Annotated in this window: 102 protein-coding genes and 2 pseudogenes (1 of these 104 running past the window's edge); 48 read left to right on the plus strand and 56 right to left on the minus strand. The window is 62.4% G+C overall.

Annotated elements, in window-relative coordinates; genetic code table 11:
• Positions 1 to 404: 404 nt before the first annotated feature.
• Entirely contained in the window at positions 405 to 551 is a 147-nt protein-coding gene (locus LPA34_RS06350) for a hypothetical protein (protein ID WP_228976127.1), read from the minus strand.
• A 17-nt stretch (positions 552 to 568) separates the two neighbouring features.
• Here LPA34_RS06350 and LPA34_RS06355 point away from each other — a divergent pair, with 17 nt between their 5' ends.
• Positions 569 to 793, plus strand: a complete 225-nt coding sequence (locus tag LPA34_RS06355) for a LysR substrate-binding domain-containing protein (RefSeq protein WP_228976128.1) — start codon at positions 569 to 571, stop codon at positions 791 to 793.
• A gap of 192 nt (positions 794 to 985) precedes the next feature.
• On the opposite strand, the gene LPA34_RS06360 is transcribed toward LPA34_RS06355, so the two are convergent.
• The 3 genes from LPA34_RS06360 to LPA34_RS06370 form a co-directional block, all read right to left on the minus strand.
• Positions 986 to 1,303: a chaperone modulator CbpM gene (locus LPA34_RS06360; RefSeq protein ID WP_228976130.1), complete on the minus strand. Its 318-nt coding sequence runs from the start codon at positions 1,301 to 1,303 to the stop codon at positions 986 to 988.
• Entirely contained in the window at positions 1,300 to 2,325 is a 1,026-nt protein-coding gene (locus tag LPA34_RS06365; RefSeq protein WP_228976131.1) for a DnaJ C-terminal domain-containing protein, read from the minus strand. Before LPA34_RS06365 ends, LPA34_RS06360 begins: the two co-directional genes overlap by 4 nt.
• 71 nt (positions 2,326 to 2,396) lie before the next feature.
• Complete coding sequence (locus LPA34_RS06370) at positions 2,397 to 2,612, minus strand: hypervirulence associated TUDOR domain-containing protein (RefSeq protein WP_228976132.1); 216 nt, start codon at positions 2,610 to 2,612, stop codon at positions 2,397 to 2,399.
• Positions 2,613 to 2,866: 254 nt separating this feature from the next.
• Here LPA34_RS06370 and LPA34_RS06375 point away from each other — a divergent pair, with 254 nt between their 5' ends.
• The 3 genes from LPA34_RS06375 (at position 2,867) to LPA34_RS06385 (ending at position 5,578) form a co-directional block, all read left to right on the plus strand.
• Positions 2,867 to 3,082, plus strand: coding sequence for a copper chaperone (locus LPA34_RS06375; protein WP_407672517.1), 216 nt, complete (start codon positions 2,867 to 2,869; stop codon positions 3,080 to 3,082).
• Positions 3,083 to 3,280: 198 nt separating this feature from the next.
• On the plus strand, positions 3,281 to 5,356 hold the full coding sequence (gene tkt / locus LPA34_RS06380; protein ID WP_228976133.1) for a transketolase: 2,076 nt from the start codon (positions 3,281 to 3,283) through the stop codon (positions 5,354 to 5,356).
• A 72-nt stretch (positions 5,357 to 5,428) separates the two neighbouring features.
• Entirely contained in the window at positions 5,429 to 5,578 is a 150-nt protein-coding gene (locus LPA34_RS06385) for a hypothetical protein (protein WP_228976134.1), read from the plus strand.
• Here the strand turns inward: LPA34_RS06385 and LPA34_RS06390 are convergent.
• Entirely contained in the window at positions 5,559 to 6,287 is a 729-nt protein-coding gene (locus tag LPA34_RS06390; RefSeq protein WP_228976137.1) for a FadR/GntR family transcriptional regulator, read from the minus strand. The genes LPA34_RS06385 and LPA34_RS06390 overlap by 20 nt on opposite strands.
• Before the next feature lie 259 nt (positions 6,288 to 6,546).
• On the opposite strand from LPA34_RS06390, the gene uxuA reads away from it, so the two are divergent.
• Entirely contained in the window at positions 6,547 to 7,587 is a 1,041-nt protein-coding gene (uxuA, locus tag LPA34_RS06395; RefSeq protein ID WP_228976138.1) for a mannonate dehydratase, read from the plus strand.
• Between the two features lie 85 nt (positions 7,588 to 7,672).
• Positions 7,673 to 8,977: an MFS transporter gene (locus tag LPA34_RS06400; RefSeq protein ID WP_228976140.1), complete on the plus strand. Its 1,305-nt coding sequence runs from the start codon at positions 7,673 to 7,675 to the stop codon at positions 8,975 to 8,977.
• 164 nt (positions 8,978 to 9,141) lie between these two features.
• Here LPA34_RS06400 and LPA34_RS06405 read toward each other — a convergent pair whose 3' ends face one another.
• Complete coding sequence (locus tag LPA34_RS06405; protein WP_228976143.1) at positions 9,142 to 10,035, minus strand: LysR family transcriptional regulator; 894 nt, start codon at positions 10,033 to 10,035, stop codon at positions 9,142 to 9,144.
• Between the two features lie 173 nt (positions 10,036 to 10,208).
• On the opposite strand from LPA34_RS06405, the gene LPA34_RS06410 reads away from it, so the two are divergent.
• The 5 genes from LPA34_RS06410 to LPA34_RS06430 all read left to right on the plus strand — a co-directional run bounded on the left by LPA34_RS06410 (position 10,209) and on the right by LPA34_RS06430 (position 16,775).
• A complete protein-coding gene (locus LPA34_RS06410; protein ID WP_228976145.1) occupies positions 10,209 to 12,065 on the plus strand; it encodes an assimilatory sulfite reductase (NADPH) flavoprotein subunit in 1,857 nt (618 codons plus the stop codon).
• Positions 12,066 to 12,075: 10 nt separating this feature from the next.
• On the plus strand, positions 12,076 to 13,809 hold the full coding sequence (locus tag LPA34_RS06415; protein ID WP_228976148.1) for an NADPH-dependent assimilatory sulfite reductase hemoprotein subunit: 1,734 nt from the start codon (positions 12,076 to 12,078) through the stop codon (positions 13,807 to 13,809).
• Positions 13,810 to 13,847: 38 nt separating this feature from the next.
• Positions 13,848 to 15,365 (plus strand): nitronate monooxygenase, encoded by a 1,518-nt coding sequence (locus LPA34_RS06420; protein ID WP_228976150.1) that lies wholly within the window; start codon positions 13,848 to 13,850, stop codon positions 15,363 to 15,365.
• A 34-nt stretch (positions 15,366 to 15,399) separates the two neighbouring features.
• On the plus strand, positions 15,400 to 15,969 hold the full coding sequence (locus LPA34_RS06425; RefSeq protein ID WP_267478172.1) for a class I SAM-dependent methyltransferase: 570 nt from the start codon (positions 15,400 to 15,402) through the stop codon (positions 15,967 to 15,969).
• A gap of 164 nt (positions 15,970 to 16,133) precedes the next feature.
• On the plus strand, positions 16,134 to 16,775 hold the full coding sequence (locus LPA34_RS06430) for a peroxiredoxin (RefSeq protein WP_228976152.1): 642 nt from the start codon (positions 16,134 to 16,136) through the stop codon (positions 16,773 to 16,775).
• Positions 16,776 to 16,975: 200 nt separating this feature from the next.
• Here LPA34_RS06430 and hmpA read toward each other — a convergent pair whose 3' ends face one another.
• On the minus strand, positions 16,976 to 18,181 hold the full coding sequence (gene hmpA / locus LPA34_RS06435) for an NO-inducible flavohemoprotein (protein WP_228976473.1): 1,206 nt from the start codon (positions 18,179 to 18,181) through the stop codon (positions 16,976 to 16,978).
• Positions 18,182 to 18,303: 122 nt separating this feature from the next.
• Between hmpA and LPA34_RS06440 the strand changes: the two are divergent.
• The 6 genes and pseudogenes from LPA34_RS06440 to LPA34_RS06465 form a co-directional block, all read left to right on the plus strand.
• Positions 18,304 to 18,631 (plus strand): annotated as a pseudogene (locus tag LPA34_RS06440) (cbb3-type cytochrome c oxidase subunit I); the annotation flags it as partial.
• 58 nt (positions 18,632 to 18,689) lie between these two features.
• A complete protein-coding gene (locus LPA34_RS06445) occupies positions 18,690 to 18,878 on the plus strand; it encodes a copper chaperone (protein ID WP_228976154.1) in 189 nt (62 codons plus the stop codon).
• A gap of 327 nt (positions 18,879 to 19,205) precedes the next feature.
• Entirely contained in the window at positions 19,206 to 19,829 is a 624-nt protein-coding gene (locus LPA34_RS06450) for a uracil-DNA glycosylase family protein (RefSeq protein ID WP_228976156.1), read from the plus strand.
• 35 nt (positions 19,830 to 19,864) lie between these two features.
• A complete protein-coding gene (locus LPA34_RS06455; RefSeq protein ID WP_228976158.1) occupies positions 19,865 to 20,251 on the plus strand; it encodes a DUF488 domain-containing protein in 387 nt (128 codons plus the stop codon).
• A gap of 416 nt (positions 20,252 to 20,667) precedes the next feature.
• Positions 20,668 to 20,853: a hypothetical protein gene (locus LPA34_RS06460; RefSeq protein ID WP_228976160.1), complete on the plus strand. Its 186-nt coding sequence runs from the start codon at positions 20,668 to 20,670 to the stop codon at positions 20,851 to 20,853.
• A 71-nt stretch (positions 20,854 to 20,924) separates the two neighbouring features.
• Positions 20,925 to 21,380, plus strand: a complete 456-nt coding sequence (locus LPA34_RS06465; RefSeq protein WP_228976162.1) for a universal stress protein — start codon at positions 20,925 to 20,927, stop codon at positions 21,378 to 21,380.
• Here LPA34_RS06465 and LPA34_RS06470 read toward each other — a convergent pair.
• A complete protein-coding gene (locus tag LPA34_RS06470; RefSeq protein ID WP_228976164.1) occupies positions 21,349 to 21,681 on the minus strand; it encodes a DUF1840 domain-containing protein in 333 nt (110 codons plus the stop codon). The two genes, LPA34_RS06465 and LPA34_RS06470, sit on opposite strands and share 32 nt — an antisense overlap.
• Before the next feature lie 550 nt (positions 21,682 to 22,231).
• Here LPA34_RS06470 and LPA34_RS06475 point away from each other — a divergent pair.
• From LPA34_RS06475 to cysM, 4 genes and pseudogenes are all read left to right on the plus strand, one after another.
• On the plus strand, positions 22,232 to 22,645 hold the full coding sequence (locus LPA34_RS06475; RefSeq protein ID WP_228976167.1) for a MarR family winged helix-turn-helix transcriptional regulator: 414 nt from the start codon (positions 22,232 to 22,234) through the stop codon (positions 22,643 to 22,645).
• An 18-nt stretch (positions 22,646 to 22,663) separates the two neighbouring features.
• Positions 22,664 to 22,995, plus strand: a pseudogene (locus LPA34_RS06480) (chloride channel protein); the annotation flags it as partial.
• 963 nt (positions 22,996 to 23,958) lie between these two features.
• The gene (locus LPA34_RS06485; protein WP_228976171.1) at positions 23,959 to 24,441 is read left to right on the plus strand and encodes a universal stress protein; all 483 of its coding nucleotides are present in this window, start codon (positions 23,959 to 23,961) and stop codon (positions 24,439 to 24,441) included.
• Between the two features lie 70 nt (positions 24,442 to 24,511).
• Positions 24,512 to 25,414 carry a cysteine synthase CysM gene (gene cysM, locus LPA34_RS06490; RefSeq protein WP_228976173.1) on the plus strand — a complete coding sequence of 301 codons (903 nt, stop codon included), beginning with the start codon at positions 24,512 to 24,514 and terminating at the stop codon, positions 25,412 to 25,414.
• Between the two features lie 508 nt (positions 25,415 to 25,922).
• Here cysM and LPA34_RS06495 read toward each other — a convergent pair.
• The 3 genes from LPA34_RS06495 to LPA34_RS06505 form a co-directional block, all read right to left on the minus strand.
• Positions 25,923 to 27,224, minus strand: coding sequence for an MFS transporter (locus tag LPA34_RS06495; RefSeq protein ID WP_228976175.1), 1,302 nt, complete (start codon positions 27,222 to 27,224; stop codon positions 25,923 to 25,925).
• Positions 27,221 to 27,562: a hypothetical protein gene (locus LPA34_RS06500; RefSeq protein WP_228976177.1), complete on the minus strand. Its 342-nt coding sequence runs from the start codon at positions 27,560 to 27,562 to the stop codon at positions 27,221 to 27,223. Before LPA34_RS06500 ends, LPA34_RS06495 begins: the two co-directional genes overlap by 4 nt.
• Positions 27,563 to 27,644: 82 nt before the next feature.
• Positions 27,645 to 28,109 carry a MarR family winged helix-turn-helix transcriptional regulator gene (locus LPA34_RS06505; protein WP_228976179.1) on the minus strand — a complete coding sequence of 155 codons (465 nt, stop codon included), beginning with the start codon at positions 28,107 to 28,109 and terminating at the stop codon, positions 27,645 to 27,647.
• Between the two features lie 382 nt (positions 28,110 to 28,491).
• On the opposite strand from LPA34_RS06505, the gene LPA34_RS06510 reads away from it, so the two are divergent.
• Complete coding sequence (locus LPA34_RS06510) at positions 28,492 to 28,743, plus strand: DUF1488 family protein (RefSeq protein ID WP_228976181.1); 252 nt, start codon at positions 28,492 to 28,494, stop codon at positions 28,741 to 28,743.
• 93 nt (positions 28,744 to 28,836) lie between these two features.
• Here LPA34_RS06510 and LPA34_RS06515 read toward each other — a convergent pair whose 3' ends face one another.
• The 3 genes from LPA34_RS06515 to LPA34_RS26885 form a co-directional block, all read right to left on the minus strand.
• Positions 28,837 to 29,280 (minus strand): hypothetical protein, encoded by a 444-nt coding sequence (locus LPA34_RS06515; RefSeq protein ID WP_228976185.1) that lies wholly within the window; start codon positions 29,278 to 29,280, stop codon positions 28,837 to 28,839.
• A 122-nt stretch (positions 29,281 to 29,402) separates the two neighbouring features.
• Positions 29,403 to 38,009 carry a GH36-type glycosyl hydrolase domain-containing protein gene (locus LPA34_RS06520; protein ID WP_228976188.1) on the minus strand — a complete coding sequence of 2,869 codons (8,607 nt, stop codon included), beginning with the start codon at positions 38,007 to 38,009 and terminating at the stop codon, positions 29,403 to 29,405.
• Positions 38,006 to 38,134 (minus strand): hypothetical protein, encoded by a 129-nt coding sequence (locus tag LPA34_RS26885; RefSeq protein ID WP_267478864.1) that lies wholly within the window; start codon positions 38,132 to 38,134, stop codon positions 38,006 to 38,008. The genes LPA34_RS06520 and LPA34_RS26885 overlap by 4 nt, the downstream gene beginning before the upstream one ends.
• 925 nt (positions 38,135 to 39,059) lie before the next feature.
• Between LPA34_RS26885 and LPA34_RS06525 the strand changes: the two genes are divergently transcribed.
• On the plus strand, positions 39,060 to 39,422 hold the full coding sequence (locus LPA34_RS06525) for an H-NS family nucleoid-associated regulatory protein (protein WP_228976189.1): 363 nt from the start codon (positions 39,060 to 39,062) through the stop codon (positions 39,420 to 39,422).
• 210 nt (positions 39,423 to 39,632) lie between these two features.
• Here LPA34_RS06525 and LPA34_RS06530 read toward each other — a convergent pair whose 3' ends face one another.
• Positions 39,633 to 40,514, minus strand: coding sequence for a LysR family transcriptional regulator (locus tag LPA34_RS06530; protein ID WP_228976191.1), 882 nt, complete (start codon positions 40,512 to 40,514; stop codon positions 39,633 to 39,635).
• Positions 40,515 to 40,740: 226 nt separating this feature from the next.
• Between LPA34_RS06530 and LPA34_RS06535 the strand changes: the two genes are divergently transcribed.
• The 4 genes from LPA34_RS06535 (at position 40,741) to LPA34_RS06550 (ending at position 44,702) form a co-directional block, all read left to right on the plus strand.
• Positions 40,741 to 41,604, plus strand: coding sequence for an alpha/beta fold hydrolase (locus tag LPA34_RS06535; RefSeq protein WP_228976198.1), 864 nt, complete (start codon positions 40,741 to 40,743; stop codon positions 41,602 to 41,604).
• A gap of 33 nt (positions 41,605 to 41,637) precedes the next feature.
• A complete protein-coding gene (locus LPA34_RS06540) occupies positions 41,638 to 42,384 on the plus strand; it encodes an SDR family NAD(P)-dependent oxidoreductase (RefSeq protein WP_228976200.1) in 747 nt (248 codons plus the stop codon).
• Between the two features lie 171 nt (positions 42,385 to 42,555).
• Positions 42,556 to 43,668 carry an alkene reductase gene (locus LPA34_RS06545; protein ID WP_228976202.1) on the plus strand — a complete coding sequence of 371 codons (1,113 nt, stop codon included), beginning with the start codon at positions 42,556 to 42,558 and terminating at the stop codon, positions 43,666 to 43,668.
• 44 nt (positions 43,669 to 43,712) lie between these two features.
• Positions 43,713 to 44,702, plus strand: a complete 990-nt coding sequence (locus LPA34_RS06550; RefSeq protein ID WP_228976204.1) for a zinc-dependent alcohol dehydrogenase family protein — start codon at positions 43,713 to 43,715, stop codon at positions 44,700 to 44,702.
• A gap of 75 nt (positions 44,703 to 44,777) precedes the next feature.
• Here LPA34_RS06550 and LPA34_RS06555 read toward each other — a convergent pair whose 3' ends face one another.
• A complete protein-coding gene (locus LPA34_RS06555) occupies positions 44,778 to 45,203 on the minus strand; it encodes a hypothetical protein (protein ID WP_228976206.1) in 426 nt (141 codons plus the stop codon).
• A gap of 510 nt (positions 45,204 to 45,713) precedes the next feature.
• On the opposite strand from LPA34_RS06555, the gene LPA34_RS06560 reads away from it, so the two are divergent.
• A complete protein-coding gene (locus LPA34_RS06560) occupies positions 45,714 to 47,309 on the plus strand; it encodes a carboxylesterase/lipase family protein (RefSeq protein ID WP_228976208.1) in 1,596 nt (531 codons plus the stop codon).
• 154 nt (positions 47,310 to 47,463) lie between these two features.
• On the plus strand, positions 47,464 to 48,618 hold the full coding sequence (locus tag LPA34_RS26945; RefSeq protein ID WP_324251709.1) for a methyl-accepting chemotaxis protein: 1,155 nt from the start codon (positions 47,464 to 47,466) through the stop codon (positions 48,616 to 48,618).
• A gap of 80 nt (positions 48,619 to 48,698) precedes the next feature.
• Here the strand turns inward: LPA34_RS26945 and LPA34_RS06570 are convergent, their stop codons facing one another.
• The 4 genes from LPA34_RS06570 to LPA34_RS06585 form a co-directional block, all read right to left on the minus strand.
• Positions 48,699 to 48,926, minus strand: a complete 228-nt coding sequence (locus LPA34_RS06570) for a hypothetical protein (protein WP_228976210.1) — start codon at positions 48,924 to 48,926, stop codon at positions 48,699 to 48,701.
• A 232-nt stretch (positions 48,927 to 49,158) separates the two neighbouring features.
• Positions 49,159 to 49,362: a cold-shock protein gene (locus LPA34_RS06575; RefSeq protein WP_090537609.1), complete on the minus strand. Its 204-nt coding sequence runs from the start codon at positions 49,360 to 49,362 to the stop codon at positions 49,159 to 49,161.
• A gap of 304 nt (positions 49,363 to 49,666) precedes the next feature.
• Entirely contained in the window at positions 49,667 to 50,152 is a 486-nt protein-coding gene (locus LPA34_RS06580) for an SRPBCC family protein (RefSeq protein WP_228976212.1), read from the minus strand.
• A 143-nt stretch (positions 50,153 to 50,295) separates the two neighbouring features.
• Positions 50,296 to 51,162 (minus strand): NAD(P)H-binding protein, encoded by an 867-nt coding sequence (locus LPA34_RS06585; protein WP_228976214.1) that lies wholly within the window; start codon positions 51,160 to 51,162, stop codon positions 50,296 to 50,298.
• Positions 51,163 to 51,601: 439 nt separating this feature from the next.
• Between LPA34_RS06585 and LPA34_RS06590 the strand changes: the two genes are divergently transcribed.
• Positions 51,602 to 52,549: a glycosyltransferase family 2 protein gene (locus LPA34_RS06590; RefSeq protein WP_228976216.1), complete on the plus strand. Its 948-nt coding sequence runs from the start codon at positions 51,602 to 51,604 to the stop codon at positions 52,547 to 52,549.
• Positions 52,550 to 52,603: 54 nt separating this feature from the next.
• Here LPA34_RS06590 and LPA34_RS06595 read toward each other — a convergent pair whose 3' ends face one another.
• From LPA34_RS06595 to LPA34_RS06665, 15 genes are all read right to left on the minus strand, one after another.
• A complete protein-coding gene (locus tag LPA34_RS06595; RefSeq protein WP_228976218.1) occupies positions 52,604 to 53,491 on the minus strand; it encodes an ABC transporter permease in 888 nt (295 codons plus the stop codon).
• A complete protein-coding gene (locus tag LPA34_RS06600) occupies positions 53,488 to 54,330 on the minus strand; it encodes an ABC transporter ATP-binding protein (protein ID WP_228976221.1) in 843 nt (280 codons plus the stop codon). The genes LPA34_RS06595 and LPA34_RS06600 overlap by 4 nt, the downstream gene beginning before the upstream one ends.
• Before the next feature lie 189 nt (positions 54,331 to 54,519).
• A complete protein-coding gene (locus LPA34_RS06605) occupies positions 54,520 to 55,581 on the minus strand; it encodes an ABC transporter substrate-binding protein (RefSeq protein WP_228976225.1) in 1,062 nt (353 codons plus the stop codon).
• Positions 55,582 to 55,632: 51 nt separating this feature from the next.
• A complete protein-coding gene (locus LPA34_RS06610; RefSeq protein WP_407672519.1) occupies positions 55,633 to 56,523 on the minus strand; it encodes a TauD/TfdA dioxygenase family protein in 891 nt (296 codons plus the stop codon).
• A 311-nt stretch (positions 56,524 to 56,834) separates the two neighbouring features.
• The gene (locus LPA34_RS06615; RefSeq protein ID WP_228976226.1) at positions 56,835 to 58,130 is read right to left on the minus strand and encodes an MFS family transporter; all 1,296 of its coding nucleotides are present in this window, start codon (positions 58,128 to 58,130) and stop codon (positions 56,835 to 56,837) included.
• Positions 58,131 to 58,979: 849 nt separating this feature from the next.
• Positions 58,980 to 60,659: a SpoVR family protein gene (locus LPA34_RS06620; protein WP_228976228.1), complete on the minus strand. Its 1,680-nt coding sequence runs from the start codon at positions 60,657 to 60,659 to the stop codon at positions 58,980 to 58,982.
• Entirely contained in the window at positions 60,656 to 61,927 is a 1,272-nt protein-coding gene (locus LPA34_RS06625) for a YeaH/YhbH family protein (RefSeq protein WP_228976229.1), read from the minus strand. The genes LPA34_RS06620 and LPA34_RS06625 overlap by 4 nt, the downstream gene beginning before the upstream one ends.
• Positions 61,928 to 62,053: 126 nt before the next feature.
• Entirely contained in the window at positions 62,054 to 63,976 is a 1,923-nt protein-coding gene (locus tag LPA34_RS06630) for a PrkA family serine protein kinase (protein ID WP_228976232.1), read from the minus strand.
• Positions 63,977 to 64,620: 644 nt separating this feature from the next.
• Positions 64,621 to 65,382: a 2-keto-4-pentenoate hydratase gene (locus LPA34_RS06635; protein WP_228976234.1), complete on the minus strand. Its 762-nt coding sequence runs from the start codon at positions 65,380 to 65,382 to the stop codon at positions 64,621 to 64,623.
• A 272-nt stretch (positions 65,383 to 65,654) separates the two neighbouring features.
• Complete coding sequence (locus tag LPA34_RS06640) at positions 65,655 to 67,400, minus strand: methyl-accepting chemotaxis protein (RefSeq protein WP_228976475.1); 1,746 nt, start codon at positions 67,398 to 67,400, stop codon at positions 65,655 to 65,657.
• 213 nt (positions 67,401 to 67,613) lie between these two features.
• Positions 67,614 to 68,540: a ribokinase gene (rbsK, locus tag LPA34_RS06645; protein WP_228976236.1), complete on the minus strand. Its 927-nt coding sequence runs from the start codon at positions 68,538 to 68,540 to the stop codon at positions 67,614 to 67,616.
• A 53-nt stretch (positions 68,541 to 68,593) separates the two neighbouring features.
• Positions 68,594 to 69,643 (minus strand): LacI family DNA-binding transcriptional regulator, encoded by a 1,050-nt coding sequence (locus LPA34_RS06650; protein WP_228976237.1) that lies wholly within the window; start codon positions 69,641 to 69,643, stop codon positions 68,594 to 68,596.
• 173 nt (positions 69,644 to 69,816) lie between these two features.
• Entirely contained in the window at positions 69,817 to 70,836 is a 1,020-nt protein-coding gene (locus LPA34_RS06655) for an ABC transporter permease (protein WP_228976239.1), read from the minus strand.
• Complete coding sequence (locus tag LPA34_RS06660; protein ID WP_228976241.1) at positions 70,836 to 72,428, minus strand: sugar ABC transporter ATP-binding protein; 1,593 nt, start codon at positions 72,426 to 72,428, stop codon at positions 70,836 to 70,838. The genes LPA34_RS06655 and LPA34_RS06660 overlap by 1 nt, the downstream gene beginning before the upstream one ends.
• Positions 72,429 to 72,784: 356 nt before the next feature.
• The gene (locus LPA34_RS06665) at positions 72,785 to 73,741 is read right to left on the minus strand and encodes a sugar ABC transporter substrate-binding protein (protein WP_228976243.1); all 957 of its coding nucleotides are present in this window, start codon (positions 73,739 to 73,741) and stop codon (positions 72,785 to 72,787) included.
• Positions 73,742 to 74,140: 399 nt separating this feature from the next.
• On the opposite strand from LPA34_RS06665, the gene LPA34_RS06670 reads away from it, so the two are divergent.
• Positions 74,141 to 74,785: a LysE family translocator gene (locus LPA34_RS06670; protein ID WP_228976244.1), complete on the plus strand. Its 645-nt coding sequence runs from the start codon at positions 74,141 to 74,143 to the stop codon at positions 74,783 to 74,785.
• 57 nt (positions 74,786 to 74,842) lie between these two features.
• Here the strand turns inward: LPA34_RS06670 and corA are convergent, their stop codons facing one another.
• Both corA and LPA34_RS06680 read right to left on the minus strand, forming a co-directional pair.
• Positions 74,843 to 75,820, minus strand: coding sequence for a magnesium/cobalt transporter CorA (corA, locus tag LPA34_RS06675; RefSeq protein WP_228976246.1), 978 nt, complete (start codon positions 75,818 to 75,820; stop codon positions 74,843 to 74,845).
• Positions 75,821 to 75,973: 153 nt separating this feature from the next.
• Positions 75,974 to 76,417: a hypothetical protein gene (locus tag LPA34_RS06680; RefSeq protein ID WP_228976248.1), complete on the minus strand. Its 444-nt coding sequence runs from the start codon at positions 76,415 to 76,417 to the stop codon at positions 75,974 to 75,976.
• A 256-nt stretch (positions 76,418 to 76,673) separates the two neighbouring features.
• On the opposite strand from LPA34_RS06680, the gene cydX reads away from it, so the two are divergent.
• Together cydX and LPA34_RS06690 are read left to right on the plus strand one after the other, a co-directional pair.
• Positions 76,674 to 76,820, plus strand: coding sequence for a cytochrome bd-I oxidase subunit CydX (gene cydX / locus LPA34_RS06685; protein ID WP_228976476.1), 147 nt, complete (start codon positions 76,674 to 76,676; stop codon positions 76,818 to 76,820).
• Complete coding sequence (locus LPA34_RS06690) at positions 76,817 to 77,443, plus strand: AAA family ATPase (protein ID WP_228976250.1); 627 nt, start codon at positions 76,817 to 76,819, stop codon at positions 77,441 to 77,443. The genes cydX and LPA34_RS06690 overlap by 4 nt, the downstream gene beginning before the upstream one ends.
• 43 nt (positions 77,444 to 77,486) lie before the next feature.
• Here the strand turns inward: LPA34_RS06690 and LPA34_RS06695 are convergent, their stop codons facing one another.
• From LPA34_RS06695 to LPA34_RS06715, 5 genes are all read right to left on the minus strand, one after another.
• Complete coding sequence (locus tag LPA34_RS06695; protein ID WP_228976252.1) at positions 77,487 to 78,587, minus strand: saccharopine dehydrogenase family protein; 1,101 nt, start codon at positions 78,585 to 78,587, stop codon at positions 77,487 to 77,489.
• 202 nt (positions 78,588 to 78,789) lie between these two features.
• Positions 78,790 to 79,254, minus strand: a complete 465-nt coding sequence (locus LPA34_RS06700) for an Lrp/AsnC family transcriptional regulator (protein ID WP_228976255.1) — start codon at positions 79,252 to 79,254, stop codon at positions 78,790 to 78,792.
• Positions 79,255 to 79,423: 169 nt separating this feature from the next.
• Positions 79,424 to 80,233: an autotransporter outer membrane beta-barrel domain-containing protein gene (locus LPA34_RS06705; RefSeq protein ID WP_324251710.1), complete on the minus strand. Its 810-nt coding sequence runs from the start codon at positions 80,231 to 80,233 to the stop codon at positions 79,424 to 79,426.
• A complete protein-coding gene (locus tag LPA34_RS06710) occupies positions 80,134 to 81,381 on the minus strand; it encodes a hypothetical protein (protein WP_228976257.1) in 1,248 nt (415 codons plus the stop codon). Before LPA34_RS06710 ends, LPA34_RS06705 begins: the two co-directional genes overlap by 100 nt.
• Entirely contained in the window at positions 81,378 to 81,938 is a 561-nt protein-coding gene (locus LPA34_RS06715; RefSeq protein WP_228976258.1) for a hypothetical protein, read from the minus strand. The genes LPA34_RS06710 and LPA34_RS06715 overlap by 4 nt, the downstream gene beginning before the upstream one ends.
• Positions 81,939 to 82,556: 618 nt before the next feature.
• Between LPA34_RS06715 and LPA34_RS06720 the strand changes: the two genes are divergently transcribed.
• Positions 82,557 to 83,078, plus strand: a complete 522-nt coding sequence (locus tag LPA34_RS06720) for a Spy/CpxP family protein refolding chaperone (protein WP_228976260.1) — start codon at positions 82,557 to 82,559, stop codon at positions 83,076 to 83,078.
• A 207-nt stretch (positions 83,079 to 83,285) separates the two neighbouring features.
• A complete protein-coding gene (locus LPA34_RS06725; RefSeq protein WP_228976262.1) occupies positions 83,286 to 83,723 on the plus strand; it encodes a PGDYG domain-containing protein in 438 nt (145 codons plus the stop codon).
• A gap of 51 nt (positions 83,724 to 83,774) precedes the next feature.
• Here LPA34_RS06725 and LPA34_RS06730 read toward each other — a convergent pair whose 3' ends face one another.
• The 8 genes from LPA34_RS06730 to LPA34_RS06765 form a co-directional block, all read right to left on the minus strand.
• Complete coding sequence (locus LPA34_RS06730; RefSeq protein WP_228976266.1) at positions 83,775 to 84,140, minus strand: DUF3022 domain-containing protein; 366 nt, start codon at positions 84,138 to 84,140, stop codon at positions 83,775 to 83,777.
• A gap of 2 nt (positions 84,141 to 84,142) precedes the next feature.
• Positions 84,143 to 84,973 (minus strand): YhfC family intramembrane metalloprotease, encoded by an 831-nt coding sequence (locus LPA34_RS06735; RefSeq protein ID WP_228976267.1) that lies wholly within the window; start codon positions 84,971 to 84,973, stop codon positions 84,143 to 84,145.
• A 60-nt stretch (positions 84,974 to 85,033) separates the two neighbouring features.
• Positions 85,034 to 86,080 (minus strand): LacI family DNA-binding transcriptional regulator, encoded by a 1,047-nt coding sequence (locus LPA34_RS06740; protein WP_228976269.1) that lies wholly within the window; start codon positions 86,078 to 86,080, stop codon positions 85,034 to 85,036.
• A complete protein-coding gene (locus LPA34_RS06745) occupies positions 86,077 to 87,045 on the minus strand; it encodes a 2-hydroxyacid dehydrogenase (RefSeq protein ID WP_228976271.1) in 969 nt (322 codons plus the stop codon). The genes LPA34_RS06740 and LPA34_RS06745 overlap by 4 nt, the downstream gene beginning before the upstream one ends.
• Before the next feature lie 4 nt (positions 87,046 to 87,049).
• A complete protein-coding gene (locus LPA34_RS06750; RefSeq protein WP_228976274.1) occupies positions 87,050 to 88,336 on the minus strand; it encodes an MFS transporter in 1,287 nt (428 codons plus the stop codon).
• Positions 88,337 to 88,393: 57 nt separating this feature from the next.
• Complete coding sequence (locus tag LPA34_RS06755) at positions 88,394 to 89,395, minus strand: sugar kinase (RefSeq protein WP_228976276.1); 1,002 nt, start codon at positions 89,393 to 89,395, stop codon at positions 88,394 to 88,396.
• A 92-nt stretch (positions 89,396 to 89,487) separates the two neighbouring features.
• Positions 89,488 to 90,252: a sugar phosphate isomerase/epimerase gene (locus LPA34_RS06760; RefSeq protein WP_228976278.1), complete on the minus strand. Its 765-nt coding sequence runs from the start codon at positions 90,250 to 90,252 to the stop codon at positions 89,488 to 89,490.
• A 171-nt stretch (positions 90,253 to 90,423) separates the two neighbouring features.
• Positions 90,424 to 91,329: a LysR family transcriptional regulator gene (locus LPA34_RS06765; RefSeq protein WP_228976280.1), complete on the minus strand. Its 906-nt coding sequence runs from the start codon at positions 91,327 to 91,329 to the stop codon at positions 90,424 to 90,426.
• Positions 91,330 to 91,446: 117 nt separating this feature from the next.
• On the opposite strand from LPA34_RS06765, the gene LPA34_RS06770 reads away from it, so the two are divergent.
• The 6 genes from LPA34_RS06770 (at position 91,447) to LPA34_RS06795 (ending at position 97,742) form a co-directional block, all read left to right on the plus strand.
• Positions 91,447 to 92,541 carry a YeiH family protein gene (locus LPA34_RS06770; protein WP_228976281.1) on the plus strand — a complete coding sequence of 365 codons (1,095 nt, stop codon included), beginning with the start codon at positions 91,447 to 91,449 and terminating at the stop codon, positions 92,539 to 92,541.
• A gap of 231 nt (positions 92,542 to 92,772) precedes the next feature.
• Positions 92,773 to 93,504 carry a glutathione S-transferase gene (locus LPA34_RS06775; RefSeq protein ID WP_228976283.1) on the plus strand — a complete coding sequence of 244 codons (732 nt, stop codon included), beginning with the start codon at positions 92,773 to 92,775 and terminating at the stop codon, positions 93,502 to 93,504.
• 76 nt (positions 93,505 to 93,580) lie between these two features.
• On the plus strand, positions 93,581 to 95,314 hold the full coding sequence (locus LPA34_RS06780) for a ClcB-like voltage-gated chloride channel protein (RefSeq protein ID WP_228976285.1): 1,734 nt from the start codon (positions 93,581 to 93,583) through the stop codon (positions 95,312 to 95,314).
• A 149-nt stretch (positions 95,315 to 95,463) separates the two neighbouring features.
• Entirely contained in the window at positions 95,464 to 96,801 is a 1,338-nt protein-coding gene (locus tag LPA34_RS06785) for a C45 family autoproteolytic acyltransferase/hydolase (RefSeq protein ID WP_228976288.1), read from the plus strand.
• A gap of 311 nt (positions 96,802 to 97,112) precedes the next feature.
• Positions 97,113 to 97,394 carry a hypothetical protein gene (locus LPA34_RS06790; RefSeq protein WP_228976289.1) on the plus strand — a complete coding sequence of 94 codons (282 nt, stop codon included), beginning with the start codon at positions 97,113 to 97,115 and terminating at the stop codon, positions 97,392 to 97,394.
• Positions 97,395 to 97,511: 117 nt separating this feature from the next.
• On the plus strand, positions 97,512 to 97,742 hold the full coding sequence (locus LPA34_RS06795) for a DUF2795 domain-containing protein (RefSeq protein ID WP_228976291.1): 231 nt from the start codon (positions 97,512 to 97,514) through the stop codon (positions 97,740 to 97,742).
• A gap of 72 nt (positions 97,743 to 97,814) precedes the next feature.
• Here LPA34_RS06795 and LPA34_RS06800 read toward each other — a convergent pair whose 3' ends face one another.
• The gene (locus tag LPA34_RS06800; protein WP_228976293.1) at positions 97,815 to 98,444 is read right to left on the minus strand and encodes a TetR/AcrR family transcriptional regulator; all 630 of its coding nucleotides are present in this window, start codon (positions 98,442 to 98,444) and stop codon (positions 97,815 to 97,817) included.
• Between the two features lie 261 nt (positions 98,445 to 98,705).
• Here LPA34_RS06800 and LPA34_RS06805 point away from each other — a divergent pair, with 261 nt between their 5' ends.
• From LPA34_RS06805 to LPA34_RS06815, 3 genes are read left to right on the plus strand one after another with little or no spacing between them, the layout of a single operon-like run.
• Entirely contained in the window at positions 98,706 to 99,812 is a 1,107-nt protein-coding gene (locus LPA34_RS06805; RefSeq protein WP_228976478.1) for an efflux RND transporter periplasmic adaptor subunit, read from the plus strand.
• The gene (locus LPA34_RS06810) at positions 99,809 to 102,979 is read left to right on the plus strand and encodes an efflux RND transporter permease subunit (RefSeq protein ID WP_228976294.1); all 3,171 of its coding nucleotides are present in this window, start codon (positions 99,809 to 99,811) and stop codon (positions 102,977 to 102,979) included. The genes LPA34_RS06805 and LPA34_RS06810 overlap by 4 nt, the downstream gene beginning before the upstream one ends.
• Positions 102,980 to 102,981: 2 nt before the next feature.
• Complete coding sequence (locus LPA34_RS06815) at positions 102,982 to 104,469, plus strand: efflux transporter outer membrane subunit (RefSeq protein ID WP_228976297.1); 1,488 nt, start codon at positions 102,982 to 102,984, stop codon at positions 104,467 to 104,469.
• 120 nt (positions 104,470 to 104,589) lie between these two features.
• Here the strand turns inward: LPA34_RS06815 and LPA34_RS06820 are convergent, their stop codons facing one another.
• Together LPA34_RS06820 and LPA34_RS06825 are read right to left on the minus strand one after the other, a co-directional pair.
• Positions 104,590 to 105,468, minus strand: a complete 879-nt coding sequence (locus LPA34_RS06820) for a lipid A biosynthesis lauroyl acyltransferase (protein ID WP_228976299.1) — start codon at positions 105,466 to 105,468, stop codon at positions 104,590 to 104,592.
• Positions 105,469 to 105,737: 269 nt separating this feature from the next.
• A complete protein-coding gene (locus tag LPA34_RS06825) occupies positions 105,738 to 108,224 on the minus strand; it encodes a penicillin-binding protein 1A (RefSeq protein WP_228976301.1) in 2,487 nt (828 codons plus the stop codon).
• Between the two features lie 613 nt (positions 108,225 to 108,837).
• Between LPA34_RS06825 and LPA34_RS06830 the strand changes: the two genes are divergently transcribed.
• Both LPA34_RS06830 and LPA34_RS06835 read left to right on the plus strand, forming a co-directional pair.
• Positions 108,838 to 109,443: a plasmid mobilization protein gene (locus tag LPA34_RS06830; RefSeq protein ID WP_228976303.1), complete on the plus strand. Its 606-nt coding sequence runs from the start codon at positions 108,838 to 108,840 to the stop codon at positions 109,441 to 109,443.
• A 401-nt stretch (positions 109,444 to 109,844) separates the two neighbouring features.
• Entirely contained in the window at positions 109,845 to 110,528 is a 684-nt protein-coding gene (locus LPA34_RS06835; protein ID WP_228976306.1) for a PspA/IM30 family protein, read from the plus strand.
• Here LPA34_RS06835 and LPA34_RS06840 read toward each other — a convergent pair.
• A complete protein-coding gene (locus LPA34_RS06840) occupies positions 110,519 to 110,686 on the minus strand; it encodes a hypothetical protein (RefSeq protein WP_228976309.1) in 168 nt (55 codons plus the stop codon). The two genes, LPA34_RS06835 and LPA34_RS06840, sit on opposite strands and share 10 nt — an antisense overlap.
• Here LPA34_RS06840 and LPA34_RS06845 point away from each other — a divergent pair.
• Positions 110,685 to 111,875 carry a tetratricopeptide repeat protein gene (locus LPA34_RS06845; RefSeq protein WP_228976311.1) on the plus strand — a complete coding sequence of 397 codons (1,191 nt, stop codon included), beginning with the start codon at positions 110,685 to 110,687 and terminating at the stop codon, positions 111,873 to 111,875. The two genes, LPA34_RS06840 and LPA34_RS06845, sit on opposite strands and share 2 nt — an antisense overlap.
• A gap of 131 nt (positions 111,876 to 112,006) precedes the next feature.
• On the opposite strand, the gene LPA34_RS06850 is transcribed toward LPA34_RS06845, so the two are convergent.
• Positions 112,007 to 112,777 carry a class I SAM-dependent methyltransferase gene (locus tag LPA34_RS06850; RefSeq protein WP_228976312.1) on the minus strand — a complete coding sequence of 257 codons (771 nt, stop codon included), beginning with the start codon at positions 112,775 to 112,777 and terminating at the stop codon, positions 112,007 to 112,009.
• A gap of 402 nt (positions 112,778 to 113,179) precedes the next feature.
• Here LPA34_RS06850 and LPA34_RS06855 point away from each other — a divergent pair, with 402 nt between their 5' ends.
• The gene (locus LPA34_RS06855) at positions 113,180 to 114,583 is read left to right on the plus strand and encodes a methyl-accepting chemotaxis protein (RefSeq protein WP_228976314.1); all 1,404 of its coding nucleotides are present in this window, start codon (positions 113,180 to 113,182) and stop codon (positions 114,581 to 114,583) included.
• Between the two features lie 67 nt (positions 114,584 to 114,650).
• Here the strand turns inward: LPA34_RS06855 and LPA34_RS06860 are convergent, their stop codons facing one another.
• Positions 114,651 to 115,343 carry the 3' portion of an ABC transporter permease subunit gene (locus LPA34_RS06860; RefSeq protein WP_228976318.1) on the minus strand. It continues 126 nt past the right edge of the window, so only the last 693 of its 819 coding nucleotides appear in the window; its start codon lies beyond the right edge, outside the window — the gene reads right to left on this strand; its stop codon occupies positions 114,651 to 114,653.

The following is a 115,343-nucleotide window of genomic DNA, read 5'->3' on the forward strand; positions in this document are numbered from 1 at the left end:
AGCATGCGCCACAGCCGCCGGCCCGGAGCCAGGAACCGGACATTTCTAATGAGCCAGAACCAGACATTACTAAAAAGCTCTGACACACCAATGCTTGATAATTTATATTATGTCAAATACAGGGCGCTTTCCTATACGCAATGCGAAGCCCTGACGCCTGGCGTTCAACGTGACACCAATGACCTTTGCATTGACCAGGCGACAGAGTTGGATTGCAAAGGCCCCGAGACCTCCAACGCCAGTCTGTGCATGGCTTGCAGACAAATCTGGCCTTATCGAAAAACCCGCAACCCGTTACGGGTTTCCCGTTCGACGTTGATTACCTTTTGCGCTGCGGATTCCCCTGCTTCTAACCGACCCTCACTATCGCCAGTTCACGACTGGGTTATCCATTCCCGTCCCGCTCAAAAATAGTGAATAACGCCAAGCATCGCACCGGTCTGATTGTGGCCGGCGACGATGTCGGTGTCGTAGCCGTTAAGACCAAGGTTCGAGCCGTGGCTGTTCTTCACGTAGCCGACCTGGGTATACCACGACGTCCGCTTCGACAACCGGTCATGGTGTACTGATGCGTTCGGAGTGGGACGTACAGGCGCATTTGCGTTCGGGCGCATTGCGCATCGCGTTGCCCGACTGGTCGTTGCCGAGTGCGGATATCTATGCGGTGTACGGCGAGCGGATGAATGTGTCAGCCAAGGTCGTCGCGTTTGTGGATTTTCTGGCTGACTGGTTCGCGCGTATTCTCGAGCACGCCGACGACGCTGCACTGACCCAGACAGCGAGAAGCTATTGAGGCGTCCAGGGCCGTGACAGGCCAGGTTGCTCGCAAAGGACCTGGATTGCCGCGCCCAATAGCAGCGCACAACATCGCAGGCAGGCCTACCGTTCCGCCACGCCTGCCGGTGGTGCCAGCCAGCAATTCAGACGAACCCGGTCGTTCGCGCCGCGCCCGCCATTGAACCGGTAAGGAACGTAAAAACCACGCTCAACGACCCGACGAACGCCTCGCCCGCGCTCGCAGCGTGTTGATTTCATCGAGCAGGTCGAGGGCGAGCGCAATGCCGGGTGCGTTGATCTCGAGATCCTGTGCAAGTCGTCGAGCGGTTCGCACGCGGCGCAGTGCGGCACCGCTGAAGCGCCATTCGCGCGGCGTGGCACCTTGCGGCTCGACTGCGCCTTCCTCGATCCATAACGTCAACTGTTCTTCCGACGCGCCGCTCGCCCTGCACAATTCAACGAGCGTGAACTCGACGTCTTCCTCGACAATCTGACCTTGTACAAAGACCGCCACCGATTCTTTCATGGTCGAGTACCCGTGAAATTCGCGCGCGGCTCGAAATGGAACGCCTGCCGCATCGCGTCGTAGGCCGCTCGCGCGCTGTCGCTGTCGGCCGGTGGCAGCACGATGGCCAATATCACATACAGGTCGCCCGGCGTCTTCCCCGGAATCCCCTTGCCCTTGAGTCGCAACCGCCGGCCAGCGGCCGACCCCGCTGGCACGGTCAGCTCGACGGAGCCATCAGGCGTGGGAACGGTTACGTGCGCGCCGAGCGCGGCCTCCCAGGGCGCCACCGGTACGTCGAGCGAAACATCGCGCCCGTCGACGCGAAAATGCGGATGTTCCCGGAAAGTGATCTCCATATACAGGTCACCGGGAGGTCCCTGCCCCACCCTGGCAGCGCCCTGACCGGCGAGACGCAGGTGCTGTCCGGCACGCACGCCCCTGGGAATGGTGACGTTCAGCGTAAGCGGCTGCAGGACGACATGACCGTGTGCATCGAGGACCGGCATTTGCAGCGAAATCGAACGTTGCGCGCCGTGATAAGCATCCTCCAGATCGATCACGACTCTCGTGTGAAGATCCTGTCCGGGCATCGAACGTTGCGCACCGCGCCAGGCGCCCTCCAGATCGTCGGCCGCGCCGGCGGCGTGTTCCGATCCCCTGCCACGCCTTCCTGCTTGCCGTGCGTGCCCACCTGTACGCGCGTCGCTGAACATCGCCTCAAAGAAATCACTGAAACTGGCATCCGCGCCGCGCCCGTTACCTGCGCCGCTGAATTCGAAGCCTTCGTCCCAGTCAGGCGGCGGCTGAAAATCCTGACCGTTCTGCCACTGGTGGCCCAAACGGTCGTAGGCCGCGCGTTTCTCCGTATCCTTGAGAACCTGATACGCCTCGCCCAGTTCCTTGAAACGCTCTTCCCCGTCGGTCTGCTGGCTGACGTCCGGATGATATTTGCGCGCGAGCTTCCGGTACGCGCGCCGGACCTCGTCCTGCGTCGCGGTGCGTTGCAGGCCGAGAATCTCGTAGTAGTCCCTGTATTTCATTCCCGCGTCCGCCTGATCAAAGCGTTTCACATCCGTTAGCGGCTCGTCTGTACTGTAACAGTCGACATGGCTCAGGCATGCGTCTTTTTCAGTGCGCCGCCTTTGTGCATCGCGACATGGCCGGTCTTGTCGCTCCTGATCTCGTACTGTGGATCGTCAATGCTGGCGTGATGGGTGTACCCCCTGTAGCCGGCGTCTTTCGTGTGCACCTCGATGATCTTGCCACTCACATGGCCGGCCTCCGAATTCCACGTCACGTGATCGCCAACCTTCAATCTCGTCGTCATGATGGACGCCCTCCGTTCAGTGCGGCGTACAGTGCAGTGATGTCGATGCCGGCGCACGCGGACGCTGCCGGACATTCAACAGCACATTTTCATGATGATTCAGTGCATTTCACTATAGATCACGTTGTGATATAGCTTGAATTTAATTGAATCGCCGAAGTTTTCGACGCACAGGAATGAAGGTACAACTGCATCGGGCAGGCGCATCATGGGCCGTTCGAAGCACCCAATAACCCGAATTGAAGGAGCTGCACGTGGAATTCGAACATATGGAATTCGAAGTGGAGAAGATGACCGGCGATGTCGATGCGCAGACGCTTGTCCGGGCCATCGGTGCGGTCGACCCGGACGCGAAAGTCGACGTCGACGTCAAAGCAGGAGTTGTGAAGGTCGACTCGTGGCTGATGGCCGAGGAGTTCCTCGTCGCGTTCGAGGACACGGGCTACACGGCGAAAATCAGCAAAGGCTGATCCGGCGTGCGGACTCTGTAGCTGGCACCCGCCCCGCATGCCGCGTTCAAGGCGTTCAGCGACAGCGTTTTCGCCGATGGCGCGCTGCGGTACCACCAGCCCTGAACTCGAAGCACAACGTGGAGCGTGACGGCACTCCGGTCCATTCGCTCATGGCGGCACCGCCCCGCCGGTCTGTAGCAATCAAGGAGAGTACACATGAACCCAGCGGCTTCCCTCTCGTCCAGCGCCGCGACGCTGGACGATCTGTGCGTCAACACGCTGCGTTTTCTGTCGGTCGATGCGGTGCAGAAAGCCGACAGTGGCCATCCCGGTCTGCCGCTCGGCGCCGCATCGATGGCTTACGTGCTGTGGACCCGCTTTCTCAAACACAACCCGGCGAATCCGGCATGGCTCGATCGCGATCGCTTCGTGTTGTCGGCCGGACATGGCTCGATGCTGCTTTATAGCCTGCTTCATATGACGGGCTACGATCTGCCGCTCGAACAGATCAAGCAGTTTCGCCAATGGGGCAGTCTCACGCCGGGCCATCCGGAACGCGGTTTGACACCCGGCGTCGAGACGACGACGGGGCCGCTCGGCCAGGGCCTCGCCAACGGAGTCGGCATGGCGATGGCCGAAGCGCACCTTGCCGCGCGCTACAACCGGCCGGGCTTCGACATCGTCGATCACTTCACCTACGGCATCGTCAGCGACGGTGATCTGATGGAAGGCGTCGCATCGGAAGCCGTGTCGCTCGCCGGTCATTTGCAGCTAGGCAAGCTGATCTATCTCTATGACGACAACGAGGTCACGCTTTCCGCAGGCACGGACATCACGTTCAGCGAAGACCGTGCGCGGCGTTTCGAAGCCTATGGCTGGCACGTCCAGTCCATCGGCGACGGCAACGACAGGGGCGCCATCGAGCAGGCGCTCGGCAATGCGCGTGCCGAAATCCGGCGCCCGTCGCTGATTCTGGTGCGCACGCATCTCGGCTACGGTTCGCCGAACAGGCAGGACACCTACAAGGCGCACGGCTCGCCGCTCGGCGAAGAAGAAGTGCGTCTGACCAAACAGAACCTCGGCTGGCCAACCGGGCCGGCGTTTTATATTCCCGAGCCGGCAAGCACGCATTTTCGTCGTGCGCTTGACGAGGGTCGGCAAAAAGAAACCGAATGGAACACGCGCTTTTCCGCCTATAAGCAGGCGTTTCCAGAGCTTGCTGAGGAACTGCTGAACGCGACGCGCGGTGAATTGCCGGCCGGCTGGGATCAGGATATCCCGCTCTTTCCCGCCGATGCCAAAGGTATCGCCACGCGGGTCGCATCGGGCAAGGTGATGAAGGCGATCGCGCCGCGCCTGCCGTCGCTGACTGGTGGCTCCGCGGATCTCGATCCGTCCACCTTTACTGCACTGTCCGGGCTCGGCGACTTCGAAGCGCCCGGCGCCAGTGCCCGCGACCGGCAAGGCTCCGAAGGAGGCGGCTGGAGCCGCGCCGGCCGCAATCTGCACTTCGGCGTGCGCGAGCATGGCATGGGCGCGATCCTGAACGGCCTCGCCGCCCACGGCGGGACCATCCCGTTCGGCGCGACGTTCCTGATTTTTTCGGACTACATGCGTCCACCGATCCGGCTTGCCGCGCTCATGCATCTACGCGTGATCTATGTCTTCACCCACGACAGTCTGGCGCTCGGCGAAGACGGCTCGACGCATCAGCCCATCGAACAGCTCGCCAGCCTGCGGGCCGTGCCGAACCTCAACGTGATTCGCCCCGCCGATGCCAACGAAACCGCCGTGGCGTGGCGCGTAGCGCTCGAAACGCGTGACCGGCCGACCGCACTCATCCTGACGCGCCAGAACGTGCCGACCATCGACCGTGCCCAGTTCGGCGCCGCCGACGGTCTGCGGCGCGGCGGCTACATCCTCGCGGACGCGCCGGGCGGCAAGCCGGCACTGATCCTGATCGCGACCGGCTCGGAAGTCGGGCTCGCGATGGCCGCACGCGAGCGCCTGCAGGCGCAAAACGTTGCGGTGCGCGTGGTCTCGCTGCCCTGCTGGTCGCTGTTCGACGCGCAGCCGCAAGCGTACCGGGACGTGGTGCTGCCGCCCCCGGTCGGCGCGCGGCTGGCTATCGAGGCCGGCGTGCCGCAAGGCTGGCATCGCTATGTCGGCGAAAGCGGAGAGGTGCTCGGCATCGAACGCTTCGGCGCATCGGCACCCGCTGATATTCTGATGCGCGAGTATGGTTTCACCGTCGACAACGTCTGCGCATGCGCGCTGGCGCTGTCAGTCTAGCGATTGAAGGCGTGTGCCCGGAGTATGTGCGGGGCCGCGCCTCACGCTCGTGCTTTACCGCAGCGGGCCATCATGCACGACCGTCTGCGCCTCAAGCATGCTGTCGACCAGCGCGATCACGTCTATGTCCCCACCACGGCCATCGTCTCGCTGCTGTATGTGTATGGAATACAAGCCACGCTTTTCGTTGAAGCGTCGCTAATCATTTCCACGCCTGCGTGAATTCTCCAACCACGCGGGACAGGTGCGCGTGCATCGCGCTCTTCGCCGCATCTGGATTACGGTCCGCGATCGCGGCAAAAATATGCTGATGGTCTTCCTGCGACGCCGCACGCAACCCGGACGTATGAAAGTGCTCCTCGATTTTTTCCCACAACGGATCGCTGCGCGCGCAGTCCCACATCGCCGCGACCATATGCAACAGCACCGTGTTTCCCGTCGCTTCGGCAATGTACATATGAAACTGCCGGTCGGCCGCGTGATTGGCCTCTTTGTCGTGCATCTGCTCACGCATCGTGGTGAGCGCGGCAAAGATGCGATCCAGGTCACGATCCTTGCGCTCTGTTGCCGCGAGCGCCGCCACTTCCGATTCGATCAATGCTCGCGCGCGTAAGGTTTCGATCGGCCCGGGGCCACGCGGCAGCTCGAAGGTCACCGGCCGCGCGCCGATCCTGGCCGACACATAGATGCCCGAGCCCACTCGCACTTCCACCACACCCTGCACTTCCAGCGCGATGATCGCCTCGCGCACCTGCGTGCGGCTCACGGCGAACTTGTCGGCGAGCGCGCGCTCCGACGGCAATCTCGATCCCACCTCGAAATCGCCAGCCGCGATCAACGCATGAATCTGCCTGGCGAGCCCGATATAGGACCGGTCGGTAGCGTCGGCGTCCTGTCGTTGGGCAAAGGATTGAGTGGAGAGATCGGTCATAAGGCGCTCGCGAACAGGTAACGCGGCGGCTCACTCGCCTCCGCGCCGAAAATGGTACACCAATTTTCCGGTACATCGGATTCTGTGCCCCACTGGCGGCCCCTAAAGGGCCCACCTCTCCTCCGCACCGCCCCTTGAGCCATGTGGAGAGACTGGTAAACCACTATCGCCATAAATTGGTCAACCAATCATAATCCGCCCGTCCTGGATGTGGCATGGCCGCGTCCTGCCTGCCCAATCAGTCTCAAGGAGTGAAGTCGTGAAGATGTCTTTCCGGTGGTACGGCGAGTCCGATCCCGTCACGCTGCAATACATTCGCCAGATTCCCGGCATGACGGATATCGTGTCCGCCATTTACGACGAACCGGTGGGCGAAGTGTGGCCCATTCACAAGATCGCTGCGCTCAAGTCGGCAATCGAACAGGCCGGGTTGCGCTTCGAAGTGGTCGAGTCCGTGCCTGTGCATGAAAGCATCAAGCTCGGCAAGCCTGAGCGTGACCGGCTCATCGACAACTATCGGCAAACCATTCGCAACCTGGCGGCTGCGGGCATCAAGGTGATCTGCTACAACTTCATGCCGGTGTTCGACTGGACCCGCACCGAGCTGTCGAAAACGCTCGAAGACGGTTCGACATGTCTCGCGTTCAGCACGAAAGAAATCGAAGCGATCGACCCGGACGACGGCATTGCGCTGCCGGGGTGGGATTCGAGCTACAAGCCCGATCAATTGAAAGCGCTGCTCGCTGAATACCGCGAAGTCGACGAAAACAGGCTCTGGCAACATCTGGAATATTTCCTGAAGGCCATCATTCCGGTCGCCGAAGAATGCGGTGTGAAAATGGCGATTCATCCGGACGACCCCCCGCGCCCGATTTTTGGCTTGCCGCGTATCGTGAAGAATCGCGACGACCTCGCACGCATCCTCCAGATCGTCGACTCGCCGGCGAACGGACTGACGCTGTGCTCCGGTTCGCTCGGTGCCGGACCGCAGAACAACGTGGAAGCACTCGTGCGCGAATTTGGCGGCATGGGACGCATCCACTTCGCGCACATCCGCAATGTGAAGATCACGCCCGCAGGCGATTTCGAAGAATCCGCTCACCTGTCCAGTTGCGGCTCGCTTGATATCGCCGCAATCGTCAAGGCCTATCACGACACCGGATTCACCGGCTATTTCCGTCCGGACCACGGCCGCATGATCTGGGGCGAAACCGGCAAGCCCGGCTACGGTCTGTACGACCGCGCGCTAGGCGCCGTGTACATCAACGGATTGTGGGAAGCGATGGACAAGGTGTCCTGAGCCCACGCGATAACACCCTTCACCAGGACGCTGACGGACAGTTCGGTCGGCGTACATCACACCGCTATTACAGACGGAGACTTCCATGCCACGAATCCGCTGGGCCATGATCTTCATGTGCTTCCTTGCCAACGTCATCAATTTCATCGACCGGGCCAACCTGGCGATCGCGGCGCCGAGCATCCGTGCGGAGCTCGGTCTGGACGCGGTGGGCATGGGACTCGTGCTGAGCGCGTTCTTCTGGACCTACGCATTCTTGCAACTGCCGGCCGGCTGGTTTATCGACAAGGTCGGCGTGCGCGTGAGTCTGGCGCTCGCGGTGGGCTGGTGGTCGGCGTTCACGATCGCCACCGGCATGGCGCGCGGTCTCGCGCAGCTGGTCGGCGTGCGGCTGATGCTCGGGGTGGGTGAAGCGGCGGCGATTCCGTCGTTTGCGAAGGTGGCCTTCAACTGGTTTCCGCGCAGCGAACGGGGGCTCGCGAGCAGTATCTTCGACAGCGGTTCGCGCGTCGGATCGGCGCTCTCGCTGCCGCTCGTCGCGTGGTTGATCGCGCTCGTGGGCTGGCGCGGATCGTTCGCGATTACCGGCGGCCTCGGGCTTGTGTGGGCGCTCGCGTGGTGGTTCATCTATCGCGACCCGGAGCGTTATCGCGCGATCGCGCCCGGCGCGGTCGACGCGTTGCTGGCACAGCGCGGCGCACCCGCAACCGTTGACGCTGCCGGCACGGTGTCATGGCTCGACCTGTTTCGCTACCGCACGGTGTGGGGCATGATGATCGGCCTGTTCTGCCTGAACTTCGCCATCTACTTTTTTATCACGTGGTTTCCGACCTATCTGCTGCAGTCACGCGGATTTTCGCTGACGTCGCTCGGCACGCTCGGCATGCTGCCGGCACTCCTGGCGATCCCCGGCGGCTGGCTCGGCGGCATCGTGTCGGATAGTCTTTTCAAACGCGGATGGAGTGCGACCGCAGCCCGCAAGACCTGTCTCGTCGTGGGCATGTTGCTGTCTTCGTCGATCGCGCTGTCCGTGTTCGTGGAAAGCACATGGGCCTGTCTTGCGCTCTTCGCGCTGGCCTATGCGAGTCTGTCGTTCGCCGGCGCCAATGTGTGGACGCTGGTCGGTGAAGTGGCACCCACACCGGCCCATGTTGCGTCGCTCGGCGGCATTCAGAATTTTGCGGGTAATCTGGCCGGCATCTTCATTACGACCTTTACGGGCGTCATGCTGTCCGTCACCAAAGGCTCGTTTGTGATTCCGCTGCTGACCGCGGGATCGCTCTGCATCGTCGGCGCGCTGTCCTATCTGTTCGTGGTCGGCAAGGTCGAGCCGTTGCCGCTGCTGCCGCGTCATCGAATGGGAAAAGTGACCGGCGAGCGTGTCGTCTGAGCGATGACGACACGCTGTTTCGCTGGAGCAAGCATGCGTCTCACTTTGAGGCGCATGAACAGTCGTTCGCCCGCGTTATGACGCCTGTACGTTTCGCGGTCGTTTTCCCCTGGGCTCGAGTCCAGTCTTCTGACCAGCGCACTCGCCTTCGGCGACCGAGGCCTCTACGCCGACGAAGACGGCCGGGAGCCGATGCTTTGCCCGATCCCAGGCCTGTCATGGGCCATGGCTACCATGCGCAGACCGTGACGCACGCGGTCGATCGCATGTGCCTCCTGTCGTGTCGCATAGACCGTGAAAGCTGACCAGGAAAATTCCGGCGCATTGGCCACGCGGCGCAGGCGGCCGTCCGTCAGAAAGGGCTGCGCCGTACCAATACGGAAATAGCCCGAGCCGCCGACGGTCAGCAGGTAGGTCAGCGCAAGCGGGCCGAGGGAAATGGAAACAGGCGGATTCGCAAGCTCGGGAAAGGCAGCTTGATGGTTGACGGCGAAGCTCGGCCCCCAGTCGACATAAACATACCTGTCCGGATCCATTGCACCATCTGGCGCGCTCGTGACCATGATCAGCTTCTCTTCGACGAGCAGTTCGGAAACCAGATCGGCGCGTTGCGGCGGATTGTAGAGAACAGCAATATCGAGCGAGCCTTCCTGCACGCGATCGAGCAGGCGAGCCGGACTGTCGACTTCAGCCCGCAAGGCGATCTCCGGGCACTCGCGATGCATCCAGATAAGCCAGTCGGCGAGTAGCGGATGCCACAGGCTCAATTCGCCACCCAGACTCACCCCCTCCTCCCGCCCAGGCGGAAGCGCCACGTGCTGGCGCGCCTGCTCCCACACCTGGACGAGCGTCGTGGCATGCCGCACGAAACGCTCACCGGCCGCGGTCAGGCGGGCTCCTGCCTTGTTGCGCACAAAAAGCCGGCGCCCCAGTTGTTCTTCCAGCGTTTTGATCCGCGCGCTCACCGCCGTTTGCGTCAGATGCAGACGCTCCGCGGCCGATATGAAACTTCCACTTACCGAGACTTCCAGAAAGGTACGTGCCAGCGTGATGTCCATGATTTCATATCAATTTTATTGCGGTTATTTCCAATAATAATGCATTTGTGTGTTGACAATCCAGGGCGGAAAATAGGGACGATCACATCAATGCTGTACCGACCGGACGTGCAAGCAAGCGGGTACCTGCCGCCTCGACCGGGCGGAGCGCACATCTGGAGCCGGTAGCGGAAATGACTGTTTCGGAGTTTCGAGGCCCGGGGTTGACCGGGGCGCAGTGGGAACACATCAGCGGTCTTGCTTCATCGCTCGACTCAAAGCAACTTTTGTGGGTAAGCGGCTTTCTTGCCGGGGTCGAGCAAGCCGCGACGCGCGACGTATCGCCGTTGGGTACGGCGGTCGATGCATCACCCGCTCCGGGTGATGCAGGTCATCCCGGTCAGCGTCCGTTGACGGTGCTTTACGGTAGCGAGACCGGCAACAGCGCCGCGCTGGCAACCACGCTCGCCGGACACGCGGCGAAGCGCGGCCTTACCCTCTCGCTCCACGACATGGCCACGTACAAGACGCGGCAACTCAAGGACGAGCACGACATGCTGATCATCGTCAGCACGTATGGCGAAGGCGATCCACCCCAGCCGGCGGCGGGATTTTTCGAATTCGTGGAAGGCCGCAAGGCGCCGAAACTGCCTGCCGTACGCTTTGCCGTGCTTGCACTCGGCGATTCGACCTATGAACATTATTGCGAGGCCGGCAAGCGCCTCGATCGCCGTCTGGAAGAACTGGGCGCGCAGCGTCTAAAACCCAGAGTCGATTGCGACATCGACTACGACGAAGCCGCCAGCGCATGGATCGACGATATCGCGGCCACGCTGGGAAATACGTCGCTTACCGGTGGCAAGTCCGCGGACGGGATGTCTTCAGCGGCACTGCCAGCTTCGACGAAGACACAGACGCCGGCCTTCGACAAACGCAATCCGTTTTCCGCACGGATCATCGAAAACATCGCGCTGACAGGACGCGGATCGTCAAAGGAAACGCGGCACATCGAACTGTCGCTCGAAGAGTCGGGTCTTGCCTTCGAGCCAGGCGACGCATTGGGTGTCATGCCGGCCAACGCCCCTGCTCTGGTCGAGACGATCCTGATCGAACTCGGCCTTGCCCCGCAGACCGTGATCGACGTGAAGGGTGAGCCCGTCACACTGGGCGACGCGCTGGCGAACCGCTTTGAAATCACGACACTCACGCCCCGCTTTCTGGATCACTGGGCTCATCTTTCCGGCGCGGATGCGCTCAGGCGCCTGACGTTGGCCGATCGCGCCGTAGAGCGTACCGACTTCGCGCACGGCCACCATGTCATCGATGTGATCCGGCAATTCCCGGTCAAGGGGATCGATGCACAGCATCTCATTGCAGGGTTGCGGCCGCTGGCGCCACGGCTCTATTCGATTGCGTCGAGCCTCGCGGTCGCACCCGATGAAGTCCATCTGACTGTCTCCACGGTGCGCTACACCCTGCATGGCGAGCGCCGCTCCGGGATCGCGTCCGGCCATTTCGCGGAGCGCGGCGAGCTGGACGCGCGGTTGCCCGTCTATGTGCAGAAGAACCCGAATTTCCGGCTGCCCGCGGATGACGTGCCGCTCATCATGATCGGTGCGGGAACCGGTGTCGCACCCTACCGCGCTTTCATGCAGGAACGTGAGGCACGCGGCGCCGGCGGCCGGTCCTGGCTCGTCTTCGGCGAACGCAACTTCCGCACGGATTTTCTCTACCAGACCGAGTGGCAGACCCTGCTCAAGGACGGCGTGCTCACACGCATGGACGTCGCCTTTTCGCGTGACCGGCACATCGAGGATCGCGCGAAAGTTTATGTGCAACATCGGTTAAAGGAGCAGGCCCGCGATATTTTCGCGTGGCTCGAAGAAGGCGCGCACGTCTATGTCTGCGGCGACGCGAACCGGCTCGCCCCCGACGTCCATCAGGCGCTGGCTGCTGTCATCTCGACCGAAGGCGGGCTCGGCCCGGCCGCGGCGGAAGACTACCTCCATCGACTTCAGCAGGATCGCCGCTATCAGCGCGATGTTTATTGAAAAGGCACATATGTCGCAGACGCTTGCGCCGACAGATCGCAGCCGCGATCTGTCCCAGCCCGTTGAAAACCTTGGCCCCGACGAACGCATGAAGGCCTCGAGCGACCAGCTGCGCGGCACGATCCGGCACAGCCTGATCGATCAGATCACGGGCGCCGTGTCCGATGTCGACACCAAACTGCTGAAATTCCACGGCATCTATCAGCAGGACGATCGCGATGTACGCGACGAACGCAGACGTCAGAAGCTCGAACCCGCGTATCAGTTCATGATCCGGGTGCGACTGCCCGGTGGCGTCTGCACGCCCGCGCAGTGGCTGAAGCTCGACGAGCTCGCGCGCAGCTACGGCAGCGAGATGCTGCGCCTGACGACGCGGCAGACTTTTCAGTTTCATTGGGTGCTCAAGGACGATCTGCGCCCGACGCTGGCAGGGCTGCACGAAGTGCTGCTCGATACCATCGCAGCCTGCGGGGACGACTCGCGTGGCGTGATGTGCTCGGTCAACCCGCATCTGTCGGCACTGCACGCCGAAGTCCATGATCTCGCCCAGCGTGCGAGCGATCGCGCCATCCCGCGGATGCGGGCCTATCACGAGATCTGGTACGGCGAAGAGCGGCTGGCCTCTTCCGGGCCGGAGGAACCGTTCTATGGCGCCACGTATATGCCGCGCAAGTTCAAGATCGGCTTTGCCATTCCGCCGGTCAACGACATCGACGTCTATACGCAGGATCTGGGTTTCATCGCGATCGCCGGCAACGAGGGTCTCGAAGGTTTCAACGTCGCCATTGGCGGCGGCATGGGTCGCACTGACCAGGTGCCGTCGACTTACCCGCGTCTCGCCGATGTCATCGGCTTCGTCACGCTGGACAACGTTCCCGCGACCTGCGATGCGGTGATGGAACTGCAACGCGATCTTGGCGATCGGAAGGACCGCGCGCATGCGCGGTTCAAATACACGATCGACGACCGCGGTCTCGACTGGATCAAGGCAGACATCGAGCGTCGACTCGGTTTCAGGCTGGATGCGCCACGCCCTTACGTATTCGATTCGAACGGCGATACCCTCGGCTGGCAAACCGGCGACGACGGACGCCACCACGTGACACTCTTTATCGAAAACGGACGCCTTGCCAACCGGCCTGACCGGGCGTTGATGGATGGCCTGCGCGCCATCGCGCGCATCCACGACGGTACGTTCCGTCTGACGCCCAATCAGAACCTGACGATCGCGCAGATCTCCGATGCGAAGCGGCCGGACATCGAACGGCTGCTCGACGAATACCGGCTTCTCGCGTCCGCTGAAGGCAGCGCGTTGCGACTCGGGTCGATGGCGTGCGTCGCATTGCCGACCTGCGGTCTTGCCATGGCGGAAAGCGAACGCTACCTGCCGTCCCTCGTCAGCCGGATCGAGACGATCCTTGAGCGTCACCGTCTTTCGGACGTGCCCATCACGCTGCGCATCAGCGGCTGCCCGAATGGCTGTTCGCGGCCCTACGTCGCCGAGATCGGCCTGACGGGGCGTGCGCCGGGCAAGTACAACCTGTATCTCGGCGGGGGCTTCCACGGTAATCGACTCAACCGGATGTATCTCGGGAATGCCGGCGAAGCAGCCATTCTCGATGCGCTTGACGCCACGCTCGGCCACTTCGCACGTGAGCGCGGCGAGCACGAACATTTCGGGGACTTTGTCATTCGGACGGGCTACGTGAAGGCCGTCGCGGCCGGCCGCGATTTCAACAGCTAACGCAAAACGTCCGCAATTTGCATCAAGGAGAACGTGCCATGTCGATCCAGATCAACCTCACGTCGGAGGCCAACGACATTGTGAGCACCCTGCATCGCCCCGTCTGCGATCTGCTCGGCTGCACGTGGCCGGTCGTGCTGGCAGGCATGGGCGGCGTCGCGCGTTCGGAACTCGTCAGCGCGGTGACGGGCGCCGGCGGTTTCGGCTTTCTGGGCATGGTGCGCGAACCGGTGGCGCTGATCCGCGAGGAAGTCCAGCGCGTGCGCGCACATACCGACCGAAAGTTCGGCGTCAACCTGATCCCGGCCGCGACAGACCCGGAACTGCTGGACGCGCAGATCGATACCTGTATCGAACTCGGCGTGCCGGTCATCGGGCTGTTCTGGGATGTGGTTCCCGCAGTCGTCAAACGGTTGCGCGATGCCGGCATCCTGGTCGTCTATCAGGTCGGATCGACGAGAGACGCGCGTCTTGCCGAAGAGGCCGGCGCCCAGGTACTGATTGCCCAGGGACGGGAGGCCGGCGGCCACGTCTGGGGCGACCGGCCGCTCGCGATGCTGCTGCCGGAAATCGTCGCGGCGGCGCGGATTCCCGTTCTCGCCGCAGGCGGTCTCGTCGATGGAACCGATATCGCAACAGCGCTTTCTTTCGGCGCGCAAGGCGTCGTGCTCGGTACGGCATTGATTCCCACTCACGAATCCTTCGCCCATCCCTATCACAAGCAACGCATCGCCGATGCTGCTGAAGACGCGACCCTTCTGACCGACGCCTTCCACATCAACTGGCCGCGCGGCGCGCGCGTACGGGTGCTTGCGAACAGCGTCACCAGCGGCCAGCGGGGCGACCCGTTCGGCACGGACAGGACCGTGATCGGAGATGAGGAAGGTCGACCCATCTACCTGTTCAGCACCGACTCGCCGCTGCGTTCGATGACCGGCGATTTCGAAGCCATGGCGCTTTATGCGGGCACGGGCGCGGGAAGGATCGGCACGATCGTCGGTGCGGCGGAACGTCTGCATCGCATCGTCACCGACGCGGCTGCCCTCCTCGACTCTGGTGCCGCACCGATGCAGCCCGCCGACGCCGGCGGGATGCATGACACACTGCCGGCGGAGACGAACCGGGGTGAGTTGCTGGCCGCGCTGAACGAATTGCTGGAGGCCGAGCGCGCGGGTGCGCGCGTGACGTCGCAGACAGCGGCTGAAATCACCGCGCCGGAACTCAGACAACTGATAGCCGGCATCCGTCAGGACGAAGCACGCTGGTGCGGTGTACTGACGAAAGCGATTTTGTCGCTGGGCGCGACGCCGACCCGTCGCACCGGCGCCTTCTATGAAAAGGCGATGGCTATCGCCGATCTGCCTCAACGCATGGCTTTTCTGAACCGCGGCCAGGGATGGGTTGTCCGCAGGTTGCAGGCGTTGCTGCCGGAAATTCATGACGGGCGCATCCGCAACGACCTGGTCGCGATGCTCGCCTCTCACGAAAAAAACATCAGGCGCGTCGAAATTCAGCTTTCCCCTACTGACGACCGCGCGCCGTCAGTCAACGTATGACGGACACACCTTCCTTTAAAGAACTGCCTGACCCCTGTCTAACACCAGAAAAACGGAGAAGTCGGACTATCGGGACGTCAAGGGTCAGTTCGACCGGATCACGAGCGTCGGCATGTTCGAACACGTCGGCCGCGAGAATCTGCCGGACTACTTCACGCGCGTGCAGAAGCGCCTCGCCGACGATGGCGTCATCATGAATCACGGCATTACATCGACCGATCCGGGCAGCGGCGAAGCAGCGTACGGCGGCGGTGAATTCATCGACAGGTACGTGTTTCCCGACGGCGAGCTTCCCCACCTCAGCCTTGCGCTGAATGCGATGCAGGAGGGCGGGCTCGAAGCCTTCGACGTCGAAAACCTGCGTCGCCGCTATGCAAGGACCCTGCGGCTCTGGAGCGATAACTACGAAGCTCATGCATCGACGCTGCGCAAGATGGTCGACGAGGAGAAGTACCGCATCTGGCGTATCTATCTGGCGGGCTGCGCCTACGCGTTCGAGAACGACGATGTCGCCATTTACCAGATCGTTGGGCGCAAGGCGGGCCGTCGGGCCGACACACTGCCCTGGTCTCGCCGCTATATCTATCAGGGAGATTCCCACTGACGCAAAAAACCTGCGCGACCGGCAAGGTCGGGACCGGCGACGGCCCGGTGCGTTGAAACCGCGCACATCCCGTGCAAAACCGGCCTCCGGTCACGCGATAAAAAGCCTGCCGTACCGAAAACTTCAGCCCCTGGTCAGGGCGTTCCACATGAGAGGTCAATGTCATGAGCACTATCCGTCTGGGCGATACCGTGCCCGACTTCGAGCAGGACACGTCGATGGGCCATATCAGGTTTCATGAATGGGCCGGTGACACCTGGGTCGTTCTCTTTTCCCATCCCGCGGATTTCACCCCGGTCTGCACCACTGAGTTGGGGCTGACCGGAAAGCTGCAGCCCGAATTCGAAAAACGCAACGTCAAGGCCATCGCCCTTTCGGTGGACGACGTCGAGTCGCACAAGGCGTGGAGGAAGGATATCGAAGCAACACAGAAGACGGTCGTCGGCTTTCCCATCATTGCCGACAAGGACCGGAAAGTCGCCACGCTCTACGACATGATTCACCCGAATCAGTCGGGAACGGCGACGGTACGCGCCGTCTTTATCATCGATCCGCAGAAGAAGCTGCGCCTGACGCTCACCTACCCCTTGAGCATCGGCCGCAACTTCGACGAGATCCTGCGCGCTATCGACGCGCTGCAGTTGAGTGATGCCTGCAATATCGCAACGCCTGGCAACTGGAAAAATGGCGACGACGTGATCATCCCGCTCACGTTTCAGGACGAGGACGTCATCAAACAGAAGTTTCCGAAGGGATATCGCGCCGAGCGGCCTTACCTGCGCTTCACGCCGCAACCGGACAAGTAAGCGGCTGGCTGGCGCCCGGTCGATGACGCCCGGAGTAGCGTGCCGGCGCTCCTGACAATGCCGCCTGTTGATCCGGCAACAAGATGTCCGGAGGGTACCGCGTCAGTGCCCTCCGGTTTCACCCTGCGCCTTTCCTCATCGCGAGGATCAAGCTACGGCTCCGAGGGCCGTAGACCGCCTCGAACGAGATCGCTCCCCTGCTAGCCGAGCATGCCTGAACCGAAAATCTCGGTATGGACGCGCGCTGCCTCGACTCCGAGACGACCAAGAGTTTCCTTCTGCTCGATCATGAACGGCAATGGGCCGCACACATAGAAGTCAGCGCCAGCGATCAGCTCTTCGTCAACCAGCGACGACAGGTCGATCCGGCCGGTCGCATCGTAGTCGGTGCCGGGAATATCGTCTTCACCGACCGCCTCATAATAGACGTGCTTCGAGAGCATCCTGCGACGAGTCGCACATTCATTCACCCAGTCCTTGAATGCGTGGACGCGACCGTTGCGGCACGCATGCGCGAACACGATCCGTCGATCGTTCCGATCCTGAACCAGAAACGAAAGCATTGAGATCATTGGTGTGATGCCAACACCGCCGCTCACTAGCACCACCGGCGTATGTTTTGTCGTATCGAGTGCAAAGACCCCTGCGGGCGCGCTGACCTCGAGCAACGCACCTACGTTGACGCCATCATGCAGTACGTTCGAGATGACACCGGGTGTCGTCTCAATGTTGCCCGGTTCACGTTTTACCGAAATGCGCAGGTAATTGCTGTTGGGTGCATCCGATAAACTATATTGACGTGGTTGTTCATAGCCGAGCACGTCGATGTAACGCTTTACGCTTACATACTGACCTGGCTTGAAGCGACCCGGCGATCTGCCGTCGACCGGTTCCAGATAGAACGAGGAGATCTCATCGCTTTCGTGAACCTTGCGAACCACGGTAAAAGGGCGAAACCCTTCCCAGTCGGCAAGATCGTACAGCTTTCTTTCGACCCCGATCATCAGGCCCGCAAGCTGCGCATAGGCGGCCGACCATGCGTCGACAGTCTCGGCGTCGACTGCGTCGCCCAGTACCTCCACGATCGACGCGAGCAGATGCTCGCCGACGATGTCGTATTGCGCGGGCGCGATGTTCAGGCTGACGTGCTTGTTCGCAATGTGCGCGACGGCTGGACCAAGCGCGTCGATATTGTCGATGTGTGCAGCGTAGGCCCATACCGCGTGCGCGAGTGTCTCCGCCTGGTTCCCGTTTTTCTGGTTCGTTTGATTGAAAACGTTCCTGAGCTCCGGATGATGCGTGAACAGCCGTCGATAGAAATGTTTTGTGATCGTCACGCCATGTTCGGCAAGAACGGGAGCCGTGGATTTGACCTTCTTCATCTGTGTGGGAGTGAGTTGCGTCATGATGTCCTTCCGCCTAAAGATGCACAAATGATGCATTATTTGTGCACGATCCGCGGTGGGCGTTTTGTCGCACGATAAGGCGATATCCAAGCCGCCTCCCGGCGGTCATGGCGAGGCCGGACTGGTCCACAAAGTGGACCGGGTACATAACGAACCGGGAGGCAAGATCCACTTCTGGGGCACGATGATCACGTTCAACCTCACGTTCTTCCCCGTACACTTTCCGGGCCTGGCCGGTATGCCGCGTCGATGTTCAGACTATCCAGAACAGTTCAAGGATTTCAATCATGTGGCAACAATTAGCGCGTTTGGCTTTGGACTGCTGCAGGTGTATTTTCTATTTTTCGTCGCATTGCCCACTTATCGCGGAGTCGGCCACGAGAAGGCGGCCGGAAAGCCATGGGAAGGCGCGAAGGGCGCGAATGGACGGTCTCAGGCCCTGCGGATTTCACCCATCCTCGGGTAAGCAACCAGAGTGCTCCCCATCACTGGTGTAAAGGAACAACGGATGAAATTCGAAGTAAAGAACATGACGGGTGGCGATGACTCGCGCGTCATTGCTAAAGCGATCGGCAGCGTCCATCCGGATGCGAAGGTCGACGTCGACGAAAGCACGCGCTGCGTCACAGTGGGCTCATGGCTGCTGGCGGAAGAATTCCTGATCGCATTCGAGGAAGCTGGTACAACGTGCGGATAACGGAAGGCTAGCGCCGCTCGCTGCCAGTCCGTTTTGGGGAGGTGATTCATGAACCAGCCCAGGTACCCTGCATCAAGTGCGGCGATCGCGGTGGCCGACGCGCACGTCACGCAATTCCCCTGCTGCATACGCGGCCCTGTCAGGACGGACGCTGGAAGCGGGGCAACTGAACAGGAAATCATGGAGGCCATCCGGGTTGCTGCTGAAATGCGCGCTGACGTGCCATATGCGCATTCAGTGCTGACGCTCGAAACGATGGACGTTCAACCCATACTCACATCCCGCGCACGATACACGACGACGAGCCCCACATAGAGCAATCAGACAGTGAACAAGCATAAGCGTCCACCTTCTTCCCTCGCAAGCCTTCTGACCGATGTGCGTGCCTGTCGGGTATGTTCGCAATATCTGCCACTCGGCCCTCGCCCGATCGTACGCGCTGGAGCGGATGCACGCATTCTCATTGTCGGTCAGGCACCGGGTGCCCGCGTGCATGAATCGGGCATTCCATGGAACGACGCCAGCGGCGATCGCTTACGCAAATGGCTCGGCGTCGACGTCGCCACATTCATGGACGAGTCGCAGTTCGCCATTATTCCAATGGGATTCTGTTATCCGGGGCGAGGCAATGGCGGCGACAAACCGCCGCGCCGTGAGTGCGCGCAATTATGGCTCGACAGCCTGCTTGAGAAGCTGCCGGAGATCCAGCTAACCTTGCTGATCGGGCAATATTCGCAACGTCATTTTCTGGGGAGCGACCGCAAGCCGTCGCTAACTGAAACGGTCAGGGCCTGGCGAGAATACGCACCCGCCTTCATTCCGTTGCCGCACCCGTCACCGCGTAACCAGGCGTGGTTTCAGCGACACGTCTGGTTCGAAAGCGAGGTACTCCCGATGCTGCGTGAAAGGATCGACCAGCTCGTGACGCATGGCGTGAGTCAGAACGGATAACACGCATCGAAACGTTTTCCAGAACGGAGCAAGACATGCCACGCACGAACCGGAAAAAATCGAAAATCCTCGTCAAACGGGCCTATGAAGATGCCAGGCCGGAAGATGGTTACCGTGTGCTCGTCGACCGCATCTGGCCTCGCGGGCTAAGCAAGGCGACGCTTGAACTCGATCAGTGGGAGCGCGACCTCGCGCCAGGCACGGAACTGCGCAAATGGTTTGGCCACGATCCGAAGCGATGGGACGCCTTTCAGCAACGCTACCGAAGCGAACTTGAAAGTGAAGAGATGCAGGAACGTATGCGACACCTGCTAGCCGAAGCGGACGGCCAGACCATCACGCTCGTTTATGGCGCAAAGGACGAGGAGCACAATCAGGCAATCGTTCTCCAGAGCGTATTGTCGAGTCTGAATGGAGGATGACGCTCGCAGCGTGCTCATGTTTTCGACGAGGTTCGATACCGCGCGAACGGACGGGCAGATCGGCAGCGGACACGTTGCCCTGCGTAGCGTGCGCCCGGCGGACAGAGAACATCACTGATCAGGGATCGCACGGCTCGCCTCTGGCACTCGCGGAATGCCCGCGAACTGAACGGAATGCAGGCACTCCGGCCAGATACCCGATTCGCCTGGTAGTCACGCAATAATCTCTGCGAATGCCGCCCGGTTTCCGTGTCCCATCCTTGCGATTTTCCATCCTGCCATCGCCATATGTGTTGCGTTGGCAACACCCGGTCCGCCCGGTCATATATATCACTTCATGATATATAATTGAATGCAAGCCCTCGCGGTCTCGCGCGCGTGAGGCACCCAGTTCGTTACGACACGAGGGAGGTATCGTGATCATTAACAACGACTTCGAAATCGGCTATCTGCTGGTTGCATTCGCATTGCTGGGCATCATTCTCATCGGCAGTCTGTTCAGCATGCTGCATCTCGAGCGGTGGCATCCGAGACTCATAGGCGCGGCACTCGGCGCACTACTCGGCTTCGTGCTGATCGAAGCGGTGCCGATGTTCACCTGAACCGGTTCACGGCAAAACCCATTCGGGCGCGCAATCCAGAAGGCGCAGCGAAACCTGGCAAAGGACTGACGATGACCCCGTTCAACCGGATCCTGCTCTGCTACGACGGCACGCCGGAAGGGCAGCTTGCGTTGCGCTGCGGCGCAGCACTCGCGCAGCAACTCCAGGCTGAAACCCATCTGCTGTCGATTCTCGATTGCTCGTACTGGTCGAGTGGATTCGACGTTCTGTCCGCGATGAAATTCGAAGTCGATGAGCAGGCGGCGCGGGAAACACTGCGCGAGGGCATTGACCGTCTGCAGGCATGGGGTGTGGCCGCGACGGGCCACTATTCGACAGGAAACGCGGTCGACCAGATTTCCCGTCTGGCCAATTCATTGAAGGTCGACCTGATCGTCATCGGACATCACCCACATGGCTTTTTTGCGCGCTGGTGGACCGGAGAAAACCACGCATTGCTGCTCAACCGCGTGTCGTGCGGCGTCCTGTTCGAGGTCACTGAAGCGCGCGCGGAATCTTCCAGATGATGTCGGCATTGTGTTCGCGGGCTTCACGCATCATGTCGAGAAACGACCAGGCTGGCTGCGAAAGTCCACTGCCAGATTCCTGACCGTGTTCGCGGGGGAATTGCAGCGATTCGAGGGCAAGCTCCGCTTTTTCGTCATCGGAGATAGCCGCTTCAACACGCCTGATCGCGCCGGGTAGTTCGTCGTGCAGGATGACACCACGCGCATCGAGCCGTTTGCCGACGAGCCCCAGCAGATACTGGGCAAGCTCCCTGAGCATCACGACATCAGGCGTTGCGGGCGATTGAAACGTGATCAGCATGATGGCTCCTTGATTTGATCTTATTGCACGATCGCACCGGAAAGCCGTTGAGCAAAACGAATGAGGCGCGTCTCGACGATGCAGACGGAAAGGCCTCGGATCTACCCACGGCGATGCTCTCGTGGAAGTGAGGCAACGCATCTTTCACACTGTGACGACAGCGAGGGCCTTCAGGATGGCTGGCATTGCGCATCGGAGCGAAGCACGGCGTCCCCATCGGTACGCGCAATCCGGGCAAATCATCGTTGTAGTTTCATCCGGACTGCTCCTGCTCAAGGTCCAGCCACCAGAAGGCCTGCCATCATTTTATATCACGACATGATTTATTAGGGCTGGAAATAGCATCTATTGACGTTCCTTGCGACAGCCGTCGAACTGTTTTGACTCTATGGTCAACCCGCTTCTGCTGCACTGCCGCAGTCCGAACCACTTTTTATACCACGACGAAATATACCTGGCATAGCCACCGTTCCGTTGCCAGATTGAATTCAGATATAAATATCATAATTTGATATAATTTACGTTTCCCCTGTTTCTCGACGGAGCGCCGATGAAAGCCCTCGCTCGCAGCTTGACCAAGACAGACTTCGAGCAACTATCCGAGTTTCGCTATCAGATGCGGCGCTTCGAGCGTTTTTCTGAACAGGCCGCCCAGCACGAGGACATCACGCCATTGCAGTATTTGCTGCTCCTGCACATCAAGGGCTACCCGAAGCGCGACTGGGCGACCGTCGGCGAACTCGCGGAACGGTTCCAGGCGCAGCATCACGGCGTAGTCGCGCTCGTGTCCCGCTGTGAGGCGCTCGATCTCGTCCGCAGAAAAGTCAGTGAGACAGACCGGCGGCAGGTCGAGGTCCATTTGCTGAAAGCGGGCGAGCAAGTGCTTGCCCGTCTCGCCGAGATGCATCGTACCGAACTGAAGTCGCTCGACGGCGCCTTTAACGTCCCCCAGATTGATTTTTGAGTCACAGCGCGTTTCGATATCCGTAAGCGCGACTTTTCCATCAATACGCGGCTTGCCGGCATTTCCGCGCTCGCCGCGGCGATCGGCACGCTCAGCACGTTCGCGGTGTTCGTGCTGCCGGGCCTGATTCACCTGTTCACCAGCCTGTTTTCTTCCAGGAATTTTCGTTTGCGAACCGCTCGCGGGCCCTTAATGCACTGGGGATCCCGGTGGTAATCATTCCGGTAACCGGCGGCCTCATCGCCGGCTTCATGGCGCGCTACGGCCCGGAGAAGATTCGTGGGCACGGCATTCCGGAAACAATTGAAGCCATCCTGTTCGGCAATTGCTTCAAAGACGCGCGCCTCGCAGACCGTAACCAGGAAGGCGGGAACGCGGGAACGCGGCTCGCTCACGTGACATCGAACACCCTATCCACGATCCGACCGGTTGCGGATCGCGTGCGCACCGGATGCCCGGATACTTTGTGCAGACGGAAATCGTCGTGTCAAAATATGTACCGGCGGTTTTGTCCTTTCCTGCACGAATCATCATCGCGCGAAATCGATGCCGCAGTGTGCGACGTATCCAGATTCGACGGCACCCGCTGCAATCGGATGATCGCGAACGTACTATCACGGGTAGCTGGCGATGATGGCCACGACACTTGCACACCAACGATATAAATCCCCTCCTCTCCCCGGAGCCTCTCACTGTGTCCTGGCGATACTGGGCATTCTCTGCGTGGTCGCAAGCCCGGGTGCGCAAGCGCGGGCAATCAGGATCGTATCGGGTAGCGACGGCATGAACTGCGGAGCGCCACGAGGCAACGCGACTCATGACCTCGCCCGTCAGTGCGACGGTCTCCAGACTTGCCGGTACGTACTGCACAAGGGAATCACGGGTGCTCCATCCATGAGCTGCCACAAGGACTTTCGAGCCGAATGGCGGTGTACCGACACCGAATTCCACACCGCCGCGCTTAGCCCTGAAGCAGGGTCGAGCAGTACCCTTGTACTGAGTTGCGTCGAAGAGACCGGCCCAGGCAGATAGACGCCGCAGTGCAAACGGCTCACGAAAAATACCTGGTTTGCCTGGGTACCTGACGGCATCTCGAACGGCATGAGCCATTCGGGGTCGTGCGGGCTCCAGCCAGAACCCTTCGCGCGATTGGGGCAGAACATATATATCACAAAGTGATATATAATGATTTTGACACAGTGCGCTCCCCGAGGCTGGGCAGCAGCACGCGTGAGCAGTGGCCATTCATGCGGCGGCGTAGCCGCTGCCCGGCTGCTGGATAGTGGGTATCTCGAATCGGAGCGAATGACGATATGCCTGCGTTCGGGCGCATCCTGTTGTGCTATGACGCAACCCGTGAGGGGCGGCGAGCATTGCGTCATGGCGCCTCACTGGCCGGGCAGGTCAAGGCGGAAACGCACCTGCTTGCTGTCCTGAATAGCTCGACGTGGCAGCAAGGGACCGAGATTGCGTCGACCGTACCGCTCGATGTCCTGGAACAGTCTGCGAGAGAGATCCTTCGCGATGGAATCGAAAAGCTCGCCGCGCGTGGAATCATCGCAACGGCCCATTTCGCGATTGGCGATCCTCTGGAGCAGATTCCGCTTTTTGCCAATGAACTGAAAGTCGACCTGATCGTCGTTGGACATCGCCGAAGCGGTCGGGTCAGGCGATGGTGGAGCGGCAAGAACGACGGATTGCTGCTGGACAGGGTTTCCTGCGCCGTGCTCGTCGCCATGGAGCCGGAAGACGCGGATACACACGAGCCGGTAGAGGTGCTCTCCGCTCGCGTGTAAGCGCATCGTGAAAAACTCGTCGCCAGACGGCTGGACAGCCATGACTCAGACCGCGCCAATACTTCGGAACATGACTTACAGAACCATTGAAAGTGTCATTGGCAACACGTCGCTCGTCGAACTCGTTCGTCTTCCCGATGAAACGATCCGGGCGCGCAACAATGTCATCCTCGGCAAGCTGGAGGGCAACAACCCTGCGGGTTCAGTCAAGGATCGCGCCGCGCTGTCGATGATCAAGGGGGCTGAGCGTCGCGGACGCATACGGCCTGGCGACGTACTGATCGAAGCGACCAGTGGCAACACCGGCATTGCGCTAGCCATGGTGGCCGCCCTGCGCGGCTACCGGATGGTGCTGCTCATGCCGGAGGATGTTTCCGTCGAGCGGTGTCGCAGCATGGCAGCGTATGGCGCCGAAATAATCCTGACGCCGGCCAAGGGCGGCATGGAGTGTGCGCGGGACATCGCCGGGCAGATGGAACGGGAAGGCAAGGGAATCGTCCTCGACCAGTTCTCCAATCCGGATAACCCGCTTGCTCACTACGAAGGAACCGGTCCCGAGATCTGGCGTGAAACACAGGGACGCATCACTCATTTCGTTTCGGCCATGGGAACGACCGGGACCATCATGGGCGTGAGCCGGTTTCTGAAAGAGCAGAATTCCGCCGTGCAGATCGTGGGGGCCCAGCCTGAAGAAGGCTCACGCATTCCAGGCATACGCAAATGGTCCGACGGATATCTGCCGGCATTCTTTGAGCCCACACGAATCGATCGGACCGAGTCGGTGAGTCAGGCGGCGGCCGAAACCACAGCGCGTCGCCTTGCTGCGCTCGAGGGAATCTTTTGTGGAATTTCAGCGGGTGGTGCGTGCGCCGTCGCAATGCGCATCGCTCAGGAGGTCGAGAACGCGACGATCGTGTTCGTCGTTTGTGATCGAGGCGACCGTTACCTGTCAACAGGCGTGTTTCCAGCGTGATGAACATCGCGAAGGCCGGCCTGGCGCTACCTGCAACCTGCTGCTTCTCGTGCAGAAGGGGGCGATAGCACGAGCGATCAGCCTGGCAGGTGAATATAACCGGCAACACGGAATGCGATCCCGCTTTCACACGGTGACGGACTTGAGCGCAATCTCAGGAGATGGAGCCGATCATGAGCGCCGACGAGGCCTGGGTATGGCTGATTGCACTGGTGGCTGTGTGTTGCGTCCTCGGCGTCGCGCTGTCTGAACTTCTCCGCGATGCCAACTCCGAACCTGTATCGCGTCTGCACACGACAGGATTGCCGGATCGGCAAGATAGCGCGTCTCCCACCAGGGTGGGAAAAAGCGTCGCAAGCCGCCAACCGCCAGCACTTCCGTGGCGTAGATGTATCAGGTGGCCAAAGACACGACGGAGAACGCATCGTCCCTGACGGCCATGCCCTTCAGTAACAGCCTGATCCGTCCGGCGCTCTCGCTATCGAATGGCAACAGCACCCTGCCAGAGTCAGGAGTGATCCACTAACCGCCCATCGGCTGCAGCCTCAGCCTCCGCCCCGGCTCTCGCGAAACTGACACGAATACGCGCCCCTTCCCTGAACACACGTAACTCACCACGCTTCATCAGATACCGGATCGCAACGATCGCCGCGGCAAAACCAGACGCCGCACCGACCACGAGCGCCCAGCGCGGGCCAAAATGATCGGCCACCCAGCCAACGACAGGTGCACCGAGCGGCGTACCGCCCAGCGCGATGGCCAGCAGGATCGCGACGACACGTCCACGCATCTCGGGCTCGGTTGCCAGTTGCACGTAGCTGTTCGTCGACGTCGTGACCGTCTGCGCCGAAACGCCGATCATCACGAGCACCGCGCCGAACAGCCAGTAGGTCGGCATGAGCGCAGCCAGTCCGCAGCCCAGGCCGAAAACCGCCGACGCCAGCAGCAATAGCGTGATGTGAGGTCGCGCGCGACGGGCCGAAAGGAGTGCGCCACTGACCGAGCCGATTGCCATGATCGACGTCAGCAACCCGTACTCGCTGGCCCCCGCGTGAAATGCCGTGACGGACATCGTCGCGATGAAAATCGGAAAATTGAGTCCGAACGTGCCGATCAGGAAAAGCATCAATAGAACGGCTTTAAGATCAGGGCGCTTCCAGACGTAACGGAAACCATCGGCAAGACTGCCGCGGGTGTGCGCGACCCTGCTCTTCCGATAAAGCTCGTCCAGACGAAGAAATCGTAGCGAGCCAAGCACGGCCACGAACGACGCCGCGTTGATCAGGAACACCCATCCCATACCCACTGCCGCGATCAGGACGCCGGCCACGGCGGGACCGATCATTCGCGCTGCGTTGAACGACGTCGAATTGAGCGCCACGGCGTTCGACAGATCGGCCTCGCCGACCAGCTCCGACACGAACGTCTGACGCGCGGGCGAATCGAACGCGGTGACGCATCCGAGCAGAAACGCAAATACATACACGTGCCACAACTGCACGAATCCCGCGACTGTCAGTATTCCAAGGCCGAGCGCCAGCGCGCCCATTGAACCCTGTGTGGCGAACAGCAGTCTGCGCCGGTCGAGATGGTCGGCCGCATAGCCTGTCAAGGGCAACAGGAGCATCTGCGGCCCGAACTGCAACGACATCACGATGCCGACGGCGGTCGCGTTGTGATGCGTCAGTTGTGTCAGCACCAGCCAGTCCTGCGCCGTGCGCTGCATCCACGTCCCGACGTTGGACACGATCGCCCCGCTCGCCCATACCCGATAGTTGTATCCGCGCAGCGAACGGAATGTGCCGCTCACCTGCCCGCTCCCGGCTCGAGTGGCGCATTGCCGCCGTTAAACCGTCCAAACTGGCGTGCGAGTATCAAGCTCATCAATAACAGGCCCAGTCCCGTCGAAACAGCATATGCCATGGAGAACAGGTCCGCGCTGCCGACACGGCACAACAGCAGCCAGGCAACGACAAGATTGAAACCACCCCACAGCACGTTCATCGTCGAAGACGAAAGTCCTTCACCAGGCGGTTTCGCAAACGGCGTCTGAAACGCACGTCCCATCACGCCGCTCACGAAATGCGGAACGGCATTGGCCAAAAACGCACCGCCAAAGAACCACGAAACCAGGTGAATCCAGTTCATCGTCAAACGCTCCTTTCATTGAGTGCAGGGCTTGCCCGGTGCGGCCCAAAGGCATTTTCGGCAATAGCGCGTGCCGGTGCGATCAGGTATCGAGGAGGCGCTTGAGCAATTCGATCGCTGCGGCAAGCTTCTTTTGTTCGGCGGCCGCGAGCTTCGCGCGAATGGCACGGAAGAGCCAGTCCTCGCGCGCCGCACGGCCTGCCTTGATCGCTTTCCTGCAGGCTGCGGTGAGCGACAGTACCGTTTGCCGGCCGTCCACCGGATCGGGCTCGCCGCTAACAAACCCGGCCGCCTTTAGCGAGGAAACGGTCTCGCCCATCGATTGCGGGCGCACGCCTTCCGCGCGCGCAAGCGCCGTTACGGTGGCGGGCCCTTCGCGTTCGAGCAAGGCCAGCACGCGTGTTTGCGAAAACGTGAGATCGCCAAGGTTCGCCTCTTCGCGCATCCGTCGCTTCAGTTTGCCGACAAGAACCCGCAATTCGCCCGCCAGCGACAATGCCAGCGCGATGTCGTCGTCATCGCACGCACCTTTCGTTTGACTGACCATTTTTTGTCTTGCCGCCACATATGAAGGTAACCTTCACAGGTTACCTTTTCACATGCGCGCGCGTCAAGCACGCCTGAAAAGGGGCCTGGCGGCCCGGATCGATCAATAAAAGACGCTGGCACCATACGAAGGGTATACAGTGAGAAAAGGCCGGCCGCCCCTTGCGGCCTCCTGTTCATGGATCAATCATGCAATTACAGACCAAACCGGCTTCGACCCCTGTCGGCAAAGAGAGCGCGTACTCTTACGAGCGCAGGACGCAGGCCCTTGTCCTCGCAACGGCAGACGCTTTGCGCGCGGAACAGAGACGTGTCAGTTACGCCTCTATCGATTCGAACGCCAGTAAGTGGCGTTACTCAGTTGTACGCGAGAAAGGCTGATCGTGGTGCTTGAATTCCCCAATCCCAGTCGTAGTTACGATGCCTCCAGGCATTGCGTGTGTTTCTGGGGATACGACAATTCACGCGAAATCACCTTCCAGGTCGACGACGCGATGATAAGAAATCTGCAACCTGGCGCGGGCTCCGACGAGCGTTCGATACTCAGTGCCTTTGACCAGTTTCGCGAAAAGCTTCTTGAAATCGCCAGGAAGCAGTATGTCAGCGGCCCACGGAATCGATATTCGATTTCCTGAGCGGAACCCCTTTCACCAGAATGCTCCAGGATCGGCTAACCCGCGGCGGGCCTTGGGCCGCACCACACTGACGGACCCATGGCCGACGGTACGCTAGCATGCATCGAGGCGCTCCCATTTGAAGGATCCGCTCATGACATCCACGACCAGGCCATCAACCGGAATTGAGTCGACCGAGCCGCACCACGCGGCTGGATAGGCCTGCTGAAGCTTTCCCGCCGCGTACAAGGCCGCCCAGACCTCGTGGCTCATTTGTGCTTTTTGCCGCAGCGCTTCCCCGGCGTACAGGCGTTTAACGTCGCATCCATATCGCACGAGCCCGTCGCTCTCCGCCCAGGTTTCCCGCAATGTCAGGCGGCGTACTGGTTGTCCGGCATCATGGCATGCCTTGCCGGCGGTTTGCTCCCAGTGCTGATTTCGCGAAAACCAGAGTATGGGCTTGCCGGACGGTTCAGTTCCCATGCCGCCTGGAATCAGCATCCCGCTTGCGGTGATGTGTTGCAATTTCCGTCCCGTGGTGTAGTGCCATGCCAACATCGTTTTCCCTGATTCAAAGGTCCGGCGCCAGGCGACCTGCCAGCGCCCCTGGGTAAGGCGTCAACAGCCTGGCGGAAACATCGCCGAAGGTCGGGCGAAAAAGCTGGAGGGAAGCCGGAGCATCACGCAACCCGTTCGTCACGCTCGACGTTCTCGCCCGCTCCCTGACGAAGCGAAATCACGAGGGTATGCGACTTCGCATCCAGCGGCCCACGTACAGGCCCGCCGTCGCAATCAATACTCGCGCCGTCGAGCAGCACACGCATCACACCTCGCGCAGCCGCGGATTCAACGCGAATTTCATACCGCGTCGAATGCACATTGACCGTCGCTTCAAATCCCGGCCACGCATCCGGAATACACGGATCAACCACGAGAAAATCCCCCTCGCGACGAATGCCCAGAATGCCCTCGACACCAGCGCGGTACATCCATCCAGCGGACCCCGTGTACCAGGTCCAGCCACCGCGCCCGGCGTGCGGCGTCACGGAATAGACGTCGGCGGCAACCACATAAGGTTCGACCTTGTAGCGCTCGACGTCCATCGGCGTACGCGCGTGGTTGACCGGATTGAGCAGTGAAAACAGTCCGGCCGCCTTGTTGCCATCGCCCAGCTTCGCGAACGCGAGAATCGCCCACATCGCCGCGTGGCTGTACTGACCGCCGTTTTCACGTAGCCCCGGCGGATAGCCCTTGATGTAACCGGGATCGTGCGACGTTTTATCGAACGGCGGTGCGAACAGCAAGGCAAGACCATCCTCGTGACGGATCAGGTGCTTCTCCAGCGATGCCATCGCCTGCGCCGCGCGCGCAGGATCGGCCGCGCCCGACAGCACAGCCCACGATTGTGCAATCGAATCGATCTGACACTCGTCGCTGTTTTTCGAGCCGAGCCACGTGCCGTCGTCGAAAGTCGCGCGGCGATACCACTCACCGTCCCACGCATCGCGTTCCAGTGCCCCGCGCACCGACCTGGCATGCGCGCGCCAGCGCCCGGCACGCGCAACGCACGCTGCGTCACGCGCTTCAGCCAGCGGTGCGAACAGCTCGATGGTTCGCAATAGCAGCCAGCCGAGCCAGACGCTTTCTCCCTTGCCATCCGCGCCGACGCGGTTCATGCCGTCATTCCAGTCACCCGTGCCGATCAGGGGCAAACCATGCTTGCCGGTCAGCTCGATGCATTGATCGAGTCCACGTGCGCAGTGTTCGAACAGCGACGCCAGTTCGTCAGCAACCATCGGCTGGAAGAACGCATCGTGTTCGCCCGGACGAAGCGGCGGCCCATCGAGGAACGGCACGATCTCGTCGAGGATCGCGGCGTCGCCGGTGCACCCGGCATAGGTCGCCGTCGCGAACGCGAGCCACACGCGGTCATCTGAAATCCGCGTGCGTACGCCCTGCCCCGACTGCGGCAACCACCAATGCTGAAAATCGCCTTCGACGAACTGTCGCGCCGCGGAGCGCAGCAAATGCCGACGTGTCTCGTCCGGCTGTGCATGCGTTAGCGCCATGCCGTCCTGCAACTGATCGCGGAACCCATACGCCCCGCTCGCCTGATAAAACGCCGAGCGTGCCCAGACACGGCACGCGAGCGTCTGATACAGCAGCCAGCCGTTTAGCATCAGGTCCATCGCCCGGTCGGGCGTCTTCACCTGTACGGTGCCGAGCACGGTCTGCCAGTGGTTCGTCACTTCGGCGAGGACGGCGTCGAGATCAGCCTTGCGATAGTGTTCGATCAACGCGCGCGCCTCTTCGACGGATGCGCATTGCCCGACAAACGACACGACTTCGACGGTTTCGCCCACACCCAGCTCAATCACACCCTGCAACGCCGCGCATGGATCGAGGCCCGCGCCGGTTGCACCAGACAGTGGCTCCCTGCCGGCGAGCGCAGCGGGCGCGGCAGTCCGGCCGTTGCGGCCGAGAAATTCAGTGCGATCCGCCGTCCACGCGGTCTGCCGGCCACCAAGATCGGCGAATGCGACACGCCCCGCGAACCCGATACTCCACGGATTGCGCGCGAGCATCGCGCCGGTAGCGGAGTCCATTTCCGTCACGATGAACGGCCCCGACGCACCACGCGACGTGCCGAGCACCCATTCCAGCCACGCCGTCACGGACAGGCGGCGCGACACGCCAGACAGATTGCGCAACGTCAGCCGCGAAATCTTCAACGGGTCGGCGAGCGGCACGTATTGCAGCAAGTCGAGTGCGATGCCATTCGCCTCGTGTTCGAAACGGCTATAGCCGTGCCCGTGACGCGCGATATAGGTACCGCTGTCGCGGATCGGCAGCGCGGTGGCGCCCCACACGTCGCCGGTCACTTCGTCACGCACGTAGATGGCTTCGCCGGCTGGGTCTTCGACCGGATCGTTCGACCACGGCGTGAGCTGGTTTTCACGGCTGTTTTCAGCCCACGTGTAACCACTGCCTTCTGCCGCGACCTGGAAACCGAAGCCGGGATTGGCGATCACATTGATCCACGGTGCGGGCGTCGTCGCGCCCGCCGCAAGAACGGTCACGTATTCCCGACCGTCTTTATCGAAGCCGCCAAGACCGTTGAAAAACTCCAGTCGTGCAGTTAAAGCCAAAGGCGCGAGGGGTGGGTGAACCGGTGCGGGCCAGGGCGACGACATCGGCACCTTCTGCCGTCGAAGTGCCGACGGCTGACCCTGCATCGATGGCAACCGTGCGAGCTGGTCGGCGATGGAGCCGCGACGCGCGATCAACGCGACACGCGCGACCGATTGCAGCAACGCGCGCGCCTCCACGCTCATCAAATCGGCGCGCAGCGTATAGACCGCCCCTTGCGCAAGTTCTTCGCCGAAATGCGGCCGCGACTGGCTGCTGCGTACGGCTGTTTCGATCGCGCCCTGCAATTCCTGGGTATACGACGAAGCCCGCTCGTTGACGATCACGAGATCGACGCCCAGCCGCTTCATCCGCCAGTACTCGTGCGCCCTCAATAGCTGCCGCACCTGTGCGATATCCTCGACATCGTCGATCCGCAACAGCACGATCGGCAGATCACCGGAAATCGCGTTGGGCCACAGTCCCGACTGCACGCCGGCCCCGCGAATGATCGTGTCCGACGGTGCCCTGAAACGCGCATCAGCGTAAATGACCGGCGCGGCGAGGCGCTGAAAATCCGCCGCCTCTTCAGCCTTGACGTCGAGATGGCGCAACTGCACCTGAGCCTGCGTCCATGCGAGCGTTTTGGCGCGATCGAACGCGTTGCGGTCATGATGCTGGTCGACCAGATCGAGCAGCAGTGCCCGCGACTCGGCCACCACCGTCCAGAACGCGACGCGCACGACCTTGCCCGGCGGCACCAGCACGCGATACCTGAGCGCGAAGACCGGATCGAGTACGGTGCCGGTGGTGTTGGTCAGCGGCTGATTGTCGAAAATCGCCGCCGCCGTGCCCGCGTTGCGCCCGCGGCCCAGAAAGCGCGCGCGATCCGATTCGTATTGCGGATCGGCGACGATCTCACCGTCGACCACCGCGAAATGCGCGGCCCACACCTGTTTTTCGTCGTGCGAACGCGGACGGCGCGTTGCCACCAGCGCGCCGAATTCGGCGAGGTGCCCGGTCTGGACAAACATGCGTGAGAAGGCCGGATGCGCGTTGTCGGCGGCGGGTGTAGCCAGCACGATTTCGGCGCAGGAAGTCAGCTCGATCTCGCGCGCCCGGCGGCCGCTGTTCGCCAGCGACACGCGGCGCACTTCGCCGTCCGCTTCGCCGGAAACCAGCACGTCCATCGTGGTCGTCAGCGAGCCGTCGCGGCGGATGAATTCCGCGTGGTCCTCGCCAAACACGACCTCTTCGTACTCGGCTTCGCTGCCCACCGGCTGTGCACTGGCCGACCACACCTGACCGCTGCGCGTATCGCGCAGGAAGATGAACGAGCCCCAGTCGTCACGGGTCGCGTCTTCACGCCAGCGCGTCACGGCCGTGTCGCGCCAGCGGCTGTAGCCGCCGCCGGTCGCCGTCAGCATGACCGCGTAGCGTCCATTCGACAGCAGGTGTGTCACCGGCGCCGCGTCAGCCACAGCCGACGCAGCGACGCGCCGCACGGTCGGCAGCACGGCGCCGTCTTCGACTGCGGACGTGCTCACTTCCTCGGCACGCGGTTGCGCCACGGCGACATTGCGCGGCATGCGTTCCTGCAACAGCAGTTCGCTCGCCTGGATCATCGGCTCGCGATGGAAACGCGCGCGCATCTGCGCATCGAGTAACGTGTTCGCGATCGAGACGATCGTCATGCCCTGGTGATGCGCCATGAAATTGCGGACAATCGCGGCATCCTCGTTATCCGGCAACCGCGAGCGCGTGAAATCGAGTGCTTCGTAGAAACCGTAACGACCCAGCGCGCCGAGTGCGGCGAGTTGCGCGTAGTTCTGTCGCGCGGCCTGCGGGTCGACCATCGCGGCGAGCCCTGTCGCATACGGAGCAATCACGCGATTCTCCGAAAGACCGCGCTTGAGACCCAGACCCGGCACACCGAAATTCGAGTACTGGTAGGTGAATTCGATGTCGCGGGCGTTATAGGCCGATTCCGAAATACCCCATGGAATACCGAGTGACCTGCCGTACGACACCTGCCGCTCGACGACAAGACGACTCGTCTGTTCGAGCAGGCTGCCGACCGGCGCGCGCATCACGAGCGAGGGCATCAGGTATTCGAACATCGATCCCGACCACGAGATCAGCGCCGAGCCATTACCGACCGGCGTCGCGGCGCGACCGAGACGGAACCAGTGGCGCGTCGTGACGTCGCCCTTCGCGATGGCAAACAGGCTCGCGAGCCGCGCTTCTGACGCGAGCAGATCATAGCAACTCGGGTCGAGGCTGTTGTCGGACTGCGAATAGCCGATCGAGAGCAGCTTGCGTTCCGGATCGAGCAGGAACGCGAAGTCCATGCCGAGCGCCATCGCGCGCGAGGTGTCGGCGAGCGACTTCAAACGTTCCCGCAGGCGATCCGGCGCGTCGGCGAGTTGTTGCCGGTCGCGGCCATGCTCGACGACGCTCTTGCCTGACGCATCGATCCAGAACATCAGGTCGGCCGAACTGTCGTCGCCGCTGGCCGGCACGATTTCGCGCGTTGCTTTCGCGGCTTTTTCCGTTAAACGGGCCAGCGATGGCGACAGGGCTTCGAGCGTTTGCGGCCCTTGCAATTGCGCTTCGATCTCGTCGAAGATCGCGGCAATCTGCCTGCCACGCGTGCCGCTTGCGGCGGGTAGCGCATCGACGGCTTCACGCGCGAGTTGCAGGTTATCCATCATCCCTCGTCGCGCAGCCGGTGCGAGCGACGCATGCAGCCATTCTTCGCAGGCGTTTGCGACGACGATCAGATGCCCCGCCAGATTGCCGCTATCCACCGACGAAACATAAGCCGGCGCCAACGCCTTGAGATCCAGTGTCCCGTACCAGTTATAGAAATGTCCCTTGAAACGCGGGAGTTTCTGCATCGACGCGAACGCCGCTTCGAGGCGCTCGACGGTTTCCGTCGTGCCGGTCCAGCCGAAATCGCGCGCGGCGACCGCCGACAGAAGATAAAGACCGAGATTGGTCGGTGAAGTCCGATGCGCGACGACAGGCTTCGGGTCTTCCTGGAAATTGTCGGGCGGCAGCATGTTTTCCGCTGGCGTGACGAAGGTCTCGAAGAAGCGCCACGTGCGCCGCGCGATCAGGCGCAGGTCGCGCGCGTCCGGGTCCGACATGGCGAAGCGCCGCGCGACGTCCGGTGAGCGGCTCGCCCACAACGCGAGCGCCGGCGCGGCAAGCCATAACAACGCAAACGGCAGCGCGAGCGGCCAATGCGACGGTGCGAACGCGATCGCGCTAACCGGCAGCGCCAGTCCGAGCATGGTGCCGCCCGCCATTTGCCGATAAAAACCTTGCAGGTCGAGCCGCGGACTCCCCTTCGACTGCGCAGCCGTCGTCCATTCAAGCAGACGGCGGTGCGTCACGAACAACCGTGTCAGCGACCGGACAATCGCATCGCCCATGTGCCATGCGTGATCGGCAAGGAATGCGACCGACAGGAAGATTTGCAGCGCGGCGAGCCGCACATCGGCGGCCAGCACACCGATGTGATTGCGCAGACGGATGCCGGTGCGCCGCGGCACGATCGCGAACAGCGTCGGCAGGAAGGCGGGAATCGCCAGCGCGCCTGACACCAGCAAGCCGCCCGCAATCCCGGCGCGGATCGGCATCAGCCAGCACAGACCGAATGCGGCGACCATCGACGGTGCGAGCAGGGAACGCCGCAAATTGTCGAGCATCTTGAAGCGACCAATCGACGGCATCGCGTGCCGGTCGCGACCGCGATGCCCGACGATCCATGGCAGCAATTGCCAGTCGCCACGCGTCCAGCGATGCTGCCGCCTGACCGTCACGTCATAACGTGACGGCACTTCCTCGACCACTTCGACATCCGATGCCAGACCGGCGCGCGCAAAAATCCCTTCGAACAGATCGTGACTGAGCAACGCATTTTCCGGCACGCGGCCATGCAAAGCCGCTTCGAATGCATCGACGTCGTAGATGCCCTTGCCGGTAAACGAACCTTCGCCGAACAGATCCTGATAGACGTCGGACACGGCCGCAGCATACGGGTCCATTCCGCCCGGACCGGAGAAGACGCGCTGATACAGCGAACCCTCCTGGCCAACGGGCAGCGAAGGTGTGACACGCGGCTGGAGAATTGCGTATCCATCGACGACGCGTTGTTCGACGTCGCTGAATTTCGGCCGGTTCAACGGATGCGCCATCTTGCCGATCAACCGCAACGCCGCGTCTCGCGGCAAACGCGTATCGGCATCCAGCGTGATCACATAACGCACGTCGGACGGCACGTGCGGTGCTCGCCCGGCGATCGACAGGAAGGTTGTGTCGGTCGCGCCGCGCAGCAAACGGTTCAGTTCGTGCAGCTTGCCGCGCTTGCGCTCCCAGCCCATCCATTTGTTCTCGCTCGCGTTGAAGACGCGTCGACGGTGTAGCAGCAGGAAGCGGCTACCGCCGGGACCTGGCTCGTACCGGCGGTTCAACGCCTCGATGGCATCGGCGGCGACGGCGAGCAGATGCGCGTCGCCGGCCACCACCTCCTGATCTGCATCGAGGCCGTCCGCCAGAAGCGCGAACGACAGGTCACCACCCGCACCCGCGAGGTGATGCACCTCGAGACGTTCGATCTGCTCGCGCAGGTCGGCTTCGCTCGTCAGGAGCGTCGGCACGGCGACCAGCGTGCGCAGCGACGACGGCACCCCCGCCGTCAGTTCGAGACCCGGCAACGTGATCGCGCCGAAAGTCCACGCGATCGTCCGGTTGATGAGCGCGGTCGCGACCTCGGTGGCGGGCAGGAATCCGCACACGGCAAACAGCACGAACACACTGGCGTCGAGACCGCGTGGCGCCAGCGACCAGAGCAGCCACAACGCCAGCGCCAGCATCGTCGTGGCGAGCGCGAGAATCTCGCCGACGTAGCCGCTGATGCCGAGGTGGAGGTTGAATCGCGTGATCCGCAAACGTGACGGTGGATGGAACCCGATCGTCTGTTCAAGCACGCGGCGGCCCTCCGCGATCAGGTGGTAGCCGGGGTCGCTGGTTCGCTCCGCGTGCGCGGCATCGCCTGTTTCTCCGGCCGCCGCCTGCGCCGAGCGAAGCGCGAGATCGGCGACTTCGAGTTCGGTAAAGTGCGAGCCGCGCGCCAGCTGCTCGATCGCGCTGCGGTACAGATTGCGGGTCGGAAAATCCATCGCACCAAAGGCGCTGCCCGCACGCAGCCGGGCGTCGACGAGACTCATGCTCTCGAACAGTTCCGCCCAGTCGATGTCGGAAATCAGCCGCATGCTGGTGATCACGTTGCGCACGGTGACGTTCGACGCGCCCTGCCGCTGCTGCGCGTGCTGCACGACTTCGTCGACGCTGGCGCCCTGGAGCCTGAGCCGCTCTTCCAGCCAGCCCAGCGCGGGTGTGGTTCGCGGATCCTGATCGCGCAGCCGTTTAGCCAGTTGTGCGGCGAACAGTTCCGAGAGCAGGTCCGACGAACGCGTCGAGATATCCGCTTCGAGTGCCGAGCGCGCGCTGCCCGATTCGAGCAGACGGTCGGTGAGCGCATCGGCGTCCGCGCGTGCGCCGCGCCCCGCGGTGATCTGGTCGGTAAGACGTCGCAGGTTTTCGATCAGGACGATGCGCAGCGTGATCGCGACCGCCCACAGTTCACCGATCGTCAGTGGCTGAACCCGTTGATACGCATCGATGAAACGCCGCAGGATCTGCGGATCGAAGTGGCTGTCGGTATGCGCGACGAACGCCCATGCGAGGCCGAATACGCGCGGATAGCCGGCGAACGGGCCAGCGGCGAGCTTGGGCAATTGCCGGTAGTAGCCGTGCGGCAGGTCGTCGCGGATTTCGCGGATCTGTTCCTCGACGAGGTGATAGTTGTCGAGCAGCCATTCGGCCGCTGGCACGACGCCCCGGCCGCTCTCCAGTTCCCAGGCGCTCGCCCGGTAGGCCGCGAGCAGGACGGCGGCGTTGTCGTCAAGCCGCGTGTGCAGCGATAGCACGACGGGCGGCGTCTTCGTCACCGGCTGCGCGGCAGCGAGGCTCTGCGCGTGTTGCTCGAGCCGTTCGACGCCAAACAGTTCCTCTCGCACCGGTGCGGTGTCGGTCCACGGCGGCGACACGAAGCGACGTCGCGTGACATAGTGAAGAATCGCGTTCACAGATGCGTTTCCTGCGACGTCTGTGCCATCGGCAGACCGGACTGGTCGCGGCGACGCGCGATGTTCGCGATGCTTGCATCGGACGCCGTCGTTGCATCGGCGCACTGTTCATCGAACTGGGACATGATCGGTTCTTCCTTCGAGGGCGGCCGGATTACGCGTGTCGCGCGTGTGGACGCCTGCCGGCCGTGGTGGGTCCGACGGATGCGGAAAGAGCACGCAAACCCGTCAGGACGAACAAGCGGCCACGTGCGGCCTCTGCCGACGTGGTCAGCCATGACGCGACGCGGCCACTGACGCAGCCGCGGATTACCGGCGAATCGAAACATTCCGCAGGAACCATGCGGGCAAAGGGAATGGGTCAGTCGACCGTCACACGCAAACCGTTAGCGGCCGTTTAGCGATGCACGAAAAGTCGGATGGACTTCGCATCGGACCGATGCGGCTCTGAATGAGAGACAGAGGGGCACTTGCGCATCCCTGTCCTTAAAGATGAAGTTCCCGGCTCAACATCCGGAAAGGGTGAAACAGAAAGGCCACGAATCCGTGCCCCGGGTGCCTGCTATTTTTTTCTGGCCGGGGCGCTGGCCGCGACGGCCTTCGGCGCACTCGCCGGGGACACGCCTGCCGCAGGAGCGATCACCTTTTTGGGTTGTTTAGGCTTTTTAGCCTCGCGATTGCCGCGCATCGTGCTCTTTGCCAATATGTTTCTCCTGATTCGCCGGTCGCGAAAGCGACCACCATGTCGCCCAGTCTGGGCGCATTTGGCGATACTGTCGCGATTTTTCTTTTTGAATGCCCGTTGCGCATCTTCCGGAGGAAGCCAGCCAGACGGGTCGCAATCAGCTCACCAATCTGTCGGCGACGAATATAGCGTATGCTGCTGGTATGACGTCATGTGTTTGCGACGGTCATAGCTTGATTCCCCTATTTTCTGCATTCCAGAATATTTCCTTTCCCCCCCGGCCAGCACGACTGGCGCAATGAATCGGGTTATTCCCCGAGTTGCTGCCTTGCGAGCCGGCCCCTTGCATTACGTTTGAGATAACCATGTTTTTACAGAAACAAAGCCACGTGGTGAACCCGCCATCCGCTCCACAAATACCGCATCGCAATTTTGACGGAGAAGCCCGCGATCGCCTGATCGTCTGGATTCGCCGGCGCATGGACGAATATGGAATAAGCACCGAGAATCTTGCCGCCGCCATCGAAGCGGATAAACCGTTGACGCCCCGTTACCGTGATCACAAAGGCAACGAGTGGAACGGTGAGGGCGATATGCCGGACTGGCTTAAACATGTCCAGCAACTCGGTGTAGACGTCGATTTTTTCGCAGTCCGTAAACAGGACGCCGCGCCAGGATCGGGTTCGCCTGGCGATGCGGGAATGTCGATTTTTACCGGTGCCCGATAACGCCTCGCGTTACGCTGCCTGGAGTCGACCCAGGATAAAGGCGAGCAAATCGCCACTGGTCGCATGAGCCATGCCAGTCGAAAAACTGGCTCAACAACAAGCCTTGAATCGAGTCCGCGCCAGCGCCAGTCGTCGCGCATGTTCACACCGTGCTCCAGCAACTCGTTTTCTTCGAACGATCGACCTGCTTGCAGGCGACACTGCATCCGCTTACCAGGCGACCAGTTCCCCGGCGCGTGAAAGAAAGAGCTTCAGCACGGCGGACGTATTCGCCCTGCTGTAGCCGATCACCAGATCGACCGTGGGCGCATCTCCTTCGAGCGGCCGGCTGACGACCGACCACGGCAGCAGATTGTTCGCGTACTCGGGCATCAACGCGAGGCCCCGCGTGGAAGCGACGAGCGACATCGCCATCGCGAGATTGTCGACACCGTGTTCCGCTGCGACTTCCACGCCGCTTTGCTGCAGATACTTTTCGATCACGTCGTGCAGCACGCTCGCCTTGTTCGACGCCATGATGAAGGGTTCACCCACGAAATCCCGCGGGCTGATTGCCGCTTTGGCCGTCAACGGATGATCACTCGGCATGAGCGCGAGCAGCTTCTCCCGGTTGACCACGCGATAGTCGAGATCGAATCCCGGTTCGGCACGCAGAAACGCGAGATCGAGCTTGCCGCGCGCGAGCGCATCGGCGAGATCCGGTGAATAGTGGCTCGAGACCGTGACCTCGATGTTCGGCAGTTCGTCACGCAGCACCTGCATGGCACGCGGCAGCCACGTCATTTCCTGCCCGGTCAGAAAACCGAGCGCAAACACCTGCCTTGCGGGTTGCGCCGCGCGGCGCGCTGCCTCGGTCGCGGCGTCGACCTGCGTGAGCGCGAGTCGGGCGTGATCGAGAAACGCCTTGCCCGCCGCAGTCAGTTCAACCCCACGCGCGCTGCGGTTGAACAGCTCGGCCCCCACCTCGTCCTCCAGATCGCGAATCTGGCGGCTAAGCGATGGCTGCGAGGTATGGAGCCGGCGCTCGGCCGCCACCGTCAGGCTGCCGGCCTCAGCGACCGCCACAAAGTACCGCAGATGTCGAAGCTCCATGGTCTCTCTTCAGTTAGCCATACCTCAAAGGCATGCCAGTCAGCCTACAAAGTCTTTTTGTTTTCCGCAAGCCTCCACTAAATTACCGTTCAGGCAGCGACACAACGAGGACCCAGCGGCGAAGGCCCGGCAACCCGATCGTCGACCTGCTTCATGCCTTTCATCTATATCGCAGGAATCGGGAAGCGACAGCCGGGCTGTCCACTGACCTTACAGGAGTTTCGCCATGACCCGCCATACCCATCAGAACGCACCGACGCAATACGTTGAAGCAAACGGCACTCGCTTCGCCTTTCGCCGGTTCGGCAAAACGGGCGGCGTGCCGCTCGTGTTCAACATCCACTTCACCGGCACGATGGATCACTGGGATCCGGCCGTGACCGACGGTCTTGCGCAAAGCCGCGAAGTGATCCTGTTCAATAACGCGGGCATTTCCAGCTCGTCGGGCGAGGTGCCGGAGTCGATCGAGGAAATGGCGGCCAACGCTGCGGCGTTCATCAAGGCCCTTGACCTCACGAAGGTAGACGTGCTCGGTTTTTCGATGGGCGGCCTGATCGCCCAGGAACTCGCGCTCGCCGAACCGCAACTCGTACGCCGCCTGATTCTCGTCGGTACGGGCCCGCGTAGCGGCGAAGGTATGAGTTCGCTTACACCCGAAGCGCAGGACATTTTCGGCGCGACATATGAGGAACCGGATCAGCTGTGGCTGCGTGTGCACTTCTCGCCTTCGGCGGCGAGTCAGGCAGCCGGACGTCAGTTCCTCCAGCGTTTCCGCCAGCGCACTGAAGGCCGCGACCCTGAAGCCAATGAAAAGGTCGCGCCGGCACAACTCGCCGCGCTCGGCAAATGGGGCGCTTCGCGCGAAAACCCGTACGACTATCTGAACGCACTCACGCAACCGACGCTCGTCGTCAACGGCGACAACGACGTGATCATCTATTCGATCAACTCGTGGATTCTTCAACAGCACATCCCTGATGCGCAACTGATCATCTACCCCGACGCGAATCATGGCTCGCTTTACCAGTATCCGGAGCGTTTCGTGACTCACGCCAGCCAGTTTCTGGACGAAGGCAACGAACGCGCTTAAGCCTGTGCTGAACCCATACTCAGGAGTCTTGTCATGAGCAACCTCACCGGAAAGACCGCCCTTGTCACGGGCGCATCACGCGGCATCGGCCGCGCCAGCGCACTCGCACTCGCAAAGGCTGGCGCCCAGGTCCTCGTTCATTACAGCAGCGGAGAAAAGGCGGCAGACGCGGTGGTCGCCGAAATCCGCGCGGCGGGTGGCAACGCCCAGAAAATCGCGGCTGATCTGCGTGCCGCGGATGGTCCACACTCTCTTGCACAACGTGTGCGCGCCGTGGTCGGACATCGCCTTGACATCCTCGTGGCGAACGCCGGCATTTCGAAAGCGGCGAGCATCGAGGACACGACCGTGGAAGACTTCGACAATCTCTTTGCCGTGAACGTACGTGCGCCCTTCTTTCTCGTACAACAGCTGTTGCCGGTGATGTGCAAGGGCAGCAGCGTGGTGATGCTCTCTTCGCTGGCGGCCCGTGCCTCGCTGGGCACCCTGCCCGCCTACGCCGCCACCAAGGGTGCAATCGACACGCTGGTCCGGCATTTCGCTACCGCACTCGGTGCGCGCGGCATCCGCGTGAACGCCGTCGCACCGGGCGTCGTCGACACCGACATGTCGAGTTTCACGAAGACAGAGGCGGGCCGCGAAGCCGCTCTCGGCATGCAGGCGTTGAAGCGCGTCGCGCAGCCCGACGATATTGCCGGCGCGGTCGTCTTTCTCGCGTCCGACGCGGCACGCTGGGTTACCGGCGATACATTGAGCGTGGACGGCGGATCAAGGCTCTGAACTGATCGGCAGTATATGGATGTCATGGTCGCATCTGAATTCGAAATAGTTAGTCATCCATATTTATAAATTGTCACAAAGATACGGTGCAATCCAGCTGCGAGCGCCAGGCGCATATCGCGACGCAATCCCTCACCGCACTGCCTCACCCTGACCGCTTAAGGAAAGATCATGGCTCATCTGTTCACATCAACGAAGCTCGGCCCGTACACCCTCTCACATCGCGTCGTGCTGGCGCCGATGACTCGCCTTCGCACCATCCAGCCCGGGGACATTCCCAGCCCGATGATGGCCGACTTCTATGGCCAGCGCGCTTCGGAAGGTGGCCTCGAAATCATCGAAGGCGTCAGCATTTCGATTCCCGCGCGCTCCTATCTCGGCGCGGCAAGCTTCTATCACGACGGCCAGACGGAAGGCTGGAAGGCCATTGCGAACGCCGTTCACGCAAAGGGTGGCCGCGTATTCATGCAACTCATCCACGGCGGCCGGCAAAGCCACGTCGAAATGACGGGCGGTGTCGATCCGGTCGCGCCTTCGGTGGTGCCATTCGAAGGCGTGGCGCTGACGAAGGACGGCTTCGTGCCCGCGTCGCCGCACCGCGCGCTCGATATCGGGGAAATCCCCGGCGTCATCGAGGAATTCCGCGTCGCGGCGCAGCGCGCGCTCGATGCAGGCTTCGACGGCGTCGAGCTTCACGGCGCCAACGGCTATCTCGTCGACCAGTTCATCCAGGACGGCACGAACAGGCGCACGGACGCGTACGGCGGCCCGATCGAAAACCGCGTGCGCTTCCTGCGCGAAGCCGTCGAAGCGCTCATCCCGGTGTGGGGCGCGGACCGCGTGGGCGTGCGCATCTCGCCGTCAGGCGAATGGGGCGGCATTGCCGACAGCGATCCGGAAACGACGTTCAGCCATGTCGCCCGCGTGCTCGACGAATACAAGATCGCCTACCTGCACGTAATCGAACCGCGTATCAAGGGCGACGACACGCTTCACGAAGATCATCCGCCAGTTGCTACGCGCTATCTGCGCCCGCATTTCCACGGTCCCATCATTGCGGCAGGCGGCTTTGACGGCGAAAGCGCCGAAGCGATCGTCGCGTCGGGCGATGCCGATCTCGTCGCGTTCGGTCGTCACTTCACGTCGAATCCAGATTTGCCGTATCGTCTGGAGCACAAGCTGCCGCTGACACCTTATGTCCGCGCGGCGTTCTGGGGCGGCGACGAGAAGCATTACTCGGATTTCCCGCCTTATCAGGCTGTCGAGGCCACCGCGGCTGCATAAGCCGAGGTGAACCCGGTTTCAACCATCCCGTTCAAGAGGTTCACATGTCACGCACGATCAGGTTTGCAAAAGCAGGCGGTCCGGAAGTCCTCGAATTCGTCGAGACCGACGTCCCCGCCCCTGGCCCGAACGAAGTTCGCATCAAAGTCAAGGCAATTGGTATCAACCGCGCCGAATCGATGTGGCGCACCGACGTCTATATCGAGCCGGTCGAGTTTCCCGCGGGGCTCGGCTACGAGGCGGCCGGTATCGTCGACGCGCTCGGTGCGGATGTCAAAGGTCTGGCAGTTGGCGACAAGGTCAACGTAATTCCGTCGTTCTCGATGAACCAGTACTTCACCTATGGCGAAGTGATCATCGCGCCGGGCCATGCGGTCGTGAAGCATCCGGAGTCGCTTTCGTTCGACGAGGCCGCTTCTGTGTGGATGATGTTCGTGACCGCATATGGCGCGCTGATCGAAGACGCCAAAATCACCAGAGGCGACGTCGTGCTCATTCCGGCTGCATCCAGCAGCGTCGGGCTGGCCGCGATACAGATCGCCCGCTACGCCGGCGCAACGCCCGTTGCGCTGACGCGGACCTCCGCCAAGCGCCAGCCGCTGCTCGATGCGGGCGCCGCGCACGTAATCGCCACCGACGAGGTCGATCTCGTCAAGGAAGTCATGCGGATCACCGAAGGCAAAGGTGCGCGCGTGGCGTTCGATCCAGTCGGGGGCGCGAACTTCGCGAAGCTGATTGCGGCTCTGTCGTTCGGGGGAATCGCGTTCATCTACGGGGCGCTCGACGAGGGTGTAACGCCGCTGCCGGTGCTGGACATGATCGCTAAAGTGATCACCGTGAAGGCGCACAACATCTGGCTGACAAGCGGCGACGCGACACGTCGCGGCGCTGCGGTCGAGTTCGTTCTGAAGGGGCTTGAGGCCGGCGCGCTCAAACCTGTCATCGACCGCACGTTCAGTTTCGATGACATCGTGGAGGTTCACCGCTATCTGGAAACGAACGGTCAGTTCGGCAAGATCGTCGTGACCGTATGAACACGTTCACCGGCTGGGCCCGCTCTTAAGCACAGCTGGTGCAGGCGCGCGCGTGCCTTGGGCGTCTGCTGTGGGTCAGCGCGTGCTGACACGCCGCAAGGGCGCGTCGACTACGCGTGGTTGAAGCTGCGCGACCTGGCGAGTCAGTTTCGTCAGGTCACGCGCGACAGCGCCGCACCAGATCGTGTCCTGCTGTGCCGAACGACGGTTGAGCGCATCGCCGCAGTGATTGCGCGAGTCCGTCATGTCGCTCGCGACGCGTTGATTGCGCGAGCGCGCCGCCCGGTCCATTTCCCGCTGAAGCCAGTTCCCGAATCCCACAACGGAAATCACCGCCACCGCCAGAAACGCATACTCAATTTTCCGCAAACGCATCGTTGTTCCGGCTTCTCTTTTTGATCCAATGATAGCGACGGGCTGACGCCGCTGCCGCAGCGAGCGAGATGATATCAACGACAGCGCGGGTGCGCTTGCGAACTGTGCCCTGATCGTGGCGCGCACGCCGCACGGTGTTGACGGACGTATTCCTGCTGGGCTTGACGTCTACGCTTGGCCGAAGCACGGCAGCTCCCTGGCGGGCCTACGGATTTTCCCTGAGCCTGTCCCTTTAGCTGGCCTTGATGCGCACCGCACGCGCGTCGCGACGTAACGCGCGCTGGCCCTGCGCACCGGCGCCGCACCCCGATACATCCCACCGCGTTGCCCCTCCTCTATGCGCCAGTTTCATACTGGATATGAATTCGATTGTATGGATTTATGGGCCAGACGCGGCTACCTTCGCAACACGTCTGAAAAAAGAGGCGCAGTGGCGGGCAATCGAACACTCCACCAACGACTTTTATATCGAACCGGATGAACATTAGTTCGTCATCCGATTTATTTTTTAAAGCACAAAAGACGACAAATATTAATTTCAAACGTCCGGGGCCGCCTGCGATGTCTCGCGGAAAAGGCTTGCTCAGTCTCATGCGGACAGCGTGACGATTCAAAAATAATGAAGGAGACAAAACCGTGATTAAAAAAGAGGCGCTGCTGCGCGCGACGACGCTAGCGTGCGTGACCGCGATACTGACCGCCTGTGGCGGCTCCAATGGCAACCCCGCGCAATCCGCTGTGCTGGCAAACAGTCAGGCCCAGGTCGAGACCGGTCTTGTCACCGGCAATCCTGCTGACTCGTCCGGCATTATCAGCTTCAAGGGCATCCCATACGCAGCGGCGCCCGTCGGCGCGTTGCGCTGGCAGGCGCCTCAACCGCCCGTCAAGTGGACCGGCAGCAAGGCGGCCACGCAATACGGCAACACATGCTGGCAAGGCACCGCATTCGGCCCCGTCGACAACAGCAAGGCAAGCGAAGACTGCCTGTTCCTCAACGTGTGGACCGGCGCGAAATCAACCACTGAAAAACGCCCTGTGATGGTGTGGCTGCATGGCGGCGGCTTCCAGTTCGGCACATCGGGAGATCCGCGCTGGGAAGGCGGCAACCTCGCGAAGAAAGGGGTGGTCGTCGTATCGCTTAACTACCGGCTCGGCGTGTTCGGTTTTCTTGCGCGCCAGGATCTCGACGCCGAATCGGGTGGCAAGTCGTCCGGGATGTATGGCCTGCTCGACCAGATCGCCGCGCTGCATTGGGTAAAGACAAACATCGCGGCGTTCGGTGGCGACCCGAACAACATTACCGTGTTCGGCGAATCGGCCGGGGCGCATGCGGTCGGGATGCTTCTGGCGTCGCCACTCGCCGCGGGCACCTTCAACAAGGCGATCGCCGAAAGCGGAGCCTTCTGGGAAACACCGCAGGGCGTGATGCGATCGCATGCTGCCGTGTCGCAGATCGGCGCGCAACTGGGCGTGACGATGGGCGCCAAAACGCTGGCCGATCTTCGTGCCTTGCCGGCTTCGCAGCTGATGACCGACCCGACGGAACCGGCCTGTAACCCGAGCGTCGACGGTTATGTGCTCACAACCGATCCTTACTCGCGATTTGCCGCCGGCCAGCAAAACGACGTACCGCTGCTCGAAGGACAAAATGCGGACGAAGGCACGATTTTCGCCGCAACGGCAGGCATTTCCGCCGACACGAAAGATCACTTCGTCACGGCGGCTACTGCCGCGTTTGGCTCCGCGAACATCAATACGTTCCTGCAGTTCTACCCGGCAACCACCGACGCCGCGGCACAGCAGTCGGAAGTCACGCTTGCGGGCGATCTGATCATCGCGTCGCAAACGTGGGAGATGGCCAATCTGCAGCTGAAAACCGGCAAGTCGCCTGTCTACTCGTACTACTTCAGCCAGACGTCCGCCTACAATCCGCTGCCCATCCACGTGTCGGAAGTGCCGTACGTCTTCCAGAATCTCGTGGCAAACGGCCACGGCGCGCCTGATGCGACTGACGCCGCGGTCGCGGATGCGATGTCGTCGTACTGGACGAACTTCGCGAAGACCGGCAATCCGAACGGCAACGGTCTGCCGGACTGGCCCGCGTACACGGGTGCGGGCGGCAAGGTCATGGGGCTCGCGACGCCGCTTCAGGCGCAGTCCGAAGTGTCCACGGCCCGCTTCCAGTTCCTGAACAGCTTCAGAAGCAACGGCAGCCTCGGATTCGCGTTCTAACCGTTCCTTGAATCGTGATGCCCGCTCGAAGGCGCTTGCGTCTCGACGGGCATGACGCCGACGTACAGTTTCATCAAAACGGCCATACAGGTGTCGTTCGACGGCAATCTGCGAGACAGACGGTTGCCCTGGAACGCAGCCCATTGGAGACCCGATGCACAAGTTTGTTCCAACCATCAAGTTTCGCCTGGCGATGGCCCTTGGCATCCCAGCGCTGCTCACACTGGGCATCGGTGTGGTGGCGACGGTCGCGCTGCGCGATTCGCATTCGTTTGCCGGCGTGTCCACACACGCCCTGCTCTGGCTACTACCTGTTGCCACAGGCGGGACGATTGCGATACTCGCGTTTGGCTTTGTGCATCTGCAAGCCATCGTGGTCGACGGTCTGGGCAGGCAATCGCGTTCGTTCCAGTACCTGTCGCAGACACTGGATCTGTCGAGGCGATCCGCCGCGCGCCGCATGGATGAGTTCGGGCGCGGCGCCGTATGGTTCGACCGGTTCATGAACCGCGTCGAGGAAACCGTGCTGACCGTCCAGGCCGCGACCGATTCGGTCAGTACGGCCACGCAGCAGATCGCGGCGGGCAATATGGATCTTTCAGCCCGCACCGAGGAACAGGCGGCGTCGCTTGAGGAGACCGCTGCGAGCATGGTCGAACTCACGGAGACGGTCAGGCACAACACCGACAACGCACGTCAGGCAAACAACCTCGCGAGCCGCGCGTCCGGGATGGCGGACGACGGTCACGACGCAGTTCAGGCGATGATGCACACCATCGAGCAGATCAACCAGGGATCGACCAAAATCTCCGAGATCACCGGTCTTATCGAAGGCATTGCGTTCCAGACGAACATTCTCGCGCTCAACGCCGCAGTGGAAGCCGCGAGAGCCGGCGATCACGGGCGCGGCTTCGCGGTCGTCGCAAGCGAGGTGCGCAATCTCGCGCAACGCTCTTCAACGGCGGCAAAGGAAATCAAGGCGCTCATCGGCTCGTCGGTTGCAATGGTGCGCGAGGGATCATCGCAGGCGGCGCATGTCGGCTCGACGGTGGAGCAGGTCAAGACCGCGATCGGACAGGTCTCGGCCATCGTGGCGGAAATTGCGAGCGCATCGGAAGAACAGAGCCGGGGAATTGAACAGGTCGCAGCGGCCGTCACGCAGATGGATCAGGTCACGCAGCAAAATGCCGCGCTCGTCGAACAGGCGGCGGCCGCAGCCCAGTCGCTCGAAGAACAGGTGACGCGCGTGCGAGGCACGTTATCGGAATTCAAGGTTGGCACGGCAAACACGGCGAAGCTGTCGGCTTGAGCGCGCATGGCCGCGCGCCCGTCGCACGTGACGTGGGATTCGCCTCGGCACCTTCATTTCGGTCTGGCGTGAAAAACACTTCAGGGTATGCGATACCAGATCCGGATGCCCGAATACCAGTGGCTGACGCTCGTGTCGTCACCGCTGCCGAACGTCGACAGACTTTCTACGTTCACGACATCGATGCTTTCTTCGGCAATCCATGCGTTTGCGCGTTCAACGAGCGCCGCCGCGTTTTCGTAGACGTGTCCCTTGATGAGGTGACGCTGCATGACCTGCCGCTCGAAATCCTTGAAAGCGATTTTCATTGTTGAAGTCTCCTGTGTCCGGGTCTTGTTGTGTGCCTCGGGACATCAGTCTATCAATCAAACGGAGCGAACGGAAACGCACGAAACGGTTGCGCAAACGAAACTGCCGCTCCGATAAGGAGCGGCAGCAGACGGCGACCTTAAAGGTTGCCGTTATACCCCGATCAGCCGTGTGCCCTTGAGGCCCACTGTTGCGGGGTCGTTCAGGCCTTGACGCGCCCGAAACAGCGACTTAAAGCGGCGTGATATTCGCTGCCTGCATGCCCTTCGGGCCGCGCTTCGTTTCGTAGCTGACCTTCTGGTTTTCAGCCAGGGTCTTGAAGCCATCGCCTTTCACTTCCGAGAAGTGCGCGAAAAGATCTTCACCACCTGCGTCCGGCGTAATGAAGCCAAAGCCTTTGCTGTCGTTGAACCACTTGACGGTACCGGTTTCCATAACCCACCTTGCGAAAAAAATAAATAATCCGCCCTGTTAAGGAGCGGCTGAGAAGGATCAAGGAGTGAGAGGACAACGAATACCGCTGAAGAGGCGACACATTGATGATCAGCAATCGATCTTCTTGAACTTCGGCCCTCACAGTACGCTGTGAAGGCTTTCAAAGCAAGGTTTATTAAGTAACGGTTTGTTGGTCAGACCCGCGGCGGCCGCCACAAAAGGGTTACGCGCGACCTTGAACAAACGGTTCTGACGTCCTGAACATACAGCAAATGGCATGAACCCGTAGCTCTGGGCCGACGCTTTACGTCTGCTCGATACTGAGTAGCCGCGCGTGCAGAAGACGTGCAAGCGATTCACCGCCCTCGCGCATCACCGCATCGTGATTCCAGCGAAAGACCGGACGTGCGATGGGCGCGAGCAGATTCATCCACGACCGGCTCGTATGGATCTGCCAGTCGTAACGCACGATGGTTGCGTCGCCATCGTTTGCAAACTGCCACCGGCCGGTGCCCCGCACGTCGCCGGTCGCCTCGCCTTCGAGCGCGACCAGCGGATCGACGTGCGTCACGTGCATGTCGAAGACGATCCGGTACGGCAACGCGCCTTTCCACGTATAGCGATGAACGGCGCCGATGCCCTCGCCCGTTCCCGGCGCGATTTCGACCACGCGTTCGACGTTCTTCCACCACCGCGGCCAGCGCGACGCATCGCGAACCACAGCCCAGACCGCAGGCAACGGCGCTTCGATTCGCCATGTCGTCGAAAAGCGGTATTGCGCTGTGTGCACGATTTCTCCTGCAATCACGTTGCCATTCCCGATTGCACCTGCCGGGTTTTACGCACCATATTGCCCGATTCCATCGATATACGACCACGAAAAAACGACTCCAGGCCGCCCGTTCCGGTCCATGTCGCCACAGATGAACGGTTTCAGGCCGCCCGCCCGATCAGGCCGCGCAACACCGTTTCGACTGTCACGACACCTTTCACCGTTTCGGCCTCCGACACCTCGAACCTGATCCAGCCTTCGTTGAAGCCGTCGAGCATCCGCATGCGCGGTACCGGATTCCGCATGCCTTGCGCGCGAAACAGCGACTCCCACGTATCGCGCGGCACGGGTTGCGCCCGCACATCCCGGTCCAGCAGATGACCGAACGCGGCGGCAAGGTCATCAGGGCTCACCCGGCGCGGACCTTCGAGCTCCACCACACGACGCCCCGCCCATGTTTCGCCCAGCAATCGAGCCGCGACGCGACCGACATCAGCGGTTGCGACCATAGGCACAGCGCGCTCCAGCGGCTGCAGAAAGCTCGGCATGATGCCGGTCGTGCTGGCAGGCTCGACATCCCACACCGCGTTTTCGATGAACCACGCGGCCCGCAAAAACGCGACGGGCATCGACAGCGTGCCGAGTTCCTGTTCCATGATCTGCAGTTGCTGCAACAAGTTGATCTCTTCTGCCTGAGCACCGATCGTCGACAGGCACACGACCTTCCGTGGCTGCGCGGCTTCCAGTGCCTGCCGCAAAGCCGCGATAATCCGGCGCGATTCCGGAAAGCCTGGTGACGGATCGAAATTCGGCGGCAACAGAACAAACACACCTTCCGAGCCAGCGAACGCGCGGGCCAAAGCCTGCGCGTCATCCATGCCGGCGAGCACCACTTCACAACCTGCCCCGGCCCAGGCAGCGCCCTTTGTCGCGTCACGTACTACCGCGCGAACGTCATGCTGCTGCGCCAGCAGTTGCCGTGCCACAACCCCTCCAACCTGCCCTGTGATTCCGGTAATCGCGAACATTGCTCTCTCCAGTGAATTGCGACCCACGCCGCACAGGAAAGCATTCTGGTCACGATATCCCGCTTCATCCAGCGCATGAATGTCATTTGATTAATGCCGTTACGTCATGTACGTGTTCACTCGAAGTTGAAACAGGATCGACCCGGCGAGTGGTGTTATTGCCTGTTTCACAGGCGTCTCCGGGGCGCCAGCATGAATAAAACCAGCTTGTCTCAAGCCACAAGGTCAGCCCCCCGCCCGCATGACCGGTCAGCAGGTACGGTGCCGCGCGTGCACCTGGGCCGGGCGATTGCAGCGAATCCGGGGTTTTTGGCCGATTTATTGAGGATTTTTTTCGACTTTTTTTGGGCTACCCTGGTGTCGCATGGCGAGCAGTTCGTCATGGGAGCGGGCTGTATTGACCCTCACGAACACAGGCTCACGAACCAGGGCGAACCAGATGACGACGCAAACGAAGGTCTCCATTTGTCTGCCGACCTGCAACCGTCCGGATCTCATTGTCGAGTGCATCGAGTCGTGCCTCGCGCAGACTCACACAAACATCGAGATCCTGATAGGCGACGATTCAAAAGACGACCGCACGCAAAGGATGATCGCGACGCGCTATCAGCACGAACCACGCATCCGTTACGTGAGGAATACACCCTCGCTTGGACAGGCGCGCAATGTGTCGAGTCTTTTTGCGCGAGCGGGCGGCAGCAAGATTCTGCTGATTCACGACGATGACTATCTTGCCGTCGATGGCATCGAGCGTCTGGTTTCGCTCTGGCAGCGCCATCCGGATCTCGACGTGGCGTTCGCGAACCAGTACGAGGTCGATCAGGCGGGTCATGTCGATCGCGACGCCAGCGACCGCCTGAACGCCGATTTTTACCGCACGAAAGGCGCTGAAGGATTGCAGCGGCAACCGGGGCGCACGGGCCTCATCCAGATGTTCCCGAACAATGGCTGGATGGCGGATGCCGATCTCGTGCGCCGCATCAGCTACAAGGAGCGGTACGGGATGTGCTGCGACTATGTATTTGGCGTCGAACTCTGCCTTGCTGCGAAGCAGGTGTATTACCTCAACGAATACGTGTCGTTCTATCGCAAGACCGACGTCTCGATTTCGACGACGACCAGACGTTCGACAAACGCGGCTTCGGTTTCCGCCTATGCGTTCATCGAAAAGCTTCGCCTTGACCGTCAGCTTGAACCGGCGCGCAAGCTCGCATTGCGACGTATCGTACCGATCGTCGTTTCGGTCTATTCTCGCAACCACGATCCGGTCAAGGGGCTGCGTATCGCGGTAAAGAACCTGTTCGCCTATAACTACGGCTTCAGCATGCGGCTTTACTATCACCTCATGATGATTTCGCGTTCGATGCTTACGCTCAAAGCGCGTTGATCCGTCAATCAGCGCTGCGCACGCGCGGTGGCTAACGTACCGCGCTCACACCGATCAATGCTGCACACCCCAACGACGCACCGTCACGCGCTCCAGCGTGTCGAATACAAGATGCTCGACGAGGAGACCAATCGCAATCACCGCGGCGAGTCCGGCGAACACGCGGTCGGTATAGAGTTCGTTGCGGTTCTGGAAGATGTACCAGCCGAGGCCGCCATTGCCGCTGCTGGCACCGAATACGAGTTCCGCGGCGATCAGCGTGCGCCACGCAAAGGCCCAGCCCACACGCAGACCGGCAAGAATCGACGGCAAAGCCGCCGGCACGAGAATCAGCGTCACGTGGCGCAAACCGCTCAATCCATAATTGCGTCCAGTCATGCGCAGCGTTTCAGGCACGGCCTGAAAACCTGAATACGTATTGAGCGCGAGCGGCCACAGTACTGCGTGTACGAGCACGAACAGCAGGCTGCCCGTGCCAAGCCCAAACCACAGCAGCGCAAGCGGCAGCAGCGCGATAGACGGCAACGGGTTGAACATCGCGGTGAGCATCGAAAGCAGGTCACGGCCAATGCGCGTCGACACCGCCAGCGACGTCAGCAGAAACGCGAACAGCACACCCAGCAGATAGCCGCGCAGCAGAACCGACAGCGACACCGCCGTCTTCTGCAACAGCTCGCCCGACAGGACGCCCTGAACGAACGCATTCAACGTCGCGCCAAACCCCGGCAGCAGCAGATCGTTATTCAGCACGCGCGCCGCGAGCTCCCACGCCGCGAGCAGCACCAGCGCGATCAGCGTCTTGCGCAACCACGATTGCGCCATCAAACGCCGCGCCACCGGCAACGGCGCTTCGGCGACGACGTCGCCCGGCAACTCCGGCGAGCGCTCGTACTCAGGCCGCACAGGCGGCAACCACGACGTACTGGAAGTGGGCGTGCTCATTGGACAGGCTCCGTCTCTTCGAACAGCAGGCGATGAATGTGCGCCACGCTGCGCTGAAAATCGATACGCCCGAAGCTGTCGTGCGAGTATTGATGGCTGTTGAGTTCCGCGCGAACGCGCCCCGGATGCGGAGAAAGCAGCAGGATCCGGTTGCCGACCACGAGCGCCTCCTCGATCGAATGCGTGACGAACAGCAATGTAAAACGCGTCTCTTCCCACAGGCGCAGCAGTTCTTCCTGCATCTTGCGTCGCGTGAGTGCATCGAGCGCGGCGAACGGTTCGTCCATCAGCAGCACGCGCGGCTCCATCGCGAGCGCACGCGCTATCGCGACACGCTGTTTCATGCCGCCGGATAACGTATGCGGGTAAGCGTCGACAAATGCAGCAAGGCCCACCTTCTCCAGATAGTGCAACGCTCGTTCTTTCGCTTCCGCGCGTCCGAGCTTCTTTGCGGTACGCAGCGGAAACATCACGTTTTGCAGCACCGTCTTCCATGGTGGCAGCTGGTCAAACTCCTGAAACACGACGATGCGATCCGCGCCTGGCCCGCGCACCGGTTTGCCATCAAGTGAAATCGAGCCCGAACGCGGCGCGATGAATCCCGCTACCGCCTTGAGCAACGTCGATTTTCCGCAACCGGAAGGCCCGAGCAGCACGAAACGGTCGGCGCCGTAGACGTCGAAACTCACGTTGTGCGTCGCACGCACGATGCGTTCGCGGGTGTGGTATTCGAGGTTGACGCTATCCACGGCGAGCAGCCGCTCGCTATGTCCGGGCTGTGATACGGCGGCGGCCTCGCCGGCCGCATCCGGGAAAAGCGTAGAAGGATTGGCTACCATCACTCGGCTCCTTGCGCAAAAGCTGTATCGAATGGTTCGGGCGTCATGGCGTTCACGACTGGATACCGCAAGTGCAAACCAGCACGATACGGTTCACACGCCCGCTGACCAACCAACGATTGCGCATATTCAATACAGCCTGACGCATAAGCATCGATTTCACTGCGATGACGTCCGCCAGCGCGCGAATCAGCTTCCACCCGCTGTGGCCGGGTCGTCGAAGAAATAATCCTTCCATGACCTGGGCTCATTGCGGATCGCGCCGACGCGATACATGAACTGCGCGAGCGCTAGCGTGTTCTGCGGCGCGACCTTGAACTGCACCTGCGGATCGCGGATGATCGACAACAGCAGCGCGCGATCGATCTTCGAATGATTCACGCGGATATAGGTATCGGCGGCCGCCTCGGGATTGGCACTCACGTAACGCGCGGCGTCGACGAGTGCGTCGACGAATGCGCGATACGTCTTCGGATTGTCGTTGCGGAATTTTTCCGTCGTATAAAGTACGGTGGCCGAGCTCGGGCCGCCCAGCACGTCGTACGAATTGAGAACGATGTGCGCTTTCGGATTGCTGGCCAGTTCCTGCTCCTGGAACGGCGGATTGCCAAAGTGCCCGGTGATTTCCGTTCCACCCGCGATGATCGCGGCTGTCGCATCCGGATGCGGCACCGTCTGCGTCAGTCTGTCGAGCCGGTTGAAATCCTTTTCGCCCCAGCGCTGCGCGGCGGCGAACTGCAACATCCGTGATTGCACGGAGACCGATACCGCCGGCAACGCGATGCGATCCTTCTCCGTGAAGTCCGCGATTGTCTTCACGTTCGGATTGTTCGACACGAGGTAATAAGGGAAATTGCCGAGCGACGCGACGCCCTTCACGTTCTGGCGGCCATGCGTACGGTCCCAGATCGTCAGCAACGGACCGACCCCAGCACCCGCGATATCGACCGAACCGGACAGCAGCGCGTCGTTGACCGCGGAGCCGCCGGAAAGCTGTATCCAGTCGACCTTGATGTCGATGCCGGCCTTGCGCCCTTCTTTCTCGATCAGTTGCTGGTCACGCGCGACGTTCAGCAGCAAATAGACAATGCCGAACTGTTCAGCGATACGGATCTGGCCTTCGGCATGTGCCGGAACGGCCACGCCAAAGCCTGCGGCGGAAACCACGAGCGCCAGGAACGCGGCGGCGAACCGGCGCACGAAGCGCGCGCGTTTAAACGGCCGGGGAGCGGCCGGACGAATTGAATGCATGGGAAACCTCAGGGTGCGTGGAGCGGCGCGTCAGGGCGCGCGTGAACGCCGTTAGAACGGCACATCGCCTTCGATGGTCGTGCGATACATCTTGCGGCGCAGATGGTTGGGGGTGCCGGCGGCAAGATGCATCAGCGAGCGGTTGTCCCAGAACACCAGATCGTGTTCCGCCCAGACGTGGCGATATAGATGCTCCGGCCGCACGCTATGCGCGAAGAGTGCGTCAAGCAGTTCCCGGCTTTCGTCGTCGGGCAGGCCCGCGATGTGCGTGGTGAAATGTTCGCTGACAAAGAGCGCCTTGCGGCCCGTTTCGGGATGCGTGCGCACCACCGGCTGCAGGACGGGTTTTACCTGCGCGATCTGTTGCGCCGAAAGATCCGGACGCCACGGGCTGCGCTGCTGCAGTTCCGCGTATTTCGCGAGATAGGTGTGCTGCGCGAGCCGCCCTTCGACCGCGTTGCGCAGATGGGCGGGCAGCGTGTCCCACGCGAGATGCATGTTGGCAAAGAGCGTGTCGCCGCCTTCGGACGGCAATTCCTGCGCATGCAGCAGCGAGCCGAGGCTGGGGTTTTCCTTGTACGACAGGTCGGAATGCCAGAAATGGCCGGCATCCCCGAGCCCGACTGGCTTGCCGTCCTCGACGATGTTCGATACCACCAGCACTTCGGGATAACCGGCCAGCTGGAACTGGTGCAGCACATGAATCTGCAGCGGGCCGAAGCGGCGGCTGAACGCAATGTGCTGATCGGGCGTAATGCGTTGATCGCGGAACACCAGCACATGATGATCGAGATGCGCGCGATGAATGCGCGCGAAATCGTCCACGCCGAGCGGCAGGCTCAGGTCGAGACCGAGCACCTCGGCGCCGGCTGGCGCATCGAATGCGCGGATTTCGATGCGCTGCGATGGCACGGATCCGGATGACTGGATATCGGCTTCGATACCGGATCGATAAGGGTCCTGATGCACGGAGCGATGAACGGCTCCGTGAGGCGGTTGATGGTCGGAAGTAGCAAGTGTCACGCAAAACTCTTCATCAGATCGTCGGATGGGCTAGCGTCGAAAGGCGCTCTTTCAAACCGTCAATCTACGGGTGTGGTCCATCGTGAGCAACGAAGCAAATCCGATACGTTTATCTGCTGGAACGATAAGCGCAACGCTCGTCTGGAAAAACTGTTGCGTTCCGCCAGTAAAAACGGCGGCACCGGAAATACCGGAGCCGCCGTTCTGACGCGCCGCGAAGCGTGTGTCGCTTACGGTTCGTTACGCAGATACCCTTCCTTGCCCGGGTCGCGCATGCGTAACGACACGAGGCCCGCGATCGCGCAAAGTGCCGTGACGTACCAGTAGAACATCGGTTCGCTGCCGGCCCGCTTGAGCCACAGCGCGACGTATTCCGCCGAGCCGCCGAAGATCGCGTTGGCGAGCGCATACGAGAGTCCGACGCCCAGGGCGCGCACTTCAGGCGGGAACATTTCAGCCTTGATCAGACCGCTGATCGACGTATAGAAGCTCACGATAGCGAGCGCCAGCACGATCAGGCCGAATGCCGCGTACGGATTCGTGATGTCCTTCAGCGTATGCAGCAGCGGCACCGTGCCGATGGTGGCGAAAAGGCCGAACAGGATCATCGACGTGCGACGGCCGATGCGGTCCGACAATGCGCCGAAGAGCGGCTGCATGATCATGTAGACGAAGAGCGCACCCGTCATCACGCTGCTGGCCGTCTTTGCGTTCATGCCTGCTGTGTTGACGAGGTACTTCTGCATGTAGGTGGTGAACGTGTAGAAAATCAGCGAGCCGCCGGCCGTGAAGCCGAGCACCGTCGCAAACGCGCCCTTGTGCGCCCACAGCCCCCGCAGCGTGCCCGCTTCCTTGCGATGACGCATTTCGGCCGTCGTGGTTTCGTCGAGTGATTTACGCAGATAGAGCGCGACGAGTGCGGCGAGCGCGCCGATGACGAACGGAATACGCCAGCCCCACGCCTTCAGTTCCGCGGTGGAGAGGGTCTGTTGCAGGACCACGAGCACCAGCAGCGCACAGAGCTGTCCGCCGATCAGCGTGACGTACTGGAACGACGCGAAGAAGCCGCGACGACCCTTGAGCGCGACTTCACTCATGTAGGTCGCGCTCGTGCCGTATTCGCCGCCGACCGACAGCCCCTGGAACAGGCGCGCGACGAGCAGAAGCGCGGGTGCGAGCGCGCCGATCTGCGCATAGGTTGGCAGCACGGCGATCACCAGCGAGCCGCCGCACATCATGAACACGGAGACCATCATCGCGGTGCGACGGCCTTTCTTGTCGGCGAGACGGCCAAAGAACCAGCCGCCGATTGGGCGCATCAGGAAGCCTGCCGCGAAGACACCGGCGGTATTGAGCAACTGGGTTGTTGTGTTGCCACTTGGGAAGAACGCGGGCGCGAAGTACAGGGCGCAGAACGAGTACACGTAGAAGTCGAACCATTCGACGAGATTGCCCGAGGAGGCGCCGACGATGGCGAAGATGCGGCGACGGGTGTCGTGAGGCTGGAGGACGGAGAGGTCGGTCATCGGGTTTGTTTTTCCTTTCTCTGTTTTTTGGTTTTTCTGGTCTGGTACTGTTTTTTTGTTTGGCTTGCGGCCGGAATTTTACCGGATGTAAGGTTTTGGTTAAGGGGTTTGTTGGCTTTTTGCTGGTATTTTTTGGGCCTTTCCTTGAATTCGTGTCGGTCTATTGGTGTTGCCCCTGTGCGGGGCGGCACTTACTTTTCTTTGTCTTCCAAGGGGACTTCCTTCGGGGCGTCTTCCAAAGAAAGGTAAGCAAAAGAAAGGCGCTTCGAAAGCGCTACTGTTTCCAGGTGCGTCATCCCCCGGGAATGGCAACCCATGAAGTGTCGCCCTCGCACTTCAGGCCGCATCGGTCCCCGCGCGATTTCGTCCCGCGCGCCTTCAGCACCCGTGACAAGGCGCTCATCCTCCCCGCTTCGCGCACGCGGACGGGTTCACAAAATGAGACCGGCCGAACGAAACACGCTGGTCTACTGGAGTTGTCCGTGCCCGTCATGCGGGATTCGCGGAAGGAACGCACGCGCAATCCCGAGTCACCGGTCGGCGACGCACGCAGTGCGGAGCCGGGTGAATGACTGCTTTGTCACGGGAGGTGCTGTGCGAGGGACGGTCCCGCGCGGGGACCAATGGGAGTTGACTTGTGAAGGAGACACTTCATGGGTTGCCATTCCCGGGCAATGACGCACCGGGAAACGGGGGCCTTTCGAAGCGCCTTTCTTTTGCTTACCTTTCTTTGGAAGACGCCCCGAAGGAAGTCCCCTTGGGGGGCAAAGAAAAGTAAGTGCCACCCCGCACAGGGGCAACACTAATAGACCGACACGAACACAAGGAAAGGCCAAAAAATACAGAACATCAAGCCCTGATCAAGGGCGCCACATACCGACATTCATACCGCTTCCTTACTGTCCCACTCTCATCAACGCTTTCGAGAAAAACGTCAAACTGCCAGAGGCGAGCCATATGCTTCAAAACCTCTTCACTGTCACCAGAGAGATGCCGGTTATCGCTCATGAAATGCCGAAGGGTCAAACTCCGGTCGCCACGCGTATTCACCGACCACACCTGAATATTCGGCTCACGATGATGCATATCGTACTGCCGCGACAACGCCTGCCTCACATACTGATACCCGCTCTCATCATGAATCGCGGAAACCTCAAGCGCATCCCGCATATCGTCATCGAGCACTGAAAACAGCCGCATCTCCCGAATCAGATGCGGCGAAAGATACTGCGCCACAAAACTCTCATCCTTGAAATTGCGCATCGCGTAATGCAGCGCTTCCAGCCACGGACTGCCGGCCAGTTCAGGGAACCATTGCCTGTCTTCGTCAGTAGGCGATTCGCAGATGCGCCGTATGTCGCTCATCATCGAAAAACCCAGTGCATACGGATTGATGCCGCTGTAATACGGCTTCGTCACCGGAGGCTGGTACACAACGTTGCTGTGCGAATGGAGAAACTCCATCATGAAGCCGTCTTCCAGCTTGCCCTGGTTATAGAGCGTGTTGAGCAACGTGTAATGCCAGAATGTCGCCCATCCTTCGTTCATGACCTGCGTCTGCCGCTGCGGATAAAAATACTGCCCCACCTTGCGGACGATCCGGATTACTTCCCGCTCCCACGGCTCAAGCAAAGGCGAATTCTTTTCCGCGAAATACAGCAGATTTTCCTGCGGCTCAGGCGGATAACGATCTTCCGTCTCCTCTGGCAATGCTTCCTTCTTCGAAGGCAACGTGCGCCACAATTCATTCACCTGCGATTGCAGGTACGCCTCGCGCTCGCGCCGTGCCGCCGATTCCTTCGATAGCGACAGCTTCTGCGGACGCTTGTAACGGTCCACGCCATAATTCATCAATGCATGGCACGAATCGAGCAGCTCTTCCACGCGATCGAGACCGAAGCGTTCCTCACATTCCGCGATGTAGTTTTTTGCGTAGACGAGGTAGTCGATGATCGCGTGGGCATCCGTCCAGAGCCGGAACAGATAGTTGCCCTTGAAAAACGAGTTGTGCCCATACGCCGCGTGCGCGATGACGAGCGCCTGCATCGTCATCGTGTTCTCTTCCATCAGATACGCGATGCACGGATTCGAATTGATGACGATTTCGTACGCAAGCCCCATCTGCCCGCGACGGTAGCTCTTTTCAGTGGAAAGATAATGCTTGCCGAACGACCAGTGCCGGTAATTGACCGGCATGCCGACGGACGCATACGCGTCCATCATCTGTTCGGAACTGATGAGTTCGAGCTGGATGGGATACGTGTCGAGCCCATACTGCTCCGCAACATGGGAAATGTGCGTATCGTATTCTTCGATGAGCTCGAAGGTCCAGTCGGACGGGCACGGCAGAGGCCGTCTATCGGCAACGTTCATACGGACTTCCCTTTGCCCTTCCACGGGCACCGCGGTTTGCCCAGGTGCTGCTGCTGCCCCGGCGGGGCCAGCGCTACCGGAATCCCTCTCCTTCGCGCTCTTGCCGCGCTCTGGCTTGTAGCCGCGCGCTTCATTGTGCAGATGTCGTGTTGTCATGAGGACGCCACCTGCTTTTCGAACAGTTCCCGGAAAACCGGGTAGATATCCGCTGCCGTTTCCACTTTCTTCATGGCCATCTGCGGCGCGCTCAGCGCGAGTTGCGCATATTCGAGCCACAGGTTCTGCTCTTCAGGCGTGACCTGAATATATGCAAAATAGCGCACCTTGGTCAGAATGTCATCTGCCAGCATCTTGCGGCACTTCGGCGAATCGTCAGTCCAATTGTCGCCGTCCGATGCCTGGGCGCCGTAAATATTCCATTCACTCGGCGAATAGCGGTCCTCCATCACCTTCGTCATCAGTTCGAGCGCGCTCGACACCACCGTGCCGCCGCTCTCCGTCGAATGGAAAAACGTGTCTTCGTCGACTTCCTCGGCACGCGTGTGATGACGGATGAACACCACTTCAATCCGCTCGTAGTTACGCTTGAGAAAGAGATACAACAGGATGAAAAAGCGCTTGGCCAGATCCTTGCGCTGCTCGTCCATCGAACCGGAGACATCCATCAGACAGAACATCACCGCCTGGCTCGACGGCTCCGGCTGCTTCACGCGGTTCACGTAACGCAGGTCGAACGGATCGATAAACGGAATGCGCCAGATGCGGCCGCGCAGATGATGGATTTCCTCTTCGAGCACCTTGATCTCGTCGCGACGGTCAGCCGGATCGGCCTTCATCTCTTCGAGCTGCTTTTCGAGTTCGTGCAGTTCGTTGACGAGCGGCGCACCGAGCGCGATGCGGCGGCCAAGCGCGCTGCGCAGCGAACGTACGACGTCGATGTTGTTCGGCGTGCCTTCGGCCGCCCAGCCTGCGCGGATACTTTTCCACGTCGGCACAGCGAGCAGATGCGTCTTCACAAGACGCGGCAGTTCGAGATCGTCGAAGAAATACTGCATGAATTCTTCGCGGCTCAGTTCGAATACGAAGTCGTCCTGCCCTTCGCCTTCGTTGCTTGCGCTGTTTCCGCCGCCACCACCGCCTCCGCCGCCGGGACGCGGAATCCTGTCGCCGCGGATATAGTCGGCGTTGCCGGGATGCACCATTTCACGCTTGCCGCCCGGGCCGTGCCGGAACGAAGGTTCCGCGATGTCCTTGCGCGGAATCGTGATGCTCTGCGTGTTCTGGATGTCCTTGATGCTACGGTCGCGAACCGCTTCCGATACGGCGCGACGAATATAGTTCTTTACGCGACGCAGAAAGCGTTCGCGATTTGCAATGCTCTTGTTCTTGCCTGCCAGCCTGCGGTCGATGATTTGATGAAGCACACCCGGTCTCCCGCTCGAATTTCTGGAGCGCGAGACGCAAGTTGCGCATGCAACCTCATGTCCATGCGGCTTGCGCCTCGCAAGGTGCCCGCGCCGTTGCGCGACGCAGGCCGTACGCCTTGTGTGTCATGACGACTTGCGTACGCGCAGATACCAGTCGCACAGGAGCCGCACCTGCTTCGGTGTGTATCCCTTCGCGACCATCCGGTTGACGAAGTCCTCGTGCTTGCGCTGTTCCTCCGCCGATCCCTTCGCATTGAACGAGATGACCGGCAAAAGTTCTTCCGTGTTCGAGAACATCTTCTTTTCGATCACGACACGCAGTTTCTCGTAGCTGATCCAGGCCGGATTTTTCCCGGCATTCGCAGCACGCGCGCGCAGCACGAAATTGACGATCTCGTTGCGAAAGTCCTTCGGGTTGCTGATACCCGCGGGCTTTTCGATCTTCTCCAGTTCGGCGTTGAGCGCGGCACGGTCGAAGCTCTCGCCGGTATCGTGATCGCGGAACTCCTGATCCTGGATCCAGAAGTCCGCATACGTCACATAGCGATCGAAGATGTTCTGCCCGTACTCGGAATACGACTCCAGATAAGCGGTCTGGATTTCCTTGCCGATAAACTCCGCGTAGCGCGAGGCCAGCACGTCCTTCACGAACGACAGATACTTCTGCTCCGTTTCCGGCGGGAACTGCTCGCGTTCGATCTGCTGTTCCAGCACGTACATCAGATGCACCGGATTCGCCGCGATTTCCGTCGAATCGAAGTTGAACACGCGCGAGAGAATCTTGAACGCGAAACGGGTCGACACACCCGTCATGCCTTCGTCGACGCCGGCGAAATCTCGATACTCCTGGAACGATTTGGCTTTCGGATCGGTGTCCTTCAGATTTTCGCCGTCGTACACCTGCATCTTCGAAAAGAGGCTCGAGTTCTCCGGTTCGTGCAGACGCGTCAGCACCGAGAACTGCGACATCATCTTCAACGTGCCCGGTGCGCATACCGCGTTCGACAGCGACGAATTGCGGATCAACTTTTCGTAGATCTTCATTTCTTCGCCGTAGCGCAGGCAGTACGGCACCTTCACGACGAAGATACGATCGAGCAGCGCTTCGTTGTTGCGGTTGTTGCGGAACGCCTTCCATTCCGACTCGTTCGAGTGGGCGAGGATGATGCCGTCGAACGGGATCGCGCCGAAGCCTTCCGTGCCCTTGAAGTTGCCTTCCTGCGTTGCAGTGAGCAGCGGGTGCAGCACCTTGATCGGTGCCTTGAACATTTCGACGAATTCGAGCAGGCCCTGGTTCGCGAGACACAGGCCACCGGAATAGCTGTATGCGTCAGCGTCGTCCTGTGCGTACTGTTCGAGCTTGCGAATGTCGACCTTGCCGACGAGCGAGGAAATGTCCTGATTGTTTTCGTCGCCCGGTTCGGTTTTGGCAATACCGATCTGCCGGAGAATCGACGGGAAGCGACGCACAACGCGGAACTTGCGGATGTCGCCGTTATATTCGTGAAGGCGTTTGACGGCCCACGGACTGAGAATGGTTTTGAGGTAGCGGCGTGGAATACCGTACTGTTCTTCGAGGATCGGACCGTCCTCGTCGTAATCGAAAAGCCCGAGCGGCGATTCGTTCACGGGCGACCCCTTGATCGCATAGAACGGCACACGTTCGGCCAGTTGTTTCAGACGTTCCGCAATCGACGACTTGCCGCCGCCGACCGGCCCAAGCAGATACAGGATCTGCTTCTTTTCCTCGAGCCCCTGAGCCGAGTGCCGGAAATACGCGACCACCTGCTCGATCACTTCTTCCATTCCGTAGAACTCACGGAACGCGGGGTATACCTTGATCACCTTGTTCGCGAAGATACGCGACGTACGCGGATCGTTACGGGTGTCGATCTGTTCGGGTTCCCCGATAGCTGTCAACATGCGTTCGCCCGCAGTGGCGTACGCGGCGGGATTGTCTTTGCAGAGCGCGAGATACTCCTCGAGCGAGAGTTCATCCTCCCGGGTTTTCTCGAAGCGGGTCGCGAAACTGCCGTAGATATCCATGCTACCTCCTCGCCGAAGTCTAGACCGATGTCGTGCGCGGCGCGCTAATCGGAAACAACATCGCTCGAATTCATCCTAAACCCTTTTAAATTTTTTTTCACGAACTACGTTGCGAAAATCGGCCCGCAACGGCGTCGTTACATTCGTCCCCTGGAAAAGCCATTTCGGGTCACCTACAATCTTCCGTCACACACAACGGTCCTGCGACCCCCAACGCAGCATTCGAATACGGCGCTATCGCTGACATTCGTGCTGTCGATACAGCATAAACGTTCTTCGGCCGCACAATCGCAAGCACGCGATGACGCTAATGTCTGCACACGCACATTACGCATGCGACTCATGTGCGCGCAACCACATTCACCCGCGACGCATCGTGTCCGCGCTTCACCGATCCGTGCCTCCGGCACTGCTTCTTTCCCTCAACGCGCGATCGGGGTGAATGGTGCACATAAACAGGTTTACGGCAGCTACAGGCACGCGCTGCAACTGGATGCAGTGCCTGTTACTTTTTCGCATGACGGAGTGTGTAACAGAGAGAAGGTGCGCGAGCGCGCATTGCAGCGCGTCGCGAGACGGGGCGGATCCTGGCACCCCGGATTCAAGGCACGTTCAAGGCACCTATAAGGCCCGCTTGAGGGCCCTTATGTCAGGACGATATCCACTTCACCGAGGCCGTAAATGCGCCCATGCACGGTGCCCGGCTGTTCGATGCGGTGGGCGCCGACGTACGTGCCGGTGGTGATGGTCCACTCAGGCTCGATTGCGATACCCATGGCAGCGCAATGGTTAACGAACCAGACGAGCAGTTCGCGCGGATCGCCGGCCGGATTACCGGTCGACCCGGGTACGAGCGACGCACCGTTGAAGGTCAGATCCAGTTCGGGCGAAACGAAGTCGAACGTGCGCGCAACGCCCGCGTAAGGCACGGACTGACCGGTAATGAGCGCGCCGTTGTTCTGCGCATCGGCCAGTTGCGCGAGCGGTGCGACCTCGGGCCAGTCCGCAAAGCGGCTGTCGACGATCTCGATGGCGGGCAGCACGGTACCGACACGCGCGAGCACCTCGTCGCGCGCATAGGCGACGTTGCGTGGCTCGATCGGTTCGGTGAAGCGAAAGGCGATCTCCAGTTCCAGCAACACGCGAAAGAACCCGCTGTGGGCGACGCTCGCGGGCGAGGCGATGACGCAGGGCGCTGGAATCGGGGCGCCCGAGGCGGCCGCGCCGGGGCTCTTCGCGCCGATTTTCCAGCCGCCCGTGGTGGTGCCCAGTCCAGCGATGACGGCCTGCTGGATCGCGTAGGCGCTGGCCGCATCGGGTGGCAGGCTGTCCAGTGACAGCCCTTCGACCGGGCGATGCTGCTGGCGCGCTTTCACGAGGCGTGTGGCGAGGTCGTATTGCGTCATGTAGGTCCCTTCCAGGCACGCTATCGCGCTTGATTGTGATTGACGACGTGTTCACTGCGTTGCAGTGGCATGATGCCCTGGACGGGCCCACCCATTCATGCCGCGAGAGCAACCTTCGCGCCCGACAATGTACCGGAAGCGCGTCGATCCTGGGTCACCTCATTATTCTGAATGGCGAAAAAAAGACCGTGATGGCCGGCACAAACCAGCAACCACGGTCTTTCGAGGGGACCTGCATGCGCCGCCGCCACGCTGCGGCAGCGCCGTGTTCTTCAGAAGGTTTCCCAGTCCTTGTCGCTGCCCGCTACTGCTACGGCCATGGCCGCGGCACGCGGTGCCGCGGCCAGCGCCGGTGCGGCGCTGGCGGGTCTCGCCGGCGTCGCCGGTGCCGCCCGGGCCACTTTGCTGGCTGGCACCGCCGTCGCCCGATGCACCGGCTTGCGTGCCGCGGCCACGACGCCCGATCCTGCCGGGCCATCTTCCAGATGAAATACGGAGACGGCCGTGCGCAGCCTGCCCGCCTGATCTTCCAGCGACTGCGCTGCGGCCGCTGCTTCCTCGACGAGCGCCGCGTTCTGCTGGGTCGCTTCGTCCATCTGCGTCACGGCTCGCGCGACCTGGTCAATGCCGCTGCTCTGCTCTTCCGAGGCCGCGGCGATTTCGCCCATGATATCGGTCACACGCTGCACCGCACCGATGATCTCGGTCATCGTGCGGCCCGCCTCGTCCACGAGCGCCGAGCCCGACTGCACGCGTTCCACCGACGTATCGATCAGCTCCTTGATTTCCCTGGCTGCCGCCGACGAACGTTGTGCAAGGCTGCGCACCTCGCCTGCCACGACCGCGAACCCGCGCCCTTCCTCGCCCGCGCGGGCCGCTTCGACGGCCGCGTTCAGCGCCAGGATGTTGGTCTGGAACGCGATCCCTTCGATGATCGAGATGATGTCGGCGATCTTCGTCGAGCTCTGGTTGATGTCGCCCATCGTGCCGACGACCTGCCCGACCACCGCATTACCCCGGTTCGCGATCTCCGACGCGTTGGCGGCCAGCGCGCTTGCCTGGCGGGCATTGTCGGCGTTCTGCTTGACGGTGCCCGTGAGCTCTTCCATGCTCGCCGCCGTTTCCTGCAGCGCCGAAGCCTGCTCTTCCGTACGCGAGGACAGGTCGATATTGCCGGCGGCGATCTGGCGCGTCGCCGTGGCGATCGATTCGCTGCCGGCGCGCACCGAGCGCACGGTCTCGATCAGGCTGCGCTGCATCCGGCCGACGCCTTCGAGCAGCTGGCCCATCTCATCGCGTGAACGCACCACAATCGGGCGCCGCAGGTCGCCTGCGGCGATTGCGTCGAAATGTCCGATGGCTTCGCCAAGCGGGCGGGCAATGGCGCCGCGCAGCGTAATGTACGAAAAGAACGCTGCCAGCAAGCCGGCGACAATCGCCACCGCGGTCACGATGCGAAACGTCGCGAAGCTCGACTGCGCGGCGTCGTAGCCGTCCTTCGCCTGGTTGAACTGGAGCTTGCCGAGCGTCTCATCGGCGGCCGACAGTTCGACGTGCGCAGCCTGCAGCTGTTTGGCCAGATCGAGAAGCTTTGCCTGGTCGCCGGCTGTGACCGCCGCGGCGAACGCATCTGCGACCTGATATTCGGCTGCGCGCTTGACGACGACATCCTGGGCGAGGCGGTCTTCCTCGGGTCCACGCGGCAGGTCCATGTATTTCTTCCACGCGTCTTTCGATATCGAGCGCATCAGACGCGCGCGCTCGAGGGTCTTGAGCGCGTCCGGCGTGCCGATCTGGAAGGCGGAGCGGTCGAGCGCGAGACGCTCGCGCGCGACATACAGTTCAGCGGTGCCGATATTCTTCGCGCTCGGCATCTGGTCGGTGAACGTGCTGCGATAGGCGTCGTTCGCCTCGCTCATGCCGGAAAGACCGAGTATGCCAATAGCGATCGACAGCGCGGCGAGAAACGCCATCGTCAAACCGATGCGCGCCTTGATGGTGATGCCCTTGTTCAACATGCTTCTTCCCGTATGCCATCGAATGAGAACTGGCATGCGCGACACCTGGATTCGCCGCGCACACGTTTGCTCCGGCGTAGATCCGTCGCTCTGGACGTGTTTACGGCACCCCTGAACAGGACTTGAAGTTTTTATATTGTCTGACTAATGCTGCGATGCATCGAGGTATAAATTACAAATAGCTGTCATCCGGGTTCCCGCCTGTCAGACTGGTTAACCCGTCATTTCCGCCTGATATGGAATCGAAGGCTGTGCGCCTTCACGCGTGACCGAGAGCGCCGCGGCCCGCTGCGCGAACCGGATCGCCGCGTCGACCGGCGCACCGGCTGCGAGTTGCGCCGCGAAGCCGCCGATGAACGTGTCGCCTGCTGCTGTCGTATCGACAGCGTTCACCTTCGGCGCGGCGTAGTACGCGGATTCACCGTTTTCCAGCGCCACGTGGACGCCCTGCGCACCCAGTGTAACGAGCACGTTGCGCGCGCCCGCCTGGCGCAGCGCCGCCGCGGCCACGGCAGCCTCGTCGGGCGTGCTGGCCGGCAGGCCAGTCAGTGTCGTCGCTTCGAGTTCGTTCGGAATCAGGTAATCGATGAGCTGAAACCAGTCGGACGGCAATGGTCCGACAGCCGGCGCCGGATTCAGGATGACGGTCTTGCCCATGCGCCGCGCCGTCGCAAGGGCTGCCTTGACGGTCTCAGGTGGCGTTTCCAGCTGGCATACGACGACATCCGCGGCGGCCAGCGCCGCTTCGTGGCGCGTGATGCTTGCCGGTGTGACTTCGCCGTTGCTGCCGGCCACGATCACGATCGCGTTCTGGCTGCCGTCGTCGACGATGATGAGCGCGACGCCGGTGGACGTGGAGTCGCTGGTTTCGAGCGCCGCGCAGTCGATGCCCTCGGTTTCGAGGCCGGCGCGCAGCTGCGCGCCGTTCGCGTCGGCGCCGACACAGCCGATCATCGCGACCTGCGCGCCGAGCCGCGCCGCGGCGACGGCCTGATTGCCGCCCTTGCCGCCCGCGACCTGCGCGAAGGCGTGTCCGGCGAGTGTCTCGCCCGGCCGCGGCAGACGCGGCGCCCGCGCGACGAGATCCATGTTCAGGCTGCCCATCACGGCAACCCGGCCGCGCGTTGCTGCTATTGCCACTTCCCTCTCCTTCAGTCGTTCAGAATCGCGGCGCCGCGCGATAACCCGTGTGTTCAAAGGTTGCCCGTATGGTTGCCGGCCGCGGCGTGACGGCGCGATGCGCTCATGAACGCCGAAGTCGACTCGCGGATGATCAGCCGCGGCGCGACGACGCGCCGGCGGGTCGGCGCGTCGGTGGCGCCCGTGATGCGTTCGAGCAGCGTCTGCGCGGCCATGTCGCCAAGCGCGCGCACCGATTGTCCGACCGTCGAAAGCGCCGGATACGTGAAGCGTCCCAGTTCGATATCGTCGAAACCGATGATCGAGCAGTCGCGCGGCACGCTGATACCGCGCTCGGCCGCGGCGCGCAGCGCGCCGATACCCATCATGTCGTTGCCCGCGAAAATCGCGCTTGGGGCCACCGTGTTGAACAGCTGGCTCGCTGCGCGATGCCCGCCCATCCCCGAAAAATCGCTTTCGACGATCGCGCCCGATGGAATCTCGATGCCGCGCTCCGTCATCGCGCGGATGAAGCCGTGCACGCGCATCGCGCTCACCGCGGTCGCGACGGGGCCTGTAATGCAGCCGACCCGTGCATGGCCCAGTTCGAGCAGATGCCGCGTCGCCAGATAGGCGCCCTTTTCATGGTCGATCTGAACCAGATCGGCGTTGAGCCCTTCGATGTTGCGATCGACGACCACGAGCGGCTCACGCGCGTCGGCAAGACTCTGCGCGAGCACGGAGTCGTCGCCGGCAGAGGCGATGATCAACCCGTCGATCCGCTTTTCCTGCAGCACGCGCAGGTAGTTGCGCTGCTTCGCGGGATCGTCGTCGGAATTGCAGAAGAACACGCAGTAGCCGTTGCGCGCGCAACCGTCCTCGACGCCGCGCGCAAGCTCCGCGAAATACGGATTCGTGCTGTTCGGCACCACGAGACCGATTGTCGCGGTCGCGCGCGCCTTCAGCGAGCGTGCAACCGCCGACGGCACATAGTGCAGCTGGCTGATCGCACGCTCTACCTTCGCGCGCACGTCGGCCGACACCGGCCGCGAATTGTTGACCACATGCGACACCGTCGTAAACGACACGCCGGCCACGGCCGCCACATCCTTGATCGTCGCCATAACCCGTTCCTCTCCTGCTCGTTCTTGTTGCTGACCGGTCTGTCACGCAATGCGTTCGCGCATGCGCGCCGGCTTTCTCAATCGATGACTGGCCCCAGTTTCATTTTGCTTCGACTGCTACTGCTACTGCCTTTACCACCCCACCTGCAACTCGCCCCGTCTGCGCCTTCGCGTCACGCCTTGCGTTTGCGACGGCTGCGATACGTATCGAGCACGACCGCGACCACGATCACCGACCCGGTGATGATGCGCTTGGTCGGCTCGTTCGCGCCGATCTGCGCCAGCCCGGCCGCCAGCACCGAGATGATCAACACACCGAAAAACGTGCTGATCACGGAACCGCGCCCGCCCATCAGGCTCGTCCCGCCGATCACCACGGCGGCGATCACCTGCAGTTCGAGCCCGACGCCCGCGTTCGGATCCGCCGCTTCGAGCCGTGAAATCTGGAACAGCGCCGCCAGCCCCGACAGCGCGCCCATCAACGCGAACACGATGATCTTGTAGGGTCGCGGATTGACGCCCGCGAGCCGCACCGCTTCCTCGTTCGTGCCGATGCCGACCAGATAGCGTCCGAACACGGTGCGCGTGAGCACGAACTGCGCGACGATCATCACCGCCACCGCGATCAGGAAGGCCGGCGAGATGCCGACGGCGATCGGATTCGACAGAAAGTCGAAGGCGTCGCCGATGTAGGCCGTGCGCGAATTCGTCATCTGGTACGCGAGGCCGCGCGCGGCTTCCAGCACGCCCAGCGAGACGATAAACGACGGAATCCGCCAGCCGACCGTGACCGCGCCCGTCACCGTGCCCGTCAGCGCGGCGGCCGCGAGGCCGATCAGCGCGGCGGGAAACGCTGCCCAGCCCCATTTCAATGCGGCGACGCTCACCACCGAGGCGCCCAGCGCGAGCACCGAGCCCACCGACAGGTCGATGCCCGCGATGATCAGCACGAACGTCATGCCGACCGACATCACGACGAGATCGGGAATCTGGTTGGCGATCGTGATGAACGTCTCGTACGTCAGGAAATGCGCGCTCAGCACCGAGAACAGCGCGATCATCGCCAGCAGCGCGCCGGCCAGCCCCAGGTAATTCGAAACGCCAAGGCGCGTCCCGGCTGGCCTGCCGGCCGGAACCGGCGCCGATGGATCGTCCGGCGGCGCGGCGTGCGGCGGGTTCGTCAGGTTTGTCATCACACACTCCCTGCTTCATTCGTTTCGGGCGCGTGGAGCAGCGCCTCGCGACTCCGGTAACCGGCGAACGCCGCTGCGAGCAGCGCGTCCTGCGACCAGTCGTCCCGGCTGAAAATGCCTGTCATCCGGCCCGCCGACATCACGCCGATCCGGTCGCAGATGAGCATCAGCTCGCGCAGGTCGCTCGACACCACGACGAGCGCCCGGCCCTCGCGCGCGAGGGCGCCCATCAGGCCGTAGATATCGAACTTCGCGCCGACATCGATACCGCGCGTCGGTTCGTCGAACAGCAGCACCTTGCAGTCGCGCGCGAGCCAGCGGCCGATCACCACCTTCTGCTGGTTGCCGCCCGACAGCTCGCCAACCGGTTGCGCGGGTCCGGCGCTGCGAATCCGCATCGCCTGGATCTGCTTCATCGCCAGCGCGTTTTCGCGTTTCGCGTCGACCACGCCATGACGCGCGACGCTGCCGACGTTGCCAAGCGACACGTTCGCGGCAATCGGCAGCGGCAGCAGCAGGCCTTCACCCTTGCGGTCCTCGGTGATGAGCGCGATACCTGCGCGCACCGCGTCGGCGGGCGTCGCGATCCGCAGCGGCACGGGCGCGGCGCCGGGCGTTGGCGCGAGCGATACCGTGCCGCGATCCTTCACGTCGGCGCCGTAAATCAGCCGCATCAGTTCCGTGCGGCCCGCGCCGATCAACCCGCTCACGCCGAAAATCTCGCCGGCGCGAACCTCGAACGACACGTCGCGCACGACGTCGCCGCGGCCGATGCCCTCCACCTTAAGGAGCGGCGCGCCGATATTGCGCACGCCGAGGTCGATGCGCTCGCCGATCTCGCGGCCCACCATCAGCGTGACGATCTGGTCGCTCGTCAGGTTCGCCATCCGGTCCACATGCACCAGTTTGCCGTCGCGCAGGATCGCGACCCGCTCAGCAACACGAGCCAGTTCCTCGAGCCGGTGCGAGATGTAGACGAGTGCCACGCCACGCGCCTTCAGCCGTGCGATCTGCTCGAACAGCAGGTCGACTTCGCGTGAAGTCAGCATCGCGGTCGGTTCGTCGAGAATCAGCACGCGGCAGTCGCCGATCAGGTTGCGCGCGATCTCGACCATCTGCTGATGCCCGATGCCGAGTTCGCCGACGAGCGTGTCCGGGTCGATCGCATCGAGCCCGACCTGCGCCATCGCCCCGCGCGCGTTTTCGCGCAGTTTGCGGCGGTCGATCCAGCCGAGGCGCAGCAGCCCGCTTTGCGGCAGATGGTTCAGGAACAGGTTTTCCGCCACCGAGAGTGTCGGCAGCAGGTTCAGCTCCTGCATCACCATCCGTACGCCAAGCGCTTCCGCCGCGCTCCGGCTGGCGGGCGCGTACGCGCTGCCGCCGAGGCGCATCGTGCCGGTCGTCGGATCGACCAGTCCGCCGATGATTTTCGACAGCGTGCTCTTGCCTGCACCGTTCTCGCCGGTGAGCGCCAGCACCTCGCCTGCATGCAGGTCGAGGTCGACGTTGGCGAGCACCGGTTCGACATACGTCTTGCCGATACCGGTGACGGATAAAATGGCCGGCTGTGCTTCGTGAGCAGTCAGATCCATCGCAATCCTGTTCTTGCAGCGTCCACGCCGGCTTTCGCGCAATACCCGCGGCGAAACGAAAGCCAGTGGTCGACTGCCTGTGTCATGGTCGCCGGGCTTGCGGCCATACGGGCTGGCCGGATTCAGCCCTGCTTCAGGCGCGGACCCACTCGCGCGATCTAACCATACGGCGCCGATTCCGGCATGTAAGGGGACGCGCGGGGCCGCAGGCTGTCGCCATGACGTCTATCTGTGCAATAACGGCGGCGGCGCGCCTTTCTTGAGCGTCCGTTGAAAAGCGACGAACCGGCGTGCGCGGAAGCGCGCGTCTGCTCACGGCCCATCGTGGACAGCCGCCGTCGCCGCCTTGCAGCGTTTTACTTCGTGACGAGGTCGACTGGCGTTTCAACCACGCCGGACAGCTCCGACTGCTTCTTGTGCTCGCTGAGCGCCTTCAGCGCGGTATCGATACCGAACACGGCCTGCTTTGCCGCGTACTGGTCGGCGGTGGCAAGCACGCGGCCGTCCTTCAGCATCGGCTTGATCGCGTTGATGTCGTCATAGCCGACCACGTAGACCTTGCCCTGCTTGCCCGCCGCACGCACCGCCGACACGGCGCCGATCGCCATGTTGTCGTTGCCGGCCAGCAGCGCCTTGATGTTGGGATGCTCGCTCAGCATCGCCGAGGCGACCGCGTTGCCCTTGTCGATTTCCCAGTCGCCCGACTGTACGGACACGACCTTCGCGCCGACCGTCTGCATCGCGTCCTTGAAGCCCGCCGTGCGTTGCTGCGCGTTGGTGGTCGTCGACACGCCCTCGATGATCCCGACTTCGTCGCCGGCCTTCAGCTTCTTCGCGAGATAGTCGCCGACCTTCTGCGCGCCCTTGCGGTTATCCGGGCCGACGAACGGCACGTTGAGGTTCTTCGACTTCAGCACGTCCTGATCGAGCCGGTTGTCGATGTTCACGACAATGATGCCGGCGTCGACAGCCTTCTTCACGACTGGCACGAGCGCCTTCGAATCAGCCGGCGCGAGCACGATCGCGTCCACCTTCGATACGATCATCTGCTCGACGATACGGATCTGGTTCGCGGTATCGGTCTCGTCCTTGATGCCGTTCGTGATCAGGTCGAAGTTGTTCGGATTGTGTTTCTGGTAATCCTTCGCGCCGGTTTCCATGGTGAGGAAGAACTCGTTGGCGAGGGACTTCATGACAAGCGCGACCTTCGGCTTGTGGGCAGCCTGCGCATAAGCGCTCGACATCGGCAGAACGGCGGCAGCGGTGAGCACGACGGTAGCCGCCAGGACGCGGCGACGAATGCGGTGGTTCATGCGGATCTCCAGTTGTTGGCTCCGTGCGAGCCGTATTTTTGATTGGGCGCAAACGTTTGCGGGGCCTATTCTCGACGTAGCCTGCCGGATATGTCAACGGCAGGCAGTGCTGCAGCGCACACCTCTTCACGCGGCGCGTGTGCCGTATGCAACCCGTGCGGCCGGTGTGGTGTGCCACAAGACTACGTTCTGACAAGGTCTTTCGCTCGGTCCGGCGTTGAAGTCATCCCATCCGGTGCACGGTTGCACGCCGACGGGCCGCTTATGCTGGCCTTTTATTGCGCGCGCTGCAAGCGGGAAGAACGCGGTGCTTCCGTCAGACCCGGGCGTGCCCTGCAGGCCAGGGGCGACTTCGCTATGATCGGGGCTACTTCCTTGCCGACCGGGACGGGCTGCATCATGTTCGGGATCATCCAGTTTCCGCTGTTCCTTGTTGCCGTCACCGCGCTCAACCTGACGCCCGGTCCGGACATCGCGTATGTGGCCGGCCAGAGCATCGCGCAGGGCCGGCGCGCCGGCCTTCTCTCGGCGCTGGGCGTCTCGCTCGGTGGCTGCGCGCATACGGTCGCGTGCGCGGTGGGCCTGACCGCGCTCATCGCGGCCTCACCCGGCGCGTTCAATGCAATCAAGTGGATCGGCGCGGGTTACCTGATGTGGCTCGGTCTGCGCATGCTGTGGCCAGGCGCCGGTTCCACCGGTTCCGCCGGCAGCGTCGAGGCGCGGGTCGCGTTGCAACGCTCGCCCCGCACACTGCTCTTTCGCGGCTTCGTGACAAATGCGTCGAACCCGAAAGTGCTGCTCTTCTATATCGCGTTTTTCCCGCAGTTCGTCGCCACCGGCAGCGCGCACAAGACCGCCGCCTTTCTCGTGCTGGGCGCGGTATTCGTCACGCTTGGGCTCATCAACGACTGCGTCGTTGCATGGCTTGCCGCGCGGGCCGCGCGTGCGGTGCGCTCGCAACCCGTTGTGCGCCGCTGGATCGACCGCGTGATCGGCGCCGGCTTCATCGGGCTCGGCGTCAGGCTCGCCCTGACCCGACGCTGACGCCGCGCGGCGGTGCGGTTGCCGGCCACGCGACCGGTGCAGCGCGACCGCCTGCATTCACAGCCAGTTGGCCTTCTTGAAACGCCAGTACAGGAACCCGTCGAGCAATGCCATCACGGCCACGCACGCTGGATAGCCGTATTGCCAGTGCAGTTCGGGAATCTCCTGGAAATTCATCCCGTAGATCCCGGCGATCATCGTCGGCACCGCGAACAGCGCGGCGAACGAACCGAGGCGCTTGGTGACCTCGTTCTCGGCGAGCGAGATCATGCCGAGATTGACCTGCACGGCGGTGACGATCATCTCGCGACGGCCTTCGATCGTGCGCACGATCCGGTCGAGATGGTCGTACACATCGCGGAAGTACGCCTGCATGCCCTGGCAGATCGCCGGGATACGCCCGCCCGTCAACTGGCCGATGCCTTCGAGAAGCGGCGCGATGTGATGCTCGAGCAGCACGAGGCGGCGCTTTAACGCGTACAGATCCTCGATGATCGCGCGCGACGCGGCGAGGCTGTGCTTGCCGAAGATGCGGTCCTCGATCTCCTCGATTTCGGCGCCGAGTTTTTCGAGAACCGGAAAGTAGCGATCGACGATGTTGTCGGCAAGCGCGTACAGTACGAACGCCGAGCCTTCCTTGAGCAGCTTCGGCTCGCGTTCGCAGCGCGCGCGCACTTCCTGGAAACCGTGCTGCGTCCGGTTACGCACCGAGAGCACATAGTTCGGACCGACGAATACGTCCATTTCGCCGATCAGCAGCTCACCCTCGTCGTCCATTTCGATGGTGTGCATCACCGCGAACAGCGAATCGCCGTATTCCTCGATTTTCGGGCGCTGATGGCCGTTGCGGACGTCTTCGACCGCCAGTTCGTGCAGGCCGAACTCGTGCTTCATCACGTCGAGTTCGCCGGGGCCCGGATCCTTCAACGCGACCCAGACGAAGCATTCGGGTTTGGCCACATAAGTGCTGATGTCGTCGATCTCGATGTCGGCCAGTTTCCGGCCTTCCTGGTATGCAGCGCAGTTGATCAGCATCGTCTCATTACCTTGATAACAGCGGCGGCCAGGCCGCGGTCGCAAATGCGCGCGGCGTGTCCGGATACAGTGAAAGAAGCGGCCATCATGTTACGGACTCTTTGTGCAGAACGTGCGTCGAAACTGCATCGCGCCGACAGGTGGCTGGCCTCATCACTTCGGCACACGCCGTAACTGGATGCGATGTTCCGGGTTGAACGTGACACTCGCGTGGTTCGTGTAGCGGTCGGTGACCATGAACTGCATCTCGATGACAGGATCGAATTGCGTCGACACGGCAATCCGGTGCATGCCCGGGCTGAGATAGAAGATCACGCGCTCGCCGTTCATCAGGTCGGTGACCTGCTCGCCGTCGACATAAACGAGCGCGTCGCGAAAGCGGATCACGACGTCGCCCGAGCGCTCGCGGCGGACGTCGACCGCGATCTTGCCGGTTTCGGGCTGCGTGTAGCCTGGCTTGACGATGCGCGCGGCGGGCACGTCCTTGTAGGGAACGGGCCTGGCGGGCTCCGAGGCGCAGCCTGCCAGCGCGGCGAGGCATGCCACAAGCGTGGCGCTCACGGCGAATTTCCATGCAACCGGCAAACGCAACGGCATGTCGGTCTCCCCTTGTTTTCGTTTCGCGGTCAGATAATTGCAAGCAGCCATGGGTGCGGCGCCTGTCCTGCGCCGTTCGATCGACATCCATGATACCTGCGGGGCATGCGCTTCTGGCAACACCTGGCCCGGCAACCTCGTCGCGGGAACACCGGCGTTCGGCCCTCTTGCGCGGCCCCCGCTTTCTGGTCATGATCGCTTCATGCCCTCCGGACGCGTCGCGCGTCAGGCAGCCCTACACCGGCAGGAGATTGCGATGTGGTATTTCACCTGGATTCTCGGCATCGGCGTTGCGTTGGGGTTTGGGATCATCAACGTGATGTGGCTGGAGGCGAACGGCACGTTCGCCCGCGGCAGCGGCAGTGACAGTGCCGACGCGTCCAGCACGGACACGCGTTTGTGACGCATCTGGTATTTTTCTGCGGCCATGCGGGCACAGGCAAGACGACCCTCGCGAAACGCCTGATCCGGCCGCTGACGCACGCCACGGGCACGGCCTTCTGCCTGCTCGACAAGGACACGCTTTACGGTGCGTATAGCGCCGCGGCGATCGGCGCGCTGACCGGAGACCCGAACGATCGCGACAGTCCGCTCTTCCTGCAGCATCTGCGAGACCCCGAGTACCGGGGGCTCATCGACACCGCGCGCGAAAATCTGGAACAGGGCATCAGCGCGCTCGTGATCGGGCCGCTGTCACGCGAGATTCGCGCCCGGCTTCTGTTCGACCGCGCATGGCTCGGCGTGACGGACGACGTCGAGATTCATGTCGTATGGGTTTATACATCGGAAGAGACGGCGCACCAGCGCATCCTCACGCGGAACAATCCAGACGATGCGTACAAGCTCGCGCACTGGGACGAATACCGGCAACGCCGGTTCGTCCCGAATGCCGAACTGGCCCGGGAACTGCTGATGTTCGACAACACGGCGCCGCAGCCCGCCGACTACGACGCGCTGCTCGCGCGCATCGCCGGCGCGCCTTCGCCAGATGAACCGGATGTCGTCCTGCCGCCCGTGCCGGCCTGAGCTGCGTCAGCGGCCGGCACACAACATCGCCTGAGCCGTCTGTCTAGACGGTCGCCGTCGATTCGTGCAACGCCTGGCCTTCGTAGAGTTGCCCGAAGCGGTTGCCGAGAAACGCCCGCAGCGACACCTGTTCCTGACGCACAAAGCCCTTTTGCGGCAGCTTCTTTTCGCGGAACAGGTCGAGCACCGCGCACATCGCACCGGCCGTCGTGATCTGGATCGCGCTCATCGGCACGCCGCACACCGTCTTCGCGAAGATCTTGCGCGTGAAGACTTCCTGCACCAGCTGGCCGTCGCGCGTGCCCGTCACGGTGATGAAGATCAGCACGACGTCCTGCGCTGTCGCCGGCACCGAACGGCGCATGATCGACTTCAGCGTGTCGCGGTCGGTCGCAAGACGCAGGTCTTCGAGCAGGAACTGCATCAGGTCGCGATGCCCCGGATAACGCACCGACTTGTAGTCGAGCGTTTCGACACGGCCCGCCAGCGTTTCGCACAGCGTGCCGAGGCCGCCGGACGTGTTGAACGCTTCGTATTCGGTGCCGTCGAGCGAGAAATGCTCGAGTCCTTCGAGCGGCTGAACCCATTGCGTGCGACTGTCGCGGATCGCTTCGCACGGCTGGCAATACTCGTTGATCAGGCCGTCGACACTCCACGTCAGGTTGTACTTCAGCGCGTTGGTCGGAAATTCGGGCAACGCGCCGACGCGCATCTTGACGTCGCGGATTTCCGTGAAGCGGTTTGCCAGCTCGTGCGCGGCGATGCCGATAAAGCCCGGCGCGAGGCCGCATTGCGGCATGAACGCGTGGTCGGCATCGTCGGCGATCGCGCGGATCGCGTGCGTTGCGCGCACGTCTTCGGTCAGGTCGAAATAGTGGACGCCCGCGCCCTTCGCCGCGGCCGCGACGTTCACGGCGAGATAGTACGGCAGCGCATTGACGAGCGCATCGAAGCCCTGCACGGCCGCGCGCAGTGCGGCGGCGTCGCCGGAATCGACGCGATGGGTCGGGATGCCCTGCGCGGCGAGCTTGTCGAGCGCTTGCTGATCGCAGTCGAACGCGGCGACTTCGTAGTCGCCGGTTTCGCGCAGCATATGGGCGATGGTGTGACCGATGAGGCCTGCGCCAACGATGGCAACTTTCATGCGCTTCTCCTTGTTCTGTGTGTGAGCCGTGCTTGCGCCGAACCCTTGTTACACAGTTTATGGAGACGTACGTACGAATGACAGACGCAAAATGCTGCGTTATGACCGCTGTTTTCGTCTAAATGACGAAAAAATAATCCAGTTCGACGAAAACGCGTTAAGACGGCGTAAAGGTCATGCACGCGACCATGCCCTCAAAGGGCTAACCGCCCTCCATGCCCCGGTCGATCTTGCGCGCGAGGATGATCGACGTCGTCGTGCGCTCGACGCCTTCGAGGCCGCCGATCTGGTCGAGCAGATCGTTGAGCCGGTCCGGCGAACCGGCGCGCAGCCACGCGACGTAATCGAACTCGCCGCTCACCGCGCACAGCAGCTGCACTTCGGGCATGCGTCCGAGCCGCTTCTGCACATCCTGCCCGTGCTTCGGCGCGATGATGATGCCGACGTACGCATAGATGCTCGCGTCGAGCACATCCTGGCCGAGCCGCACGCTATAGCCCGCGATCACGTTGCTCTTTTCGAGCCGCGCGATCCGCGCGATCACGGTCGTGCGCGCGACGCCGAGCTGGCGCGCGAGATTCGCCACGCTTTCGCGGGCGTTCTCCTGCAAAAGGGCGACGAGGTTTCGGTCAAGGTCGTCGAGCTGGTCGAGGCGCGGTGGTCTCATCGATGGCGGTCTGTCACGTTGAAGGAGTGCGTCGGTGCCGGGCAGGCACCACGGTATGCACGGATTATCGCCTGCTGTCGGGCGAAAGCTGTACCGGCATGCGCTTTCCGCTGTCGATTTCACTCGCCCCCCGCGGTGGAACGCAATTGGGACCGTCTTCACGGCCCGGTCATCGAACCCGTCGTGCGAATCTCCAGCAACGGGCTCCCCCTCGTCCACTCTCGTTGAGCAGGGCGTCAGGGATCACCAGCTCCAGCGCCCCCCCGACGTCGCCTTCGACGATGCTTCGGTGCGCACCGCTCACATTGCCTGTATAACCCGCGGTGGCAAATACGCTGCCGCGTGCGCTGACGTGCCCGGCAACGCCGAGTCCAAGCTGGACCGTCGTCGCGGCCACGCTGGCTGGAATGACCGTCGTCCCGGCGAACGTGGCGCTATCGGTTCCCCCGAAGTATCGCCAGAGGTTGGCGCGTGCGTACGGTTGCCACACCGTGTCCGCTGCTTCGAAGCGCCCCTGCAGCCGCACGCCGAGTCGACCCGCGAGACCACTCGCGGCGTGAAACGACACGCTCGATATGCCGTCGTCCAGATCGTTTATCGATGCGTGCTCCCAGATCAGTTGCATTTGCGGCTCGATGCTGAGACTCGCGGACAGCGCAATCGGCAAGCCCGCTTCCAGCGACGCGGTCACCGAATCACCATGCGTGGTCGCGCCGATATCCTGCTTCGACGACGGTTCGAAAGTCAGCGAACTGCCCATCAGTACCGCATCGGTATACCAGCCGCCCGGCCCCACATGCGTCCAGTACCCGCCGAGGCTGTAAGCGTTGATTGACAGCTGGCCGACCGCCAGATCGGGAAACCCGAGCGCGAATCCGCTCACGTCGCCCTGCGCTCGAGCGAACCCGAGAAAGAAGCCATAGTGGTTGCGATGGCCGCTTGCGGACGCATCGGCGTACACGTAGTGGCCCACCTGCACGCCCCCAACGTGCCGCTGAACTCCGGATCGACGGCGCCGTCGTTACGCTGGGTCGCGTGTTCGCCCCACACGCGCGCCCATGCCGCCGGCAGAGCGCCGGTCTCGCCCAGCAACGACTGCTCGCCCTGGCGGTCGTGAAATGTGCCTGTTTGCGCGATGCTCAATTCACGTGCGAGGACCGGAACTTCCGCATAGACCGGCACTTCCATCCGGTAAAGCGGCGTCGGCGCCGCGCCCGCCGGCGGTGGGGGCGGTAGCGACGGCGTGCCGGCCGCGGCGACAGGCGTGCCCGTTGGCGCGGACGTCGACGTCGGGGTCGGCGCGGCCGCAATGCTTGAACGCAGATACCAGTTGTCGACCGTTCCGGCGCTCACGCCGCCCTTGAACAGGTAGTACGTGTAGGCGCCCGCCACCAGCGGCCTGGGCAGCGTGAACGCACTCGCGGTCGTCGTCGCGCCGTTCGTCGCCTGTACGACCATGATGCCGTCCGTCACCGTGGCGCCGCCCGTCCCGCCGACGTTCGTGACGTCAATCGAAGTATTGCCCGAGCCGGTACCTTGCATGATCACCAGCCTGTCACTGGGCGAACTGTCCGCACCGAGAACGCTTTGCAGCAACAGCCGGCCGTTGAGCCCAACGTAGTTGCCGTTGACCACGAGCGCATCGCTCGTGCCCGTACCACCGCTGGTCAGATCGATCGTGCCCGCATTGCTGACGGCCACAAGCTGGCCGGCGACCGCGGGCATGATCGAAGGATCCCCCAGGCCACCTTCGAACAGGGTGCTGGTCGAATCGATATTGAGCGCCCCGGTCAGCGTGCCGCTGTCGCCAAGTGTCATGCCCGCGCTGTCGAGCGTGAGCTGGCTGCCGTTCGTGACGTTGACGGTCTCCCAGTTCAGGAAACGGCTCAGGCCGCTGGCCTGTGTGCGGTTGAACGTCAGGACGTCCGTACCGGGCCCGCGGTCGAACCACGGCACGCCGGCGAGCGTGGTATTGGTGAGCCCGGAGAGCGTCGCGGCGTCGTTGCCCGCAGCCAGCCGGATGGAGCCGGTGATCATGCCGCCACTCCAGTTGATCGTGTCGTTCCCGCTATTGGTGAGAATGGCCTCGCCATTGCCTCCCGAAATGTTGCCGGTGTTGTTGATCACGATATCCGATGCATCGTTCGAAACAATGGCCTGCGCGACGCCCCCTGGAGCGTGCCGCTGTTGTTGATGGTCGCGGCGGCGCCGACGAGGGACAGGGCGACGTTGTGGCCTGAAATCGTGCCGGCGTTATTGAAGGTGCCACCTCCGTTTGCGTCGATACCATTGTCCTGCTGGCTCACGATGCTCGCGCCCGCTGCGTTGTCGAGCGTCACACGGCCTGCGATGAATGCGCCCAGGCCACCCGGGCCGCTTGCGGCGATGGAGCCCGTGTTCGTCACCACGCCGGGCGACGAATCCAGTGACGTGATGCCGTGCGCGTTGGCACCCGACACATCGATCGTGCCGTTGTTCGTCACCACGTTATTCCCGGGTCCGCCAGCCGCTCCGCCATTCGCGAGCAGGCCGTGCGAACCGGCGCCGGTGGTCGTGATCGTGCCATTGTTGACGAGCGTGTCGTCGCTCGTCAGTGCAGCCATGCCCGCGGAGTTGTCGCCGGAGGTCGAGAGCTTGCCGTTGTTCGTCAGCGAGCCGCCACCCGGGCTGAGAAAATCGTGCATTGCAGGCGAATTGGTCCCGCTGGTCTCCTCCATGCAGGACAATTAACTTAACCCTTTGTCCTGAGCTGTTCGTCTGGATCAGTAACTCCTGTTTTATACGTTAAGAGCGGGAGATTGATATATTTCTGAACTCAACGTATTCAACGCATCCGTGTCAGGCAATATGTAAGTTTTCTGGGGTATTTGCAGAACCTGAAACCGTTATAGCGCGACATCTGGATAAGATTTCACATGCCTTACCCAGGTCCTGTAAATGACAGTCTTCGAGAAGCGTGGGGAAATCAAGCTGTCAACTCGCGCTATGGAACCCCGCCTTTACAGGCATTCCCGATTGACGGATTTAATGCGTTCTACGCCAGCACCCCGGTTGTATCGCGAGGCCGAAGCCGCGCAACGCGTTGACCTTCAGCGCCTGACCGTTGTTCGCGCAGGCAATCCCCGTGCTGACGGATTTATCCACCTGCTATTTCCTGTTCGTTTCGGTTGTAAGGAGTTGTGGCAAAGCGGGCGGACGACACGGATATCGTGATACTAATAGCGCCCACGTTGAAGCGCGCAAGGAAAGCCCATGAGGCATACGGCGCTTCGGCCCGATACGAACGGACATCAGGAGTCTCGATGAAAAAAACTCTCGTTATTCTCGCCTCCACGCTGGCGATGAGCGGCGCATTTGCACAAACCACGGCACCGGCAGGCGCGGCTCCGGCATCGGCGGCGGCACCCGCGCCAGCCTCGGGCGCGGCACATTACGAACAGCGTGTCGAACAGCGCATCACGTATCTGCACACGCAGCTCAAAATCACGCCGGAGCAGGAACCGCAGTGGAAGACGTTCGCCGACGTCATGCGCACCAACGGCGAAACGATGGCCGGCCTGTATGAGCAGCGCATGGCGAATCCGAACCAGTCCGCGCTCGACGACATGAAGCAGTATTCGGCGATCGCCACCGCGCACGCGGACGGCACGAAGAAACTGGTTGACGCTTTCGAGCCGCTCTACACGAGCCTTTCTCCGGATCAGAAGAAGCTGGCTGATACGACGTTCCATCATCCGTCGCGTGCGGAAGGACATCACAAGCACGGCGGCAAGAGCAAGGCCAAGAAAAAGGCCGCGCCGGCAGACGAAACCGTCAAGCCGTAAGGTTGCGTGTCTGACGATGCCCGTCAGGCAGGCCCCGATAGCGGCATCAGCGCCCAACGCCCGCGTTTTACCGCGGGCGTTGCTGTTTCCGGCGCGCGATCGAAGCGGCCGGATCGAAGCGGCGAGGATGCGCGCGAACGGCTTTCGCGCTACCCTTGCGACCTTGCAACCCGCGCATCCTTACCGGCCTCACGGCGACCTGAAGTCATGATCGAACTGAAGAATATCGACCTGCGCACCGATCCGGCCGCGCAACGCTACGTCAAGGACGAAACCGTCATCGTCGAATTCGCGCCGGGCGACGGTGAGCTGATGAGCCTCGAAGGCCCGAACCGTTACACGCGGGGCGACGCGCTGATCACCGGTTCGACGGGCGACCGGTGGGTCGTTTCACGCGAACGCTTCGATGCGAAATACCTGCCCGCCGATGCATCCCGCGCGCACGGCGATGCCGGCCCGTATCGCAACCGGCCGGCCGTCGTGCTGGCAAAGCAGATGGGTGCGCCGTTCTCGATGGCGCGTTCGGCGGCAGGCGGCGACGTGCTGCATGGCACCGCTGGCGACTGGATCATGCAATATGCGCCGGGCGACTATGGCGTCGTTCAGTCCATCCGCTTCGCGAAGGTTTACCGCCGCGCCGATTGAAGCCGACGGAGACGCCGGCGCCTGCGTTCACGCCCGACGCCTCCGACCGGATCACGCGAACTCGTCGCCCAGATCGACCGTGATCTCACGCGGCACGGCCTCGCCGTTCGCGTACATTTCCTCGAGCGAGCCGAGCGTCGCTTCCACATACGCACGCAATACCGCGAAGCCGCGGTCCCGCAGACGCGCCGGCGTCGCACGAAAGCGCGCGAGCGCGGCCGGCGCGATCATGACGCTCAGCGTGATGCGCCGCGCGGTCGAACCGAAGCGCATCGCGACCCACTGAACCGTCAGCACTGGCGTGCCGTCGTCGGCGGGACGCTCGATGAACTGGGTCTGCTCCGGGAACAGGTCGCTGATGACGCGCGCCAGTTGCTCGAAATCGGGACTTGCGCAGTCGTATTGATAAAGTTCCATCGTTACTGCCCGAAGGTTTCAGTTGATTGAACAGGGTGCGACGGGCGACGGAACAGCTTGACCAGCATGGCCGCCACGCCGATAGCCACGACCACATAGACGCCGTCGACCGCGACAAGCGGCAGCAGGTGTGCCTGAAACAGCGCGGCGGGCAGGTCGACCGCCGCGTGCGCGACGATCGCGAGCGGCAGGATCGCCTTCCACCCTGCCCGCACGCCGTGCCACATCAGCACCGACAACGCGATCTGGAACACGAGCGCAGCCACCCGTTCGACCGCGAAAATGCCAGCCGTCGCGGGCGACAGGCTCGCGAGCACCAGATGGATGCGCATCAGCGAATCCGGCGGCAGGTTCGACAGATGCGCGGCGAGTTCGCCGCGGTTTTCGAAGACGGCGAACACGATCCACTGTATCTGCACCAGCACGCCGACGAGCCACGCTTCGGCGCCGCCGTGACCGATCCCGTACGACAGCGCGGTGCTATTCGTACCCGCCGACGGCGCACCCTTCTTTAACGCACGCTTGAGCAGCAGACGCATCGCGATGAAGCGCCCGGTTTCCTCGCAGATGCCGGCAGCGAACGCGCCGTAGATCACGAACATGACCGGATTCGACAGCAGCGCCGCCGTGGCTTCGTTCTGCTGCAGCACGAACGCGTTCAGTGCGCGCTCGATCACCATCGCGAAGAACGCGAAGGCGGCGATGCCCGCGATCGCGTCGCGGCGGTCGAGCGCAAGCGGCGTGCGGTAGCGGCGATACAGCAGGATGGGCAAAGCGGCGACGAAGAGCGTCGCGAGCGCGAGACATGTGAGGGTGAGCGGTGCTACGACCATGAGCTTCCTTGCGATAACCGGCGCGCACCCGCTGCGCGCCACAGACCGCATGATCGCAGATCAGCGCCCGGTTGACCCGCGCACGATCAGTTCGCCCGCGAGCAGACAGTTCCGCGCGACCTCGGTCGCGCCGTCGATACGCTGGCTCAGGAACTCGACGGCGCGGTAGCCGATGTCACAGGTCGGCTGGCGGATCGTCGAGATGCCGGCCAGTTCGGCCCAGTCCGGATCGTCGAAAGAAAGCAGCGCGACGCGCTCGTGCCAGTGCGCGCCGTAGCGCGCCTTCAGATGCAGCGCGACCCGCAGCGCCACCGGCGCATTCGCCGTGAACCACGCGATGCGCCGGCCGGCTGCGGCGGCGGCATCGACGGCATGGTCGAGCGCAGCGAGCGCGTGCTGAACAGCGGCTTCATCGCCGAGATCGAGTACGACCGTCAGGCCGTGCGCGCCGCTCGCTTCGCGCATCACGTCGCCGAACGCCGCCTCGCGCTGACGGCGCGAACTGATGTTGTCGAACGGCTGCACGATAAAGCAGATTTCGTCGAAGCCGCGTTCGAGCAGATGGCGTGTACCCAGTTGCGCGGCCGCCGTGTTGTCGAGACCGACCATGTCGGCCTCGAGCCCATCGACGCTGCGGTCGACCAGCACGGCCGGAATACCGCCACCGCCCAGCGGCCGCAGTATTTCCTCGCCCACGCCCAGTGCATTGACGATCACGCCTTCCACGCGATACGTGGTCAGCAGCGCAAGAAAGCGGCGCTCCATTTCGACTTCATTCGCCGCGTGACAGATCAACGGCATATAGCCGAGTGCGTGGCACGCGGCTTCGACGCCCTGCAGCACCTCGACGGTATACGGATTGGTGAGATCGGCGACCAGCATGCCGATCAGCCGGTTGCGCCCGCGCTTGAGACCGCGCGCCATCTGGTTCGGCTGATAGTCGAGGCGCGCGATCGCGGCTTCGATACGCGCGCGCAGTTCCGGCGACAGCACGTTCATCTCGCCGTTCAGATAGCGCGAGATGCTGGTCTTGCCGGTACCGGCTTCGCGAGCGACATCGTTGATCGTGGCGCGTCGTGGTGCCATCGTGCGAACGGGTGTGCTCATGCGCCCAGCACTTCACGGTTGACGATGTTCGTGCGCAAGGTGCCGTCGAGCGCCGCGACGAGGTTTTCCGCCGCGCAGCGGGCCATCGCATGGCGCGTCTCGTGCGTCGCCGAACCGATGTGTGGCAGCGCGACGACGTTCTTCATCGACAGCAGCGGCGAATCCGCCGCGAGCGGCTCCTGTTCGAACACGTCGAGACCGGCGCCGTGAATCGTGCCGGCCTTCAGTGCCTTGATGAGCGCGGCTTCGTCGACGGTCTGGCCGCGCGACGCGTTGATCAGAATCGCGCTCTTTTTCATCGCCTTGAGTTCGGCCGCGCCGATCAGATGATGCGTTTCCTGCGTGAGCGGCACCTGCAGGCAGACGAAATCGGACTGCGCCAGCAGTTCGGCGAGTTCGACGCGCACGGCGCCGTACGCCTGTTCCGCGTGTTCATTCGCGCTGCGGTTCGTGTAGAGCACGCGCATGTTGAAGCCGGACGCCGCGCGTCGCGCAACGGCACCGCCAATGCGGCCGAGCCCGACGATGCCAAGCGTCTTGCCCTGCACGTCGACACCGAAATGCTCCGCGCCGATGCTGTGCTTCCACTCGCCGGCCTTCACGTAATCCGCCAGTTCGACCACGCGCCGGGCCGTTGCCAGAATCAGTGAGAACACCGTATCGGCCGTCGATTCGGTCAGCACGTCGGGCGTGTTCGCGAGCAGGATGCCGCGGCGCGTGAGATCCGCGACGTCGAAGTTATCGAAGCCAACCGAAATCGTCGCCAGCGCTTTCAGCCGTGTTGCGCCTTCGAGCATCGCCGGCGTGATCCTGACGCTCGCGCCGATCGCGCCGTCGGCGTCTTTCAGCGCGGCGACGAATGCGTCGTGCCGCGCGGCGTCGGCTTCGGCGACGTCCGCGTGTTCACGCAGATACGTCATGACATCGGCAGGCAACGGCTTGTACGCGACAATCTTTTTCTTCATCGACTCATTTTCCTTGTAGCGGTGTTGCGAGCTTGCGTACAGATCGCGTGGATTGCGGCTTGACGGCGAGCGTCAGGATCACGGCGGCAACGAGCGCCACGCTCATGAACGCATATGACGCCGCCGGCTTTCCGGTCGCGCCGTTCAGATAGCCGACCACATACGAACCGACGAATGAACCGAGCGCGCCCATGCTGTTGATCAACGCCATCGCGCCACCCGCGACGTTCTTCGGCAGCAGTTCCGGCACGATCGCGAAGAACGGGCCATACGGCGCGTACATCGCGGCGCCCGCGATCACCAGCAGCGCGTACGACATCCAGAAGTGCGTCGAGCCGAGCGCATACGAAGCCGCGAACGCGATCGCGCCGATCAGCAGGAACGGCCACACGAACGCCTTGCGCGCGTTGAGTTTATCCGAAGCCCACGAGGCCGCGAGCATCGCGATCGTCGCGGCCAGATACGGCAGCGCCGACAGCCAGCCGGTTTCGACCATGCCGAACGTCGAGCCGTTCTTCAGGATCGACGGCAGCCACAGCACGAAACCATAGACGCCGATGCTCCAGCAGAAATACTGCGCGCACAGCTTGATCACAGCCGGCGTGCGAAACGCCTCGCTGTAGTTGCGCACCGGTTTGATCGCGGCCTGCTCGGCGCGCAGCGTGTCGTCAAGATCCTTCTTTTCCTGCGGCGAGAGCCACGATACCTGTGCCGGCCTGTCCTGCACGATGAACCACCAGATCACCGCCCAGACGATCGCCGGCACGCCTTCGGCGATGAACATGTGACGCCAGCCGAACGAATGCACGAGATAGCCCGACACCACCGACATCCACAGCACCGTCACCGGATTGCCGAGAATCAGGAACGTGTTGGCGCGCGAGCGTTCGCTCTTGCTGAACCAGTTGCTGATGAAGATGAGCATCGCGGGCATCACGGCGGCTTCGACGATGCCGAGCGCGAAGCGGATCACCATCAGCGACGGAATGTTGCTGACCATGCCGGTGAGCGCGGCGCAGCAACCCCACAGGATCAGGCTCCAGAACACGAGCTTCCTGACGCTGCGCCGTTCGGCGTAGATCGCGCCCGGAATCTGGAAGAAGAAGTAGCCGAGAAAGAACAGCGCGCCGATCAGCGACGACAGCCCCTTGCTGATGCCGAGATCCTGATTGATGCCGGCAGCGGACGCGAAGCCGAAGTTCGCGCGATCGAGATACGCGAGACTGTAGGTGATGAAAACGATCGGCATGATCGTCCACCAGCGGCGGATCGCAAGCGATGAGGTGGTCATGGGTGTCTCCTTGATCCCCGTTGAAATGGATGGGCGTGTCGCGCCTTCGTGCACGTTCTAATGCAGCGTCTGCGACGCCGTGCGTGCGGATTCCCGTGTTGCAGCCAGCAGGCGACCGCTTTCCAGCGCGTCGAGTTCGACGCGCGTGGGCAACCCTTCCGAATCGCCGGTCACCTGAATCGCGAGCCCGCCGATGCGATTGCCGCGCGCGACGGCCTCCGGCATCGTGCGCCCTTCCAGCAGCGCGCTGATGACGCCCACCGCGAAGCCATCGCCCGCGCCCACCGTGTCGACGACGTTCGCCACCGGTTGGGATGCGATCACGCCCGCATCGTCGGCGGTGCGCAGATACGCGCCCTTCGCGCCGAGCTTGATGACGACGCCGCGCGCGCCCTGATCGAGATAGAAGCGCGCGATGTCTTCGGGCTTCGTGTAACCAGTCAGGATCTCGCCTTCGCCGATGCCGGGCAGCACCCAGTCAGCGTGCGCGGCAAGCGCGTTCAGCGTGGCGATCATCGTCTCGCGCGAAGGCCATAGCGTCGGGCGCAGGTTCGGATCGAACGAAATCGTCTTGCCGGCCGCGCGCATTTCCTTTGCCATATGAAAGGCCAGTTCGCGCGACGAATCGGACAGCGCGGGCGCGACACCCGTGAGGTGCAAATGGCGTGCCTGCAGCACGTAGTCGGCCACGTAGTCTTCAACCGATAGATGACTTGCCGCCGAACCCTGGCGGAAATATTCGACGGCCGGATCGCTGCCGTCGTCGTTTTTCGACTTGAGCTGGAAGCCGGTCGGATAGCGCGCGTCGGTCGTGACGCAGCTCGCGTCGATGCCTTCCTTCGCCAGCGTGTCGCGCACGTACTGGCCGAACGAATCGTCGCCGACCCGGCTCATCCAGCCCACCTTGAAACCCAGGCGCGACAGGCCGATCGCGACGTTCAGGTCGGCGCCGGCGATGCGCCGCGTAAAGCAGGAGACGTCGGAGAGTGCGCCGGTTTCGGCCGCGACGAACATCGCCATCGCCTCGCCATAGGTGATGACATCGAGTACCGGTTTCATTGAAAAATATCCTTGCTGTACTGCACGTTCTGACCAAACCACGCGGTGAAGCGCCGGTGCGGCCCTGGGTGAAATTGCGATGCTTTACGACACTATGCGGCCGCAAGCCAGGCGACATAGCGCGAAGCGTCGGCCTGAAGGCTGGCGGTGTCGAACGGAAATTCGATGCCGCGCGGCACGTGGCGCGGCAGAAGCGGCAGGACGGCCGCGCAGACGGGATCGTCGGGGGCGGGCGCGACCGCGAAGCGTCGTGCGCCCTCGCCCGTCACCGCCTTGCAGTGAATGTATTCGACATGTGGCGCGAGCTGCCGCGCGGCTTCGAGCGGCGCTTCGCCGGGCCATTGCCAGTTGCCGATATCGAACGTCATGCCGAGCACATCCGGATAGCCTTCGCGCTCGAGGGCCGCGAACAGCCCGACGAACTGCGCGAGCTGGCCGCCTGCCTTCATCTGCCCGTTTTCGACGACAAGACGGAGGTTCGCGCCGCGCAGACATCCGGCGATCGCGGCGGCGCGCGCTTCGTGCGCGAAGCCGCCGAGCTGCAGCTTCACGAAGCGTGCGCCGAGCGCCTCGCCTTCGGCGATCGTGAGACGCAGCGCGTCCAGATCGAGCGCGCCTTCGGCGGTGTACAGCGCGTCCGGTGTCGACCAGACCGACCACATGCCGAGTGCGGCGATCGCTTCGCCAAGATCGTTCAGGACGTCTGGCGCGGTGTCTTCTTCGGCGTTGAACAGTTCGCGCCGCACTTCGAAGGCGGACGCGCCGGCCGTTGCCGCCGAACCCAGCCACGCTTGATGGCCGTCACGCCGGATGGCGTCGGCGCCGAATGCGCTCGCTACGATCACGATGTCGGGCATGTCGATTGACCTCTGTTTCCAGCGGTTCCTTGATCATTAACAATGGAACCGGTTCCATAATGGGTTCTGAAAAAAGCGCCTGCGCGCCTCGTTGGAGAAATACTGCGCTTCGCAACTGCCCGGCGCCATAGTGGAAATCCCCTGGAACCGGTTCCGAAGCGCGTGGAACGGTCAGTCGACACCGGAAAGGCACAGCACCAGGAAGCGCTCCGCGACGCGCGACGGCGCGCTCGCGTGCGGAATCAGGATCGAGAAATGGCGGGTCAGCGGCTCGGGCGCGAGCGAGAAGAGCCGCAGCACGTTGTCGTCGTGGCGCATCGACATCGCCGACACGAAACCGATGCCCATCCCTGCCCGCACGGCCTCCTTGACGCCCTCCACGCCCGCGATCTCCAGCGCGACGCGCATCGGCACCGCAGCGCGCGCGAACGCGCGCTCGACCATCTGCCGCACGCCCGAGCCCGTTTCGCGCAACACGAGCGTGTGCTCGCCGAGTTCGGCGAGCGTCACGTGACGCCCAGCCGCCGGCACGCTCTCGCGCGCTGCCGCGAACGGATGCGTGCGCGGCATGATCGCGACGATCTCGTCTTCACGCCATGGATGGACGGCGGTATCGGGTGGCAGACCGGTGCCGACCGGCCCTTCGACCATCGCGATATCGACCGATGCCAGCGAACCGACGATGTCGGACGTATTGCCGTCGGCCGTATGGATCGAGACTTCGGGATAGCTCCGGTGAAACGCAGCGATCAGATACGGCAGCAGATAGCTCGCCGGCGTCGTGCTGGCGCCGATGCGCAGCGTGCCGCGTTCCATGCCGCGTAGCGCATCGCGATACGCATGCGCCTGCTGCCAGGTGTCGCGCAGCCGGGCCGCATAGCTTGCCAACTGCTCGCCCGCCGGGGTGAGGCGCACGCCGCGCCCGTCCCGCTGATAAAGCGCCTCGCCGAATTCATCCTGCAATTGCCGCAACTGGCCGGACACCGCCGGCTGCGACAGATGCAGCGCAAGCGCCGCCCGGCTGATGTTCCGGTGCTCGGCGACGACAGCGAACGTTATCAGTTGGTCAGGGGTCATGGAGACTAAATATCAGCTAATCCGATATTTTACGTCGCAAATGACGATTTTTCATATCGATATATCTAAATTAGGATTAGGCCATCGCATCGAACCCGTTCATTGACGGCACATCTCATGTCCACGGCCTCCCCCTCCGTTTCCGCTTCAGCGCTGGCCCGCAAGGCGCCATCCACGCGCGGGCAGCTCAACGGCATTCTCTTTGTCGCGCTGTTCGCGGCGGCGGTCACCAGCATTTCGTCGCTGCCGTTCATCGCCGGGCTCGGCATGAGTCCGTTGATCATCGGCATCGTCGCAGGTGCGGTCTACGGCAATGTGCTGCGCGACGGCATGCCGGAAAGCTGGGCTGCAGGCGTCAACTTTTCGGCGCGCAAGCTGTTGCGCATCGCGGTGGCATTCTTCGGGCTGCGCGTGAGTCTTCAGGAAATCGCCCAGGTCGGCCTGCCGGGTCTGGTGGAATCGGTCCTGATCGTCGTCAGCACGCTCGTGATCGGTACATGGGCCGGCATGAAACTGATGAAGCTCGATCGCGACACCGCCATGCTGACCGCCGCCGGCAGCGCGATCTGCGGTGCGGCCGCCGTGCTCGCGTTCGAATCGACCTTGCAGTCGAAGCCGCATCAAAGCGCGATGGCCGTGGGTAGCGTGGTGCTGTTCGGCACGCTCTCGATGTTCCTCTACCCGGTGCTCTACCATGCGGGCTGGCTGCATCTCGACACACGCGGCGTCGGCCTCTTCTTTGGCGGCACGATTCACGAGGTGGCGCAGGTGGTTGGCGCGGCGAGCAACGTCAGCCCGGAAGCGACGCATATCGCGACGATCGTCAAGATGACCCGCGTGATGCTGCTGGTTCCGGTGCTGCTCTCGCTGGGCGTGTGGCTCAACCGGTCGGCACGCGGTACGGCAGCATCGGGCGTAGCCGCCGACGGCACGCCGGCACGCAAGCTCGCGATACCCTGGTTCGCGCTCGGCTTCCTCGCACTCGTGATCGTCAACTCGATGCACGTGCTGCCGCAAGCCGCGACGCACACGCTGAACACGCTCGACACCTTCGCGCTGACGATGGCAATGACCGCCCTCGGCATCGAAACCCGCATCTCGCAGGTCAAACAGGCGGGCCCGCGTGCCCTGACGACCGGACTGATCCTGTATGTCTGGCTGATTGGCGGTGGACTGGGCATTACATGGGCCGTCGAGCGCTTCTTCGGCTGATACGCCCCGCCTCGCCGGTCCGACCGGCAGCCCCGCTTCGTGCGGGGCTTTTTGCGTTTTTGCGCCCGCGAGCGATACGCGTGATACGCGCAGCTTCGTCTGGTTTCGCGCCTGACGCCGTCCACGCACCTCGCCGCGGTTTTTTGTCCGCTGTTCACACAACGCGGCGCGCCGGCGCGGCATACTTTCGGCTCGCGCAGTCGAACTCTCAATCCAGGCGAGGATCGATCGATGGCTTATGAACTCTTTTACTGGGACGGCCTGCAAGGCCGCGGCGAATTCGTGCGGCTGGCACTCGAAGAAGCCGGCGCCCGCTATACCGAAGTGACCCGCGCGCCGGACAGGGACGGCACCGGCGCGATGCTCGACGTGCTCAGGAGCAAAAGCGAACCGCATCCGCCGTTTGCGCCGCCGTTCCTGAAAGACGGCGATCTCGTCGTCGCGCAGACCGCCAACATCCTCATGTATCTCGGTCCGAAACTCGGGCTCGCGCCGAAGGACGAAAACCTGCGCTACGTCGTGAACGGCCTGCAGCTCACGATCGCCGACATGGTCGCCGAAGCGCACGACACGCATCATCCGCTCGCGAGCGGCCTGTATTACGAAGACCAGAAAGACGCCGCCAAAGTGCGTGCGCACGACTTCATCGACAACCGCATTCCGAAGTACATGAAATACTTCGAGCGGGTGCTGAAGCAGAACCCCGATGGCGATGCATATCTTGTCGGCAACGCGTTGACGTACGTCGATCTGTCGATGTTCCAGCTGATCGACGGCCTCCACTACGCGTTTCCGCTTGCGATGAAGCATTTCGGCGAGCACTATCCGCGTCTCGCGGCATTGCACGACGCGGTCATCGCGCGGCCGAAACTCGCCGCGTATCTCGAGTCCGACCGGCGCATCGCGCATAACGAGGCGTGCGTCTTCCGGCATTACCCCGAACTCGACAAGGCCGCGCGTTGAACGCGGCCTTGTCGACGCAACCCGCGATGCCGTGCTGGCACGCGCCGTCCAACCCTGACTCCTGCCCGTTTCTTCCGTGCTTTCATTTCTGCTGAAACTGCGCACGCGCGCCCAAAAACTGTTTCGTCTGTCCGACGCTCACACGATGCTCGTGTGGTCGGTGGTCGTCGGCGTGGCCGGCGCGTTTGCGACGGTCGCCTTCCGTGAAGGGATCGCGCTCCTTCAGCGCGCCATTTCCGGCAGCAACGGCGGCATCGTCGACATGGCGCGGCGTCTGCCCTGGACCGTGCGGATCTGGCTGCCCGCCGCGGGCGGCCTGATCGCCGGCTTCTTCCTGCTGGTCGCGCGGCGCGGCGTCGACAAAAAAAGTCATACCGACTACATGGAAGCTGTCGCGATCGGCGACGGCGTCGTGCCGGTGCGACCGAGCCTGTGGCGCAGCGTGTCGTCGCTCTTCACGATCGCGAGCGGCGGGTCGATCGGACGCGAAGGACCGATGGTGCAGCTCGCGGCGCTCTGCGCGTCGCTGATCGGCCGCTGGGTGCATTTCGACCCGCCGCGTCTGCGATTGCTGGTGGCGTGCGGGGCGGCGGCGGGTATCACGTCCGCCTATAACGCGCCGATCGCCGGCGCGTTTTTCGTGACCGAGATCGTGCTCGGCTCGATCGCGATGGAAAGCTTCGGCCCGGTCGTGGTCGCCTCAGTCGTCGCGAACATCACGATGCGCGAATTCGCGGGCTACAAACCGCCGTACGAAATGCCGGTGTTCCCGCCGGTGACGGGTGTCGAGGTGCTGCTCTTCGTCGCGCTCGGCCTGCTGTGCGGTGCGGCCGCGCCGCAGTTCCTGCGCCTGCTCGGCGTCTCGAAGGCGGCCTTTCGGCGCCTGCCGTTGCCGCTGCCCGTCACGCTCGCGCTCGGCGGTCTCATCGTCGGCATCATCTCCGTGTGGTCGCCGGATGTGTGGGGCAACGGCTATAGCGTCGTGAACTCGATCCTGCATTCGCAGTGGACCTGGACGGCGCTCGTCTTCGTGCTCGTGTTCAAGCTCGTGGCGACCGCGGCGACCGCGGGCTCGGGCGCGGTCGGCGGGATTTTCACGCCGACGCTCTTCGTCGGCGCCGTACTGGGCTCGCTGTTCGGTCAGGGCATGCATGCGCTGTGGCCGCACGGCACGTCGGCGCCGTTCGCGTATGCGATGGTCGGCATGGGGGCGTTCCTCGCGGGCGCCACGCAGGCGCCACTGATGGCGATCCTGATGATCTTCGAGATGACGCTCTCCTACCAGGTCGTGCTGCCGCTGATGCTCTCGTGCGTGGTGGCGTACTTCGTGTCGCGCGCGATCGGCAAGACGTCGATGTACGAGATCACGTTGATGCGCAACCGTGACGAACAGGAACGCATGCGCCTGCGCGCAACGCAGATGCGCGAGCTGATCAAGCCGGCTGAAACCATCGTGCCGCTCAAGGCGACCGTGCATGACATGACGCGTGTGTTCCTCGAATATCCGGTGAAGTATCTGTATGTGATCGACGACGCCGGGTGCTTCCTCGGCGTCGTCGCGCTGAAGGACATCACGTCCGATCTGCTCGACAAACACGACACCTCGACGCGCACCGCCGCGCACTACCTGCAGCCCCATTTCGATGTGCTGACACCCGACATGCCGCTTGGCGACGCGCTGCAGCATTTCATGGCGTTTCAGGGCGAACGGCTGCCGGTGGTCGAGAGCACCGCGTGTCCGACGCTCGCAGGGGTCGTATACAAGACATCACTGCTCGATGCGTATTTCCGGATGAACCCCACGCGCTGACGCAGGCGTCTCGCACACCCGGTAGCAAAGCGCGGCATATTTTCTAGAATGGAAAAGAGCCGTGCAGCGTGCCGGCCTGCTGTTGTCTTCGGTCGACCGGGCGCGCGCTGCGCGGATAACCGTGAGCGCCATTTCGACCCGGAGCGAAGATGAGCGACCCGTCAGGCGATGCCGTCCGCCGCGATCAGGCCGGCTGGATTTTCCTGCACATCGAGGGCGAGCCGTACGATCGCGGTGAGCAGCACGGCCAGCTCCTCGCGGCCGAGATCCGGCATGCGATCGACACTGCCCGCTACCTCGCGAAGTGGGACACCGGCGAAGACTTCGACACGTTCGTCGATGCCGCCGTGGCGCAGTTCGCGCCGCGCCTCGACACCGAATTCGCCGACGAAATCCAGGGCATCGCCGACGGCGCGAAGCTGCCGTTCGCCGACGTGCTGGCATGGAACGGCTACATGGACCTGCTGCAAAGCTGGTGGCCAACTCACGCGGCGCAACAGCAGCCGCGCCTCGGCCTGAAACCGTGGCGCGGGCGGCGCGGCCATCATTGCAGCGCGTTCATCGCGACCGGCGACGCCACCCGCGACGGCCGCATCGTGATGGCGCACAACTCGTGGGACCGCTACGCCGCTGGCGACGCCTTCAACGTCGTGTTCGACATCGTTCCGGATGCCGGCCACCGGATCCTGATGCAGGGTCTGCCCGGCTGCATCTCGAGCCTGACGGATTTCTGGATCACGTCCGCCGGCCTGATGGTGACCGAAACGACGATCTCCAGCTTCGCGGGCTACAACGCCGCCGGCGCGCCCGAGTTTTACCGCTCACGGCGCGCGACCCAGTATGCGAACAGCATCGGCGAATGGTGCGAGAGGTTCGCGGTCGCGAACAACGGCGGCTACGCGAACAGCTGGCTGCTTGGCGACGTCAAGACGGGCGAGATCGCCCGCTACGAACTCGGCCTGCAGTTTTCCGGCTTCGAAAGCACGAAGAACGGCTTCTATAGCGGCTACAACACCGCGACCGACCTGAAGATCCGCAACCAGGAATGCGTCGGCGAAGGCGACGATTACACCGACGTGCGCAGGAACGGAGCGCGTCGCCTGCGCTTCATGCAACTGGCTGAACAGCATCGCGGCAAGATCGATATCGACGTCGCCAAAGCCATGATCGCCGATCATCACGACGTCTATCTCGACCGCAGCGACAACCCGTGCTCGCGAACGATCTGCGGGCATCTGGAACTCGACGACCAGCGCTTCGGCGGCTCCGATCACGGTCCGTTCAACCCGTGGGGCGCGAACGACGGCAAGGTCGTCGACAGCGAAATGGCGCGCGACATGGCGTTCTGGGCGCGCTGGGGTCACCCGTGCGGCCGGCCGTTCGACGCGCAGGCCTTCATGCAGCGCCATCCGCAATGGAACTGGCTGAACGGATACATGCGCGACCGGCCGTCCTGGCCGTGGACGCAGTTCGACGTGCTGCGCTAGCGCATTGCCCGGCCGGCGCCCAGCCAGTCCGGACCGGTCGCGCAAAACCGGCGCGAAATTCCCGCACCGCAACACGCATTCCGCATGATTGCTCGCAACTGAACGTCAGCCGTTTGCGAAGATTGCAAAAGTCTCCCGGTTTCGCGCGGTTTTGTCGTTTTTGCTGCGGCGTGTGGGCGAATTGCGTCCTAAGATAGTAAAAGGCGCCCCGTCTTCGCGGTCCGCGCCAGGCGGGTGTCAGGCTGCGGGATACCGCCATGGCACAACGCTTGCTGCAGCCTCTGTGCTGCAAGAGCAAAGGAGCTCGGGCGATGAAAATCTCGACGCTATTGACCATGGTGACGCTGTCGGCCTCGTGTTTCGCCGCGCCGGTTCACACGGCCTATGAAAACCCGGCGGCGGGCGCCGCGGGCGACCCTGACGGTTCCTCCCCGGCGGCGCTTGCGGCAAACGCCGCGCCGGTCGCACCAGCGGCGCCGGATGTGGCCGCGATCGACGGCAGCAAGACGCAGCACTGGGAGTTCATCGCGCTGCCGAAGTCGAAACACCCCGATCGCGGCTTTGTCGCGAAGAACGAGCATCTGCAGACCTGAGCGCCCGTTGCACCGGGTTGCCGCCTGCAAGTGCGGGAAGCGCGGGCTTCAGCATCACGCATCGGGTGCGGCGCCGCGGGTCGGGCACAGGTATTAATTAGAACAAGGACCTCGCGCATGACCGGCATCCCTATTCCCGACGAATCGCTCGATATGCAGATTACCGACATCCTGCAGACCATTTCCTGGCCCGTGAACAAGGACGCGCTCGTTGACGCCGCGCGCGAGGCCGGCGCAAGCAATGAAGTGCTTTCGATGCTCGACGGCCTGCCCGAGCAGGACTACGCCGATGTGAATGCGGTGACGAAACTGATTGGCAGCAACTACGGACCAGGACTCGGAAGCTGAGTAACTCAAGCCTGAGCGCCGCTAACCCGGCAGGCGCTCAGAAGCAGGACGCAAAACGGCGTGGAGGCAAGTTCAGAGCACCTCGTCCGCGCTCCTGCCGAACACCACCCGCGCGAAAAACTCCGAGAGCACCGTTTCGACCATGTGATCGGTGATGTGCTGCGGATCGGCCGTATAGAACGACTGCACCCCGTCGCAAAGACCGAAAAGACCGAGCGTCAGCGTTTCAGGCGGCAGCGACAGCGGCGTGCCGGCACGCACCGAAAACTCCTGGATGTACGCCGCCATCTGTTCGCGCTTCTCGCGCATGAACTCGTTGAAATTCGTGCGAAAGCGCGCGTCGCGCGCCGACAGCAGCTTGGCTTCCACCCACAACAGAAAGCACTTGTTGTCGAACGGCAGACGCCGATAGAACGTCAACACGCGCTTTTCCATCCCTTCGCGCGTCGACTCCCCTTCGAAGATGCTCTGCAGATCGGCCTGCATCTGTTCGTGATCGCGCCGCAGCAGTTCCAGGAACACCTCGGGCTTGCTGTGGAAGTTCGAATAGAACGCACCCCGCGTGTAACCCGCTGCGTCGGCGATGTCCTCGACACTCGTCGCGACAAATCCCTTCTTCATGAACATGGCGAGCGCGGCGTCAAGCAGGCGCTCGCGCGTCTGGTCCTTGCTCTGCTCGCGTGTGAGGCGTTTTCGTTTCATCGGCGGAGTCTAGCATCCAGGAGTAATTGATCCAGCTTTGCATTCAGATACACATATGCATTAGAATCCATACCAATATTTGAAGCAAGCGTCCCGCATCTCCTTTTTGATCCGCGTCCGCTGGCCACATCCGCCGCCTGTCGCACCCTGTTTGCTGTCCCTGTTCGCCACGTCAGTCCTGGGGTTATCGTGAATCGTCCTGGCTTTAGCGCGCCGGCTTCGCCGCGCAGGCAGTCCCATCAGCACGCAGGTTTCGCGCCGTTGCGCACTGCTGCGCTCGTCTCCGTATTGAGTGCCGTGACGGTGCTCAGCGCCTGTCACCGCAATGAAGTTGCCGCACCCGCGCCGCGCCCGGTTGTCGCGCAGGCGGTTCATCCGGACGGCCATCCCGTTTCCGCCACGCTGCCCGGCGAAGTGCAGGCGCGTTATTCCACGCCGCTGTCGTTCCGGATCGCGGGCAAGATCATCGAACGGCACGTGCGGCTCGGCGATGTCGTGAAGAGCGGCGAGGTCGTCGCCCGCCTCGACCCGGCCGATGCGCAAAAGAACGCGGCCAGCGCGCAGGCGCAACTCGAAGCCGCGAAGTCGCGTGCGGTCTACGCGAAACAACAGTTCGACCGCGATCGCGCCCAGGCGCGCGAGAACCTCATCTCGCAGGCGCAGCTCGAACAGACTGAAGATGCCTACACGTCGGCCATCGCGCAGCGCGATCAGGCACAGCAACAAACCGCGCTCGCGCAGGACCAGCTGAAGTACGCCACGCTCACGGCCGATCACGCCGGCGTCATCACGGCGGAACAGGCCGATACGGGCCAGAACGTGTCCGCGGGCCAGGCCGTCTATAACCTCGCCTGGACAGGTGACGTCGACGTCGTCTGCGATGTGCCCGAAAGTGCGCTCGCTTCGCTCGCGACCGGTCAGGTTGCGAAGGTCACGTTGTCCGCGCTGCCCGGCCGGACGTTTTCGGCACGCGTGCGCGAACTGTCGCCCGCTGCCGATGCGCAAAGCCGCACGTATCGCGCGAAGCTCACGCTGGAAAACCCCGGTCCCGAAGTGCGCCTTGGCATGACTGCCGACATCGCGCTCACGCAACCCGTGCCGGCGGCGAGTGCGGCAAGTTCCTTCGTCGTACCCGCTACCGCGCTGTTCCACGACGGTAACGCACCCGCGCTGTGGATCGTGCACGCCGGCGACAACAAACTCGAACTGCGTCGCGTGCAGGTCTCGCGCTACAACGAACGCACCATCGCCATTTCGCGGGGATTGAACGACGGCGACCGCGTCGTCCTGCAAGGCGTTCATACCGTGACGGCCGGCGAGCAGGTTCGCGTGATCGCACCGCTGCATCCCGAGGACTTCGCGTCATGACCGCGCCGGATTCGCAGGAAGAAGCGCGTCACGACGCCCCACAACCGGAAGACTACCGTCACGAGGAAGGCCGTTTCAACCTGTCCGCATGGGCATTGCGGCATCAGGCGCTGGTCGTGTTCCTGATCGCGATGGCGACGGCATTCGGCATCCTCGCGTACACGCGGCTCGCGCAGTCGGAAGATCCGCCGTTCACGTTCCGCGTGATGGTGATCCGCACGTTCTGGCCTGGCGCGACCGCGCGCCAGGTGCAGGAGCAGGTGACCGACCGCATCGGCCGCAAACTGCAGGAGACGCCGCAAATCGATTTCGTGCGCAGCTACTCGCGCCCGGGCGAATCGCTGATGTTCTTCTCGATGAAGGATTCGGCGCCGGTGAAGGACGTGCCGGAAACCTGGTATCAGGTGCGCAAGAAAGTCGGCGACATCGCCGCGACGCTGCCGCCAGGCATTCAGGGGCCGTTCTTCAACGACGAGTTCGGCGACGTCTATACGAACATCTACACGCTCGAAGGCGACGGCTTTTCCGCCGCCCAGCTGCACGACTATGCCGACGAATTACGCACCGTGCTGCTGCGCGTGCCAGGCGTCGGCAAGGTCGATTATTTCGGCGACCCCGACCAGCACATCTACATCGAGATCGCGAACACGCAACTGACGCGCCTCGGTGTCTCGCCGCAGCAACTGGCCCAGGCGATCAACTCGCAGAACGCGGTGTCTCCGGCCGGCACGCTGACCACCGCCGACGACCGCGTCTTCGTGCGACCGACCGGCCAGTTCAAGGACGTCCAGGCGCTCGCCGATACGCTGATTCGCATCAACAACCGCTCGTTCCGGCTTGGCGATATCGCCACGATCAAACGCGGCTACGACGATCCGGTCGCGACGCAGATGCGCTATGGCGGCAAGGCCGTGCTCGGTATCGGCCTGACGATGCAGCCTGGCGGCGATGTGATCCGCCTCGGGAAGGCACTCGACGAAAAAACCGCCATGCTGCGCGCGCATCTGCCGGTAGGGCTGAAGCTCGTCGAAGTATCGAGCATGCCGCACGCGGTCGAACATTCGGTGGACGATTTTCTCGAAGCCGTCGCCGAGGCCATCGGGATCGTGCTGGTGGTGAGCCTGATCTCGCTTGGCGTGCGTACCGGCATGGTGGTCGTGATCTCGATTCCGGTCGTGCTCGCGGTCACCGCGCTGTGCATGTACCTGTTCGATATCGGTCTGCACAAGGTATCGCTCGGCACGCTCGTGCTTGCGCTCGGCCTGCTCGTCGACGATGCGATCATCGCCGTCGAAATGATGGCAGTGAAGCTCGAACAGGGATGGAACCGCACGCGTGCTGCTGCATACGCTTACACGAGCACGGCGTTTCCGATGCTGACGGGCACGCTCGTCACTGTCTCCGGCTTTCTGCCGATCGCGCTCGCGAAATCGAGCACGGGTGAATACACGCGCTCGATTTTCGAAGTGTCGGCGATTGCGCTGATCGCGTCGTGGCTCGCGGCCGTCGTGCTGATTCCAATGCTCGGCTATCACCTGCTGCCGGAGCGAAAGCGTCAGGCGCACGAAGCGCATGGTCACGAACACGACATTTACGACACGCGTTTCTACCGGCGCCTGCGCGGCTGGATCGGCTGGTGTGTCGAACGGCGCTTCATCGTGCTGATCGTGACGGTGCTGCTCTTTATCGTCGCGATCGCCTCCTTCGCGCTGGTGCCGCAGCAGTTCTTCCCGAGCTCCGACCGGCCGGAGCTGCTCGTCGACGTGCGTCTGCCAGAAGGCGCTTCGTTCGAGGCGACGCTGCGTCAGGCACAACGCCTCGAAAAGGCACTCGAAGGACGGCCCGAAATCGATCACACGGTCGACTTCGTCGGCACGGGTGCGCCGCGCTTTTATCTGCCGCTCGACCAGCAGTTGCCGCAGCCGAATTTCGCGCAGTTCGTGATCACGGCGAAGTCGGTGGAAGACCGCGAGAAACTCGCACGCTGGCTGGAGCCGAAACTGCGCAACGAGTTTCCGGCGATCCGCACGCGCCTGTCGCGGCTCGAAAACGGCCCGCCTGTCGGTTATCCAGTGCAGTTCCGCGTGAGTGGCGACGACATCGCAACCGTGCGCTCGATTGCCGAGCGCGTGGCCGCGACGATGCGCGCCGATCGGCGCACGAGCAACGTCCAGTTCGACTGGGATGAACCGGCCGAGCGTTCAGTGCGCTTCGAAGTGGATCAGAAGAAGGCACGCGAACTCGGCGTCACGTCGGAGGACATTTCGAGCTTCCTCGCGATGACGCTCTCCGGCTACACCGTCACGCAGTATCGCGAGCGCGACAAGCTGATCAGCGTCGACCTGCGCGCGCCGAAGAGCGAACGCGTCGACCCGGCGAACCTTCTCACGCTTTCGATGCCGACGCCGAACGGCGCGGTGCCGCTCGGTACGCTGGGTCATCTGCGTAACGATCTCGAATACGGCGTGATCTGGGAACGCGACCGGCAACCGACGATCACCGTGCAATCCGATGTCGCGCCCGGCGCGCAGGGCATCGACGTCACGAACAGCGTCGACAGGACGCTGTCGCGGATACGGGCCACGCTGCCCGTCGGTTATCGCATCGAGGTGGGCGGTTCGGTGGAAGAAAGCGGCAAGGGCCAGACATCGATCAACGCGCAGATGCCGATCATGGTCATTGCTGTTCTGACGCTGCTGATGATCCAGTTGCAGAGCATCGTGCGCGTGCTGATGGTCGTGCTGACCGCCCCGCTCGGCCTGATCGGCGTGGCCGCGACGCTGCTGCTGTTCGGCAAGCCGTTCGGCTTCGTCGCCATGCTCGGCGTGATCGCGATGTTCGGCATCATCATGCGTAACTCGGTGATTCTCGTCGACCAGATCGAGCAGGATATCGCCGCCGGACACAAGCGTTTCGATGCGATCGTCGGCGCGACCGTGCGACGTTTCCGGCCGATCACGCTGACCGCCGCCGCTGCCGTGCTCGCGCTGATACCGCTGCTTCGTTCGAACTTCTTCGGGCCGATGGCAACCGCGCTGATGGGCGGGATCACGAGCGCCACGGTACTGACGCTCTTCTATCTGCCGGCGCTCTACGCCATGTCGTTCAAAGTGCGCAACGACGAGCGCGAACCGACGCCGCCCTCGCCTGCGCAATCGGGAGTCTGATCATGGCCCATGTTTTTTCCACGTACAGCATCACGCGAACGGCGGCCGGCACGCTCACCCTGTTCGCGCTCGCGGCCTGCTCGTTCGGACCCAATGGCGAGCCGCCCGCGATGCCAGCGCCGGCGCACTACGGCGCCGAGGCGCAGCCGACCCAGACCGTGCCGGCCCAGGGCGTCACGCAGCAGTTCGTGGTGGGCGCGAAGGCCGTGCCCGAGTGGTGGAAGCAGTTTCAGTCGGACGATCTGAACGCGCTCGTCGACGAAGGCCTGCGCAACAGTCCGACGCTCGCCGCCACGGACCGCAGTCTGGCCGCCGCGCGCGAGCAGTTGCGCGCGCAGATCGGCAGCTCGCTGCTGCCGTCGATCGACGCGGGCGGCCAGGCGACACGCGAACGCGCGCTGGGGATTCCCGAAGCCGGCCCGAATACGTTTCTGTACAACGTGTTTGTCGGTCAACTGCAGGCGCACTACACGTTCGACATTTTCGGTGCGGCGCGACTCGAAAACGCGGCGCTCGCCGCACGCGTGGACGTGCAGGCGTACCAGTTCGACGCGGCGCGTCGGGCGCTGGCGGCCAACATCGTGTCCGCGGCGCTCGCATCGGCAACGTTGCATGCACAGATCGACGCCACGCAGCGCCTCGTCACGCTCGCCAACGAACAGGCACGCGATACGGTGCGCCGCTACGATCTCGGCGCGGTGTCGCACAGCGATGCGCTCAGTGCGCAGCAAAGCGCGGCGTCGCTCGCGGCGAGCCTGCCGGGCCTGCGTCAGCAATGGACGACGACGCGTCACGCACTCGCCGTACTGCTCGGCCGCACGCCCGATGCCGCACCACCCGATCTCGACCTCGCGCGTATTCACGTACCTGAACAGGTGCCGGTTTCGGTGCCTTCGGATCTGCTGAAGTCGCGACCGGACATCCAGGCCGCGGATGCCACGTTGAAGGCCGCCGCTGCCGATGTCGGCGTAGCCACTGCGCAGATGTTCCCGAGTTTGTCGCTTACGGCGTCCATGGGCCAGGGCGGGTTTAGCTGGCCGGTGGCGCTGTCGGGCGCGGGCGCGATCTGGAGCATTGGCGCGTCGCTGTCGCAACCGATCTTCCACGGCGGCGCATTGCTCGCGCAGCGTCGTGCGGCGGTCGATTCTTATGAGGCCGCGACCGCGCAATACAAACAGACGGTGCTCGCCGCGTTCCAGAACGTCGCCGATACGCTCGCCGCGCTCGAACACGACGCGCAGGCGCTCGATGCGGCGAATTTCGCGGCGCGCTCGGCACGCGGCATCTTCGACGAAACGTCGGCGCGTTACCGGCTGGGCGCCGTGCCTGTGACATCGACGCGATCGAGCGAGCAGCAGTATCGCAACGCGCAACTCGATGAGATCCGTTATACGGGCGCACGGCTCAGCGATACGGCGGCGCTCTTTCAGGCGATGGGGAATCCGGTGCAGGACGTGAAACCTGCTGTTGAAGGTGTGGCGCGGAATTGACTGCGCACCGCGGTTATCCACAGATCATGTTGAAAGGGCTGTTGATAACGTTCTGACAGCACACCTAACCCGCTGATCGCAGAACACTTTTATCTGCTGCAACGAAATCAGGCCAGCGCTTCAATAGACAGCAGGTTCGCCCTCGGGACGATGTTTGAACCGCTTGTGAACCCAGTAGTACTGGTCGGGAATCCGCCGCACCTGAGTCTCCAGAAACTCGGTGATGCGACGCGCATCGATCGCCGGGTCTTCGGACGGAAAGTCGCTCAGCGCCTCGAATATCTTCAGCCGGTACCCACGGTATTCCGGCAGCACTTCGGTCACGAACGGCACCACGCGTGCATTGCCCGCCTTCGCGAGTCGCGAGACCGACGTCAATGTGCAGGCCTCGACGCCAAAGAACGGCACGAACACCGAATCGCGCAGGCCAAAATCCATGTCGGCCGCGAGCATCACCGGTTTGCCCGCACGCAGCACGCGCAACGCGTGACGCACGCTGTTGCTGCGCGGGATCATTTCCGTGCCGAAGCGGCCACGCTGACGCAGCGCCATCGCGTCGAACATCGCGTTCGACATCGGCGTGTACAGCGAGGCGACCGGGTGGCGCGTCGAGTACATCATGCAACCCGCTTCGATGCCGACAAAGTGAAAGCCCACGAAGATCGTCGGGTGCTCGTGCGCATGGGCGAGATCGATCGCACTCTCCACTTCGACGAGGCGCGCCAGCGATTTCGCGTTGCCGAACCATTGCGTGCCGCGCTCCACGAAACTGCGGATCACGTGCCGAAAGTGCGCACGTGCCAGATTTTCGCGCTCAGCCTCGCTCATGTCAGGAAAACATAGCCGCAGATTCGTGTGCACGACGCGACGACGGGAACTGGGAATCCGGTACAGCAGCGAGCCGAGCCCGCTCCCGAAACGCGCGACGATTCCATAAGGCAGGAACGCGAGCGCGCGCAACAATCCTGTGGCAAAACAGAGGAGAATGCGGTTCTTCAAAGGAGGACCCGATAAATGAGGCGTTTGGGGCAATCACGTCGTGCCTGGGCCGGAAACACCGGACACTGGAAACGCTGACCGTCTGGGCTGGCATGCACACGCCTTAACCGGGGTGAGACGCCGCGCCTGACGCGGAAATATTATCCAGCGGTGTTCACGGCAAAGGCAATAGTTACTTACCAGTGCAGATTACAGTGTGTGTCGCGCACCGAACTCCGCGGCATCCGGTGTCCGGTGCGACGCATTTCAGCGTGTTTCGCCGCTATACATCACGGCTTGTTCGATTCGAACAGGTCCAGGATCTGTTTCTTTTCGCTCGACGAAACATCCGGCGGCGTCAGGCCAGCGGGCCCCACGCCACCCACCGAGTTCGTGCCGCCCGCCAGCGGATTGGCGGCATCCATGCCAATACTCGCGACAAAACCGCTACCCGGCGTCACATCTGAATAGAACAGTTCGCCATCGATCTGCGTGACCGTATCGGGCATCGGCGGCTCTTCCTGCGGCACGCCGCGCAGCGCGCGCTGCATGTACTCGACCCAGATCGGCAACGCAAGCTGCGCGCCGAATTCACGGCTGCCGAGCGACCTGGGCTGGTCATAGCCCATCCACGCCACCGCCACGAGCGACTTCTGGTAGCCGGCGAACCAGCCGTCCTTGGCGTCGTTCGTCGTGCCGGTCTTGCCCTGCAGGTCCGAACGATGCAGCACGTTCGTGCCGGCGCCAGTGCCCGCGGTGGCTACCGAATGCAGCATGCTGTTCATGATGTACGCGTTACGCGGCTCGATCGTGCGCGGCGCATCGCGGCCGGCGGTCAACGGTTGCGCGCGTGAAATCAGCTGGCCGCGTGCATCGGTGACTTCGGCGATCAGATATGGATTGATCCGGTAGCCGCCGTTCGCAAACACCGCGTACGCGCCCGCCGACTGCAACGGCGTCACGAGCCCCGCACCGAGCGCCAGCGGCAGATACGGCGGCGTCTTGTCGACATCGAAGCCGAAGCGCTGCGTCACGAAATCCTGCGCGTACTTCGTGCCGATGAACGACAGGATGCGGATCGACACCAGGTTCTTCGATTTTTCAAGCGCGAGACGCATCGGCATCGGACCGTCCGGCTGGTCGTCGTCCTTGGGTTCCCACGCCTCGCCACCCGGCGTGGTTGCCGGGAACGACAGCGGCGCATCGTTGATGATCGTCGCCGGTCCGAGGCCCTTGTCGAGCGAGGCCGAATAGATGAACGGCTTGAAGCTGGAACCCGGCTGGCGCCATGCCTGCGTCACATGGTTGAACTTGTTCTTGTTGAAGTCGAAACCGCCGACCAGCGAACGGATCGCGCCGTCCTGCGGCTCAAGTGCGACGAGCGCGCCCTCGACCTGCGGCAACTGCGTGATCTGCCAGTTGCCCTTCGCATCGGCGATCAGGCGCACGATCGAGCCCGGCTTGATGCGTTGAGCCTGCGCGGCACGCGGGCTCAACGCCGTGGCCGCGAACTTCAGGCCGTCGCCGGTGACCGCCGCGACCGTACCGTCGACGAGCTGCGCGTTCACTTCCTTCGGCGTCGCGGCAGTCACGACAGCCGCGACGATTTCGCCGTTGTCGGGGTGATCGGCAAGCGCGTCGTCGATGGCCTGGTCGCGGTCGTCGCTGTCCGACGGCAACGCGATGAACCCTTCGGGACCACGATAGCCGTGACGCCGTTCGTAATCCATCACACCCTTGCGCACGGCCTGATAGGCCGCGTCCTGATCGGCGGAATCGATCGTCGTCGTGACGTTCAGCCCGCGCGTGTACGTTTCGTCGCGATATTGCGCGTACATCATCTGACGCACCATTTCCGCAACGTACTCGGCGTGCACGCTGTATTCGTTGCCCGACACCTTGGTGTGAATCTCTTCCTTCACGGCCTGGTCGTACTGCGCCTGCGTGATGTAGTTCAGATCGAGCATCCGTTTCAGGATGTATTCCTGACGGATTTTCGCGCGCTTCGGATTCACGACCGGGTTGTATGCGGAAGGCGCTTTCGGCAGACCCGCGAGCATGGCAGCCTGGGCGAGCGTGATGTCTTTCAGGTCCTTGCCGAAGTACACGCGCGCGGCGGCCGCGAAGCCGTAAGCGCGCTCGCCCAGATAGATCTGGTTCATGTACACCTCGAGGATCTGGTCTTTCGTCAGCGCGCGCTCGATCTTGTATGCGAGCATCATTTCGTAGATCTTGCGCGTGTAGGTCTTCTCGCTCGACAGGAAGAAATTGCGCGCGACCTGCATCGTGATCGTGCTCGCGCCCTGCGCGTTGCCGCCATGCATCAGGTCAGTCAGGCCGGCACGCAGGATACCGACGAAGTCGACGCCGCCATGCTCGTAAAAGCGGTAATCCTCGATCGCGAGCACCGCTTTTTTCATCTGGTCAGGGATATCGGCGAAACGCACGATACTGCGGCGCTCTTCGCCGAACTCGCCGATCAGCACGTGATCGGCCGTGTAGACGCGCAATGGCACCTTTGGCCGGTAATCGGTAAGCGCATCGAGCGGAGGCAGTTGCGGCCCCATCACGACGAGCGCGTAACCGGCGATCAGCGCGCCCACGACTGCCACGATGGCGATCAGGCCGATGAACCAGAGGACAATCGTCACGCCGACCGAACGGCCGCGCGATTTGTCGTCACGGGCGTCATGGCGATCTGGATGGGAGCCGGCGCGGCGGTCAGGATTCCGGTCGTTGGCCGGATGATTTGAAGGCGGTCGTTTGATAATTGGCATGACTTGTATGGTTAGCGCCCGTACTGCACGCCTTCTGCGCACGCGTCGCGCGCGCACGGATCATGGTCGTGGCAGACCGCGCATCGCGCAGGCCACACCGACGGGTTGACACATGCTGTCGAAAAGCGTCGCATTGCCCGGACAAATGAACGGCAACCCCGCTGACGCCCCAAGCGGCCCAACAACCCCGGCGGCCGCACAGCGCACGGCCCACAACGGCCGGCGCAACTTAACAGCGCATTTTAAAGAATTCAGACAGCGGTCTACCCGATTTTTTTGTAAGAATTCCCTGCGGATGGTTCCCCGCAAGCCGACGCAGGTCTTTTGCCGGGGAACGAGGGGTTATCCACACAAAATGTGCAAAGGCCTGTGGACAATAGCGCGGGAAAGGCTACAACTCATTGAAGTCACGGCCTTTTCCCGCGGCGCCCGGTTTTGTCGCCTTCTTCCTGACGGGGGGCGCTGTTGTGCCGGAACGCAGTTCGTACGATGCCCGTTTCGCATCCGCACGAGTCGCCTTATGATGGTCCTGTCACACCGGTTCGACGGGATGACAGGACCATCATAACCAGCCGCAAGCCGTAAAAACGCGTAAAACGCACGCGAGCCGACCATGAACAAGCCTAGCGAACGCATCGTCGTATTCGTCACGCCCGCGCAGAAACGCGCGATTGCATCGACCGCCGAGGGGCTCGGCATCAGCGTCAGCGAACTGATGCGGCGCGCCGTATTGAACTTCGGCGCGACCAGCGAGCAGGTAAAAGCAGCCAGCATCGTCGACCGGCTACGGGCGCCACGCGAGCCGGATGCGCTCAACGAGGCGCTGCGCAAGGCTGCACGCGGCACACGCCATACGCACGCGGCGGAACCCGTGCCGCTGCCACCAGGACTTGTGCGTGTACAGGCGGCTCCAGGCGACGACGCGCAACCGTACCACGCGCCGTCCCGTCTCGACCCCATGCCTTTCGACACAGCAGGCGCTCCAGCCGACGATCTGCCGCCCGATGCCCCCCCGTTCGATCCCGCAACAGCAACCGAAGAGGAAATGCGCAACGCAACTGAAGCGGTCGCGCGCGTGGCAGCAGCGAAAGCTGCCTCGCTGGCGGCGCATCCGGCGGACACAATCGATGCACTACGCTCGCCCGCACGAATTGGCGACGAACACGACGCCGACAGCGATCCGCATGGCGACCCCGCCACAGGTGGGCGCTTCGCATGACGGAGCTCGCCTCACGCTGAACGAAATCGACACACATCGGGCCACCGGCTGTGGCCCGATCTCAACCGGATCTGTTCTGGAATCGTCTTTTCGCGCACCGCTGAAACATGGGTATGAATCTGCGGTAATAACTACGTTTTGAAACCTTTGTGAAACCTGTCTTTAAGCCCGGTTTAAGTCATGCCGTGGTGTAATATCCGCGAGCGACTGGACCCACCCGCGCACTTTTCATGACAGTGAATCCGCGGCAATGGCGCGATCGAAGAATGCCGCCATTGCAATTCACGGAAACGACCCGATGTGGGGACCGGCCGTCTGCACAATGAAACGTGCGGCGGCGTAAGCTGTCGGTTAAATGCGCCCGGATTTTCCAGCGCCGAATTCAATCTACGGAGGTATTCATGTCGCTATTTGACACCGTCTCGCGCACGCTCAAAGGTCTCCTGAACGACGCGGCTGATTCCGTGCAGGATCCTTCGCGCGATTCGCGCCAGATCGTGCGCGAACTCGACGACAGCATCGCGAAAGCGGAGAACTCGCTGATCGAAATCCAGGCGCAGGTCGCGACGCAGCAAAGCAAGCGCGACGTCGCCGCCGACAAGGCAAGGAAATACGAAGACGGCGCAAAGCGCGCGCTGCAGGGCGGCGACGAAACGCTCGCCCGCGAAGCACTCGGCGCGCAGGCAACGGCCGAAGCCGAACGCAACGCGCTGGCCTCCGAACTGTCCACGCTCGAACCTTCGGTCGATCAGTTGAAGCAGCAGATCGACGAAATGCGCCAGCGCCGTAACGACCTGAACGCACGCTCGAACATCCTGCAGGCGAAGCAGCAGATCGCGCAGGCCAAGGATGTCGCCGCAACGGCGCTCGGCGGCATCGGCGGCAAAAACCTGTCGGAAGATTTCCAGAAGCTCGAGGACAAGGTCGCACTCTCGAACGCGCGCTCCGACGCGCGTCTGAATTCCGCCGACGTGAAAAGCGGCAAGGCGCTCGACGACAAGCTCGCGGAACTGAATCGCGGCCCTTCCGTGGAAGACCGCCTCGAAGCGTTGAAGAAGCAGTTGAACACGCCGGCTCAGCAGTAACCGCCGGACCGGTGCGGCGCCGCGCGGGTCAGGTCCGGTTCGATCGTCGTAGCCATGGTCGCAGTCGTGGTCTCGTCGTTCGAACCTTGCGTGACGCGCGGCGTCGCATCTGAATCGATTGCCGTGGAGACGGGCGTGAAGTCGCCTGGTCGCATCATGAAAAGATTTTTCGCAGCGGCGTTCGTGTCGTTGATGCTGGTGTCAGGCGCCGCGTTCGCGCTGCCCACCGCAACGCAGATCGAAACCGCCATGCAGCAGGGTAACTGGCAGCAGGCCGACGCCGGCCTGACGCAGGTGCTGCAGGCGCATCCGAACAATGCGCGGGCGCATTATCTGTACGCGCAGGTGCTCGACCGCGAAGGTCGTTACGCCGACGCGCTCGCGCAGATCCAGCAGGCGAAGACGCTCGATCCGCAGGTCCGTTTCACCGATCCCTCGCGCTTCGCGCAGACAGAAGCGCGTATCCGCACCGACGCGGCCCGCGCCGGTGCCATCCAGACGAACCGCGCACCCACACCCTCCGCGCAGCAGGCCGCGCAGATCCAGCAGACACCGGCAATGCAGCCGGTCGCGCCGCAACGTCATGAACCTTCGATGGGCCTGTGGATCGGTCTTGTGTTCGTCGTTGTCGTGATCGCGTTTGTGCTGCGCTGGACGTTAAAGCGCGCGCGCTCGAAAGACGATTCCCGTGTCGACGACGATCGCCGTGCGCAGTTAAAGCGTGCGACTGAACTGCTCAACGCCGTGCGTTCGCTCAAGCTCGACGTGAAAATCTCGACGGTGCCCGGACACGAGGCGCTGGAAAAGGAAGTCGAAGGTGCGGAGACACAGTTGCGGCAGCTCGTCGAAACATTGTCGGGCAGCCCGAACCCCGTGCCGCCGTATCAGCTCGACGATCTCGAACGCCAGGTCGAAAGTCTGAAGGCACGTGCCGAGGGGCGTCCCGATCCGAATGCGTCCGGCGCGGCGGCGTACGGCCCGGGCCCGCTCGGCAGTGGCGACTCCGCGTATGCACGTGAAGCCGACGAGCGCTTCGGTCGTCAGCAGGCGCCCTACCCGTATCCACAACAACAGCCGCCTGTCGTCGTCCAGCAAGGTGGCGGATTTGGCGGTGGCATGGGCGGTCTGCTCACCGGCGTGCTGCTTGGTCAGGTACTGAATTCCGGTGGCCGCGATCGCATCATCGAACGTGATGTGCTGGTCGATCCCGACGATGCACGCCGGCGTGCCGGTGGCGGAGATGTCGATTTCGGCCAGGGTTCGAACGACTGGAGCGACGGCGGTGGCGGCGGTGGCATCGACATGGGCAGCAGCGACGACTCCGGCGGCGGCTGGAGCGATACCTGAGCAGCGCTGTCAGTACACATACACGGCAGAACGAGAACAGGCTCCTTTCGGAGCCTGTTTTTTTGCCTGACGATCCCGCGCGTTTCTGCTTCTGCTTCAGTTTCCGCTTCGATGGATGAGCCGGCCTGCCGCTAGCTATTCGACGTACCGCCGACGTACAGACGCGTTTCGTAAGCAAATTCGACCGTGCCGTGTGTCGCGGTGTGGTCGAACAGTTGGCGTAGCGCGACGAGCATGGGTTCGTGATCGGGATGCCCTGTCTTTGGTGCGAACGACGACGACATCAGCCGCCCTTTCAGTCCATCGAAATCCAGCTGCTGCGCGTTCGGAAACGTCGCCTTGTGCGCGAAGCCATTGTCGAACCAGGCGGCCATTGTCGCGTCGTCGCCATAGCGTCCGGACACTTCCGTGTAGTCGACGCCATAGCGCTTGAGCAATGCTTCAAAGCCGGTGAGAAACGCAGTGCCGCTGAGCAGACGGCTGTTCCAGAAAAGCGCGACGAGGCCGCCTGGCCTCACGATGCGGGCGAATTCACGGCGGGCCGTCGCCGGATCGAACCAGTGCACCGCCTGCGCGGCGATGACGAGATCCACGCTGGCGTCATCGAGCGTGGTGGCGTCGGCCGTGCCCGCCTTGCTGCTGAAACCGTCGAAACCGGAGAGCCACGCATCGGCCGCGTTGCGCATCGCCTCGTTCGGTTCGACGGCGACGACCGGATGGCCCGCATCGAGAAAGAGCTTCGCGGAGATGCCCGTTCCCGCGCCGATGTCGGCAACCCGCGCGCCCTTCGCGAGACCGCAGACGTCGTGCAGGAACGTGATCACTTCGCGCGGATAGCCTGGACGGTACTTCACGTAGTCCGCGACGCGGTTCGTAAAGCGCTGGGTCGAATCCTGATTCATCGATACATCCTGTGCATGGTGTGGTGCGACGCTCAACGTTACCCGGAAACGCGCGCGATTGCCTGACGTGACACTTTCAGCCCCCGCCGGGCAGCAGCAGGAGGCCCCATAGAAACTTGCAGACCAGCACGATCAGCGCCCATAACTGCGCGAGCTGCGCCCAGCCTGCAATGCTGAATAAAACCTCGGACATGAAGTGATGGATGGAAAGTTGAGTCGCAGTGAAAACAGTAAGCCGAAGGGAGCGGCGCCGAAGCCTCCATGATATCGACCGAGGGATAGTCCGTATGAAGTCATGTGAAAGCGCGCCGTAAACCCAAGGAAGAAAACGCGGCATTCGCGCGGGCGAACCCGGGAGAATTGCGTTTCACCGATGCGACCCGCGACAACAAGGAGACATCCATGACGGGCTTCAGCTTTCGCCGGAAGGGCCGATCGAGTTCGGTGGTCGGCGATATTGCGACGCAGGCGGGCAAACTGGGCATCGAGATTTGCGACGTATCGGGACACGTCGACGAAGTCGCGGCGCGCGTTCAGCGCCAGGCACAGGTGTGTCGTGCGTTACGCGAATCCGCTGCCCTGACGATGCAGGGCAACGAGCGTATCGCCACGGCTGCGCGCGAGATGCGCACCGTCACCGCCGATGCCGCGAGCGGCGTGCAGGAATCGCAACAGACGCTGCAGGCGTCGCTTGCGGACATCCACGGGCTGGTTGAGGGCGTGACCGTCATCGAGAGCCAGATTGGCGCGTTGCGCTCCGCGCTGGCTCACGTAAGCCGCGTCTCCGAGGAAATTTCGCTGATTGCGCGACAGACGCATCTGCTTGCGCTGAACGCCGCAATCGAAGCCGCTCGCGCCGGCGAATCCGGCAAGAGCTTTGCGGTGGTCGCCGCCGAGGTGAAGAATCTGTCGGCGAAGACTGCGCAGGCCACCGGTCAGATCGAGACGACGCTTGCGCAGTTGACCCAGCAGACCGAGCAGCTGATTTCAGAGGGATCAGTGAACACGGCGCGCGCGCATCGAGTGCGGGAAGGTACGCGCATGATTGGCGACGTCGTGCATTCGACGGGCGAAGCAATCACGCAACTGAATGCCGACGCGGGCCAGATCGCAACGCTGACGGGCGAGATCGAGACGCAGTGCCACGGGCTGGAAGCACAGGTCGTGGAGATGGCGAGCGACATCGAGGATTCGAGCGAGAACTTCGTGCAGGCAAAGGATCGCTTGGGAAATCTGCTGGGCTTATCCGAAACGCTGATCGAACTGACGGCCGGGACGGGCGTGGAGACTGCCGACACTCGATTTATCGAAGCCGTCGAGGGCGCCGCGGCGAAGGTGGGCAAGTTGTTCGAGACGGCGCTTGCACGTGGTGACATTACGCTGGCGGACCTGTTCGATACGGCTTATGTGCCGGTGCCTGGAACGAATCCACCGCAGTTCATGACGCGGTTTACCGCATTTGCCGATCGCGTGTTGCCGGCAATACAGGAGCCGTTGCTCAAGCTCGACGAGCGCGTTGCGTTTTGTGCTGCTATCGATGCAAGGGGTTATTTGCCGACGCATAACCTGAAATTTTCGCGGCCGCAGGGGGAGGATCCTGTGTGGAATGCGGCGAATTGCCGGAACCGGCGGATGTTCAACGACCGGACGGGATTGGCCGCTGGCGCGAATACGAAGCGGTTTCTTCTGCAGACGTATCGGCGGGATATGGGAGGCGGGGCGTTTGTGTTGATGAAAGATGCGTCGGCGCCCGTCGTTGTCGCCGGGCGGCATTGGGGTGCGGTGAGGATTGGGTATCGGGTTTAGGTTTTTTTCGTTTTTCTGTTTTTGTTTTGTATTTCTTGCCAAAAAATCCAGAAATACAAAACAACCACTACATCGCCATGGCAAGCCGCCTCCTCTCCGCATTCTGCATAAACCGGTTAGCCACAACCACCCCAACCGTGACAACGGAAATAAACAGAGTAGCAAGCGCATTCATCTCAGGATTCAACCCAAGCCTGACGCGGGAAAAAACCACCAGCGGCAACGTGGTCGACCCAGGCCCGGACAAAAACGCCGACAACACCAGATCATCGATCGAAAGCGTAAACGACAGCAGCCACCCGGCAACAAGCGCCTGGGAAATCAACGGCAACGTAATCGCAAAGAACACCCTGAACGGCGTAGCCCCCAGATCCAGCGCAGCCTCCTCAAGCGACGGATTCAGATCCCTCACCCGCGACTGCACAATAATCGCGACATACGAAATGCACAGCATCACATGCCCGATCCAGATGGTGAAAATCCCCCGCCCGGCAGGCCACCCCAGCCACTTGCCCATTTCGATAAAAAGCAGCAGCAGCGAAATCCCCTGGATAACCTCAGGAATCACCAACGGCGCATTGATCATCCCCGTATAAAGCGTAAAACCACGAAACCGCCCCATTCGGGCGAGCACAAATCCAGCCCACGTCCCGATGAACACCGACGCAAATGCCGTCAGCAACCCAATCCGCAAGGAAAGCCACGCAGCAGCAATCAGTTCGTCGTCTTCAAGCAACGCCTGATACCAGCGCACGGAAAA

This window comes from Paraburkholderia gardini (assembly GCF_907164575.1).
Taxonomy (GTDB): domain Bacteria; phylum Pseudomonadota; class Gammaproteobacteria; order Burkholderiales; family Burkholderiaceae; genus Paraburkholderia; species Paraburkholderia gardini.

Excerpts from the sequence above, each read along its gene's own strand:
- LPA34_RS06785 (WP_228976288.1), top strand. The coding sequence starts at position 95,464 with ATGAGCGACCCGTCAGGCGATGCCGTCCGCCGCGATCAGGCCGGCTGG.
- LPA34_RS06475 (WP_228976167.1), top strand. The coding sequence starts at position 22,232 with ATGAAAGCCCTCGCTCGCAGCTTGACCAAGACAGACTTCGAGCAACTA.
- LPA34_RS06665 (WP_228976243.1), bottom strand. The coding sequence starts at position 73,741 with ATGAACCACCGCATTCGTCGCCGCGTCCTGGCGGCTACCGTCGTGCTC.
- LPA34_RS26885 (WP_267478864.1), bottom strand. The coding sequence starts at position 38,134 with ATGTCCCAGTTCGATGAACAGTGCGCCGATGCAACGACGGCGTCCGAT.
- LPA34_RS06670 (WP_228976244.1), top strand. The coding sequence starts at position 74,141 with ATGTTCGGGATCATCCAGTTTCCGCTGTTCCTTGTTGCCGTCACCGCG.
- LPA34_RS06730 (WP_228976266.1), bottom strand. The coding sequence starts at position 84,140 with ATGGAACTTTATCAATACGACTGCGCAAGTCCCGATTTCGAGCAACTG.
- cysM (WP_228976173.1), top strand. The coding sequence starts at position 24,512 with ATGACTTACAGAACCATTGAAAGTGTCATTGGCAACACGTCGCTCGTC.
- LPA34_RS06855 (WP_228976314.1), top strand. The coding sequence starts at position 113,180 with ATGACGGGCTTCAGCTTTCGCCGGAAGGGCCGATCGAGTTCGGTGGTC.
- LPA34_RS06575 (WP_090537609.1), bottom strand. The coding sequence starts at position 49,362 with ATGGAAACCGGTACCGTCAAGTGGTTCAACGACAGCAAAGGCTTTGGC.
- LPA34_RS06755 (WP_228976276.1), bottom strand. The coding sequence starts at position 89,395 with ATGAAACCGGTACTCGATGTCATCACCTATGGCGAGGCGATGGCGATG.
- LPA34_RS06415 (WP_228976148.1), top strand. The coding sequence starts at position 12,076 with ATGTCGCAGACGCTTGCGCCGACAGATCGCAGCCGCGATCTGTCCCAG.
- LPA34_RS06775 (WP_228976283.1), top strand. The coding sequence starts at position 92,773 with ATGGCTTATGAACTCTTTTACTGGGACGGCCTGCAAGGCCGCGGCGAA.
- LPA34_RS06680 (WP_228976248.1), bottom strand. The coding sequence starts at position 76,417 with ATGCCGTTGCGTTTGCCGGTTGCATGGAAATTCGCCGTGAGCGCCACG.
- LPA34_RS06360 (WP_228976130.1), bottom strand. The coding sequence starts at position 1,303 with ATGAAAGAATCGGTGGCGGTCTTTGTACAAGGTCAGATTGTCGAGGAA.
- LPA34_RS06660 (WP_228976241.1), bottom strand. The coding sequence starts at position 72,428 with ATGGATCTGACTGCTCACGAAGCACAGCCGGCCATTTTATCCGTCACC.
- LPA34_RS06790 (WP_228976289.1), top strand. The coding sequence starts at position 97,113 with ATGAAAATCTCGACGCTATTGACCATGGTGACGCTGTCGGCCTCGTGT.
- LPA34_RS06365 (WP_228976131.1), bottom strand. The coding sequence starts at position 2,325 with ATGAAATACAGGGACTACTACGAGATTCTCGGCCTGCAACGCACCGCG.
- LPA34_RS06770 (WP_228976281.1), top strand. The coding sequence starts at position 91,447 with ATGTCCACGGCCTCCCCCTCCGTTTCCGCTTCAGCGCTGGCCCGCAAG.
- LPA34_RS06545 (WP_228976202.1), top strand. The coding sequence starts at position 42,556 with ATGGCTCATCTGTTCACATCAACGAAGCTCGGCCCGTACACCCTCTCA.
- LPA34_RS06760 (WP_228976278.1), bottom strand. The coding sequence starts at position 90,252 with ATGCCCGACATCGTGATCGTAGCGAGCGCATTCGGCGCCGACGCCATC.
- LPA34_RS06505 (WP_228976179.1), bottom strand. The coding sequence starts at position 28,109 with ATGGTCAGTCAAACGAAAGGTGCGTGCGATGACGACGACATCGCGCTG.
- LPA34_RS06700 (WP_228976255.1), bottom strand. The coding sequence starts at position 79,254 with ATGAGACCACCGCGCCTCGACCAGCTCGACGACCTTGACCGAAACCTC.
- LPA34_RS06615 (WP_228976226.1), bottom strand. The coding sequence starts at position 58,130 with ATGACCGACCTCTCCGTCCTCCAGCCTCACGACACCCGTCGCCGCATC.
- LPA34_RS06735 (WP_228976267.1), bottom strand. The coding sequence starts at position 84,973 with ATGGTCGTAGCACCGCTCACCCTCACATGTCTCGCGCTCGCGACGCTC.
- LPA34_RS06485 (WP_228976171.1), top strand. The coding sequence starts at position 23,959 with ATGCCTGCGTTCGGGCGCATCCTGTTGTGCTATGACGCAACCCGTGAG.
- LPA34_RS06750 (WP_228976274.1), bottom strand. The coding sequence starts at position 88,336 with ATGACCACCTCATCGCTTGCGATCCGCCGCTGGTGGACGATCATGCCG.
- LPA34_RS06740 (WP_228976269.1), bottom strand. The coding sequence starts at position 86,080 with ATGAGCACACCCGTTCGCACGATGGCACCACGACGCGCCACGATCAAC.
- LPA34_RS06530 (WP_228976191.1), bottom strand. The coding sequence starts at position 40,514 with ATGGAGCTTCGACATCTGCGGTACTTTGTGGCGGTCGCTGAGGCCGGC.
- LPA34_RS06540 (WP_228976200.1), top strand. The coding sequence starts at position 41,638 with ATGAGCAACCTCACCGGAAAGACCGCCCTTGTCACGGGCGCATCACGC.
- LPA34_RS06630 (WP_228976232.1), bottom strand. The coding sequence starts at position 63,976 with ATGGATATCTACGGCAGTTTCGCGACCCGCTTCGAGAAAACCCGGGAG.
- LPA34_RS06800 (WP_228976293.1), bottom strand. The coding sequence starts at position 98,444 with ATGAAACGAAAACGCCTCACACGCGAGCAGAGCAAGGACCAGACGCGC.
- LPA34_RS06825 (WP_228976301.1), bottom strand. The coding sequence starts at position 108,224 with ATGCCAATTATCAAACGACCGCCTTCAAATCATCCGGCCAACGACCGG.
- LPA34_RS06850 (WP_228976312.1), bottom strand. The coding sequence starts at position 112,777 with ATGAATCAGGATTCGACCCAGCGCTTTACGAACCGCGTCGCGGACTAC.
- LPA34_RS06500 (WP_228976177.1), bottom strand. The coding sequence starts at position 27,562 with ATGAACTGGATTCACCTGGTTTCGTGGTTCTTTGGCGGTGCGTTTTTG.
- LPA34_RS06595 (WP_228976218.1), bottom strand. The coding sequence starts at position 53,491 with ATGAGCACGCCCACTTCCAGTACGTCGTGGTTGCCGCCTGTGCGGCCT.
- LPA34_RS06725 (WP_228976262.1), top strand. The coding sequence starts at position 83,286 with ATGATCGAACTGAAGAATATCGACCTGCGCACCGATCCGGCCGCGCAA.
- LPA34_RS06815 (WP_228976297.1), top strand. The coding sequence starts at position 102,982 with ATGGCCCATGTTTTTTCCACGTACAGCATCACGCGAACGGCGGCCGGC.
- tkt (WP_228976133.1), top strand. The coding sequence starts at position 3,281 with ATGAACCCAGCGGCTTCCCTCTCGTCCAGCGCCGCGACGCTGGACGAT.
- LPA34_RS06795 (WP_228976291.1), top strand. The coding sequence starts at position 97,512 with ATGACCGGCATCCCTATTCCCGACGAATCGCTCGATATGCAGATTACC.
- LPA34_RS06745 (WP_228976271.1), bottom strand. The coding sequence starts at position 87,045 with ATGAAGAAAAAGATTGTCGCGTACAAGCCGTTGCCTGCCGATGTCATG.
- LPA34_RS06550 (WP_228976204.1), top strand. The coding sequence starts at position 43,713 with ATGTCACGCACGATCAGGTTTGCAAAAGCAGGCGGTCCGGAAGTCCTC.
- LPA34_RS06410 (WP_228976145.1), top strand. The coding sequence starts at position 10,209 with ATGACTGTTTCGGAGTTTCGAGGCCCGGGGTTGACCGGGGCGCAGTGG.
- LPA34_RS06650 (WP_228976237.1), bottom strand. The coding sequence starts at position 69,643 with ATGGCGACGATCAAGGATGTGGCGGCCGTGGCCGGCGTGTCGTTTACG.
- LPA34_RS06840 (WP_228976309.1), bottom strand. The coding sequence starts at position 110,686 with ATGATGCGACCAGGCGACTTCACGCCCGTCTCCACGGCAATCGATTCA.
- LPA34_RS06355 (WP_228976128.1), top strand. The coding sequence starts at position 569 with ATGCGTTCGGAGTGGGACGTACAGGCGCATTTGCGTTCGGGCGCATTG.
- LPA34_RS06400 (WP_228976140.1), top strand. The coding sequence starts at position 7,673 with ATGCCACGAATCCGCTGGGCCATGATCTTCATGTGCTTCCTTGCCAAC.
- hmpA (WP_228976473.1), bottom strand. The coding sequence starts at position 18,181 with ATGACGCAACTCACTCCCACACAGATGAAGAAGGTCAAATCCACGGCT.
- LPA34_RS06370 (WP_228976132.1), bottom strand. The coding sequence starts at position 2,612 with ATGACGACGAGATTGAAGGTTGGCGATCACGTGACGTGGAATTCGGAG.
- LPA34_RS06845 (WP_228976311.1), top strand. The coding sequence starts at position 110,685 with ATGAAAAGATTTTTCGCAGCGGCGTTCGTGTCGTTGATGCTGGTGTCA.
- LPA34_RS06600 (WP_228976221.1), bottom strand. The coding sequence starts at position 54,330 with ATGGTAGCCAATCCTTCTACGCTTTTCCCGGATGCGGCCGGCGAGGCC.
- LPA34_RS06525 (WP_228976189.1), top strand. The coding sequence starts at position 39,060 with ATGTTTTTACAGAAACAAAGCCACGTGGTGAACCCGCCATCCGCTCCA.
- LPA34_RS06715 (WP_228976258.1), bottom strand. The coding sequence starts at position 81,938 with ATGCACGATTTTCTCAGCCCGGGTGGCGGCTCGCTGACGAACAACGGC.
- LPA34_RS06635 (WP_228976234.1), bottom strand. The coding sequence starts at position 65,382 with ATGACGCAATACGACCTCGCCACACGCCTCGTGAAAGCGCGCCAGCAG.
- corA (WP_228976246.1), bottom strand. The coding sequence starts at position 75,820 with ATGCTGATCAACTGCGCTGCATACCAGGAAGGCCGGAAACTGGCCGAC.
- LPA34_RS06835 (WP_228976306.1), top strand. The coding sequence starts at position 109,845 with ATGTCGCTATTTGACACCGTCTCGCGCACGCTCAAAGGTCTCCTGAAC.
- LPA34_RS06695 (WP_228976252.1), bottom strand. The coding sequence starts at position 78,587 with ATGAAAGTTGCCATCGTTGGCGCAGGCCTCATCGGTCACACCATCGCC.
- LPA34_RS06430 (WP_228976152.1), top strand. The coding sequence starts at position 16,134 with ATGAGCACTATCCGTCTGGGCGATACCGTGCCCGACTTCGAGCAGGAC.
- LPA34_RS06720 (WP_228976260.1), top strand. The coding sequence starts at position 82,557 with ATGAAAAAAACTCTCGTTATTCTCGCCTCCACGCTGGCGATGAGCGGC.
- LPA34_RS06620 (WP_228976228.1), bottom strand. The coding sequence starts at position 60,659 with ATGACAACACGACATCTGCACAATGAAGCGCGCGGCTACAAGCCAGAG.
- LPA34_RS06390 (WP_228976137.1), bottom strand. The coding sequence starts at position 6,287 with ATGACCGATCTCTCCACTCAATCCTTTGCCCAACGACAGGACGCCGAC.
- LPA34_RS06465 (WP_228976162.1), top strand. The coding sequence starts at position 20,925 with ATGACCCCGTTCAACCGGATCCTGCTCTGCTACGACGGCACGCCGGAA.
- cydX (WP_228976476.1), top strand. The coding sequence starts at position 76,674 with ATGTGGTATTTCACCTGGATTCTCGGCATCGGCGTTGCGTTGGGGTTT.
- LPA34_RS06455 (WP_228976158.1), top strand. The coding sequence starts at position 19,865 with ATGCCACGCACGAACCGGAAAAAATCGAAAATCCTCGTCAAACGGGCC.
- LPA34_RS06640 (WP_228976475.1), bottom strand. The coding sequence starts at position 67,400 with ATGTTGAACAAGGGCATCACCATCAAGGCGCGCATCGGTTTGACGATG.
- LPA34_RS26945 (WP_324251709.1), top strand. The coding sequence starts at position 47,464 with ATGCACAAGTTTGTTCCAACCATCAAGTTTCGCCTGGCGATGGCCCTT.
- LPA34_RS06570 (WP_228976210.1), bottom strand. The coding sequence starts at position 48,926 with ATGAAAATCGCTTTCAAGGATTTCGAGCGGCAGGTCATGCAGCGTCAC.
- LPA34_RS06590 (WP_228976216.1), top strand. The coding sequence starts at position 51,602 with ATGACGACGCAAACGAAGGTCTCCATTTGTCTGCCGACCTGCAACCGT.
- LPA34_RS06445 (WP_228976154.1), top strand. The coding sequence starts at position 18,690 with ATGAAATTCGAAGTAAAGAACATGACGGGTGGCGATGACTCGCGCGTC.
- LPA34_RS06765 (WP_228976280.1), bottom strand. The coding sequence starts at position 91,329 with ATGACCCCTGACCAACTGATAACGTTCGCTGTCGTCGCCGAGCACCGG.
- LPA34_RS06655 (WP_228976239.1), bottom strand. The coding sequence starts at position 70,836 with ATGACAAACCTGACGAACCCGCCGCACGCCGCGCCGCCGGACGATCCA.
- LPA34_RS06585 (WP_228976214.1), bottom strand. The coding sequence starts at position 51,162 with ATGTTCGCGATTACCGGAATCACAGGGCAGGTTGGAGGGGTTGTGGCA.
- LPA34_RS06810 (WP_228976294.1), top strand. The coding sequence starts at position 99,809 with ATGACCGCGCCGGATTCGCAGGAAGAAGCGCGTCACGACGCCCCACAA.
- LPA34_RS06405 (WP_228976143.1), bottom strand. The coding sequence starts at position 10,035 with ATGGACATCACGCTGGCACGTACCTTTCTGGAAGTCTCGGTAAGTGGA.
- LPA34_RS06385 (WP_228976134.1), top strand. The coding sequence starts at position 5,429 with ATGCACGACCGTCTGCGCCTCAAGCATGCTGTCGACCAGCGCGATCAC.
- LPA34_RS06420 (WP_228976150.1), top strand. The coding sequence starts at position 13,848 with ATGTCGATCCAGATCAACCTCACGTCGGAGGCCAACGACATTGTGAGC.
- LPA34_RS06830 (WP_228976303.1), top strand. The coding sequence starts at position 108,838 with ATGAACAAGCCTAGCGAACGCATCGTCGTATTCGTCACGCCCGCGCAG.
- LPA34_RS06535 (WP_228976198.1), top strand. The coding sequence starts at position 40,741 with ATGACCCGCCATACCCATCAGAACGCACCGACGCAATACGTTGAAGCA.
- LPA34_RS06605 (WP_228976225.1), bottom strand. The coding sequence starts at position 55,581 with ATGCATTCAATTCGTCCGGCCGCTCCCCGGCCGTTTAAACGCGCGCGC.
- LPA34_RS06470 (WP_228976164.1), bottom strand. The coding sequence starts at position 21,681 with ATGCTGATCACGTTTCAATCGCCCGCAACGCCTGATGTCGTGATGCTC.
- LPA34_RS06515 (WP_228976185.1), bottom strand. The coding sequence starts at position 29,280 with ATGTTGGCATGGCACTACACCACGGGACGGAAATTGCAACACATCACC.